Raw genomic sequence first — 115343 nt, forward strand, 5'->3', positions numbered from 1 at the left:
AGTCTTCGCGTCACGACCCGTTCAGGATCCGCAAGCAAAGGTATCGGGAGGCGGTACTTTCTCGCAAACACATCGTGGTTCTCGGGATAGGCCGGCGAGATGCCGACGATGTCTGCTTTTGTATCAAGATATTTTTCCCAATGGTCTCGAAGAGAGCAAAGCTGTTTCGTGCAGACCATCGTTTCATTCCCCGGATAAAATAGGAGGACAACGACACTGCCCGCATGCTCATCAAGACGCCAGTGTTCCCCCGAATTGTCCTTCAGCGTGAAGTTCGGACAGACCGAACCTACCGCCATATTTTCCAGCATATGATCAAACTGCTCTGCGTATTTTTCTATTCGGAGTACTTAATAGAAGCCCGCTTTTTCGTTCGACGATCGACCGGCATCCGGCGGCCATGGGGACGCCGGTCGCACAAGTTTTTTATTGTTGCACATCGGTCATCCCGTTGCCAGAACTTTTGCCCTTGCGGATCTCCGTCGACTTTTTTCGTGTTCGTACTTGGTTTCGGATTCACCCCGCCTTTACCAATTCGGACATTCGTAATAAAGTAATTGCTTTCGCTTCGCCGCTATAGTTTATGTCAGCAGCATCGACACTTTCTGATTCAACATTTACCGGTTTACCATTGGTCCATAGAGGAAAGGTTCGTGACGTTTACGAGATCGACAAAGAGACTCTTTTGCTTGTAGCGACCGATCGGATCTCTGCCTTCGACTGCATATTGCCGACCCCGATCAGGCACAAAGGCGCCGTGCTTACAGCTTTGTCTGCGTTCTGGTTCGAACGCCTCCGGCATATCGTTCCCAATCATCTGATCACGGCCGACTTCGACCAAATGCCGAACGTCGTCAAAGAGCACCCCGAACTTCGCGGCAGGTCGATGCTCGTCCGGCGGACCGAGGTCTTTCCGGTCGAATGCGTCGTCCGCGGTTATCTCGAAGGTTCGGGTTGGAAAGACTACAAAGCGACCGGAATGGTTTGCGGCCGTGAACTTCCGCCCGGTCTCAAGCATTGCGATCAGCTTCACAAACCGATCTTTACGCCGGCAACCAAGGCAGCCTCGGGCCACGACGATAATATCAGCCAGCTCGAGTTCGTTAAGATCGTTGGGCACGACACCGCGGTCGAACTCAAGACGATCTCAAAGCAGATCTATACTGAGGCCAGCGAATATGCGCTCGGCAGGGGGATCATCATCGCCGATACCAAGTTCGAGTTCGGCATGGACAAGGACGGCAACATACTGCTCATCGACGAGGTTTTAACGCCCGACTCGTCCCGATTTTGGGACGCCGCGAGCTATGAGCCCGGACATCCGCAGCCGTCGTTCGACAAACAGTTCGTTCGTGAATATCTGGAAACGTTGGACTGGGGCAAGACGCCGCCTGCGCCGGCGTTGCCGCCGGAAGTTGCCGATGCGACGTCAAAGCGCTACTTGAAAGCTTTCCAATTGCTCACCGGCGAGGAACTACGGAACGATTGATCGTTTTCTACGGATCTGAGAATGCGAGACTTGATGGAAAACCTGATCGACGAAATGCTCGACGGCCGCATTCTGCTCGGCGAGGCGATCGACGAATTCGAAAAGATATACATTCAAAAAGCGCTTGAGCGAAACCGGGAACACCTCTCGAACACCGCCGATCTTTTGGGCATACACCGAAACACGTTGTCGAAACGTGTTGCTGACTATAAAGCCGCGTCGGCGCCGAAGAAGATCGCGTCCAGACGATCGAACGGAAGAAAGCCGGGCTCGAAGTCCAAACGAACTGCGAAAGGCAAACCCTAACGCCGAGTTTCAAGCACCTCGATCGGGTCGCCTGTTCTCAAAACGACTCCAGGATTCTCCGGTATCAGATTCTCGCCAAAGAGCACACTCGTCTCGGTGTGCCCAAATGCCTCGAATGTATCGGGAAACGCGTCCTTCGCCATCCTAAATCCGGCGAGCGTTTTTAACGGCTCTTTGCCGTCAAATTGCCCGCGGGATTGGTCGACCGTCGTCATCACGCAACGTGCACACGGTTTTACGACGCGAAAAATTGCTTCGCCGATCTTGATCCTTGCCCAACGGTCTTCTTCGAATGGTTCGCTGCCGTTTACGACCACATTCGGACGAAAACGGTTCATCGGCAGCGGCAGCTTTTCGCCGTATTCCTCATCATGATATCGGTCATGCAGCCGTTCGTTCAGTTCTCCGACCGACGCCTCCCCGAGAAGCAGCAGCGGATAGCCGTCCGCAAAGCTGACGATGTCATCGCCGGTGTCAAACGGTTTGCTAACGTGCCGATAGGATTTGTCCGGCATCCGCACAAGCTGGCATTTTCGACCCAGAACGTCGCTGAACCATTCGCTCACCTCCCCGACGTATACTTCACCGGCCACATCACTTTGCCAGACCGTCACATTCTGATACTTCCCGCGGTCGGGCTCGAACGGGATCGCGACCGAACCCTCTTCCGGACTCGAAACCCGCAACCCTCCGCTTTCGACCTCGACCGTCAAAACAGCCATTTTCGGGACCTCACGTTGAGTGAAAAACGTGCCGTCCGGATCGGTCAGCATCCATCGCCGATCGAACTGCAACCCACGTTTCTCGACAACCGAGCTTTGCAGCAAGATCCCCTTAAGCGATTTGATCGGGTAAATGTTTATCTCGGAAATTAACATGATCACATTCCAGAATGCGTAATTCTCTTGCCAAAACTCTCATTGAATTTGTGTCCGTCGTGGGCCGAAAGACCAAAGAAATTCATCTTGAGGCCTTTAAGCCGGATGTGCTTTATCCATGCATAATGCGTCTAAACGTTCATCGATTCTCCAAGTCTCACGCCGGTTGAGAATCCACGACGCATACGCTCTCATTTCAAATCAAAGATAAACATACACCAGACTTGACAGCATCACACTCATATTTTCTGAATCTTCAAATAAACCCTTGACAAGTTTAACCGCGTTTAGTAAATTAGCAGTCACAACAGCCGAGTGCTAATTCCGTTACTATTGCGTCCGGCTCAAGCTGTTATCTTAATCCGTTAATCTCAATTTTGGAAGGAGTACGAAACAAATGGCTACAAACATCAAACCTTTACACGACCGCGTGATCATCAGGCGGATCGAAGACAACGTCAACCAGACGGCTGGCGGGCTCTTCATTCCTGACACTGCAAAAGAAAAGCCGCAGGAAGGCGAGGTCATCGCTGCCGGCGAAGGCAAGTATAAAGAAGACGGCAGCCGTCAGACGCTCGACGTCAAAGCCGGCGACCGTGTGCTTTTCGGTAAATACAGCGGTTCTGAGATCAAGCTCGACGGTGAAGAGTTCATCATCATGCGCGAAGACGAGATCCTCGGCATCATCAACCGTGCTGGAGCTGCTGCGTAGTAAGCGTCAGGCGTTCTCGCATGACCTTACGCATATCGAATTCACAATTATTTCGCGCCTGAAGGCGTAACTCTTACGAGGAGAAAATCTATATCATGGCAAAACAAGTTATTCATGGAGAAGAATCACGTTCCGCGATTCTACGCGGTGTAAATCAGCTCGCTGACGCTGTAAAGGTGACGCTTGGCCCGAAAGGCCGCAACGTCGTCATCGACAAGAAGTTTGGCTCGCCGACCATCACCAAGGACGGCGTAACGGTCGCAAAAGAGATCGAATTGAAAGATTCGCTCGAGAACATGGGTGCTCAGATGGTCCGCGAAGTGGCCAGCAAGACCTCGGACGTCGCCGGTGACGGTACGACGACCGCAACCGTCCTTGCCCAGGCGATCTTCAAAGAAGGCGTCCGCACGGTTGCCGCCGGTGCAAATCCGATGGCTCTCAAGCGCGGCATCGATAAGGCTGTGACCGAGGTCGTCGCTGAGATCGGCCGTCTCTCGAAGCCGGTTTCGGGCGAGATGATCGCCCAGGTCGGAACGGTTTCGGCAAATGGCGACAAGACGATCGGAACGATCATCGCCGAGGCGATGGACAAGGTCGGCAAAGACGGTGTCATCACGGTCGAAGAATCGAAGACGATGGACACGAGCCTCGAGGTCGTCGAAGGTATGCAGTTTGACCGCGGCTACCTTTCGCCTTACTTCGTTACCGATCCTGACCGGATGGAAGCCTCGCTTGACGAGCCCTTCATCCTCATCAACGAGAAGAAGATCTCGAACATGCGCGACCTTCTGCCGATCCTCGAACAGGTTGCTAAAATGGGCCGTCCGCTGCTCATCATCGCCGAAGACGTCGAAGGCGAAGCTCTTGCGACGCTCGTTGTCAACAAGCTCCGCGGCACATTGAACGTCGCAGCGGTCAAGGCACCGGGCTTTGGCGACCGCCGCAAGGCAATGCTCGAAGACATCGCCATCCTGACGGGCGGCAAGGTCATCAGCGAAGACCTCGGCATCAAGCTTGAAGGCGTGACGATCGAAGACCTCGGCAAAGCCAAGAAGATCACGATCGACAAGGAAAACACCACCATCGTCGAAGGCGGCGGTTCGGGCGAGGCCATCGACGGCCGCGTCAAGACCATTCGCACGCAGATCGAAGAGACCAGCAGCGACTATGACCGCGAGAAGCTCCAGGAGCGTCTTGCTAAATTGGTCGGCGGCGTTGCCGTCATCAAGGTCGGTGCGGCGACCGAGACCGAGATGAAGGAAAAGAAGGCTCGTGTTGAAGACGCAATGCACGCAACCCGTGCTGCGGTCGAAGAAGGCATCGTTGCCGGCGGCGGCGTTACCCTCGTTCGTGCATCGAAGGTGCTCAACAACTTTGACGCCGGCGAGGACACGGACGAGCAGATCGGTGTCAACATCATCAAGCGTGCTGTTGAAGAACCGCTCCGTCAGATCGTTGCCAACGCTGGCAAAGAAGGCGCGGTCGTCGTCGAGAAGATCCGCTCGGAAGACAGCGAAGCCTACGGCTTTAACGCTGCGACCGAGAAGTTCGAAGACCTCGTCGCAGCCGGTGTCATCGACCCCGCAAAGGTCACCCGTTACGCTCTGCAGAACGCAGCTTCGATCGCGGGCCTGATGCTCACCACCGAAGCCATGATCGCCGACGCCCCTGAAGAAAAGGGCGGCGACCATGGTATGGGCGGCATGGGCGGCGGCATGGGCGGCATGGGCATGGGAATGTAGGCCCGGTTTTCAATTCCTACGACTCGTGAAGCGTGGTAACAACAAAGGCCTCGTCCCCGACGAGGCTTTTCTCTTTCTATTCGAAACGTGCTAAATTTGTTCCTAATTAATGCTCGATATTCTTGACGAATTGTTGTCAGAGGTCACGTCAAACAAGCACCTGATCTCTCTCGCGGTGGAGCTAGGGGCCATGAAGGTTCCTGTCGTTTCAGAAGCGGAAAAACAGCTTACTGTCGGTCCACTGCCAAAGATTTCGAAGAGTACACGGCAACGCTTTCGCTCAGTGATTGAAAACGGGGCAGATCCACTCGGCATCTTTTTCTCTCTCTTAAACTCACCCGAAGAACGGCGCTCAAACGGTGCGGTCTATACTCCAATACCGATTGTCGATGCGATGATTCGTTGGTCTGTCGTTCAATCGAAGCCAGAGCGAATAATCGACGCAGGTGTTGGTTCGGGTCGTTTTCTTACAGCCGCCGGGAAAGCTTTTCGTAACGCTTCGCTTGTCGGCTTTGAGTGTGATCCCCTGGCCGCGCTTCTTGCTCGGGCAAACATTGCGGTACTTGGTTTATCCAAAAGATCTATTGTTCATCTGAACGATTACAGAAACGCGGTTCTAAACGACATAAAGGGTCAAACCCTATACATCGGGAATCCGCCATGGGTTCGGCACCACTTGATTGAACCGAAATGGAAGACATGGCTGACCACCACAGCGCATGAGCTTGGCCACGCCGCAAGCGCTTTGGCCGGCCTCCACGTTTATTTCTTTCTGGCGACTGCAAAGTTAATGCGACGGGGTGACGTTGGCATCCTCATAACGGCATCGGAGTGGCTTGACGTCAATTATGGCTCCTTAGTTCGAGGGCTGTTCTTGGAACAATTAGGAGGAACCGACATCCTCGTAATCGAACCTGAGGCGAATCCTTTTGAAAGAACTGCAGCGACAGCGGTAATCACCGGCTTTCGCTCAGGAAAACGCCCGAGTTCTATCGGAGTTCGGCGAATCGACAATCTTAAAAAACTCGGATCGCTCACGCCTGATCGCAAAGTGAGCAGGGAGCGATTTGAGGATGCGTCCCGCTGGACTCCGCTAACCCGTTCCGTACGAACACATCGTTCCGACTTCGTCGAACTAGGTGAAATCTGCCGTGTTCATCGCGGGCAGGTAACCGGAGCAAACGCGATCTGGATTGAAAATGAGGCGTCCGAGAAGCTTCCGAGTTCAGTCCTTTTTCCAGCCGTTACACGAGCGCGAGAACTTTTCCGGGCTGGTAAGGCTCTGACCAATCCGGCAGCACTGCGGCGCGTCATAGATATTCCTCCGGATCTGAAGTTATTCGAAGAGGATGATCGTAAGCGAATCAAAGACTATCTGCGATTCGCAAAACTTAAGGGCGCTGACGAGGGATACGTTGCAACTCACCGACGCGCCTGGTGGAGCGTTGGTCTAAAGGATCCTGCGCCAATCTTGGCCACGTATATGGCACGACGACCCCCTGCATTTGTACGGAATCTAATTAACGCTCGCCACATCAACATCGCACACGGCCTTTATCCGATTCAGGATTTTGGCGAAAGTATCTTAGATCGCTTGGCGCAGTTTCTTTCTCACGGTGTATCAAGAACGCAGGGACGGACCTATGCGGGGGGACTAACAAAGTTTGAACCGCGCGAGATGGAACGCTTGCCCGTGCCCAGTTTGGACCTTCTTCGGCAAAACGTTGCATTGGAGGAATTACTGGATTGAAAGATTTTGTCACACCTCAACTTTGGGCACCAGACCAACTTGACAAGGACATATCAGCAGCCATTGACGTTTTCCGCAGAGAGCGATTTGAGGAATCGGCGGAAGCCTATCCGAATGAGTTCGATAAGGTTATCGGAAATATCGAAAACTTACTTGAACAAACCGTAGATCTATCGACTCTTTCGGAATCAGCTCGCGACGTAGTAAGTGACGCTTCCCTATTAGAGGCTTTGCGGTATCTGGCTGGGCCGCCGATCTCTGCAGACGACTTCAAGGTGCTCGTTGAAATCAAATCTAAGAGCCAACTCAAAGATCCTGCCGTGATGCAACGCATAGTCGAGACAATCAGGGCGACGCTCGATAAAAGACGATTCCCTTGGGTGGGCGAAAATCGCGCTCCGACAGAGTTAGAGAAACAGGCAGCAATAATGGCGTCTGCCGCTCTTATGGCCTCACAACACATCGCCACTTGGCGACGGAATGAGGCAAAACGACTTCAAGAGAAGGCCGTCAAGGATGCGCTTGCAGCGCATGGAATGAAACAAATAACCACTCCGCACGGAATAAGGACCCACGCAGACGGCCCAAAGCCGGGCGAGTTCTGTGGAGAGACCACGCTTGGAAGCCGCAAAGCGGACATTGTTCTAACCCTGTGGGATAATCGCATTATGCCGATTGAGTGTAAGGTGTCAAATTCATTTCTGAACTCCGTTAAGCGTTTGAACAATGATGCGGCCGTAAAGGCGAAGACATGGGCGAAGGAATTTGGCGACAGAAATATTGTGCCGACCGCGGTGATCGCTGGAGTCTTCAAACGAGCAAACATTGAGGCAGCCCAGAACGATGGACTCACGATTATCTGGGCTCACCGGCTCGGAAATCTTACAGATTTTGTTGAAAAGACACGCTCATGATCGATTAACCTGACGAATTCAGTCAGGCCTACGATTTTCGATTCTCTAGGCGCCGCAATGCAGTGCGGCGAGGGTTCTGGCGTCGTAGATCCGCCGGTGTTGCGGCAAAGCCCACAACTCGGGCCTCGCCGTCGGCATGGGAATGAGAATGTAATGTCAGAAGCCCGCACGCAAGTAAGGGCTCAACGTCACCTCGAAACGATGCGACAAAACCAAAAAGCCTCGGCGGGTTGCCGAGGCTTTTTTAATTGAGGAGCGGTCAAGGGATCGTACTCAAACGAAGTCCTGTGTCTGATTCGTCATAGCTTCCTGGATCCCCGCAGTACCTCCATTTCCACAGGCCGGATAGCAAAATGCACCGCGTTGCACCAAGCCCCATAGACATACAGAGAGAGTTCTTGTATCTCTGAAACGGCCAGTTTTTTTGCAATAGGCGCCTGTGTTCGAAAGGGCGTCCGTGCGCCCCCTTACTCAATGACGGATGCCTAGAACGACCTGGAAACGATCTGACCGTCCCGGTTCACTCCCCAAACCAGGCCCGAATCCGCTACCGAGATATTGTTCAATCCTCCCGGTATCTTTTCCCAGGAACTGCCCGTCCATCTAAAGATCTCGTCACCCGGATTCACGCCCCAAACGCTGCCGTCACTTCCGACGGAAACTTGTTTTAGGACCCCAGGGACCTTGATCCACGTCGTTCCGTTCCACCGATAGATCTCACCGCCGGCATTGACGCCCCAAACATTTTCGGCATTGCCAACAGATATTTGTTTGAGCTTTCCGGGGACTTGAACTATGCCGCCGACTTCTTCCCCAACAAATTCCCCAATACGCAAGATTCTGGCCCCATAAAACATTGCGTCCCATCGATAGATATTGTCGGATGTATCCACGCCCCAAAGCTTACCGTCGCTTCCGATCGATACTTGCTTCATCGGAGCTCTGGCAGCAATGCTTCTCCAACCGTTACCGGCAAAAGCGTAGACCTCACCTGCGGCATTAGCTCCGACAACGAAATAATCACTTCCTACCGAAATCTGCCGAAGTTTGCCCGGGAATCCCACCCATGTAGATGCAGCGCTATATCCCTGCAGCCTTCCTGTCCATTGATATATGTTGTCCTTATTATCAACTCCCCACGCCGCGCCGTCGCTGCCTACGGAGACTTGTGACAGGTTTCCGGCGATCAGATCCCATCGTGTTCCGGAAGGCGGTGCGGCCGTGCCCGAGTTCAACAGGGTTACCCTCGGGAACGGAGTTCCGCCAACGGGCGGACACATCGGCTGAGAATACGCATTAATGGTTGCCATAAAGCCGGGATCGCCGGCCAAACCTGCCGCAACGCCTCCCGCGGTCATCACAAGTTTGCCGATCCTCCAGCCGTCCGCCTCAAGGATCGATCCCAGATGATGCAGTGCATAGTACCGCTTAATGTACCTTTGCGTGTTGTAGTCGTACTGGCTGCGAATTCTGCTTTCGATCGCTGGGGATGTGTTCGCTGCAAAATTGTCCTCGTACTCCGCGGTCCAATGCTCGATCTCGTCGCGCAGCCCTTGTCCGATATTTGCGGCACTCATTCCCAGATCCGCCAACTGGGTGTAATTACTGACGTCTTTCAGAGCTTCAAAGAGCTTCGCCCATTTCGGCGTATCCTGGAACATTGTCGCTGCCATTTGGCCCGTCTTTATCGTGGCAGCTCCGCCCGTTGCGCCTTTTGCAACATTCGCTGCTTGCTTTGCCGCATCGGCCGCTGCCTTGACCTTATTGGCAATGCCCATCGAAAATAGGCCGACAACCAGGTTGAAGGGGGCCAGAACCATATCTGAAATGGCGGTTGCGCACGCACCCTCGTTTGAAGAGCAGCCTATTCCTCCGCATTCCCAATTCTGAGCGCCGGTGCACTGCTGCCAGCAGACCGGGCCGACTGCGGTATATCCAGGTGAGCAATTTTGATAGCAAAGCCCTGCCTGCTCTTGAAGGCCAGGTGCACATATCATTGAGGTACCCGCTGTACGACCGTAACTGGGTTTTGTGCAGTCTGTCCCGGTGTCATCCCATCCCGCCGGGCATGCCGGAGCGCAAACCCATACCGCGCTGCCCTCTTTGAATCCCGGCTTGCACTTCGGATATGCGGCCGCGCCGACTATTTCACAGTTGCCGGTCCCGTACTTCGCTTCGCATGTGCGTTTCATCGCCTCAAAAGCTCCGGGTTGGGGGAGGGGCGGATATCCAGACTCCCATCCGAACGAGTCCCGCGTGTATTCACCGGTCTTCTGACAAAATCCTCCGATATCATTGAATCCCTGTGGGCAAGTACCCCAGCAAATCGGACCAACGCCGGTAAAGCCTGCCCGGCAATTCGGATAACACAATGCCCCGGCTGGGTCTTTTTCAGTTCCGGCCGGGCAATTGGTAAGCGGAGTTCCAACCCCGCGTCCGATCGTATTCTTGTAGCAGTAGTCAAGCCTACTGTTCGAGGTTTCCTTTGATATCCACGCCATGATCTTCTTGATATCACCCGGCCTGAATGGGTCCCTGAGATCATTGTCAGCAATAACTTGAAAAGTGTCGGTATTTTTAACTTGATCCGCGAAAGTCCGCTGAGACCCGACGATTTTGGTCACATTTCGGTTGGTGAGATTTATCTCGTATTGGTACGCGTTACTGGCACATGACAGTAAGAGCACATCCGCCCCCCTGCTCAATTCGGTGCAAGTGGTCTCGAGCTTGTCGTTTGGTCTTCCGCCCTGTCGAAATTCCCAGGTTCTGTCGCCGACTTGGCGGAATAGCCCTCTTTCCCCAGACTGCGGACCGAAGGAAACCTCGGTGACTCTAGTACTGTTCGGGTCCACGGGGGCCGTGAGCGGGATGGTTGCCATCTGTTGGGCCCCACCGACTCCGATCCAGACGTTTCTGATCTCGTTTGGCCATCTGGGCTCCACATCAAACCCGATCGCCCGCGAAACCTTACTGCCCGAGAAGAAGTAATTTCTGCCGTTAGAGTATTTGAATGCCGCACTTAGCGGGCCCGATGCCAAAAGACCTGCCGGGACAGCAGATTCGCTGACGAACCTATAGTTCGTCATGACAGCCTGACGGTTACCCTTGTACAAGATGACGGAACCGTTATCATCGAGGGCCGCGTCGATCCCGCTGTGAAAATACGCCGGCAAACCCTGCCAACCGCCGGGAAGCGTAACATTGTCGTATCCGGCGATCGCGGTCTTAGTAGCCGGATTTATAGCCGAGTACGCGTTGCCTTTGAAGAAGAAAATATCATTCGACGCTGGATCCTGTACCGCCGCGTCAATACCTGAGTGAAAAGACGCCGGAAGGCCTCTCCATTCGCCAGGCAGAACCTTCGGGTAACCAGCATCCACATTTGTTCCGGTGAGACGATAATATTGATTCCCCTTAAAAAAGTAGGAAACATTCTCACCGCGGTGAAAGAACGCGGCATCTACTTCTGCGACCTGCACAGCTGGAATACTCTCAGCCCTGACCTTCGGGCTTAATGTCACGAGAGGGCCAAGTAATAACGACAGGCTCATGAGAAATGCGACCATGGTTCGAAATGCGCCGTGATGAGTTCGTTCAGACTTTGACCGTTTCTTCATTGTTTTTCTCCTCTAAGTTAGCTTGCACTAGGTGGCAGTTCCCGTTCCTTGACCTTGACGTCGGGATATCGATGAATTCCGTTCAACCCCGAGATTGGCCGTTACCGATTGCCAACGGCACTTTTCGCAGCGATAGGATCTTTCGAATTTTTGCGTTCGATCGTTACGAATCTGGTGAGGGATTCCGCGTCGATCGCCCCCGGAAATATCTGATCTCCGATTATGTAAGCCGGCGTCCCGTTGATATCGAGAGATCCCGCAAGCCGCTGGTTGCGGGTGATCTGTTCGTTGATTTGTGGATCGGACATGTCCTTTTGTAGTTTGGAATAGTCGATCCCAAGGGTGTTGGAGATACTCTTGATCGTGTCCTCGTCTGTCCTTACAGACGTCATCAGAGCATTGTGAAATTCGACGTATTTTCCCTGCCGCGAGGCGGCGAGGGCAGCCCTTGCAGCCAGCCAAGACTGCGGACCCAGGATAGGAAATTCCTTAAAAACTATTCGAACCAACGGATCTCTTTGGGTAAGAGCCTGAAGTTGAGGAAGTGTCGTTTTGCAGTATCCGCAGTTGTAATCAAAAAAGACTACGATCGACACGTCCCCGGTCGCGTTTCCGCCGATAGGCGAATCGGCGTCGAAAAGTATCTCTTTTCGGAGTTCCTTCATTAGATTTGCCGACCGCTCAGCCCGCTCCCTTGCTTCTTGTGCCTGCAGGGCTTGCATTGCTTCTCTAATGATCGAGGGATTTTTGAGCAGATATTCGCGAATGATACCTTCGATCCTTTCTTTTTCTGACCCTTGTGGTCCGCTCGCTATCGCGGGCGTTACGTCTCGGACAGAGGCTTCGGTCAGTCGAGGCGATTGACCGATAGTAATGCCGTTCAAGCCCATAAGACTTAAGAGCAGCAGTAAAAAGGCGAAAACACTGGTTGAAAAATTTCTCTCGGTTACCATCGTTATTCCATCCTTGTTTGATACTAAAGTAAATCTGAATCCGTCAGAGTTGACGGTAATGCATCTGCGGCGGGGGCAAAGATTCGCGGTCAATTTCAAATAGAGCTGTCCGAGGGAATAGGACAGCCTACTCGATGTCAAAAGACGCGACGTAAGATCTAGCTAGAAATTTCTGGCACGTTAGCATTTATGCTCACATAAAGCAAACGCCCCGCAGCAAAAACGAAAAACCATCGGCACTCGCCGGGGCTTTCTTTGCGCCCACTCGGGCGATTGACAAATGCCTGAATGAGCGTATCGTAGGAAAACTCATCTAGATCAAGGTTGTGAACCTCCCGCTGTTTTGCGGCCCGCATTCGCATTCGATCTCGACGCGGAGATCAGGCCGATCGCCGAACATTCACTTCAGACAGATAAGTACTTTTTCAAGCAGGTGACCCTAATTCGCACGGGGTCTCGTTTAGTCAGATAAGACCAGAATTTGGCTTGGTGGCTGCTTGATATGAGCGTGGCAGCGATCCGAACGAAGCCTTAATTGCATTTGCTCGCCTTCAGGATCTAAGAGGAGAACAATTATGAAAAGGATTTTACTAAGCGTGATCTTTGCGTGCATTTTTGCGATCGGTGCGCAGGCGCAGACCACACCGCCGGCGACAACGCCCGGCAACGTATCGCGCATAGTTTACTTTGACGTCCTGCCCGGAAAGGGCAACGATAACACCAACCATATCCGGAAGAACCAGATGCCGATACTCGAGGAACAAAAGAAGCAGGGTTTGATCCTTAGCTATGGCTTCTTTACCAAGCCGTCGACGGACGGCCCGGGCGATTGGGATCTTGGGCTTGTCATCACATACAAGAATTATGCCGACGCGATCGACGCCAATCCCGAAAGAGCAGCAAAATTTGACGCGATCGGGCTAAAACATTACGGTTCGGCCGAGGCGCGAACAACCGCAAACGATGCGGCTAACGGATTTCGCACCGTCGTCCGCAGCTATTTGGTCAGAGGCGTTACATTCAACCCGATGCCATAGCACCGCTCTCCGCATGAATGTCGATAAAAGGCCTCGGCACCCGCCGGGGCTTTTTTTTTGAAACTTCGGTCTGAAAAGCGTCGTTATCCGCGGTGGACACCTAAAAGAAGGAGGGATCGAAATGGCGACATCACCAGGCCGCGGCCGTGCGGTTGGCGCACTGCTTCTACTGCAAATGGCGACCGGGCTGATCCTGCCCTTTGTCTTTATACTTCCTATCAATATAGGCTCGCCGGAATTTCTCGTTCCGGCCCTCGCGGAATCAGCTCGCGTTCGTGCGGCGGTCCTTGTCGCGTTCGTTGGTGGGGCACTCTGTATTGCTATCGCCGCAACAATATTCCCCGTGCTCCGGCGACGCAGCGAGACTCTTGCGGTTGCACTTGTCGCGTCGTGTACTGTCAGTGCAGCCCTTGACGCAGTTCACAATGGAACGGTCATGTCGTTGCTGGCAGTTGCGAAACAGGCTCCGGATTTCCCTCCCGGCGACGCCTCGCTAATTGCAATGGCGGCCACTGCTTATTCCGCACGAGTTGCGGCACATTACGCCCAACTGGTCGGGTTTGCGGGTTGGCTTTTTGTGTTTTACACAGCGATGTTCCGGTTCAGGCTTGTCCCAAGGCCGATCGCGGTCTTAGGCCTCGCTGCCATCGTTTTCCAATTCTCGGGCGTAACGCTCTCACACTATCTCGGCTACACGATCCAAGGAATTTTCGCGATGCCGCTAGCCCCTGTCCATCTGTTGACCGCAACATGGCTATTGGTCAAAGGTTTCGATCGTCCCGCAATGGGCGAAAACCAGAATGAGGAGGTCCAATGCGATTCATACGTTATATCCTGAAACCCAACAACGAAAAATACGAAGGAGTTCGCCCCATCAATATCTATCTCCTTAGACTGTTGTATCTACTTATGCCGCTGGGCGCCGGGACAGAAGCATGGCAAACGCTCGCCGCCCATGAGGGCCCGTGGGATCATACAAAGGCTGTCGCATGGTGCGTTTGGGCTGCTTATCCGACGTTGTCGGTCTTTGGTTTGATACGTCCGCTTAAATGGCTTCCGATCATTGTCTTCATGATCTTTTACAAATCACTGTGGCTATTGGTCGTTGCCTATCCACTCTGGAAATCGGGCTCATTGCCCGGCAACGCCGCCGAGCAGATGGCTGGTGTATTCGCCGCCGCGCCATTCATCGCGTTGATCGTTCCCTGGCCATATTTTGTAAGGAACTTTGTGTTCTGGCGCAGTTCTATAGTTTCGACATAATATTTGACAGCACTCTTCGCCCCTCTGCGGAGGCGTTCGAATCAAACGCGGATGTTGACGCTAAGGTTGAGAAAGAACGAGGCGTCGGCACCCGCCGGGACTTTTTTTTTGTTCCTATAAATGATCGTTCACTCCGAAGAAAAACGGACGATCGAAATCCACGACGGCGGCTTGTGTAAATTGCTGACAGCTATTAACGTAATTGGGAAAATTTTACTAAGAACATATGAACCTCGCTGTCAAGATCAGTCTCTTATCGTCAGGGCTTTTTCTTTTGGCCGGTATGTTCGTAGGAATAGTCAAACATCAGCAGATGCTGAAGAGCGCAGATCACATGGCGCCGGCATATATCGACATTGCCCATCGTGCAGCGTTTCTGTATAGCTTTGCGATGCTTGTGATCGCAAAGCTGCTGGAATACAGCCCGTACTCAGAAACGGTCCAGCTTGTAGCCATGGGTCTTGTCCTCGTTTTCCTGAGCGTTACGATCGTCGGGTATTTCATCACCGGAATGATGAACAAGACCGACAATCTGTTTCGGCACCGCGACTTTCGGACCACCTGGTACGTGTATATGCTGACGGTCGGCGAGATCGGAGGATTGGCGATCATTTTATGGGGCTTCGTTTCGACACAGTTCCTTGGGCGAGCGTAGATCAGCTTCAATATCATGGACCCGGACAGATACTTTATTGCCACAGCCCAGATATCCCTCGCAATTGCGGGGTTCGCCGGGATCGTTGCCGCTTATCGCAATGAATCCGTCCATGATTGGGGTGAGGTCGAGCGGTTTTGGCTCCGACTGCAGCTGCTGAACTCGGTCCTGCCTTTCACATTCAGTTTGGCTGGCATCTTCTACCTTGCGACGGGCCCGTATTCGATCAACGGCTGGCCGATCTTAAGCGGATTTGCGGCGGTTTGTCTGGTGCCCTATGCCGTAATGATCGTACGAAGGCTGCGCGGTTTCGCTCCCGGAACCCTCCAGGCAGCGGGTAGTGGGCCTATCGTTAGTTATGCGTTGGTTTCCGCGCTTATCGCCATCTGTCTGCTTCAGGTTTGGAACGCAGCGTTCGCATCGGCGTTCTGGCCATTTTTCGGGGCGATCCTGGCACTGATCTTTGGAGCAGTGTTTCAGTTCGTTCGGCTTGTTCTGAAACCACAGCGGCAGACGTCGAAAGCAAATAACCAAGACATGGAGGGCGGATAAATTGGAATACGCCGTTGGAATAATTCTCGGGATCGCCGTCGGGATCTTCTCGACCGTTGTTGGCCTCGACCGTGACCGTGCCCTCTACCCGGCAATACTGGTCGTCATTGCGTCGTATTACGGACTCTATGCAGTTCTGGGCGGCTCGAACACCGCGATTGTGCTCGAAACGCTGGTCGGCCTGCTATTTGTCGCCGTAGCTGCGGTTGGGTTCAGAGTCGATCTTTGGATCGTCGCGGCCGGCACGGTCGGACACGGCATATTCGATATTTTTCACCACCTGATAATCGAAAATCCGGGCCTTCCGACCTGGTGGCCGATGTTTTGCATGTCGATCGACATAACGCTCGGTGTCTACATGGCATGGCTGCTTTGGAGCAAAAGAGTCCGAGTAAAGCCGTTCTGACTCCGCTGTTATTCTTCGCGATTTCTTGTATAATTCCGAAATTCACCTCACCTTTTTAGTTCAATTTGATCACGCGGCGACGTAGCAAGTCGACGTCTGAGACGCAGACGATCTTGCGAGCATTCTGCTATTCCCAAACCAGGAAGTGACGATCGCGACGTCGCGGACGACCTCGGCTATGAAGAGAGCACCCGGAAGAACTGCCTTTGCGATATTGGCCGCGGCTCCTTTTATTATTGCGGGACTTGTCATCGCGACCCCGATCAGAACCGGCGGGTATCACCTTCCCGTAGGCGTGGCAGCATTTGCTGTGATCGCCGCTGTCATGTTTCAGTTCGCCCGAATCGGATGGCGTTCGGACGACGGCCGCGAAATGGTGACCGCGGGCGTGCTCTTCTTTCTGCCGTTCATGTTGTTCGCGCTTTTGTGGGTCGGCATGTCGACGCCATACCACACCACTCCAGCTGAGAACCTAATGAGGTACGAAGTGCTGGTGGTCGGCTCGGTCGCGGTCAGCTGCGGTTTCCTGTTTCTTTTTCGCATCGTATCGAAGCGTGGCGAACGCTATTTCGCGACTCTCTTTCTCGGCGTTTCGATGCTGGCAGGTGCGGTGTATTTGACGTGGAACTGCTTCCAAGCGGGAATGTGGCTGATCCGGGTCAATAATGATGCCGTAACACCGCACATCGCGGATCTGATCTCAATACTCGACGTGTTTATCTTTTTCGCAACGATAATGATGTACGTCGCTACCGCAGTTGCTGCCCTTTCGATGAAAAAGGCTCACCTGCTTTCGAGTCGCGCGTCGGCGGTTTTTCTTTGGGTGTCGATGTTCGGCGCGCTTGCCGTGATCCTCCGCGGCGTCGTCTATCCCGGAGATTCCCGCGCATCGAGTCCGGCACTTTATGAGGTGCCGGGACTGATCGCGGGCATCCCGGCGATGCCGTGGCTGATGCCATGTTTGCTCGGAGCCGTACTGCTCCGCCGGTCGAATGAAACGGCGGTGGGGGCACGCGATCTCGCCTGAGCGATCGGATCAAAGGCCCCGGAAGATATCGAGGCCTTGATGTTCGATTTAGCTAATGACTAAAACACTGAAATCAGAGCTTCCGTCAGCCTTTCGATCGCGGGTTTCATCACCTTGGTCTGCATCTCGGCAGCTCCCGTCGATCTCATCGCGCTCGTTGCCTGCTGCAAGGTCTCGCCGGCGTATTTGACCTTACCGGTTGCGACCTCGACGAGCCGGGCTTTCAGCGTCGCCGAGCCGGCGGTGTTGTATTCGGCCACCATTCCCGTCAACACATAGCTGACGCCCATCTGCTTGCCGACCCTCACGGCGGCCGCCGTCGAAGTTCCATTGATCGCGGCCAGATCGCTTTGCGACGCGGCTCGCGTGTTCCTTACGTCGACCACATCGAACGCCTTGCTTTGTGTAAGCGAGAAAGCGATGCTTGCCTGAAGCTGCCTTTTGGCCTCGGCCGTCATCGCGGCGGCGTTCGGCCCGGGCGTAAATTCGACCACGGCGATCCGGATCCTTGCCGATCTGTCATTGCGGCCGGCCGCGGCTCTCGATGAGGTCTGTGCGAACGACAAACCCGCCAACACGGTCACTAAAATAGCTGCTGCAAATAAGTTCTTCATATCTCTCCTCAAAAATCGATGTCTAGCCACTTTCTTGTAGCCATCAATTACTGCGTTTGGGAAAGCAGGAAACTATCATCGGCGGCGAATAATTTTCCGAGGATTTGGCAAAGTTCCAATGTTTGTTCCGAGATCATTCAAGATCTCGGGGCATCGGCGGCCGGATCACGACGAAAAAGCCCCGGCAACCGCCGAGGCCCGTTTCAAACTCAATATCCGAAAGAAACGCTATTCGCTCTTGGGTTTTGGAACGCGCTTGGCACTCCATTCGTCGCTGGCGTTCTCGTTGAACGATACCGTTCCACCCATCGAATCGCCGCTGACCTTACCGACATAACTGAGTGTCACGCTGTTGCCGTTGTAGGCAATTGTATAACTGAAGGCAATGTCGTCGCCCTTGATCGTGCCTGTTACGGGCACGTCTCCGGCAGATCGCTTTGCCGTTCCGGTCAGCTTTTCGCCGTCAACGCTCAGGATCAGTTTGAACGACCTTGGCCCGCCCGGCGTATTGAATGATGCGTCCCATTCGCCAGCCACTGATGTCTGGGCCGCAACGCCGTCCGCAAAAGCCATCATCAGGCCAAACGAAAATAAGATCGAAATGATAACTGTTTTCATAGTAACTCCTTGATCCAAACCTATCGGGTCATTTCCCGATCACTTCAAATTCTTTTTGAAGAATTCGAGCGTCCGCTCCCATGCGAGCTTGGCTGATTCGGCGTCATAACGCGGTGTCGTGTCGTTGTGAAAGCCGTGCTGCTTGCCTTCGTACATAAAAGACTCGAACTTCTTCTTGTTTGCTTTAAGGGCGGCTTCGTATGCTTCGATACCGGCATTGATACGCTGATCGTTTCCGGCATACTGGAACATCAGGGGAGCCTGGATCTTCGGCACATCTGCGACGCCGGCCTGATTTCCATAAAACGCGACGCCGGCATTGAGGTCTTTGCCAAGGCGAACCGCGAGTTGGTTGACCATTCCGCCGCCAAAACAAAAACCGACCGCACCCAATTTCTTTGTGCTATCCGGCCGTTTTTTCAGCCATAGGGCAGAGGCGACAAAATCCTCGGTCATCTTTTTGCCATCGACGGTGCGAAAAAGTGCAACGCCCTTCTGCTCATCGCCGGGATATCCACCGACCGACGTCAGGCCGTCCGGAGCGAATGCCATAAATCCAGCTTTGGCAAAACGTCGGGCAACATCCTCGATATATGGATTAAGGCCGCGATTTTCGTGGATCACAAGCACCGCAGGAAACCTTTTGCCTTTCGCAGGCTTCGCAAAATAGCCTTTTATCGAACCGTTTCCGGCGGGCGACGCAACGGTCTCGTAGCCGAGCGTCAAGGTCTTATCGTCCTTCGGAACCGTCTGAGCCCAGGCATAGTTGGGTGTCAGGCTCTCAAAGATCGCAGCAACCGTCAGCCCGCCGACCGCGAACTTCGTTATTCCGGCAAGAAACGACCTGCGATCAATATCGCCGTGCTGATACTCGTGAAAAAGGTCCAACAGCTCCTGCGGATATTCGTCAGCGGTTTTTCGTTCCATACATCCTCCTTGTTTCTAAAAGAATACCGTATGCCGAAGGTTATGCAAATAAGCACATGGCAGGCCGTATATGAGCACTATCAAAAGATCGCTACTTTTCGTCCTTGATCTTGAACGCATAATTTGCGATCGCTTCTTGTCTGGTCGAGCCGAATGCATAGCAGTCGCTTTCTTCAATGCTGACGAAATCGGGGCCGACGACGCAGTACTGATCGCCGTCCAGAAAGATCAGCGTCCCTTTGGGGCCGCGTTCCGCTTGGAGATCGGGGTCGTTTTTCAGGAATTCGAATTCTTCCGTCATATTGTTCAATGATAGCGCCAAACTGTCGTCGACATCGCTTCTGATATCACCAGCGGCCACATCAATTCGCTCCGGTCTTTTTCGTTGACTTGACCAGCCGTTCGTATTATCTTTAGCCAAATTTCAACAGTTCGACTTAACTCCCTCCCGGACATCCGATCAGCGAACAAGGGTTTGGTTACTACATCCTTCTGTCCTTGAGAGGAGACCTACTATGACCTCATGCGCCCATTGCTCTCGCCTCTGGCTCATTTCCTTCGTTACTTTGTTTCTTGCTGTGGTCCAGTTGTACGCACAAAACACGGCCTTTAGCTTTCAGGGCAATCTACAGAACGCAGGGACTCCCTCGAACGGAAATTTCGATTTTGAGTTTTTGCTGTTCGACTCTCTTGCCGGAGGCTCGCAGATCGGAGCGACACAGACCCACACCAATGTGACCGTCGCAAATGGCCTGTTTTCGGTTTCGCTGGACTTTGGCAGCGCCTTCCCTGGTGCGAATCGTTTTCTCGAGATCAGGGTCAGGCCGGCAGGCGGCGGCCCATTCACGGCATTGAACCCCAGGCAGCAGATCGCCAGTTCGCCGTATTCGATCAAGTCCATCTCGGCCGATGTGGCAGCGAACGCGTCTAACCTGAACAACCAGCCTGCGTCGTTCTATCAAAACGCGGCGAATCTGACCGCGGGTACCATCGCGGACGCTCGGATCGGATCGAATATCGCTCGGCGTGACGTTTCTAATACGTTCACAAGCCAGAACATATTCACCTCGAATGCGAACGAGTTTCGCGGAGACGGAGCGAATATCACCAATATCAATGCCGGGAGTATCTCATTCGGCACGATCGGCGACGGATTCCTTTCTGCAAATATTCCCCGCTTGAGCGCCGCGAACAATTTTTCCAATCAGAACAATTTCGGGTTCAGCGGCCGAACTCTTCAGATCCGCAACGATGGAGGAATTGTTCCCGGATTCAACCTCACCGGCAGCGGCGGCAACCTCGGCATTCTTCGACTTCGGAATTCGCTCGAGGTCTGGCCGAGCGACGACCTCTCCCGCGGAGCTCGCATCGATCTCCGCAACAATGCGGGCTCAGCAACGGTTGTTCTCAACGGAACCAATGGAACGGTCGATGCCGCGAATCTTCCTGCATTCAAGGGAGTTCAGACCTTTCGAGACCCTCGCAACCTGGCGGCCGGCATCGACGTGGCCGGCGGAACATTTGCCGACCTTGAAAGCATGACTGTCAACGTTCCTGCAAACGGGTTCCTCGTCATAACGGCGACTGCTAATGTTGGCATACTGACCGTTCAGCCTGTTGCCGGCGTCGGGTCCGCTTGGTTGAAGCTTGAAGAGACGACTGGTGCTCCGGTTCAGCTGACCGAGGTTGGAAAGACCATATTCGTCAATGCATCGCAGGTCGGAACCGTTGAGACGCTTGCAATATCATGGAGTATCCCGGTTGTTGCCGGAACCCGATCGTTCAAAACAATTTTGACTGTACCGACCGGCAACCCTGCACCGGCCCCGCTAAAGGTATGGACGACCACATTGAATGCGATCTTTGTTGGGCGCGGAATGTGAACCACTTCCTTTTGCAGTCATTTATCAGGCAGTGCCATTTCCTCTCGGGCTTCACTCAATAAGGTCGCGTTGGTTTTGCTCATTCAAGCCCGGCCCTTTGTAGCAAACTCATGTTCCGCTGATCGCAAAGATAACGTTACCGGATGTTACAGAGCAAAATTCGTGGCAAACGTCCGAGTTATGGTAATCTTTTTATTCGGCCGTTATGAAGTTTTCTGTTTCTGTCCTCATTTTGTTCGTCCTTTTGGTGTTTGCATTCGCTGGCGGCGTGTTCGATCGTTCATCGTCGGCTCAGGTAAAGCGCCATTCCGAAAAGGGCGTTGCAGCGACTGTTAAGCGTCTCGGAAGCAAAGGAAGTATAAGGATCGTACCGCCCTCAGAAGCAGGACAACTCGGTTCCCTGCTAGGCGATCCGTGTGACTTTGCCGCGCCGATCGAGTTTGGACAAACGATTCAGGGCTCGTTGACTGCTGCCGATTGCCAATTAGATGACGGCACCTTTGCCGATTTCTACGTCTTCACCGGCACCGCGACACAGACCGTGACGATCGACATGTCGTCCGGGATGTTCGACACATATCTGGGCCTTGCCAATCTTTCCGGCACTTTCGTTGTCGAGGACGACGATGGCGGCGGCGGGACCAATTCTCGGATCATCGCCAATCTGCCGGAAACAGGCGTATATGTCATCTTGGCGAACGCCTTCGACCCGAACACATTTGGAAATTATTCTCTCGGCCTCGCCGGTTCGACCGTTTGCACGGTCGCTCTCACGCCGACCCAGCAGTCGGTTCCCGGAGCCGGCGGCACGTTCACTTTTAACGTCGAGACCCAAGCCGGCTGCAGCTGGTCCACTAATTACGACATTTACGGTTTTATCAACTTCGTCACGAGCGGCGGCATTGGGCCGGGTACCGTTTCATATACGGTCCAGCCGAACAACACCGGAGCCGACCGTTCCATGGTGATTCGTGTCCGCGGCCAGGACTTTACCATCAACCAGACATTCTTGGTTTGTACTTATTCGATCAACCCGCTCAGCGCCAGCCACGGCCCGGATGCCGTTACCGCCGAATTCATGATGAATACCCCTGAGGGGTGTCCTTGGATCGCGTCCTACAGCGGCACTGGCGTCTGGACCTCGACAGAACTTAAACGAGGTCCCGGACCGGTCGTTTACACCCTTTCGGCCAACAACGGGGGCGATCGGAGCAGTTCGATCACGGTTGCCGGACACACATTCAACATCGATCAGTCCGGACGAAACTGCACCTATTCGGTTTCGCCCCAGAGCCTGACGATCTCGCCCGCCGGTACGCAGAACGGTCTATTTACGGTCAATACACAGGCCGGCTGCACGTGGAATTTCAGCGGTGGCTTTAACTATGTGTATTTCCCCGATGGATACGGCGGCATCGGCCCGGGCAGCAAGTCGTTCACGGTTTGGCCAAACTATAACTTTGCACCACGATCATGGATCATTCAGTTCTCTGGCCTGACCACGTCGAACATCGGCTTCATTCAAAACGGGATCCCGTATCGAACCCGTTTTGATTTCTTCGGCGACAGCAGAGCGGACGTCGGAGTTTTCCGGCCCCCGACCGGTCAATGGTATTTGATCAACAGCGCAGCACCATCAGCAAACAACCAGTATTCCTTTGGGCTTGGCGACGATGTACTGGTTCCGGCCGACTATACGGGTGACCGCAGCACGGACGTCGCCGTATTTCGCCCTTCTAACGGAACGTGGTATTTCCGTGACCCCGGTACCGGATCGTATTCGTCGATAGCGTTCGGAACCACCGGCGACATTCCGTCACCGGCAGATTATGATGGCGACGGAAAAGCCGACCTTGCTGTTTTCAGGCCCTCGACCGGATTCTGGTTCATTCTGCGTTCGACCGACGTTTCGGTCGACATCATTCCGTTCGGCCTGACAGGCGACAAACCCGTTCCTGCCGATTTTGACGCAGACGGCCGTGCCGATATAGCCATCTATCGGCCCTCGGTCGGCGAATGGTGGATCAGACAGAGCAATGACGGTCAGGTTTTTGCGGCTCAATTCGGTAATTCGGCTGACCGCACGGTCCAGGGCGATTTTACCGGCGACGGCCGAGCTGACATCGCGATCTGGCGGCCTTCGAACGGTTTTTGGTATGTGCTGAGAAGCGAGGACGGCAGCTATTACTCGTTCCCATTCGGCACGCTCGACGACATCCCGGTGCCGGCCGATTATGACGCCGACGGCGTTATCGATGCCGCCGTATTCCGGCCGTCGTCTTCGACCTGGTTCATAAACCGCTCGTCCTTAAGCGTACAGACCATTCAGTACGGATCCGCGGGCGACATCCCGATCCCGTCCGTTTACGTTCGATAGTCCTTTGGTTCGAACGGGCGCGCGAAGGCAGGCGTTCCAGTTGATGAAACGCCCGCCGGTCAGATCTTAGACTTTCTACTTGTGTCGGTAAGTGATGCGGCCTTTGGTCAGGTCGTACGGCGATAACTCGACGTCTACGCGGTCGCCCATTAGAATTCTAATGCGGTTGCGGCGCATCCGTCCTGAGATCGTGGCAAGAACGACATGGTCGCTGTCGTTCACCTGTACCTTAAAATATGCGTTTGGCTGTTTGTCGATGACGACACCGCCGAGTTCGATTAATTCTTCTTTCATTCTTTTCCCTGACAGTATAACCCGAAACCAGTTGATCTTCCAAATTCCCGACCGCCCCACACTGGCCGGATCACCCGAATTTTGCCATGACCGAACCACTTCCCGTTCATTGCATGTCGATCTGGCCGGTTGGAATTGCCCACGATCGTCTATCTGTATACGATAATTACTATGAACAATCGTGAACTGATGACCCCGGCGGAAATTCACGCATTTGGGGTCGAGATCGTTTACAAACAGCTCGAGAAAGATGCCTGGGTCATCGATTCGGCGGACGTGCTTGCTGACATTCACACCGAACCTCAAATTGTTGCCAAAAAGGACGGCGAACTGGCATTTTTCGTCGTTCGCACCGCGATGTTCCCCGGACGCGGACGGTTCGAAGAGGGCCAGGCGGCATTCGACACCCTTGTCCGGCATGCGAAAGCACATGGAGCAACGTGTTATTTCGCCAGCGTCGGCATAGCGAACTCCGAAGGCAAGACCGACGAAGAGATGTCAGTTCCGATCAAGGGCGTCGGCTATCACGTTCAGTTCGACGGACTAATAAAGATGGAGTTGCCTAACGAACCTATCGCTGGTGCAACCGGATAATTCACAAAGTTGCGAAGCCTACCTGTTTCGCCTTGAGATACCCATCAATTTCGCCGGAAACGTACCAAAGTTCTCGATCTCGACCTGATAATCGTCGGTTTTCTTGTCGCGTACCCAACGCACTCTCGCAGCGGCAATAAATGTCCCTTCACCTTTTCCGGTCACCGGATCGACGAATATTTCAATAATGCTGAACGGATAGTCGACCGACCTGTAACCGCCGCGGACCTCCGCAAACTGCAGCCATCTCTCAAAGATCGCGACGATCCGCTTCTTGCCGTCCACCTCGCTAATGCGGACACCGTTGATCTGGCGTCCAAGATTGCCTGTGATCGAGAATCTTCCGAGGTTCTCGTTCTTTATCGTTTCAAGCAGCGAGTCTTGCCCGCCCTCTATAAGCACGCTCAAAAATCGCCCGGCCTGTGCATCCGACGTGGCACCTGTTATTTCAAGTGTGAACGTCCCGGTAGTCGTCCTTGTGTTCCGGCCGCTGCCAAAACTGATGATCGTGCCAGTATAGGTCTCCTTCGACGATTGCTGGGCCTGGGCAATTGCCGCCGAAGGCACGACCGCCGCAAGCATAATCATCATGATGAAAATTCTGCTTTTCATTGTGATCAGTCCCCCTTCAATTGGTCTATAAAACGATTTTACCACGTTCGCGGCCCGCCCGGGCTCGGATCCGCGGTCATCGCTCGCGGCAATTCATCGCAATGCAAGGCGCGGCGAAAGGAAGCGGCCGGTAAATTCTCTTCAAAAAAAACCGGCCACTCCCTTGTCATCCACGCGCAACGGAGCGTGGAATCTCGTTGCTGTTTGGTCAATCAAACTGCCAATAGAACCGCGATTCCGCAAAAGACGCACGTCCCATCTCGGTCAGCTCGGGGAGATCATCTTGCCGCGGCAATAATTATTTTTGAGACGTGTCCGACATCGGACGATTTTTCCGCAATTGACACCAAGCGCCCTTCACACGCAAAAAGGAGAGATCACAATGACGTTTCGTAAGCCCGCACCTTCGGCCAGGTATCTTTTGATCCTACTCGGATTTTCGTTCGCTTGCCTCGCAGGAACGATCGCTTTAGCCGGAACTGCATACTTCCCTGTGCTTTCAGGGATCGTCGGACACGTGTTCCTCCCGCTTGCTGAAGCAAGCACGAAAAATGAAACGTTGACGCCCCAAGCCGATGATGCCGGCGGGCCGAACTCAAGACTCATCTACGGCATGGGCGACCTGCCGCTCATTTTCCCGCAGCGGCGAGATCGGGTGATACTCCACGATCCTGTTAACGGCCCCCAGACATTGGCGGGTATCAACGATTTCGAGCCTGCGTGGTCGCCCGACGGACGCCGGATCGCCTTCGTAAGTCTTCGCGATGGCCCTGAGGAAGCCAATTTTTTCAACCGGCAGCGTTATCGTGAGATCTACATAATGAACTCGAATGGCTCGGACCAGCAGCGGCTCGGCGGCGTTCAGTTCGGCGGCGAATCGCAGCCTTCGTTCTCTCCGGACGGGCAGAATATCGTCTTTGTTTCTGACCGAACGCCCGGTGGCGGATCGATCGGTATCTATCGGATGGACACGCTTGGGAATAACCAGACGCTTTTGACCGACACTTCCGAGTGTTACGACGGCGGACTCGCTGCAAAGCACCTCGAAAGATTCCAGAAATACCGTACCGGCCTCTTTCCCGGAATTTTTGGCCCAGACACGCCTAATTATTCGCCCGACGGACAATACATCATCTTTGGAAACTACGGCGATAACGGAACCGATGTCTACAGGATCAACGCCGACGGTTCTGGGTGTATGCGGCTTTACCAGGCAGAAGGCTCTTACTATCCGACGCAGGCTCGATATTCGCCTAATGGTCAGCAGATCGCCTTGTATCATCAAGAGGATATTATTGGCGGTGCGAGTGGGTCCGGCAGTCCCGCGTCGCGCAGGGTCATTCGGATCATCGACGCAAATGACGGCACACTGATCACTGAACATGAGCCGCAGAATCTCTGGTCAAACCCGGTGTGGTCGCCTGATGGCTCAGGGATAGGGTACTTTGGCGGATACGTCACAACGGATGGCGATGCGATCAACACAGATGTATGGACTTACGATCTCGCGACCGGTCAGTCTAATCAGGAAGTATTCAGCGGCGTACAAGAGGCGTTCAGGGGCCTCAGTTGGGGAACACCGTCAACATTTATTCCGCCAGTATCGGTACGTATCAATGACCCCAATCCATTGACCGCGGGCCGCTCCACCACTGGCACGGTTTATTTATCAACTCCCGCACCCGCCGGCGGAACGTTGATCACCTTGACGATCAACGGTGCCGCGGGAATAATAACGCTTCCGCAAAGCTCGCTCACTGTCCCGCAGGGAGAAACTCAGGCGACATTTACGATCGACTCGGCTGTTCGAACCGATTTTCGCAGTGCCGATGTACGGGCGACGCGAACCGTGAATTTTGCCAGCGGCATAGCGACCGTCAGCGTATCGCCGTCGAGGCCCGACCTGAGAGTGACCCAATTCACGACACCGCCTTCGGTCGGCCCCGGAGCATCTTTCCAGATCACGTCGACGGTCGAAAATATCGGACCGGTAACGACCGGTGCCAGCTTTACCGACAACGTCTACTTCTCGCTCGACGATCAGCTTGATGCAGGCGACGGAAATTGGGTCGGAACGACGACGCAATCCGTTCTTGCAGCCGCCGGGCAATTTACAAAGCAGGTTACGGTCAATATTCCGTTCAACCGAGTTCCTTCAAACGGCACTTATTACCTTATTTACGACACAAACACCTATCGAACGGTAAATGAGGGCGGTGCTCTTTCAAATAATATCGTTGCCGTCCCGATCGAGGTCGTATTGCCGGACCTCGTCCCCGAAAACCTCAATGCACCGACGATCATCGAACCGGGCGTCAACTTCAATGTGACATGGAATATTCGCAATGCGGGCGGAGCAGGTACTAGTCCGAATCCGCCGTATTACACATACGACCTTTCGTATTCGTTCGATGAAACGATTGGGAACGCTGACGATATCGTGCTCGTATCGCTTCAGGACATAAACATACCGGCTGGTGCGGTCAGAAACATTTCACAGAACGTCAATATTCCTACGGTCCCGGCACGCCCTAGCAGCAGCGGGAGGATCTATGCACGGGTCGATGTGCAGAACGTAGTTGTCGAGGGCTTGCCGGACGGACCCGGCGAAACGAACAACCTCTTAAGCGCGCCCGTTTTGTTCGAGTATAACGTCGCCGATCTGCAGGTGCCCACCCTCTCAGCTCCGGCCGAGGTCGATTCCGATACACCATTCGCCGTTTCATGGACCACTTCGAACACCGGAACAAAGAACGCACCTACGTTCAGTGACCGCGTCTACTTCTCCGCGGACAACCAGGTCGGCGGCGATACACAGATCGGTTCATTCTCGCTTTCCGGCGGCATCGCCCAGAACGCATCGGTCGACCGAATTCAGAATGTTTCGATCCCGACAAACCTGATCCCGGCTTCAGGGAACTTTTTCATTTATGTTAAGACCGACGGCGCAGATCAGATAAACGAAGGCGAGAATGAAGGTAACAATATCCGCTTCCAGCCGGTATACGTGCGACGGCTGTTGAGGCCTGACCTGACCGTGCCAAACGTAACAACACCAGACCAGGCATTCTTCGATCAGACGATACAGGTTCAGTGGACCGTAACGAATGCGGGCCCCGGTCCGACGAATGCGTCAACATGGTCCGACGGGATCTATATCGGAACCAACCCTGCCGGACTCGGACAAAGGCTATTGCGGGTACCGAACACGACCGCGATCGAAGCCGGCGGCAGCTATGTTGCTTCGGCAACGATCAAGATCCCGCGAGGACTCACCGGAACCTACTACATTAAAGTAAGAACAGACGACCTCGTCACGCTGAATGAAGAATCGGCAGAAAACAATGTAGGCGCGCATCAGATCAACCTCAACGTCCCGCCGCTGCCCGACCTGACGGTATCGAACGTGCAGGCCCCGATCGGGCTTTTGTTTGCGGGCGGAACGTTTCAAATGACGTGGCAGGTCAACAACGTTGGAACAAGCGACGCTCAACCCGATCCGAACCATACGTGGTATGACCGGCTCTATCTTTCGCGTGATCAAGTATTAAACACAAGCGAAGATCGCCTGATCTTCACCGGTGCCTCCAGCTCATTTCTGCCTGCTGGCGGCAGCAAGGTCAATAGCTCTATCGCCAGGGTCACGCAGGACGGTCCGGAATACGTAAAGCTTCCATATGATGTTGAAGGCGAGTATTACGTTTTTGCAGTCACCGATGTCTCAAATGGCGTTTACGAATACAACTCGGAAAGCAACAATTCCGATTACGATCGCGTCGCACCTGGTTCACCGATAACCATACAGCGTACGCCTCCCGATCTGATCGTTCAGAACCTGCCAAACTCGCCGGCGACGGTTACCGCCGGAGAAGACCTGCCGGTAAATTTCTCAGTAACAAATCAGGGCGCGTTCTCGGCGACCGGTGTTTGGTATGACGGCGCAGTTCTGTCGAATGATCTGACGCTTGACCCGTCAGATGTGTTCATCGGATCGGTTCGAAGAAATGCAGGTGCAGCACCGGGCAGCAGCTACCAGGTGGATGCAGGCTTCCGCGTGCCGGCGTGTCTCAGCGGCAGCATGAACCTGATCGCTGCGGCTGACTTCCGAAACGACCTTTACGAATTCAATTCGGGCTTCGATGCCGAAGCAAACAATGGAAGCCCGGCGCATCCGATCCAGGTTGTCAGCACTCCGCCGGACCTCAATGTGACCAACCTTAATGTTCCGGCGTTCGATCGCCTCCGGCAGAACGGCACTATCACGTGGACGACCGTAAACAATGGAACCGGCACCGCAGCGGCCCGCTTTTCGGAAACCGCCTTTTTGATCCCAATGGGCGGAGGCAGTGCGGTGAGATTAGGAAGCAGTGACATCGAGGCGTCGATACCGCCATCCGGCAGCGTTGCCCGTTCGATGAATGTGACAATGCCCGCGTCGATTGTCCCCGGAACATATTACATCTCCGTCCGAACCGACTCGAATGACGTAGTGCCCGAGTGTGGCGCGGCCGAAACGAACAACATACTTGATTCGGTTCCGTTCACGCTTCAGCACAATAATGCCGATCTGGTCGTTGATTCGGTGGTCGTCGGCCCCTCGACAAACGGCCCCGCCTATCGACACGTCACCTGGACGGTACGAAATGCAGGCGCACAGCCGGCCCAGACATTCTCCGGATGGTCCGATCGCGTCGTCTTTTCGATCGACGCAAACTATTCGACGAATGACATCTCAGGGAATATCGCAATCAGTCCGTCCACATCGCTGGCTCCGGGTGAGACGTATGTTCGGAACGCGGACGTTCCCGTGAACGGAGTTCCCGCCAACCAGTATTACGTGATCGTCCAGACGGACAACAACAATACTGTGTTCGAAGGGCCGACAGGTTCACAATGGGAAACAAACAATTCGACCGCGTCGGCACCGATCACACTGACAGGCCCGGCGGTAGATCTCATTGCATCGAATGTCACTGTTACGTCGCCGACATACGCCGGAGCAAACGCGACCGTCAATTACACGGTGACAAATACGGGCACCGATACTACTTTTGGCGGCAGCTGGACCGATTATGTCTTTCTTTCGCGCGACTCCGTGCTCGATTCGACCGACACCACGATGGGTTGGGTCAACCGTTCGAACGAACCGCTTCAAGGCGGCCAGTCGTATCAGGGCGGATTGATCGTAAATTTCCCCGCGGGCCTGACCGGTGATTATCGGATATTCGTCGTCACCGACTATAAGAAAAAGGTCGTGGAAAGCAGCGAAGTCAATAACCAGAGCCCGTCTCTCGCGGTCGATCTCCAGGTCGCGCCGCCGGCCGATCTCGACGTCACAAGCATAACGCCTCCTACTACGGCGTCTCCGGGCGAATCCGCGACGTTCAATTGGACAGTTCAGAATCTGGGGCCGAACACCGCATATGGAAAATGGACCGATCACGTCTACCTTTCGCGTGACCAGTTCTGGGACGTCGAAGATACCCTGGTCGGCAAATATCAGCGGAATGAAACATTGCTCGCGATGGGCGAGACCTACACCGCTCAGGCCGGATTCATACTGCCCCCGATCGAAGAAGGCAACTACTATGTTCTGATCCGCACAGATGCCCGCAATTTGGTCAGAGAGGGCGACGAATCGAACAATCTGCAGTCGTCGGCCGGACAGTCCGGGGTTTCCCTCCCTGTCCTGACGATGAACACACCATTCGCCACGACCCTTCCGAACGGCGGAAACAAATTCTTCAAGTTCGCTCCGCCTGCCGACGAGACCGTCATTGTAGGCCTCGATGGCGAGCCCGGTAACCGAAATGAACTCTTCACAAATTTCGGTTCGATCGTCAGCCGGGCCGACTATGATTTTCAAGGTCAACGCCCACGCGAGGCCGATCAGGAAAATCTGATCGCGAACACCGAGACCGGCGACTACTATTCGATGGTCAGCCACGACTATATTCCGCCTCGGTCGCGCATCCTCATCACGAGCAGTTTTATCGAGCAAAAGCTAAGTGACGCCAAGCTCGGTGTCGGGCAGCCGCAGAACATCACTATCAGCGCCGATGTGCTGCCGTTCTCGGCACGGACCGTTTCGCCAACCGTTGCAGGCAACGAGGGTATAGCTACGCTTTACATAAGCGGAGCAAAGTTCCAGACCGGCGCAACGGCGAAATTGGTCTCGTCCGGCGGTGCCGAGATCCACGCTGCTGAAAGCAATAATTCACAGGTTTGGCTGGTCGCCGTCTTTGACCTTAAAGGCCAGGCTCCCGGACAGTACGATGTGGTCGTAACCAACCCCGATCTTCAAACGGCAACGCTCGACGATGGCTTCCAGATCGTAGCCGGCGGCGGCCATAGCCTGAGGCCTGAGATCCTTGGGCCAAGCGCTCTTTGGGCCGGCGAGCAAACCGTCCGGTATACGATGTCGCTCATCAACGACGGTTTGAATGATGCGGTGAAAGTGCCGGTCATCATCGAGATACCGTCGTGGATGCAATACTCGATGGACCCGGCTACTTACCGGGAACCAACTCTCAATACACAGGTAGTAGACGTCCCGCCGGGTTCTGATATTAACCAGGTACTGCCGCTTCACATCGACGAGAACGGCACAAGGGCGATAATGCTGATGGCGCCGCTAATTCGGGCGCGTTCATCGATCGAAGTAGGCATCGACCTAAGGGTTCCGGCATTTGCACCTTTCGAGGTCTCGCTCGAGATGCTTAATCCGCTTGCCGATCTGGCTGACGATTCGGTGCCTGCGGGCAACGGTGCGATCTCGCGTTTTACGTCGTCCGGCAATCGGAGCTCGTTTGCCCAGGATCCCGAAGCCCGCGATTGCTGGCGTGAGTTCATGCGCCTGCTTTTGATCACCGTCCTAAAGGCAGTCATCCCGGCAGGGTGCTTGGGCTCGATACTCAATGGCGTACTCAATTTCGTAGATGTCGTTTCGAACGTTTCGATAAATACGCTCTCACCGCTGGCATTCGTTACAAACCTTTTCCTTGCTGTAGTCAATACCGCGGCAAATACGGTCGTATTCTGTTTCAATGATCTATTGAAAAAATTCCCTCTATACTTGGCAGGGGTGATGGCGTTTCAGACTGCCAAATTGCTATGGCAATTGAATAAGTGTCTTAAGAACCGGAAAATACGGCCGGTGAGGCGAATGATCGCTCACGATCCGAACGAGAAACTCTCGCCTGACGGTTATGGGCCCGAAAGATTTGTCGCCGCGAGGGCGCCGATCGAGTATCGTATAAACTTCGAGAATATTCCCGAGGCTACGGCACCGGCCCAACAGATACTCATTGTCGATCAGATACCGGCTGAGCTCGATGCCGGATCCATACGTCTAGGCGAGATGGTGTTCAACGACACTCGCGTCGTCGCACCGCCAAATCAAGCCTTCTTCAACACCAGAGTGAACGTTGGCGAAGGCGAAGCTGCGATCATCGTCGATGTCTCGGCCGGGCTTGATATCGTCAACCGCCGGGTGATCTGGTTGATGACGGCGATCGACCCTGCAACGGGCGAGCAGCCCCTCGACCCGTTGCGAGGTCTTTTGCCGCCAAACAACGCGGCCCGCGACGGCGAAGGATACGTTACATTCACTGTCAAACCGAGGTCGGATATTCCCCATCGGACCAACATAAGCAATACGGCTGAGATCATCTTTGACATCAACGAGCCGATCGTCACGAACGCAACGTCGAACCTCGTTGATATGATCGTGCCAACTTCGTCGGTAGCGCCGTTGCCCGCAACGACAGATAACCCGAACTTCCAGATCAACTGGAGCGGTACCGATGACACCGACGGTTCGGGCTTCCAGGGCTTCGACATTTACGTATCTGAAAACGGCGGACCATACCAGCTCGTCGCGAAAGATACACAAGAGACAAGCCTTGGATACGCCGGCTCCTGGGGACGAAACTACCGCTTCTACTCGATCGGCAAAGACAATGCCGGCAACGTCGAGGCCGCTCCGAGTGTGCCCGATGCCGAGATCACGGTGTTTGGGGGCGATACGGAGTCAGACGTGTCTCCGCGGCCGAATGGCAGCAATGGCGTGGTAGATGCCGGAGATGCTGCACAGATCCGTCGCTTCGTCGCCGGGCTCGATACTGACTTCACCTTCAACGAATTCCAACGTGCTGATTCCGCACCGTTTGCTGAAGGCGGGAATGCAGTTCTATCGGTGGCCGATATTGTCCAGGCACGCCGATTCATCGCCGGTCTGAATCCTCGAACTGCCGCAAGCGGGCCGAACACATCGTCGGTTCAGGTCGCTTCCGCGACCAACGGCAGTTCCAAGCAGGGCGTTACAAGAACGGTCACGCCGGTGCGCGTAAGCCGCTCCGGAAACAAGCTGGTCGTTGGGGTCGAACTTGACGCGCAAGGCGACGAGGCCGGAGTCGGATTCACTTTGAACTTTGACCCGGCCGTTCTGAGCAACCCGACGAACATCACGGTCGGCAGCGGAGCGAACGGCGCGGCCGTAACATCAAACGATGCCGATGCCGCGTCGGGCAGGCTCGGACTTTTGGTCGACAAACTGCCGACCGATCCGTTCGGTGCCGGTACGCAGCAGCTGTTGACCATCGAGTTCGACGTGGCCGTCGGAGCACCGCCGACAACAACTATCGGATTTGGCGGCGGGCCGGTTGCCGCCGAGGTCGCAGATACGGGCGCGGCCGCCGTTCCGGCGTCGTTCGATGCGGCCATTATCTCGCTACTCGGGCCTACATCCGCGGGTGTTCAGATATCGGGCAGGGTGTTGACGTCAGACGGCCGCTCGGTGGCGAATGCGGCAGTGATCGTGAGCAGGACAGACGGTGCCGAGATCACGGTCCGTTCTTCGCCGCTCGGTTACTACAGGATCACCGGACTCTCAGCCGGATCGTTCTATATAATCGAGGTTCGGGCGAAAGGCCTCAGCTTTGAGCCGCGAGGGATACCCCTCAATAACGATCTTTCGGAATTTGACCTGGTCGCTGATCCTTAGGCCCAACTGCAGCATAAGTCAAAAAGCCGGCGAGCATTACCTCGTCGGCTTTCTTTGCATCTCACTTATCGTTGGCAGTCGGGAAGGTGATCTTATCGGTCTGCTGCAGGGGGCCGAAGCGGCACTTCAGCGCAGCAGTGATTCAATCGCCTTTATCTTCCCTTCGGTTTCGGCAATGGCCGGTAGATCGATGTCGCCCAGATTGCCATCGGCTTTCATCTTGTTCAGATTGGCGTGAGCTGCCCTGAAATTCTCGAGTGCGTTGTTCAGCATTGCGGTTCGATCGCGCTTCGCCGCAAGGGCCTGATATGCCCTTCCCATTCTTTCGAGATTGAAGGTCGACATTCGAACCGCGTAAATATTCTCGGGGTTGATGCTCAAGACTTTGCCAAATTCGTCGTTTGCGGTTCGGAAAGCCTCCAGGGCCGAATCGAAGTCCTTTAGCGAAAGATAGGTCTCACCGACCGAAAAGCGCGTATTGGCCACATCGTATAGGGCTTCGGCATTGTTCGTATCGGCACTACTAAGCTCATTGAATGTGTTCATCGATCGCGTCAGCATTTCAAGCGATCGTTTGCTTTCACCAGCCGAGTCGAGGGCCTGAGCGAGCTTTTTGTACCCCATCGCGACGTCGCGTTTTGCCTGAAAGCTCTTCTGGTCGGCACGGTAAAGCCGTTCTGCTATTTCGACACCCTTAGAATATAGTTCAACGCCCTTTCGAAACTCTTCGACGTCAACGTGATTCTCGGCGCGTTTGTTGTAAGCGAGCATCAGCGACCGATTGACCTTACGGTCATCCGGTGCGCGGCCTGCGACCGACAGCAGCATATCGAGGCCTTTTTGCAGATTTTCACCCGCAAGCTTCAACTCGCCGTCCCATCCCTGGGCCTCACCGATCGAGACGAAGATAAAGGCAAACTCATGTTCGATAGCCAGGTTCGCGGGGTCTTCGCGATGCAGCACCTCAAGAATGTCTCTGGCACGCGAATAATATTCGATCGCCTTCTTATTGTCGCCTTCAAAAAATGGTATCAGCCCCCGCGACCTGAGCACTTCCGCAAGTTTGGCCCTGGCCGCAAAATCTTGCGGCGATCGGGCAACGATCATCTCGCGAATTTCAAGTGCTTTATCGTAATTTCCGACCGCCTTATCGTAATCGCCGCCGTGCGAGTCGACATCGGCGATCAGTTTGTGGATCGTAGCAAGCTCGCCGGCCAACTGAAGGTCCTCAGGCGTTCGTTCGAACATTGACGCGCGGATCGATCTCGATTTCTCGTAGCTCAGGAGTGCTCCCTTGACGTCACCGATGTTCGGACTGTACGGGTTGCCCTGCACGTCTCCGACCTTTTCGTATGCGGATGCAAGTTCTCGCTGCAGCCCCGGGTCATTTTCCGACTCGCTCGCTAGCCTGTCCAGATATTCAAGTGCTCGCTTAACCAGAAGTTCCTGGGCAGCGGTCGTTCCCGGAATGTTCTCGATCATCGGGCCAAATTCGAATAAGAACGAATTTGCCAAAGACCGCACATCGTTGAACCGCCGTTCTGCCTTTGCCTTTTCAGCTGTCGCGATGCGGCCTTGCCAAACGGTCGCGGCAACCCCGCCCGCCATAGCGGTGGTCAAGATCGCCGCCCCGCCGACCCGCAGTCTGTTTCGCGCGACAAACTTGGTCGCACGGTAGGAAAGGGTGTTTGGCCGGGCATTTACCGGCAAGCCCTTCAGATACCTTTCGATGTCTTCTGAAAAGCTTGCGACCGAGCCATATCGTCGCTCAGGTTCTTTCCGCAGCGCCTTCAAAACGATATTGTCGAGATCGCCCCGGATAGTATTCGACGAAAGGACAAATCGCCCCGGACCGGTGTGTCGGCCGAGGCCCGGGTTTGTTCGCGCCTGATCGACAAGACCTGCATCATCTGGCCGGACGACCGTCGGAGCGGAAGCCAGCATGCCGAATTGCCGCGTTTTCATCGCAAGCATGTCCGACGGCGGCACCGGATCGTTCTCGAGCACGGCGTTGTAGATCTCCCTGATGTCCGATTCGCTCGAACCGAACGGCCGGTTTCCGCTGAGAAGCTCGTACAGAATGACGCCGAGGCTGTAAACGTCCGAGAGTGTGGTCACGCTGCTGCGCTTCAACTGCTCGGGCGACGCATATGACGGCGTCATTACACCCATTCTGGTGATCGTTGCCGAAGCGGCCGAATCGAATTCCTTGGAGAGGATCTTCGAGATGCCGAAATCCAACAGCTTCGGGATCCCGTCATTTGTGACCAGAATGTTTGACGGTTTTAGGTCGCGGTGAACAACCAGATTACGATGTGCGAACTCGACGGCCGAGCAGACGACACGAAATAACTCGAGTCGTGCCTTAAGCCCGATCTCGTTCACATTGCTGTATTCGTCGATCGGCAGGCCGTCGACAAACTCCATTGCAATGAATGGGATCCCTTCATCGGTCGTGCCGGCGTTCAGAAGCCTTGCAATATTCGGATGATCCAGTGAAGCGAGAATTTCACGCTCTTGCTCAAAATGACGCCGCAACGCACCGGTATTCATTTCGCGCCTCAGCAATTTCAGCGCGACCTTTTGTTCGAACTTCCCGTCGGCTCGTTCGGCAAGATAAACGGCACCCATTCCGCCGTGACCGAGTTCACCGTTGATGCGGTATGCACCGATCCTTTTACCGACCATGCCGCCGTCTGCGCCGTCGATGAAGTCTTTTGAAAACTCGACCGCCGAGCCGTCCATCATCGCGGCGGCCCCGTGCTCCATCGAGAGCAGCGATTCGACTTCGGACCGGATCTCGGGAGAAAGGCCGAGTTCGTTCAGAAACCGCGGGCGGTCCGCCGGTTCGATCTCAAGTGCCTCGTGAAGCACTTCTTTGACGCGTGGCCAGTTATCCGTGTTCATACGATTTATTCGCTTCCGGATCTAAATGCGAATTTTCGCTTCCAAGTGTGACAAATTCACTCGATCAAACTCGTGTGAGGAAGTTCTCGATCACGCACGGCTGAGTTCACGGAAAAGCCATAAGCGGGCGGACTGCCATTCGCGGCCTACCGTCCGTTCGGAGACGTCCAACGCAGACGCGATCTCGCCGTTGTTCAAGCCGCCGAAGAACCTCATCTCGACCACTTTCGCTTGCTGTTCGTCCAATTCGGCGAGCCGATCGAGGGCGTCGTTTAACGCCAGAATGGATTCGGCGCGCTGTTCGACCGGTATTTGAACGTCGTCCAAAGAAAAGTGGATCGGGTTGCTGCCGCGTTTTGCAGCAGCATGAACCCGTGCGTGATCTACCAGGATCTGCCTCATCAAACGCGATGCGACGCCGTAGAAGTGACTGCGATTCTGCCAGTCGATACCTGACTGCTGCGCGATCCGCAAAAACGCCTCATGGACGAGTGCGGTTGGCTGCAGCGTATGATCGCGACGTTCACGCGACATATAATAGCGGGCCTGCCGCTTCAGTTCGTCATACACAAAAGGCAGGAGCCGTTCTTTGGCGTCCTCGTTACCGTCGTTCCAGTCCTGAAGGATCTGCGTAATTTCAGAGCTTCGCATCACAATTGCCTGTCGCCGTGATCTCGTCCATATCCGCTCAGTGTTCGTCGAGAGCGCGGATTTAGGCCTTAAGCCAAACCCCGGCCGGGTACTTCAAGGTCCGCTACACGGGCCGCAAACGACCCCGTCTATGAACCGATTCGGATGTTAACGAATTGCGGGTGACTGCCGCATATACTAATACACCCCAAATAGAAATGAAAAGTCGGATTGAGGCCGGTTTTCCATCCTGCTTGGAGTTTCGAGAAAGGCTAAATGCCAGAAACGAGGATCTATCATCGATCCCGTCGCTCAAGGCCGATGTCCCGTGTGGGTAGCGGACACGACGATCGATCTGCGGAACAAAGATCACGAGTGAAAAAAAGAGCGAGCCTGATCAGCCCGCTCCGTTTATTTTGGTCGAAACCCGAACGAACTTACGCCGCCCGATCACCTTTTCCCAATACCAGCCGCAGCAGCAGCAGCAAGATGATCGCTCCAAGTATCGACATTATCCATCCCGCGGCGTAGTTCTCGCCGCCCCACAGGCTTCCGCCTATGAACGTGCCGAGGAACGCACCAGCAATTCCGATCACGATAGTTAGCAAAATACCAGTGAGGCCGGCGGGTAACGCTTCTTTTCCCGGCATCAAGAATCTGGCGATCGCACCGACGATCAGCCCCACAATGACAGTGCCCAGCATGCTAAACATAGACTCTCTCCTTCTGAATTAAGATTATCGATTTGGATCCGATGACCAAGTATATCGTTTCTCATCGAAAATCGCGAAAAGAATCGAACTGACATAAACTCGTTACGGCCCTATATTTCAGCCGTCAGCTCTCGAACGAGTCTATGAACTAATATCGTACAGAACTGTACCGTTCACGTTTCGAGCCGATCGCAGAACGTTCTGCGATCGCCGTAAATGCTTATGGTGATAGCGATTTCTGAACATAACGGTCGTGGCACACGATTTGTATCTAACCAAGGTGAAAGCTTGTTTTTATAATTTATATAGGTGGTAGATCGAAAATGTCAGAAGAAAATCGAATCGGAAGCAATCTTATTTGGGCAGTAGCAATGATAATAATCGTTGCGATAGTTGCGGGTACGTTCTATTACGGCGGGTTTCTCAACAGCAATAAAAAGCACGAGATCGACGTCGAGGTGAAGGTACCGGGTGTCTCGAAGGGCTCTTGAAGGAATGAGAGTTATCTAAAGAAAGCTCCCGTCCGTTACGGTCGGGAGTTTTTTTGTTTAGGCATTGTCACGTTTCAAGGCTATGTCTTTTGATCATCCCGTAAAGCCGCGGACGGTACACTCCAAGTAGATTTGCGGCGGCTTGTTTGTTGCCGCGTGTACGATCTAAGGCGGCCCTGACTATCCCGCTTTCGATCGAATCAAAAACGTCCTGATTATCTTGCCCATCCCTCGGCTCTGGCAGCTTTTCAACTATCAATTTACCTACCTGCTCAAACATGTGCTCGCCCTCGAGAAAGTTGAAGATCGAACCCGGCGGAACAGCCTGGATGTTGCCGCCGTTGGCCGCAACGGCACCCATTTCTCCGCTGTTCGGAATGTCCATATTGTCGATCTTGCCGGTCTTGCTCAACAGAACGGCGCGTTCGATGACGTTTTGAAGCTCGCGGACGTTGCCGCGCCAGATATAGTGCAGCATCTGATCGTAAGCGGACTGCGTGAAAGTTGCGTCGGGGCGTCCGTACTTCTCGGCGAATATTTGCAGGAAATGCTCGGCGAGCATGGGAATGTCTTCCATTCTCTCGCGGAGCGGCGGTATCTTGATCTCGATCGTATTTATCCGATAGTAAAGATCCTCGCGGAGAGCTCCGTCGCTGATCGCCTCAAAGGGATCGCGGTTGGTCGCACAGATCAGTCGGAAATCGGCATCCTGCGGCTTGTCGCTCCCGACCCGGTAGTAGACCTTTTCCTGCAAAACACGCAGCAGCTTCGGCTGCAGATCAACAGGCATTTCACCTATCTCGTCAAGCATCAGGCTGCCGCCGTTCGCTTGTCCGATGAACCCGACCTTATCCGTATTCGCACCGGTGAACGAACCTTTTACATGGCCGAACAACTGTGATTCGATCAGGTCCTTAGGCAGCGCGGAGCAGTTGACCTTCACAAATGGCTGTTTCGAACGGTGGCTCTTGTAGTGAAGGGCATTTGCAATGACCTCCTTCCCGGTGCCTGATTCGCCAAGGATCAATACATTCGCATCCGATTCTGCAACGTTTTCGATGATCTCATAAATATTCTGCATCGAACGCGCACCGCCAATGATGCCCTCGTATGACTTTCTGCTGGTCAAATGGCCGCGAAGCTCTTTGATCTCGGCGGCCTGTCGGGCATTGATCTGTGCCTGCTTCTTGGATTCGACCGCGTTTCGAACGTCGACCATCAGTTCCTCGAAATCGACCGGTTTTACGATGTAGCCAAAGGCACCGACGCGCGTCGCTTCGATCGCTTTCTGCGACGAGTCGTAACCCGTGACAACGATGATCTCGGTTTCGGGCGATATCATCTTGGACTGTCTGACCATTTCGATCCCATTGATGTCCGGAAGATTGAGGTCAGTCAGAACAACGTCAAAATCCTCAGACTTTGCGTATTCGAGACCCTTGGCACCGGTGTCGGCCGTGATCGTGTCGAAACCCTCTGACTTAAGCTGAAACGTCAGCAGTTCGAGCGTCACCTTGTCGTCGTCGATAATGAGAGCCTTGTTTGGCATCTTCTGATTTCCTCGTAAATCGATCGGCGGTCCAGACAGTAACTGAACCGAGACTCGCGATCTTACATCTTTCAGCCGCTTCTGTTCTTTAATGACCGCAAAATTTATGCCAATCCCACTTACCCGTTAGACAGCGATAAAACCTCGTCTGATGGCTCAGATCGGCGAGCCGACTCACAGTTCGAATGTATTCTTTCAATACAGATTATACACAATTTCTTCATGCGTATCCTAATGTTATTTCCCGGGCTGCTTTGTGCCATCTTTCGATACACACTACCGATCATGGCCGCTCAACCTGGATTTGTAAGTATTGCTATCACGGGACTTATGATGATATCTGTGAGACTGGCATGGATCTTGTAGTATGAATCCACACGTAAACATAGGATTTCGAGAACTTACTTCAGGAGGTATTTATGTTAGAGACCATTATCGTTATAGTGCTTGTATTGTGGCTGCTCGGACTCGTTGCCGGTCAGACGTTCGGCGGCATTCTTCATACGCTGCTGCTTGTTGCCCTGGTCGTTTTTGTCATACGCATCCTTTCCGGGCGACGTGCTGTCTGATCTGAGCGGTCCCCGCGACATCGCCAAACCCGGATAGCCTGATAGGCATTTTCTGGTAATATAGACCTCGATATTCACTTGAGTAACGAGGTCTTGCTCTTGTTCGATGGGCCGCTTTTCGTGCGGGTCCATTCCCCCGGTGGAACAGAAATGGACGCAATGATCGATTAATGACGAAACCAACAGGCCAGCTTTCAGCGATCGGTTCCGATCATATGATCGGGCTCTTTGACGAGATATTCGAACTCTACGGAACCATCGATGCGGTCGGCCGAGTGGCCGATATGCGAGGGCGTATTTTCGATCGCACGAATACCGATCCGGACCTTTTGGTCGGCCAGATCTTAAGCGAGACCGTCTTCTGGCAATCGTCCCAAAACACATCAAAGCTGCTTTCTAATGCGATCGAGACGGCGGGTTCTGGAAAGAAGGTCGAGATCATTCTCGATTTCCGGATCAGCGTCGACGAAAAGATACCGCTCGATATAACACTACTGCCCCTCGCACGACCTGACGAACCTGCAACCATATTCGTTTGTGCGATCACACATGACCGCTCGATCGGCGATTCGCTTCATGTTAAGCGAGAGAGCGTTCAGCTGCTGGCCGCGGCGGAGAACGCCGAGATCGGACTTTGGTTCTGGGATTTTCCGGAGGAACGCGTTTATGCGACGCCTCAATGCAACGAACTGCTCGGCTTGCCGGCATACGGAGCACTCAGCTATGAGAGCTTCATAAATACGGTTCACAGCGATGATCGTGAATTCGTTTCCAACTTTCTGGCTGAATCCCGACGGCTCGGTACTAAGTACGAGGAAGAATTTCGTGTGATCTATCCGGGCGGCGAGGTCGAATGGATCTGTGTCGAAGGCAAATCGTTTGTCAACAGTAACGGCGAGCCGATCAAAATGATGGGTGTTGTCAGGAAGATCACCGAGCAGAAATTGGCTGCGGAGGAACTTTCGAAAGTATACGACCGAGAGAAAAAGGCTCGTGACGAAGCGGTCGAAGCCAACCGGGCAAAAGACTTCTTCCTTGCCTTCGTTTCTCATGAGCTCAGGGCCCCGCTTAATGCGATCCTGGGCTGGTCAAAGATCTTACTCACCAAGGAAGTTGACGAAGAAACCCGACGAAATGCTCTTGAGACCATCGAACGCAGCGCGCGTGTGCAGACCAAGCTGATCAATGACCTCGTCGATTCGGCACGCGTCGCCTCGGGCAAGCTTCGCCTTGAATACAGGCCGACGAATCTCTACGAACTTGTGCGAGGTTCGTTTCAGGCACAAAAACCTGCGGCCGAAGCAAAGGGCATAACGCTTGAGTTCGGTTCCGATCGCGCGGACCTAAGTGTCTATGGTGATGCGAACCGACTGCAGCAGGTCTTTGGAAATTTGATCTCGAACGCCATCAAATTCACGCCGGAGGGCGGCAAGGTCGCGGTCAATATCGAGTCGACCGATTCGACAGCGTCGATCGTCGTTTCCGACACCGGCCAGGGAATCAATCCCGATGCTCTGCCGAGTATATTCCGGCAGTTTTCGCAGGGCGATGCAAATCAGACGCGAAGCAGTGCGGGCCTTGGGCTCGGACTTTCGATCGCAAAGATCCTGGCCGAACGCCACGGAGGTTCGATCGAGGCACACAGTCCGGGAATCGGCAATGGCTCGACCTTTACGGTACGTCTTCCGCTCGCGAATGCCGCCGTTCAGCCTTTGGCCGCGTCGGTCACTGCACCGTCGGCAGAACAAATGCCGCTCAAGGGCTTGAAGATCCTGGTTGTCGAGGATGACGCAGATTCCCGCGAAGTGCTTCAGTTGTTTTTGGAACAAAGCGGAGCAGCCGTTGTAACTGCGACCAATGCGCGGTCAGCGATACGCATGCTCACGAACGCGTCAGACAGATTGCCCGATGCGATAATTTCGGATCTCGCGATGCCCGAAGAAGACGGCTACTCGATGATGAAACGCATCCGTGCGATGTCGAAAGAAAGCGGCGGACAGATCCCTGCACTTGCGCTTAGCGCGTTCGCGACCGCTGAAAGCAAAGCTAGGGCTGCAGAGGCAGGATTTCAGAGTTATTCCACCAAACCGTTTGAGCCCGAGGTCTTGGTCAACGAGGTCTTCGAGCTTTACCGACGATTTTCCGGCGGCTCGGCAGTTCCGGCCGGATCGGCGAATGCCTGAACCGCCGCACGATCACCGATCTAGGCCGATCATCTGAGCGGCCCGAACTTAATATACGAAAAACCCGCTTTTATCTCCGATGCGGTATTGCATCCGATCAAGCCGACAAGCAGCGAATCGGAAAGCGCCGCCTCATATGCCCCTGCTTCCTTCCATTCCGCCTCTTCGTTCAGCCTCCAGAACGCCGTGATGACATTCCCCTTACGGATGATCTTCAGGTCGACCTCGCCTGCTGACGTCGGAACATCGCCCGGTGTAGAAAGTGGCTTGTATTCGGTAGGGGTACGGACGTCCATGCGGATCCCGCTTTCGCCGCCGCCGGTGCCGCCAAACGCCCTCTCCAATCGCACGTAATTCTCATCATCCTGAAAAATGATCAGCCCTGCTCCCTGATAGTCTTCTTTCGGGTCAAATTCGACACGCGTTTCGATCTGAAAATCGCCGGCTATTGCCGTCAGCACCCGCGGAGCCGTTCGGTTCTCGCCAAATAGATCCTTACCCGACGGTATCGTAAGAACAAGCTTCTCGTCGACGAATGACATTTTCGACGGCGCTGGGGCATCAGGATCGACGAGCTTCCAGCCTGCCTGAAGGCCATCGGGGCCGAACCGAACGGTCTCCTCCCGTTCAAGCCGTCGCCCTACGGTTTCCGGCTGTTTGGTTTGGTCCGGCTGTGGAGGTTTTACTTCGGTATTCGCTGGCGTCGAAGGCGTGGGCGTCTTCGATGGCTGACTCGAATTCGAACGATCGGGACCGCCGCCGCAGGAAACGGCGATCATGAACAACATTGTCACGCAAAGAGCTTTGATCATGGATATTTCACTCCCGTTCAAATCTTGCTGCGATCACCTCGCCCTCCGGCCTGCCAAGGCGGGCGGTGATCCGCGGATACGTTTCTTCCTCGGTCTCAAGATCTGCGATCCCCAAAAGTGCTTCGGCCTCGTGGATCGCATCGACCGTTCCTTCTATCTCGACATAGTTACCGAATGGCAGGACGTCGACCATCACTTCAGCTTCGCCCGTTCGCCACGTCTTTCGTCGCTTTTCGTACACCAGAACGGGCTGCAGGCCAAGTTCCAGAATTATCCGCTGGATTGCGGCGGGGTCGCTGACATCGGTTTCCTCTTCGACCTGATGTTTGATGTCTCCGCCGCCATCGAGCCGGCGTTTGTACGTCAGGGTCGCACGATCCCGCGTCTTGCGAACCCGAAGCACCGCACCTTTCTCAACAAGGGCCGGCCCCGCATAAATGGTGTTCTCTTCTTCGTCCTCGCCTAGAAACTCCGAACCGTGACCGGTCAGCGCCGCCATTACGTCCACAATTCTTTCTTCGGGCAGCCTGTATTTCTTTTCGATCTCGATCGGCATATTCAGCGTTTGGTATCTGCGGGTCGCCGTCTGATATACGGCAATGTCGACAGTCGGTCATGAGTGCCGTATCCACTTCCATACTTCAGGGATCGTCGCACGCTTGCCGTACATCAGCATTCCGACTCGATAGACGCGCGAGGCTATCCAGACAAGGCCGGCGATCGCAAGCGCATTAACAAGAACCGAAAGTGCTATTTGCCAAACCGGAGGCGTCTCGGCGAGTATTCTGACGGGCATCGTTATCGGGGCGAAAAACGGTGCGATCGAAACCCAGAAAGAAAGCGATGAGTTCGGATCACGAATCACGGCAAAGCTGAAATAGAACCCGACGAGCAGGAGCATGACCGGCGGAAACGCAAATTGACCGCCCTCCTGAACCGTGGTTACGATCGAACCGATGAGCGCGAAGATCGAAGCGTAAATAAAGAACCCGAGCAGGAAGAAGATCAGAAAATAAAGGATCATCAGCGGAGTGATCGTCGGTACCGACTGCATCAACTGGCTAAGATCGGCCTGAAGCGCCAGGAAACCAAGTAAGACCGTTGCTGACACTACCCAGATCGAAAGTTGTGTCAGTCCGGCTAGTCCGACACCGACCAGTTTTCCCATCATTAGTTCGAACGGCCTTGCCGATGAAAAGAGTATCTCGGCGATCCGGGTCTCTTTTTCCTCGACCACCGCGCCCATAATCGCCTGTCCGTAGATAGCGAGCGTGATGTAGATCATCAGTCCGATGATGAATGACGCGATCATCACGCCGTCGGCATCCTTTTCAGCTCCGGTCTCATCAAGGCCTTTGGCGTCGAAATTGACCGGCGCGCTGAGTTCGGCAAGCCGCTCTTCGCTGATGTTCGCATCGGCAAGACGCTGTGACCGAACCGCATCATTAAGAGCATCGCGAAACGTGTCGTTCGAAATAAAATCGCCCCCCTTGCGTGACCGAAACTCGAAACGTGCGTTGCTCGCAAGGATGTCATCAGGCACAAGCAGATATGCATCTATCTCGTCCGCCGATATTTTCCCGAGCAGTTCCGTCCGCATTTCCTCGAGCCTTTTGCCCACCGCATCGTATTCGACCAACGTGAACGACTGCATGAATTGCGCCGCGTTGTTTCGCATCTTCTCTTCCTGGCTTGCCGAGAGCTCCGTCAGCGATTCCTTGGACGCCTTTTTCGCTTTCTCGATCAGACGATCGGCCGAAAGATTGCGCTGAAGCCGCGGCATGATCTTTCCCGACGGGTCAGCGACGGCTATCCGCGTCGAATCGCCTTTGAGCGAAAAGATGATCGCAGGCACGATCGCGAATCCGATCGCAAGGAGTGGCAGCAAAAGCGTGCCGATGAGAAACGACCATTTCAGAACTACCTTTTTATACTCGTGTTTTACGACGGCTAAGAATTTTTTCATTTTTCCCTGATCTACGGCATATCACTGCTGTGAACCGCCCACGCTCTCGATGAAGATGTCGTTCAGACTCGGTTCGGTCTTTTCGAATTTCGAAATGACAACGCCCGATCGCACCATTTGCTTCAAAACATCTTGTGCATCAACTCCCTCGGCGAGATGTAGTTCCTGTTCATCGGCGTGTGTGACGACCCGCGATATCAACGTAGTATCTGCCAACACCGTCTCGCCGCCGGTTCCGCGAAACGCAATAAGGTTATCGCCATAGCTTTGTTTGACCTCACGCAAACTTCCCGAAATGACCTTTTTCGACTTGTTGATCAGCAAGATGTCATTACACAGCCTTTCTGCGGTCTCCATTAGATGCGTTGAAAAAATGATCGTCTTTGAATCGCTCTTGAATTCCGACATGACCTCGATCATGAATTCGACGTTGACCGGATCAAGGCCGGAGAATGGTTCATCGAGTATCAGCAGGTCCGGATCGTGCAGCACTGTTGAAATGAACTGGATCTTTTGCTGCATCCCCTTTGAAAGATCGGTCGTCTTTTTTTTCTTCCACTCCGAAAGGTTCATTCGTTCGAGCCATCGATCGATGCGTTTGTCGGCCTCAGCTGACCCGATGCCCTTCAGAGCCGCAAAGTAACGGAGCTGATCGATGACCTTCATCTTCTTATAAAGGCCTCTCTCTTCAGGCAGGTACCCGATCCGATTTTGAAGGTGCGGCGACATTCGCTCGCCGAAAAGCGTGATCGACCCCTGGTCGGGAACCGTGATCCCAACGATCATCCTGATCGTCGTTGTCTTCCCCGCTCCGTTCGGCCCGAGAAAACCGAAAATACGTCCGGGCAGGACTTCAAAACTGAGGTCGTCCACAGCCGTGAAATCACCAAATCGCTTTGTCACCCCTTCGACGCGCAGGGTTGCGTTCGTTTCCGTCATAAAGTTCTCGAGATCTATTGACTCTTGTAAATCATACGCGAGTCTTCGGCGGGGCGTCCAACGGTCGATCTGGCCTCAGCTGACCCCTGTCATCGCGAAAGCCGCTTATCTCGGATGAGAAATTCGAGAGATTTGGGCTAGTATTGCGGTTATGGCTGAAGCGTCAACAACCGAGAGAATTAACCCGAACGGCAACGGCGAAGGGTTCATCGAGATCTTTGTTTATCGAAGCGGCGCGGACGCGGTCGAAGAAGGATTTTCAATAGAAGAGCTGCCCGATCTGCTTGCCGATCAGACCAATGTCGTCTGGGTCGACCTCAGGGGCGAATCTGAGGCCGATCTGCCAAAGATCCAACATCTGCTGCTTGATGTTTTCAAGTTCCACCATCTAACGGTCGAGGACTGCATCGAAGAGCGTAATCAACCAAAGATCGAGGCTTTTCCGGATTATTTCTATTTTATAGTGCACGGCGTAAAGCCGGACGAAACGTCGCCTACCAACTTTGTAACGAAAGAGCTGGACGGTTACCTCGGCCACAATTACGTCGTCACATTTCACACTGAGCGATTTCGCAGTATCAGAGACGTGAAGACACTGTTGCGAAGCACTCCTTTCGCCTGCCAACGCGGTGCCGCATATTTACTTCATCAGATCCTCGATCAGGTCGTGGATTATTATATGCCGCTCGTTGATGATTTTGACGATGTGATCGACGGACTCGAGGAACGTGTACTTCGGATGCACAAACGCGACAACCGGGTGCTCGAAGACATCATGGACGTCAGGCGCAGCGTCGCACGCCTCAAACGGATCTCGACGCGTCAGCTCGAAGTGTTGTACCGGATGTCGCACGGCGAATTTCCGCAAATACCCGAGAATGTTATCCCCTTTTTCCGGGATGTTCACGACCATCTGCTTAGGATCTCAGACCTGTCGGAAAATTACCGCGATCTGATCGGCGGTCTTTTCGAGATTCATTTTTCGGCGGTCGCGACCAAGACCAACGAGGTGATGAAAACGCTCGCGGTCGTTTCTGCGATCATATTGCCGCTTACGTTGCTCGCCGGCATCTACGGTATGAATTTCGATTACATGCCCGAATTGCGGTCACCTATCGGATATTTTGCCACGCTCGCCGCGATGGCGTTGATCACGGTGGTATTACTGTTCTATTTTTGGAGGCGAGGCTGGATCTTTCAGGGCGAACACGACCCGGATGAGGATGATAAGAAGTGAATGGCCAAACCCTTTGACCTAAAGTTCAAGACGCTGCCACATCGACTCGACCTGGACGTCACCAAAACCGTAGACTGCGGCTCGTTTCTGAAATTCCGGAAATGCGGCCTCGAAGGTGCTGATCCCTTCGTTCCGCAGCTCTGAAAGGATCTCGATCGGGCGTGTTTCGATGACAGCCGCCGCCTCGCAGACCTCCTTCAGAAACGGGAAACACGGCGATCGATGATCAGCCAACCGGCGAAGTTCAGCGTGATCATGATGCCTGAATGCATTCCAAAGTCTCGAGCCTTGCTCGATATCATCAACCGTGAACTCGATCCTTGATTCAAAACACTTCAGCAGATCTGCTGCATCATGTCGGCCAAATCCCTTCCACACCTCGTCCGGCGAAGCGTTCAATGGTGCGACGCGGAAGATCGTTACGTCCGAACCATTCAGCAGGTCAAGGCAAAACCACATATTGACGCTGCAAAAAAGCTCGTATTCGAACCACAGATTCACTTCCGAGCCGGGCGTCAATTCCGTAAGCACGTTGATCTCGTCGGCGACCTTTTCATGATAATCGATCACGTCGTCGCCATATTCGGCCAGAACGAACTGTGCGCGCTCGTCCCAGAATTCGGCCAGACCAGGAGCATCTATCGGACCCGAGATCAATGCTTCGCGAAATACGATCAGTTTGCCATCGAGGCCTGTCTTATTGAACTCTTCGACTTGGGCGTCGCCCGGAAGAACGTGATAGATCATATCTGAAGACTTACTGCGTAGATCACCGCAAGGCAAACACCGGCGTACACGCCTGCGACCAGATCGTCCGCGCAAACACCGAGGCCGCCCGGCAGTTCCTGAAGACCGTCTATCGGATACGGCTTCCAAATATCAAAAAGCCGAAAAAGTAGAAAGCCGGCCAATATGTAATGCCAGCCGATACCAAACGGAACGAACAAAAACACGACCAATTGGCCCATTACCTCGTCAACGACAGCTTCCGACGGATCGGAATTGCCCAACAGATCGATCGAACGGCCCGATGACCAGATTCCGGCGATCGCAAACAGCACCAAACCGACAGCAAGAACCGCATAGACCTGAGCCTGGGACGGCCCGTTCATAAAACCGAAACCCGTTCGTCTTAGATATTCCAGAAGGCTTTCGATCGAAAGGTAGATCACGATACCGACCATCGAACCCCACGTTCCCGGCGCGATCGGCAAATAACCAACGCCCCATGTGGTCAGACCGAGGGCTAGGTGGTCTTTGATCCCCTCAGGTTTTCGGCGTTCGATGGTGTGTTTCATACGATCGGTAGATCGGCCGCAGTAAAACCCGCGATCCGATGTCTAAACAAGATAAGAGAACTTAAAGATCGACCGGCCAACTAAAACTCGATTCCCTGCTGGGCATAGATCCCTGCATGAAATGGGTGTTTGATCTCCTTCATTTCGGTGACGAGATCCGCAGCTTCGATGAGTTCAGCGGGTGCGTTTCTGCCGGTAGCTATGATGTGCAGGTGCTTTTGTTCTCCGCGGACCGCCTTTATCTCAGCAACAACGGCGTTCACATCTAGAAATTTGTAATCGAGAACGTATACCAGCTCGTCAAATACCAGAAGATCATACTCTGCAGACCGCATCTTCTCGACACAGAGTCTCCAGGTTTCTTCCGAGGTCCGGATGTCGACAGCAGGGTCTTTTGTATCCCATGTGAATCCGGCGCCCATTGTATGGACCTCGACACCGAGTTTTTCCAGTGATTCATGTTCGCCGTAACGATCCGTGCTCGATTTCATGAATTGGATCATGCAGCATTTCATTCCGCGTCCGGCCGCCCTGACAAGCACGCCGATCGCAGCTGTGGTCTTGCCTTTACCATCACCGGTGTTGACCATCAGCAGCCCGTGCGTGTTTTCGCGATAGTCCTCGCGACGCCATTTATAGCGCTTTTCTTTCGAATCCGTCATAACAAAAGAAAAAATCGGCGGCAGACCTGTAAGTGGCTTATTGCCAATTGCAACCCGCGGCCGACGGTCCTGTCGATCAAATTGTGAGCTGTCTATATGAGGTCTGGCGCGACCGTGATATCGCCGGCCCAGATCGTGGTCGCATCCTCGACGGCTTCGCGCACTGCCTCGACCAATTCGCGCTCTTTCTCGTCCCAATTACCCTCGATCCTCAGTCCGGCCGCATTCCGGTGTCCGCCGCCGCCAAACTTTTCGGCGATCTTTGCGACATTGATATCGCCTTTGGACCGAAGGCTGACCCGATATTGTTCCGGGCCGGTCTCGCGCATATAAACGACGGCGAGAATTTCACGCGCCGCGAGCGGGATATTCACAAAGCCATTGTTGTCGCCATCGACGGCATTGGCGACCTCACGCATTTCTAGCGTCTGCCGCATCCAGGCGACCCTGCCGCTCTCATCGCGTTTCACAGTGCCGAGCACCTGTCGCATCAATTCGATCCTCGACCATGGATAATTGTTATAGACAGCTTCCGATATCTCGGCCGGCTTTACCCCGGCCTTGACGAGTTCGGATGCGACCTTTAATGTCCGGTCGGTCGTGTTCGAAAAGTGAAACGACCCCGTATCGGTCACCAGAGCCATGTAGACGCATTCCGCGATCTCTTTCGTAACCCGGCCGCCGATCGCCTTGCAGAGGTTATAGATCATTTCGCCGACGGCCGAAGCCGTCGAATCGATCCAATTGATCGTTCCGAAATGTTCGCTCGTGGCATGGTGGTCGATATTTACAGTAAATTCGCTTTCGAGTCCTTTGATCCCCGGCCGTTCAAGGTCCGAGCATTCGATAACGAAGATCGCGTCGTACTGTGTATCGATCGCTTCCACATCGCGGATCTCGGCCGCACCGGGAAGGTGCCTGTAAGCGGGCGGTATCTCGCCATTCACAATAACCTCGGCCGATTTACCGAATGAACGAAGAAGCCAACACAACCCAAGCGACGAGCCGACCCCGTCGCCATCGGGTTTGATGTGCGTCGTGATCCCGAACTTCTGCTTGCTTTCAATTAACTCTACTACCTGACTTAACACTTATAAGAAAGACGAGGGTCAAAGTCTGAACAAAAGCCGGTTTCTGCCCTGTTCTTTATCCCTCGCCATCCGTCCTTTCATTTAATTCGCCCCTGCTTGTCAGATCTCGCAGGATCTCGCCCACGCGAGCTGCGTTCTCCTCGGCGGTGTCCCTCGCAAAGTACAGAATCGGGACGTGGCGCAAACTAAGATTCATTGCCACTTGCTGCCGCACAAAACCGGCTGCGTGCTGCAGTGCTTTCAAAGCCGTCTTTATCTCGTCCTCGGAGCCTTCGACGAGAACGTAAACCTTCGCGTCTCGAAGGTCGTCGGAAACCTTTACGTCCGTAACGATAGCCGTTTCGATCCGTGGATCGTCCAATTCGAAGCCGACGACCTCAGCGATCTCTTCCTTTAAGGCTTCCGCCAATCGTTCCGGACGACGCATAACTTCAGCTGAAGATCGAAAGACCGTTTCGTCGACCGGCCTTTCCGATCTCCGTTCCTTACAATTCGGTAGCCGCGATTCGCTCGATCACAAATGCCTCGATCTCATCATCGACCTTGATGTCGTTGAAGTTGACCAGGCTGATACCGCATTCATATCCCTGCTTGACCTCGTTCGTATCTTCCTTGAAACGCTTGAGTGACGAGATATCACCTTCCCAAACGACAACCCCATCGCGAATAAGACGAGCTTTCGCCTGGCGGCGGATAAGTCCGTCGGTCACACGACAGCCTGCGATCGTACCGATCTTGGATACCTTGAATGTCTCTTGTACGAGAGCCTTGCCCAGAATGACCTCTTTCTCGATCGCGTCGAGCATCCCGATCATCGCGGCCTTTATCTCTTCTTCGACCTTGTAGATGATCGAGTGGAGCCGGATATCGACGTCTTCCTGTTTCGCAACGTCTGCCGCACGTGCCTCGGGTCGGACATTGAATCCGATAATGACGACCGCCGTCGATACATCGTCTGCCTGCGTCGCTGAGGCGAGCAAAACATCCGATTCCGCGATCGCCCCGACACCGGCCCGGATGACCCGAACCTTGACCTTTTCGGTCGAAAGTTTTTCGAGCGTCGCCCGTAGAACCTCGACCGAGCCTTGAACGTCAGCCTTGAGGATGACAAGAAGTTCCTTGACCTCGGCCTGGCCGAGCGATTCGATACCGCGTTTTGTCGTCTTCAGCATCGCTGCCTGACGCGCATGCATCTGACGCTGGCCAGCGATGGTCTGCGCCCGATCGACGTCCGCGACGACCTGGAATGTATCACCCGCCTGAGGAACGCCCTGCAGCCCGAGCACTTCGACCGGTGTCGCTGGTCCTGCCTCGGTGACCGGTTCGCCGCGATCGGAGAACATCGCCCTGACCTTTCCGTAAAACTGGCCGACAATGAACGGGTCGCCGACACGCAGCGTCCCTTGCTGAACAAGCGCCGTGGCCACAGCACCGCGGCCTTTGTCGAGTTTTGCTTCGAGCACCACGCCCGATGCACGCCTTGTCGGGCTTGCCTTCAGGTCAAGAATATCTGCCTGCAGCAACACGGTTTCGAGAAGCGTGTCGAGGCCTTGCCGATTCTTGGCTGAGACCGGGACCATTTCGACGTCGCCGCCCCAATCGATCGGCTGCAGACCAAGCCCTGCGAGACCTTGTTTGACCTTGTCCGGATTTGCGTCGGGCCTGTCGATCTTGTTGATCGCGACAATGATCGGGACTTTTGCGGCTTTCGAGTGTTCGACCGCTTCGACCGTTTGAGGCATGACACCGTCGTCGGCCGCAACGACCAGGATGACGATATCCGTCGCCTTTGCACCACGGGCACGCATCATCGTGAAGGCTTCGTGGCCGGGTGTGTCCAAGAATACGACGCGGCGAGGATGTGCCGGATCTTCGGCATTCGCGACCTGAACACTGTACGCACCGATGTGCTGCGTGATGCCGCCGGCCTCGCCCTCGGCGACACGCTCGGACCGGATCGCATCCAGAAGCGAGGTCTTACCGTGATCGACGTGACCCATCACCGTGATCACCGGAGCTCGCGAAAGTTCGACATCATCTGCATCAGCTGCGATCAGTTCTTCGAACTCCTGTTCGATGACCATTTCCTCGAACGGTACGAAGCTGACCTCGTAACCAAAATCGAGTCCGAGTTCGCCTGCCATCTTTTCACCGATCGGCTGGTTGAGCGTGGCAAAGACGCCTCGTTTTATCAGCAGCTGTACGATGTCGCGCGGCGTGATGCCAAGCGCTTCAGCGTATTCGCGAACCGTTGCTCCTTCGACGAGCCTGACCTGTTTTAATTCTCCGCCTTCTACGCGTCCGACCTGTGACATCACGCGTTCTTCGATGGTCCGCTGACGCGGAGCATCGAGATCACGTTCCGCAAACCTGCCGCCTTTCGCGTCCACGCCCTTGCCTTTTCGTCCGCCGGAGCGGCCCGGCCTGCGGCGGCTGTCTGCCGGCGGCGTGTAATTCAACTGCGGTGTCGCGGTCTCACCCGGCGTGCCCTTGAATTCGGGCCTGCGGACACCGCGAGCATCGCGGCCTGCGCGTGCGTCGGTGGTAAGCTTGCCGGTGCGGGTCGGCTGTTCGGCCACGACGCGTTCGCCCGGCTTTACGCCGCGCGCAAGCGCGTCCGGGCTAAGGATAAGCCGCTTTACTTTTGTTCCGCTCGGCCCAACCGCGGTCGATTCGGAACTTGCTTCCGGCGCGGTCTCTGTCTCAGCAGAAACGACTTCGGTCTCCGGCTGTTCCGATTTGACCTCGGCTGTTTCCGTCTCCGGAGCCTCTGCTGTCTCAGCCGAAGCCTCGGCGGGAGCGACGACCTCGGCCGGTTTTACGTCCCTGGCCTTGAGTACCTTTCTTACGGTCGCGGTAGGTTTGGCCTCGGGCTCAGCCTCCGGCACGGCCGCCGGTTTCGCCTTTACCTTGACGGCGGTCTTCGGTGCTTCAACTACCGGTGCTTCCTCGACCGGAGCGGCAGCTGCTTCGGCCGGCTGCTGCTCCTCGTCGGTTGTCTCCGATTTCTTTGATGCCTTGATGACCTTGATCGCCCGTTTCGGCGTCGGATCTGCTTTCGGAAAGTATTTCAGCCGCACCTTCTCGGCCAACTCCATGCTCACCGAATTGGACGGCACACTGATATCTGCTCCCTCACGGCGTAAATCTTCCATTACGCGCTTAGTGTCCTGCTTGAGGTCACGTGCAAGGTCATAGACTCGTATCTTCTTACCAATCGGCATAAGTTTTCCTGTAATTCAACTTCCCCAAAAACTGCGACTCAACGCGTAACGGCCAAGACAAAAACAAAGGGTGCGGTATCGATCACCCGCTAATCAGCTGTCGGCGACGCAGATCCGTCCTCTACGTTCGAGTCTTTTTCCTGCTCGTTTTCGGCGGTCGCGGCGTCTTCGCCTATCGCTGCTTCTGCATCCTCGGGTTCTGTGGCCGGCTCGTCTTCGGCAGCTGCGACGTCTGTTTCGTCGGATGCCGGCTCTGAGGTTTCAGCCTCCGCCGCTTCAACATCGGCCGAGGGCTCAAGCTCTTCCGCCTGAATTTCGTCAGCACTATCAGCCGGCTGATCGGTCGACTCCTGAGCGGTCTCGCCGTCGCCCTCTGATTCCTCAGGTCCTTCGACCGCACCCGTTTCGCCTATCTGTAAGTTCTTTGCCTCGACGATCGCTGCTGCCGAGCTCAGGATCGATTCTGCCTCATCGAGACTGACGTCGAGGTATTCGACCAGGTCGTCAAGCGATGTCGACGCAAGAGCTTCGACATCGGTGATTCCTTTTTCTGCAAGCGTTTCGGCCTGGTTCGCAGAAACTCCCTGAAGGGCGGTGATCGGAACTGCCTCGCCGGACGCCATCATCTGACCCATTTGAAGAGCGATCTCTTTCTTCAGGACGTCTTCGCTGACGATATTGATGTCCCATCCGACCAGGCGTGTCGCAAGGCGCACATTCTGCCCCTTCTTACCGATCGCCAGGCTCAGTTGGTCTTCGCCGACGATGACCTCCATCTGACGATTGTTGATGTCGGTGATGCGGACCTGCGACACCTTTGCCGGCGAAAGTGCATTTGCCGCAAAGACCGAAGGCTCATCCGACCATTCGATGATGTCTATCTTCTCGCCTCGAAGCTCTTTGATGATCGATTGCACCCTCGAGCCTTTCATGCCGACGCAGGCGCCGACCGGATCCACATCTTTTTCGTTCGACGCAACGGCGATCTTCGCGCGGTCGCCGGGCTCGCGAACTGCCGATTTGATCACAACGGTCTCATCGTAGATCTCGGGCACCTCCATTTCGAAGAGACGTTTGATCAGCTCCGACGAAGCTCGTGAAACCTTGATCTGCTGGCCCTTCTGTTCTTTCGAAACGTCGACGATGACCACCCTGACGCGTTCACCCTGATTCCATAGTTCGCCTCGCGACTGTTCGCTTCGCGGCAAAACGGCTTCGAGGTTGTTGCCGAGATCGATGATGATGTCGCCTCGCTCGAACCTTTTGACCATTCCGTTGATCAACTCGCCCTTTCGATCGATATATTCGTCATATACCTTTTCGCGGATCGCCTCTCGGACCTTTTGAACCAGTATCTGCTTGGCGGTCTGTGCCGCGATCCGTCCCATTTCTTCCTGCGGGAGCGGTATAAGAAGCATATCGCCGACCTCGATCTCATCGCCCGCCATTTCCTGGGCATCGGTCAACGACAACTCGGCCGAAGGATTCTCGACCTCTTCTACGACGGTCTTCTGGACCGAGATCTCGATCATCCCTTCTTCGTTGTTCCAATCGACCTGAATGCTGTCGCCGGTCTTATCCTGATTGCGAAACTGTTTGCGTGCGGCGGCCTTTACGGCGTCCTTCATTGCCTCGATCACCATATCGCGATCGAGCCCCTGCTCGCTGCACAATGCATCAATACTCTGTCCGATCGATGAAGTCATATATAAATCTCAAAGTTCGTTTGCCGGGTATGTTGCCGAATGCCTGCCCGGCCGCGACAAAGACCCGTATGCCTATCCTTTTCTCAGGTCGTCCGCAATATCAAAAACCAAGTTCGCCTTCTTTACGATCCCATAGGGAATTCTCACGACATCTGCTGTTCGGTCGCTAAAAACGATCTCGTCTCCCTCAACGGTTTCGATCGTGCCCTTGAAGGCCTTTCTGGAATCAATCTCGTCGGTTGTCTTGATCCGTGCCTTTCGTCCGATGAATTTCTTAAAATCGTCAAGGCTGTAAAGTTCCCGTTCGAGCCCCGGCGACGAGACCTCCAGCACGTAAGCCGAAGGAATGAAATCGTCCGCATCCAAAACGGCCTCTATCGAACGCGACAGTTCGCCGCAATCCTCGACCGTAACGCCGCCAGGCTTATCAACGAAGACGCGCACGACCGGATTTCGCTTGGTGCCGGCGACCTCTGCATGAACGAATTCAAGGCCCTTCTGCGAACTTGCGGTCATCGCTATCTGCCTGATCCTTTGCGAGATCGAACTCGTTTCCATTTGCGCTCACACCAAAATAAAAAGTGGGCACGAAACCCACTAGTCATGCGAAACCCATCGCAACAAACTTATATATTAGCCGTCATCGGGACAAAAAAGCAAGTTGAAGCCCTATAGGCTCGACTTAATTTTTTTCACATCCTCAGCGAGTTCGGCACAACGCTTTTCCATCGCACCCGCCCTTTCGGCCGTCGGTGAGGCCGCGAACTCTTCGGCCATCACCAAAAACTCGCGGGCCCTGCTCGTCAATTTGACTGCGAGTTTTTCGACCTCTCGCCCGGTGTCCGGAGAGGACGAAAGTGCCCGCTTCGCCTCTGCCACGCCCCAATGTGTGATCCGAATGACATGTTTTCGCGCTGTCAGGGCGATCCAGCTTTCAGACGACATGTATTCGCTAATGTTATCGATACTCGGAAAAAAGCCTTCCTTCTTTAACAACTCACCGAGATCGACATCGACCGAATCTCTTCCCCCGGTGATCTCATACAACCTGGTCAGGACTTTGTGGTAAACATCCATAGTTATAATGTTACAAGGCTATTATCGAGGAGGCCTCAAAATCGGTTCGCGTAGCAAGTTGAGCAACGCCCAAAATTCCGGCGTCGTCCCCGAGCGCGGCCCGGACAAGTTTAACACGTTCGGCAGGCCGTTGAAATGCCCTTTTTCGAATCTCATCGGTCATCGGTTCTGCAAACAGGTCCCATCCATTCGAGGCCCCGCCGCCGATGACGATCACCTCGGGGTTCAAAACGTTGATCAGCCCGGCGAGCCCTATGCCGAGGTAAAAGCCCATTCTCCGAAAGACCTCGATCGACAATCGGTCGCCTGCCTTTCCGGCTTCGTAGACAACGAGAGCCGTCAGTTCGTCTTCGTCCGACAGCACCGACTCGGGATATTCGTTCAACAATGCGGATGCCATTCGAACGATCGCACTCGCAGAGGCATATTGTTCCAGACATCCCGTACTCCCGCATCCGCAGGGCACGCCGAATGGCTCGACGCAAATGTGCCCGATCTCGCCGGCGGTCCCGTCGATCCCGCGAAGACAGGCGTTATTGAGAATGATCCCGCCGCCGACGCCCGTGCCAAGTGTGACGTTGATAACGCTTCTTGCATCGCGCGACGCCCCCTTCCAGTGCTCGCCGATCGCGGCGGCGTTCGCGTCATTCTCGACGATGACAGGCAGCGAGAGTCCCTCTGAAAGCACTTTGGCGACGTCAAACCCGTCCAGCTCGGGCAAATTCGGAGCGGAAAGGATCTTTCCGGTCGACCCGTCAACTACTGCCGGGACGGCGAATCCGAACGAGACAAGCTGATAAGACGGCAATATCGCAGACCGGCATTCATTTGCGACCTCCGAGATCAGCCCTACGATCGATCCGCGAGAACGCTCATGCGGCGTTGCCCGGCGGGCGCGATAAATTATCGTCCCATCGTGATCGACGGCAGCCATTCTTAAATTTGTACCGCCGAGATCAGCCGCAAGTATCGCAGGTTTCATTTTCGGGATTTCGCAAAGTCTGCAGGATCGCTATCGTTTCGGACGCTCGCTTTCGGGAACGTTCTTGTATACATCTTCGAATTTCGAATAGCCATCCTTAATGACCGTATCCATCAGATTGTTCTTATCGACGACCGTTACCTCGAGCAAGATCGCAGCGACCTCTTTCTTGATCGCGTCATTCATGAACGGCGTCGTTGTGATCGATTCCTTCTTCGCGAGCTTGATCGCAGCATCGACAGCCTGGCTGGCAAGAGGAATTATCGGCTTATAGACGGTCATCGACTGCTTGCCTTCCGCCACGTTCTGCAGTGCTTCGAGGCCGGCATCCTGACCGGTCACCAGAACCTTGCCCGCAAGGTTGCGTCTCGCCAAAGCCTGGATCACACCGCCTGCCATGCCGTCGTTTGACACGACGAACGCCTGTATATCGTCATTCTGTTTGGTAAGTGTGTTCTCGGCAAAGTTAAGAGCAAGGTCGTTTTTCCAGTCTGTGATGAACTGATCGCCGACGATCTTGATATCGCCTGCGTCGATCGCCGGTTGCAGAACGGCGAGCATTTCCTTTTTCATTATATGTGCATTGTTATCCGTCGATGCCCCGTAAACCATTACGTAATTGCCTTTTGGGACCTTTTGGATAGCGTATTCGGCGATCTTGCGGCCGATCACCGGCACTTGATGCGAAATATATATGTCGATCTTATCTGAATTGATAAGTCGGTCGTAGCTGATGACGGGAACGCCCTGAGCCTTTGCCTTCTCGACCATTGCCGCAGCCTCAGTTGCATCCTGCGGTGCGATCACGAGGACATCTATCCCTTGCGTCAACAGATTGTCGACATCGTTTGCCTGACGGCTCGAATTATTGTCGGCAACGGTTATCGCGCATTCGACATTTACCTTTTTACAATGAGCCTCGAAAGCGTCGCGGTCGCGCTGCCATCTTTCTTCTTTTACGGTCGCCATCGCAAAGCCGATCTTTACTTTCTTGTTGGGGTCGGCCGCAGAACGGTTCACAGCCCCGGGCTGCTCTGCGTTGGTGCACCCTGTTACAAATATCGCGGCAATGATAACCGTGAAAAGCAGTTTTTTCATCCAATGCTCCTTGAAGTTAATTATAAACTCAAAAGATTAAACCAAAAAAAATCACGGTCGGCAATGTCATTGCCTGTCGAACGCGATAAGCGCCTCTATCCAAGTTACTGAAAACGCTTTGGATGCGGATGTCCCGCCGCTCGATCTGCGCGTTTTCGAGCCGCTGAATAGTGTGGCGGGCAAAGGCCAAAAACGACATGCCGCGAAAAAAACCGCGATCGCCTTTGATTACCAGTATATATATGTTATAAATACCCATCTTTTCACGGCTGAAGCTTTTGATTGGCTGATTAAGATCGGGGCAAGCTAATTTGCTGTAATCGTTGTGTTTTTATTGACATAGCAGTTCGATTCGTGTAAAAGTTTGTATGGCTTGAATATTTGGAAATGCTCCTGAGGTTCTGGCGTTTTTCCGGTATTGCCGCTTTGTTTCAGCGGTTTATCATTTGAATCACTGCACTTTTTTCCGACCCAACGCAATTCGGGGTGTCTCGGAAATACTAAATTTGAAATATTTTTTGGGGATTGCTACAGGAGGACTTTAAATCAAATGCTCGGCAACAACATGTTACGTAAGATCATCACTTCTTTCACTGCCGTCGCTATATTATGCGTCTATTCGATGGCCGCACTTGCTTTACCGACAGATGTTACCGGCGAGATCACGGTGACGGGTCAGGTTTCTGTTAACGGACAGACCGCGGTTTCGAATGCCACGATCATGTCCGGCAGTACGATCGTCACCGGTGCAGGATCGAATGCCGTGGTTAGCCTCGGAAAAACCGGCCGTGTCGAAGTTCTCGAAAATTCAAACTTGGTCCTGAATTTCTCGGCAGCTGGTATTGTAGCAATTCTCTCATCTGGCAAGGCCCGCGTCGCGAACGCTTCGGGCGTTGCAGCAACCGTTACGACCAAAGATGCAACTTTGATCGCTGATGCCGGACAGGCAAACAGCTTTACTGTCGAGGTCGAGTGCTCGCACACTCACCTTGAGACCGCCTCAGGCATCGTCACGATGCGTGAAGGCACCAACGACCGTCAGGTCGCCGCCGGAACATCCGCAACAGCGGGCAACCTGTCGCAGACCGGCTGCCAGCCGTGTCTCCGTCCTGACTCCGCTCCGAAAGTAGGCATTGCGGCTTGGCCGTGGCTTCTTCTTCTCGGTGCCGGTGCAGCCGGAGCAGCGATCCTGATCGGATCACGCAAATCGCGTCCGGACATCGGCGGTGGAACGATCGTCGTCAGCCCGAACCGTTAGTTTTTGCGTCGGTTCATTTTGAATGTTAGATTAATAGTGCGGGTCACGTTTAACGATGTGGCCCGCACTATTGCGTTAAGCATAGTATTTGATTGAATTCCAGATTTTAAGAGTGTTTTTATATGCATATTGCAGTCATCGGAACAGGTTATGTCGGTTTGGTTACGGGAGCATGCTTTGCTGAATTCGGCGTGGATGTCACGTGCGTCGATGTCGACAGCACCAAGATCGATAAACTGAACAACGGCATCATTCCAATTTACGAACCGGGACTCGATCAGATCGTCGAGAAAAATGCCAAAGCGGGACGGCTAAAATTCACTACCGACATCCGTTCTGCGGTCGAAGGTGCACAGGTCGTCTTTTTGGCGGTCGGGACACCACCAAAGGACGACGGCTCGCCCGACATGAGCTATTACCAGCAGGCCGCGAAGGACGTTGCCGCGGCGATGAACGGATACAAGGTTCTTGTCACCAAATCGACAGTCCCTGTCGGAACCGGAAAATGGCTTCGGGAATTCGTATCGGCAAATCTGCCCGACAATATCGAATTCGGTGTAGCTTCCAATCCCGAGTTTCTTCGCGAAGGCGCCGCGATCGAGGATTTTATGCGTCCCGACCGCGTGGTCATCGGAAGCAACGAAGGACGTGCGATCGATGTAATGAAGGAGCTTTATCGTCCGTTGTATCTGATCGAAACGCCGATCGTGATAACCTCGCTCGAAGCCGCCGAATTGATCAAATACGCTGCGAACGCATTCCTTGCGACCAAGATCACGTTCATTAACGAGGTCGCAAATCTTTGCGACGCGATCGGCTGCGATGTGCACGACGTTGCCCGCGGCATGGGAATGGACAATCGGATCGGGCGCAAGTTCCTTCATCCCGGCCCGGGATACGGCGGCTCGTGTTTCCCCAAGGATACACGCGCACTTACGACGGTCGCCGATCAGTTCGGTGTCGAAACGCTGATCGTCGATGCCGTCATTGAGGCCAATGAGCGTCAACGCGAGGCAATGATCCCTAAGATCGAACGGCTCGTCGGTGACCTCAGCGGCAAGCAGGTCGGTATGTTGGGATTATCCTTCAAACCCGAGACCGACGATATGCGCGAATCGCCTGCGATCGAGATAATTCGGTCGATCCTTGAAAAAGGCGCGACGATCCGAGCGTTTGACCCGGTTGCGATGGACGAGGCGAAACACTACGTCTCGGGGATCGAATACGCCACCGACGAGTATGATGCGATCAAGGGCGCCGATGTTCTGGTGATCGTTACCGAATGGAACCAGTTTCGCGCGCTCGATATGGAAAAGGTGAGATCGCTGCTTCGGTCGCCAAAGATCGCCGATCTTCGAAATATTTACGAGCCTTCCGATATGCGCGCGATGGGTTTTGACTATGTCGGCGTCGGGCGATAGTCGGGGGCCGTTCGGAATTCACCGTTCTTTCGAAACGACCAGAAATGAAAAACAAAAATGTACTTGTCACAGGCGGTGCCGGATTTATCGGTTCAAATCTTGCGGATGAACTGATCAGGCAGGGATCGCGAGTGCGGATCATTGACAATCTCTCGACCGGGTTCCGCGAGAACCTCGACGAGATCTCGGGCGATTTCGAGTTCATCGAAGGCGACCTGAACGACTCAGACCTTCTGGCAAAGGCTCTTCAGGACATCGAGATCGTTTTTCATCAGGCTGCGCTGCCGAGCGTTCCGCGTTCGGTAGCCGACCCGGTCGAGACACACAATGCGTGCGTCAACGCCACCTTCAATCTTCTCGTCAAAAGCAAAGACGCCGGCGTGCGGAGGGTCATCTATGCCGCTTCAAGTTCGGCCTACGGCGATCAGCCGACGCTGCCTAAGGTCGAGACGATGAGGCCCGAACCGCTTTCGCCTTATGCCGCCGCAAAGCTGATGGGCGAACACTATTGCACCGTATTCACGCGGGTCTACGGACTCGAGACCATCGCTCTCAGATATTTCAATGTGTTTGGCCCGAGACAGAATCCGGCGTCGCATTATTCCGGCGTTATCTCGCGGTTCATAGACGCTCTTATGAAAGGCGGCCGTCCCGTCATCTATGGCGACGGCGAGCAGTCGCGCGATTTTACATATATCTCGAACGTCGTGAATGCGAATATCAGGGCCGCGCAAACGAACGAAGGGCTGGGGCAGGTGATGAACGCAGCTAACGGCGAAAGGATCAGTCTGAACGAGCTTCTCTCGGTTCTGAAAGAGATAACCGGGCGATCGGACGCCGTTGCTGACTTTCAGCCTGAACGGAAAGGCGACGTCAAGCATTCGCAAGCCGACAACGCTCTCGCGGTAAAATGCCTTGGCTACGAAAAGATCGTCGGCCTCGAGGAAGGGCTGTCTCGAACGATCGACTGGTGGAAGTCCAGCCGCTTCGCGATGTAGGTGATACCAAGGCTTTAGCTATCGACTCGGGGCGATAGTGAATACATCGGCCGCCAGTTCCGAATTCACCAAAATATCCTTCGCCTTGAAATCAGCGTAGATCGTGTTCGGCCCCAGATCGAATCGCTGTACGTACCTCTCGGGTATCTGTACCCCGTCAACCAAGCGATATTTGTCGATCTCGACCGAGGTCGTTCCGGTACGCCCGCCAAACTCATAGGCCGAATCGTAACCCTTGATCATTCCGGTTTTGGTGTCGATGAAGAAATCGGTCACGACGCCCTCAGGTGAGGTCACGCGGAAGCCGCCCTTTTTTCTTTTTTCCTCCGGCAAAGCCGTTACGATGAACCCGAAATCCCCGATACGCTGAAGCACCGGGAAACCGATACGATTCAGCGGCGGAAGCGTAATGCCATTTCCGACCGATGCACTTGCCTGCGTGCCGTCATTGACCTGAACGATCGGCTGAAATGGATTGTTGAGTTCGAACCGGTATTTATCGCCTGAAAACACAGTTACAAAGGTTGCCGGGATCGTCTGCGCCGAGAACGAGATGCCGACCGAACCGCGAATGACCAACGATGTCATCTTACGGAGCTTTTCGCCGCCATGAGCGTTCTGCGCCTTGCCTGCCATTTCACGCTCAGCGGCGAATTCCGCCTTTGGCTCGCCTGATCCCGCCCCATTTGCCGGTTGAGCAAATACGCATAAAGCCGAAACCATCAAGATTGCAAAAAAACTAACGATCGATCTCATATTCGTATTCTAACCCTTAAATGCATGCGAGGTGAGCGAAAACTTATCCGCCCACCCCGTTTTTGTAGTTCGATCGGCAGGTCACCAGCTGAACCGAGCCGAAAGCTCAATGCGCCGATTAGCGCTGCCGCCGCCAAAACCGCCGAAGCCGCCAAATCCGCCCTGAGTCGATGTCGACTGGCCGAATCGGCCCGACGAAAGATTGCCGACCGGATTTCCGAAATTGACGTTATTGAACAGGTTGTTAAAGAACACGCCGATGTTCAGGTTATAAGGCTTGCGGCCATCGCCGCCTCCCATTCCGCCCATACCTCCGGGACCGCGACCGCCGCCGCCACCCGGACCGCGTCCGCCCGCCGGAAACCCTCCGCCAGGGCCGCCGCCCGTGCCGGTCTGTCCGCTAGCGGCAGCCCGGTCTCGCGATGAACCGCCAAAACCGAAGTTCTTGCCGACGCGCATATTGACGCTGAAGAAATTGGGCCCCTGAGCAAAGTTCCTCGGGACTATTGCGTTCGGGTCAAAACCCGAGACGTCGCAGTATGATCCGGTGAGACCGAGTACGGAGCATCTCGCCCCGAGCTCGGCAAACGTCGGACGCTCATTTAGAAGCAGGTCGCCGTTAGTATCTACACCACGCGTTATGTTGAACGGTCGGCCGGTATAAGCCGTGATGAACGGGCTGATCGAGAACTCCCACGGCAAAGTGATATTTCCGCCAACGTTGAAGAAATGACGCGAGTCGCCGCCGCTTCTGCCGTATTCATCGGAAAGATCATAACTGTATGCCGGAAAACTGCCTGCACCGTCAGAATCGCTTTTCGCAAACCCAAGCCGCCAATTTCCCCACAAGGAAACGCGCGGATTGATCGTTGATCGAACGTTGACTATCAATTGATTCTGATTCGCGATCCCTGACGATTCGTATTGATAGATATTCCCGGTATCTGGGAAGGGCCGCGGTGCAAGAATACAATTCACCTGTTCCGGACAGATCGGCGCGTTGATATTTCGGGTACGCAGCACGTGCCACGTTCGTGAACCTATATAAAACAACGATAGCGTCGTTCGCATCGGCAGCTGACGTTCAACCCCGATTGCCGCTTGAAACATGTACGGCGATTGCAGGTTCGGGTCGATCGTTCGGATGGTATTCGACTGCGGAAGTGCCGCAAGTATCTGGTCCGTTGTCGGGACACCGGTCACCCCATCGACGGTAAACACTGCCTGACCAAGCAAAGCGATCGCCGCGACACGCCGAACCGGATCGGGATCGGTGCTGCTGACGATAAGATTCAGTTGCTCCGAGCCGTTGAATCGCCGTGCCTGAAGAGTGAAATTCTGATTGAAGCGATCGTAGAAAAGACCAAACCCGCCGCGAACGACGGTCTTGGGTGCCCGTGCCCCACCGGCACCGGGCGACCACGCGAATGAGAATCGCGGGGCGAAGTTAAGGTTGTCGTTGATGTTGGTCTGGTTTTCGTAACGCAGACCGAAACTCAGGGTCAACGCCGGGGTAACACGCCAATCGTCGGTTATGAAAAGGCCAATATCAGTTTGGCTAACTTTCTGTTCAGGGTTTCCGGTCGTTATGCTGAACTGGATCGGGATCGCATTGTCAAGTATCGTCTCGCGATAAGAATCAAGGCTGACGAACGTAAAGTTGCCGCCGAAATTGTTCTCGGAACGATCGCGAAGACTCGTATTCTGAATCCGGACGCCGAACTTGATCGCATGCTCCGAGTTTTTGCCGAGCGATGTCGTAGTGTAGTTCTGCAGCTCCCACTGCCGCTCTTTGTTGAAGCTAAGCCCGATCTGGGAACCGCCGCCAACAAATGCCGCACCCACGTTTATCGTTGGGACCGAATTGTCGCCGACCTGCTCGCGGTCGTTGATCTCGTATTCAAATCGAGTTTCGTTGATCGTCTTTGGATTGATGATCATCGTCTCGGTGACCCGAAATTCATGATTCGACGAATTCGTCTCGAACGCACGCGACGGCAACGTCAGATTGCCAACACCCTGATTGTCGGCCGTCTGTTTTGAGTAGCTGTAGCGAAAGACCAGCGTATTCGAATCGTTCAACTGATAATCGAAACGCGGGCTGATCGAAAACCGCCTTGTCGGTACCTGAACCTCTTCGCTGAACGGAACCGGGTTCAGGTTCGGATCGAGCACGATCGCGTTGATCACAGCGTTGCTGTCGACATCACGGTTGTTTATATCCAAAAAGAATGACGATTTGCCCTTTTGCACCGGGCCCGAGATGTTGCCTCCAAAAAAGCGAGTCTGTCCCGGAGCGCGGTTCGATGCAAAGGGATTGCGTGAGTTAAGACGCGAATCGTTGAAGTTGGTGAACGCACTGCCGCGGAACCGATCCGAGCCGGGCCTTGTCAATATCTCGATGCGACCGAAACCAAGGCGGTCGAATTCGGCCGAAAACGGGTTTTGATTAAGACGGATCTCGCGAATCGCTTCTTTTGGCGGAAGCCGCCCGCCCGTAAACCCGTCGATGTAGATCTGGCCGCCATTCGGCCCGGCCGAGGGTCCCGCGAGGGCCTGCAAGGCAGCTTCGAGTTCGTCCGGATCATCCGGCAAAGCCTCGAGATCCTTCTCTTTTAGAACGGTAGCCCCGGCATTGTTCTGCGGATCGGTCGAGACTCCCTCGTCGGTCGAGATGTCAACCTGCTCTTTGACCTCTTCGACCGAAAGCAAAACCGTCAGATCTTCGCGGCGACCGGAACCTACGGTCACCTCAGTGTTCTCGTAGAGCCCAAAATTCGCTGCAAAGACCTTGACCGTATATTTTCCCGGAGCAAGGCCGGCAACCGAAAACTCGCCTCGCTGGTTGGTCGTTGTCGTCCTTTCTTTCGCATCCGACGCAATTACCATGACCGTAGCGCCGACCACGACCGCTCCGAGCGTGTCCTGGACCTGGCCGCCTATGCTGCCGTTCTGCTGCGCGAACGCCGGCAGCGAAAACGCGAGCGACGCGGCCGCTGTAAATAAAAATGCCTTTATTGATCTCATATCAAACCGCCTAAATAAATTTGTATCGGCCGCTTTGCTAAATACCAGCAAAAAGCCTCATTAAATAAAAACTCTATGGTGAATCAAATCCATCTAATCCTGGTATCGTAAATCCGCCGCTTTGACCACCGCGTCCGCCCCGCTGGAGCTGGCCCGAAGCCTGAGCGGCACGGATGAATGGCTCAACGCCCGCCAAAAGCTTGATCGCGGTTATCCTGCTGCCGTCGCCATTCTTCGAACTCGAGACTGCGATCATTTCGCCAACTTTCAGATCAGACGCGGTGATGTTCGGAAAGCGGTCAAGCATCTCATCGATGCCGCCGCGTGGACCGCCCGGCCCGCCACGTCCGGGTTGTCCGGCGCCGCCCGGTTGTCCGCCCGGTTGTCCGCCCGGTTGTCCACCGGATTGTCCAGCCGCCGGCGGTTGGCCGCCTGCCGGCCTCATTCCACCCGGTCCGCCCTGGCCGCCGCTGAATTGAGCCAGCCGCTGAGCCATTTCTTCCGGAAACCGCTTCAAGATCGAAGAAGCCCCGAGTTGTATCGTCACGTCCTTGTTTGTTTGAAGATCGGTTATCGTGATCTCGTTAGCGGCCGCGTTGACAGCTTTTACGTTTCCTGCAACGGTCTGAAAAGCGCCGGTGACGACCTCTTCTGCGGCAAAACTCAAACCGTCAGGACTGCGGTCGCCGAGGGCCCTTACCATGTCGCCCGCCTGTATGTTCGATACTGAACTTGGAACGGTTTCACTGTACCTGATCGAATTCGGTGCATATCGCTTGAAGATCGCGCCGTCTTTCGGCGTAACGACGATATTCGAACTGCCCATCAAGCCACGAACCTCGACCGTGATCTGTTTCGTATCCTGATTGATCGCCGCAACTCTTCCTGATATGCCGCGGGTCGCCCATCGCTCGCTTTCCTTCGCTTGCCGCTGAGCGATCTCAGACTTCGTCATGAGGTAAACGGCCCGCGCCGGGATCGACTTTCGGTCATTCGCGAACACGCCGGTCACAAGCAGCTTGTCACCCGCGCCGATGTCTGAAAGCAACGCCGGAACGGCCGCCTTCAGGCTCGGATTTGTCGGCGGAACTCGTTTATACTCAGTCTTTTCGGTCAACTGAACCGTGATCTGGCCGGCATCGGTCTTAAGTTCGATCGAGGCCGCACCGACAGCAACGACTTCGCCGTTCACAACCGACGGTTTGATGGCCGCATCCGAAGTTTGGCCGGCTATCCTCAGGCCAAATGTGAGTAGAAAAAAAGCCAAGAATGAAGAGTAAATGGTTCGTTTCATTTTGTTACCCTGCTCGTTCGTAAAGTAGTTATATAAATACGCCGCCGCGCACGAAAAGTTGCGGTCAATAAATTATGACGTAAAAGATGCTAACGAGGTTTGAATTAAAATGTAAAGATTTGTAAACACAACTGTTTACAGTCCCTAGGCGGTCGACCACGAGGTGCGTTGACGGGCAGTGAGAACCAACCCCACGCCGGTTGCGAAAAGCGCCAGAACACCGATCGTCCAAACGTATGGCAAAGAAAGCAGAAGGGTCCAGAATATTACGCCGATCAGGATAGCGATCGACTCAGACCGTTTTCCGGGCCCGGAGAGCTTTTTCTGGATCAATTTTCCGATGCTCACCTGCAAGACGACTCGGCCAAATCCGTAAGCAAGCATCAGCAACGCGAACGACATCAGCCCGACTATCGCTCCGGCATGATCAGGTAGCAGCCGGAGACTGCCGATCACAAGTATCATGGTCCCGGTGAACGCGGCGGCACCGATCCCGATGACCTTAAGAGCAGAGAGCTGGAAACGCTCGATCCCACGGCTTACGGCTCCGGGTGCAAGGGTTGCGAACATGAGAGTGACGATGAACCAAAAGAGCGCTGAAAGCGCCCTCTGAGCAACAAATGCGATCGTAAAGTTCGGGGCAAAGATCTGCGACGGATCCTCGGCCATCTCGCGAAACTCCTCTTCGAACATTCCGAACATGACGGTTTCCTTGCCCTCGACCCGCAGCGGTTCGCGGCTTTCGGGCTTGTAGCTCCCGCCGATCACGATCACTGCCCCACCGATAAAGCCCTCGCTTCTCTGGATTATCGAGCCGCCAATGGCCGCTACGTCGCCGTCAACACGGCCTTCAACGATGATGTCGCCGCCCCAGACAAAAACCTCTTTCGCATGTTTACGAATTATCACGTTTCGCCCAAAGGCGATCACGTTCATTTCCGGAGCATCGTCGACGATGAGCGTTCGGTCGTCCGGACGACTCGAGAGTTGCTGGCCAAACGCGGACGCGGCCGAAACGCCGATCACGACGGCTGCAAGAAGCACGGCTGCCGACGCGAGCGGTTTTTTGATATAGCGTTGAGTTTTTGATCTAAGACAATGTTCCACGATCTCCTCAAATGCCGCGCGGCCCTCGGTCGCGAACAAGCCGCCGCGCGATGAAGAACATCGCGCCGATACATATCGCCGCGGCCAACCAGAGCATTGGCCTGGATGAAACATTGTGCGTAAGGGTCTTGACCACGATGGCGATGCTGAGAGCGACGCTGTAGACGAAATGAACGGCCGCCGTCGAGACCGCGAGCACGCGGTCGAAGACCGACACGACTCGGGTATAAGGATCGAACGATCCGGTTGAAAAGAAGACTCCGGCCGCCGCGATCAGCATCACAATACAGATCGCCGCCGCATTCGTCCATTCGCGGCCGTCGCGGAGACCGCGAACACCGCTTTCTGCTTTGGTAACGATCTTCTTCGTGAAATCAGGCGGCAGTTCGTCGCTTTCACTCTCAAGCGAAGCATCTAGGAAATTGAGAAAATTCTTTTGGCGGTTCAGTTCCGTCCGGCAGGGAATGCAGACCGAGAAATGAGTTTCGAGCCTTTCGGATTCGTCGGCAGATAGTTCGCCGTCAACATAGGCCGAGATGTCCGATGTCGAGCACGACGCAATGTTTTCCGGTTTGCTGGGAATCATTTGATCCGAAAACAACTCTTCGAATATCGGCGTGGCCCGTCATACTCAGATACCTGTAAATCCGCGTTCGACGAAGATCTCACGCATCATTTCGCGTGCGCGAAAGAGCCTGTTCTTTACGGTCCCGAGCGGAAGCCCGGTCACATCCGCGATCTCGTCGTAACTTAGATCCTGAGAATGCCTGAGTAAGATCAGATCCCGATATGCGGCAGGTAAACACTTTACCACCGCTTCGATCTCGGTTCGCCACTCGCTTCGCTCGTGTTCGAGCTCAGGCGAAGGCAGCGAACTTTCGATCTGGAGTTCATACGCACCTTCTGCGTTTTCGGTTTCAATGCTTTGGGTATTTCCGGCGTTCCGACGCATGTGGTCGATAGCCGCGTTGTGAGCGATACGATAAAGCCAGGTCGAGAATTTGTATTCGCTACTGTAACGGTCCAATGAGTTATAGACCTTGATGAAGACCTCCTGGGTCACGTCGAGCGCCGCCTCGTAATCGCCGAGCATCCGGTAAACATAGCCGTTGATCGGCCGCTGATATCGCCGAACAAGTTCTTCGAAACCGAGCTCGATGCCGGACCGTGCCTTGGCTACAAGCTCGATATCTGACGATTGTCGGATAACTTCATTATTTGCGATCGAAATTGACATGCAAGAAAGCTCTACGACATTTTGTTCAAAAATGTTCGCCGATGCAAGCGGCAACGCGGAAAGAGCCATGAACGATGCCGGGGAATGTAATCCGGGTGCGGCCACGGCTGCTCTCGGCCGCGGGTATTTACAACCCGTCGATCATCGCCAGCCGAGCGATGCCAACGCTGCCGGAGCGGCGACCGAATCAAATCGAATGCCGCCTGACGAAGGAAGCCGCATACCGACATCCTCGGGCCGAAGTATGGTCAATGCGCGTCCGAGTGCCTCCATCGATATTTCGCGGATCTTTGCCGGCACCAGATCGGCGCCGATGGATAAGAAGGTCCCTAGGGTCAGGTCGCCGCGGTTCTCGGCAAAACGGTCGTTATAGAACATCAAAAGCCTGTAGATCTCGTCGTCGCGCTCGGCCTCGGTGCATGTGACCGTCCTGATCACGTTCGGTTCGCGATCCCTGATCAAGAACGCCGTAAAACCATCGCTCTGCGAACTGATCAGAAGTGTGTCGCTCGGGTTCCCGTTTGCCAGCAGCCAGTTCGCCTCGCAAATGGCCCTCGGCAAGATCAAACCCGCCTTCCAGCCAAGTTCCTCAAAGACCGTTTCGAATTCGTCGATCACCGAAAGTTTCACTGCGGTAGCGAGAAACCTCGCTCGGCCTTCGGGGTCAGGGGCGATCTTATGACGGCTTATTCGCAGTTGTGCCGCCGGCGTGCCAAAGGCTTGTTCAGCCTTCCAATCGAGGACCTCTTCGTTCTCAGCCTTACCTTTGACGCCGTTCTCTAAGGTAAGGATCGCCGAACGTGCACTGTTGCTTGGGAGCGAAACGGACCATGAACGCTGATTGAGCATTCCGGCCGACGCCGTGGCTTCTTCGAGACTGATACGAAACTGAACCGGACTCGAAATGTTCTTTTCAGTAAAATTGGGATTGACCAACCCGTTCGGAAGTTCGACCGATGCGGCCTGCTTCAGGCTGAATACGCCGCGAGACTCGCGCTGAAGTGCAACAACCGAGATCGAATCTATTTCGATCCCGATCGCGGCCTGCGGATAGTTTGGCTGTGTTAGAAATGAGAGCATTTAGACGATCTGTAAATTCGGTCGCGTTTTGGCGGATCGATCAGTAATCCCGATACTCCTTACCCTCGGCATCAATACCGGTCGCTGTACTCCTGACATTAACAAGGCCCTGTTCTGCATCGGGCGAAAGCGAGTCTTCGCCCTGCACCTCGTCCCACTCGGCCTTTTCCATGATCGGATCCATCGGGACGTCACGCAGATATTTGTTTTCGACAAGTTCGTCGATCGACCTCGGCAGTTTTCCCTTGTCGGCGGAGTATTGGTCGATCGCACGACGCATTTGCCAGAGATTTTCTTTGAGCACCGTTTCGCGTGCCTGCTGAACACTCCGCTGATAGGTCGGCAGCGCGACCGAAAGCAGAATTATCAGTATGAACATCGCGATCATCAGTTCAAGAAGCGAAAAGCCTCTTTGACCGGAATTTACCTTGGTCGAATTAAGCACGATGTTCATATTACCAATCGCTGTACTTGTCGCCGCTCAGCGATATTTCGTCCGATGCCGACCGAACGTCGAAGACGTTGATATCGTCCCACGTATCGTCATCCTTTGTCTGATAGGATGACCTCAGCTTCCAGTCGGGTTTTCCGGTGAATGGATCGACCGGCAATTCCCGAAGATATACCTTGATCACGTCTTCTGTTGCGTTCACCTCTGTTGCCTGCGGCGAGTCGCCGCTTATGCCACGGCCGCCCTGAACGTTCAACCCGCGTTGCCGCACCTTTACACCTTCAACAAGAACTTCCAGGTTTGGCGGATATCGGTCAAGGTTCTCAGCATCGAAGATCGTGCAGTCATCGATCACAACGCGGCTTCGCGGATCGGCCGGCACAGCGGCACCGACGTTCGGCCGTGTCGGATTGCCCGTCGTGACCGAACCGGTCGGGCAAGCCCCGATCGTGTCACGCTTGAATTCATCGATCGCGTTCCTGATCATTCTGAGGCTTTCACGGAGCCTCGATTCCCGTTGGCGTTGAACGGCGTTCTGCGCGAGCGGGATAGTTCCCAGCACAAGAATCGACAAAACCGTAAGCGTGATTATCAATTCGAGCAAGGAATATCCGTTCGCCCGACGTGCGTCGATCATTCTTATTGACTTGATAAGCGGTCTAACCATTACGGATCGGTCGAGCACGACGTCAGAAACGCACCAAAAAGTTCTTGCCGTCGGTCCCCAAAATGTTCAGCACGTCCTTGTCAAAATTCACCGTTGGCGTTCCGTCGGCGAGCGCTTCGAATTCGATCACCGCAAGTGTGCCTGAGAGCCCTGTCCTCAAGCCCTTACTGGCGGTCAGTGAGACGAATGTCCGTCCGCCCTGGTTAAGAAATGGTTGGATCTCGGTCCCGGACATTGCTCCGCCAAAGACGTCGCCATATGCGACCGACCTGACGGCCATGAGTTTCTCGTCGAATCGTAGTCCGAGCACGGCCGAGCCAAAAGGGTCGCTGCCCGTGATGAGTACTGGAAGTTTTATCCTTTGTCCCGCCTTCAAGTCGGGGATTTCAGCCAAAAAGCTGATCTTCGCGGTTCGGTTGTTGATCGCACCGTTTGCGGACTGCTCGGTTTGAACGTCGGACTCGTTTGCCGCGTCGGGTGGAATTCCTTTTATTTCTTCCGAGGTCTGTTTTATCTCAAGCTGCCTGACCGAGGCATCGATCGGCTTTACGGTCAACCCGCCCGTTTCAACTATCGGATTCGATGTGCCTCCCTGCTCTGCCTTAGGGACGATAGCCGCGGTTTCTGTACCGCCGCGGACGTATTCCGGCATCGACGGCTGGTCCGGCAATTGGATCGCCGTGGTCGTAGGCAAACGGCGGACCGAGGCAAGATATTCCTCGCGTTCTTCCTGCGTGATCATCGCCTCAAGCGAACCGCTGGTCGGCGTCGCCACGCTTCCCGTCGGCCTTTCTACCTCGTCCTCCGGTAATATCGCAGGAGCTCGGATGACCCGCGGCGTAACGGCGATGACGACGTCGACCTGACGATTGTCTCTCGTCGGTGCCGAGAATAAACGGCCAAGTATCGGGATCAGGCCCAGAAGCGGCAAGCCCGACCGTCCTCGGCTTTCGACGTCCTGTGCAACGCTTGCCAGCAATAAGGTCCGGTTGTTCTGAACTCGAGCCGTTCCCTTGATCGATCGCTCTGAAAAGATCGGATTTCCGTCGGTTCCGCCAGCGACGACGTCTTTCGATTCGATCTCCATCGCGACCTGAACGTCCTGGTTCGGGAATACGATGGGCTTGAACTTAAGCGTCAGGCCGACCTGTTCGTAGTTAATGACGTTCGAAACAACGCCGTCGCTAGATTGATTTGAACCCGTAACGAACTGAGCGGTCCTGACCGGGACACGCTGTCCGATACGTGCAGACGAATCTTCGTTGTTGAAGGCATGGATCTGTGTCGACGCCAGAAGTTTTGTGTTGCCTTTCGCTTGAAATGCAATGAGATTTGCGGCCGGAATGGCTATGCCTACACCAAATGCGGTCGGAAGTGCCTGGCCCGCAACGCTCGAAAGCTGCGCAAACAGGTCATTGCCGCCGAGGCCGACGACGCCGCGCGTCGTGCCGCCGAGACTTGTCAGCTGGGACTCGTTGCCGATCTGGTTCCCGAGGCGTAGCAGATCGGTCTTCGAAACCTCATATATCGCCACATCCATCACGACCTCTGCCCGGTCTTTGTCGAGCGAAGCTATCAACTTGCCGATAAGCCGTATGTTCTCCTGCGTGTCGCGGATCGTTATGCTGTTGGTCGCGGCGTCTTCGAGGACGATGGTCTGCGCTCTGCCCGGTTGGGCCGGGATCGCGGTCTGCACGACCGTCTTTACATCTTTCGGGCTGGCGTTCGCTAAATAAAATGTTCTTAGAACCAACTGTTGAAAGTTCGTTCGGCGATTGGTATTCGCGACCAGGATCGTCCTCGGCCCGACCCGCTGAAAGAAAAGATTCTCCTGTAGAAAAATGTAATCGAGTGCCCGTGCGGCGGTAACGTTCTTCAGTTCGATCCGCACGCTTCGATTCTCAAGCCGCGATTCAGCATCGAACAGGACGTTCAGATCAAGATCCTTTGCGAGTTCCTTTATGATGAACTGGAGGTTGACACCGCTCGGAAACGGGACGTCGCGGAGTTTTTCGAGCTTCTGAGGAATCTGAAAATCCGGAACTGCGGCACCGTTCGCGCTCGTCTGGACCATTTTCACGTCGCCGGACGTTGCCCCGGGGTTCTCTTCGTTCTTCTTCGCTTCCTGCAGCCTTACCATCCGCGCCATTTCAGCCTTGGCCAATTCGTTCACCGGGTCGAACGCATAGGCTTTGCGAAATGCGATGTAGGCTCCCTCGTAATCCTTTTCGTCTGCCGCGAGCCGGCCTTTTTTCATGTACATCTGCGAGGCGTTGAACAATGCCCTTCGAAGATGCAGCCGATACTCAGGATTTTTTGGATTCTCGTTGACCGCAAGAGCAAAGGCCTCCGCCGCCTGATCCCATTCCTCGGCCGCCTCGTGTTTCATCCCGGTCTTAAAATACTTTTTGCCGTCACCAAGCGCCATTACTGCCGTCGGCGATAAGAACGCGGCCAAAAGGAACAGCGTGAGCGAAAATCGTATTCGAGTTGGAATCTTCATATTCTTGGTATGATGGCGCCAAACTGCCGGCACCGCGTACGGACGTAAGTTTACACGAGGACGGTCGGTCAAAGTTGCAAATAATCGCTCTTTTGCGCTGCCGACAACGATTAAAGGCCATTCGGAAGATCTGCACCTATCGTCAGCGTCTGCCCGTAAGATCAGGTATTACGAGCTCACGCCCGCGGGCATCTTATCGTTCGTGATCCGCTCGAGTGCCTTTCGGCTAATATGCGCGATAACGAGCACGGAAACGACCGAAGCGACGATTCCCAACGCCAAAAGGTAGGTATCCCGCGTATTTTCGAGGTTCAATTCAGATAGGCCGGCTCCGATGATCACCATTGCGGACGACCTCGGCAGCATTCCGGCCGCGGTCCCGACGAGGAATGACTGTACCGGAACCCTCGCCGATGCCATCAGGAAATTCGTAAATGCGAACGGCATGATCACCGACATCCTAAGCAGGAAGATTATCAACGTCGTCTTCCAAAAGTTGTCCTGAAGCAGGGATTGGTATATCGCCGATGCTCGCGGGTGTCTATTCGCGATCTCGGGCAATTTCTCGCCGCTAAGACGCGAATTGATGAGAAAAGAGATGAATGCCGAACCGACAACTCCGGTCATCAATATCGCGATCCCAAGCTCGAAACTGAACGCCCAACCGCTCAGAATACCGATGACGTTCGTCGGCAAAAGTGCCAGGCCGCAGAAGAAGAGCGTGCCGGCCAAAAATACGACGATGCCCGTTTCCCAATTGTCGCGAAGCCAGTACCCGATCGGATGAAGGAATATCAAGAGCGCGGTACTTCCGACGATAGGAAGAAACGTCGTGACCAGCGCCATCGGTGTCAGATGGCCCAGCTCTTTGATATGGCTTTTTATTCGAGAAATCACAGCTTTTGATGATACCACCTTATTTGCTTTTCAGCATTTGCCGTCGCAAATAATCAAGAGCGGCCTGGCTCGCTCGCCACCTGATCAGGTACCGGTCACCCGGCAGAACGATCTTTACCGATTTGGTCACCGTTGGCGATGCGTACCCGATGAAGACCGTTCCGACCGGCTTTTCGTCCGTTCCGCCGTCCGGCCCGGCGATCCCGGTCACCGCGACCGAATGGTCGGTCCCCGCCTTTTTCAACATTCCCTCGGCCATAGCTTCGGCGGTCTCGGCGCTGACGGCTCCGTGGGCCTCAATTGTAACGCGGGGAACGCCAAGGGTTCGGATCTTGGCCTCGTTGGAATATGTCGCCGCCCCTTCGACAAAATACCGCGACGAACCCGGCACATCGGTCAGCCGCTTTGCGATCAGTCCGCCGGTACAGCTCTCAGCCACCGAGACGGTCTCTCCACGCCTGGTCAGCATTTGCCCGACGATCTGCTCCATCGTATCGCCATTGTCTGAGAAAAGCGGCGCACCGAGTTCATCAGCGATGCGGCCCGCTAGTTCGCCAAGCACGGCTTCGGCGGCCCCGGATGTTTCTGCACGCGAGTAGAGATGTATCTCGACCTCGGCCTTGTTGAAAAGGATCGCCGTCCGAACCGTCTTGTATTCGTTGTAGATCGGAGCGATGGCAGAATCGACGGCAGATTCACCGAGGCCCGAAACCCGAAGTATCCTTCGTCTTACGACCATCGTTCCGGCAAGCCCGCTGATCCGAGGAAGCACCGAGTTCTCGAACATCGGCTTCATTTCTCGCGGCGGGCCCGGCAGGACGATCAGAGTGCGGTCGCCGGTTTCGAGCAGCATGCCGACGGCCGATCCGTTCGGGTTGGGCAAAACGTCGCAGCCCTCGATGATGTATGCCTGACGCTTGTTGATCTCGGGCATCTCGCGTCCCCAACGCTTGAATCGATCGCGGAGATCGGCTTCCAGATCGTCCCGAAAGACCAGTTCACGCCCGGCAGCTTTTGCCGCGATCTGCCGGGTTATGTCGTCTTCGGTCGGGCCAAGCCCTCCGGTCGTGATGACGATGTCCGAACGTTTCAAAGCGTCTTGGATGGTCTCAAGAAGTCGCGGCTCGTCGTCGCCGACGATGGTCTTCAGCATCACCTCGATGCCTGTTTCGTTCAGCTTTTCGGTCAGCCAGAGACTGTTGGTATCGGTCTTTTCCGGGGTCAAAAGCTCCGACCCGACCGCGATTATTTCAGCAGAAGCCATTGTCTTGGGTCTTAATAGATCTCAACAACCGGTTTACCTTCGCTGTTGATATAGGCCCGGTACATTCCCTCGGAATTGAACGAGATGCCGATATTGCCGAATTTGTCGATCGCGATCACCCCGCCATCGCCGCCCAGCTTTTGCAGCTTTTGTTTGATCACCATATCGACCGCGTTCTGAATCGGCATCGCCCGATATTCCATCAGGGCCGAAATGTCGCGGGCGACCGAGAGCCGAATGAAAAACTCGCCCCATCCGGTCGCCGAAACAGCACAGGTCGCGTTGTTCGCATAAGTTCCGGCACCGATTATCGGCGCGTCACCGACCCGGCCGAATCGCTTGTTCGTCATACCTCCGGTCGAAGTCCCTGCCGCGAGATTGCCGTCCTTATCCAAGGCGACCGCGCCGACCGTCCCGAACCTATTTGCAGGGCGCGACGCGCTTGCAGACGTGCTCACCGCTTTTTCAGACCGTGCTTTCTCTTCTTTGAGTATCTGCTGCAGGGCATCCCATCGCGGTTGGGTAAAAAAGTACTTTGGATCGACAAGCTCGATCTTTTGTTCGGCCGCAAACTTTTCGGCTCCGCTCCCGACCATCATCACGTGCTCGCTTTTTTCCATCACGGCCCTTGCCAGGGTGATCGGATTCTTCACACGCTGTAAGCCCGCTACCGCGCCCGCTCCGAGCGTTTTGCCGTCCATTATCGAGGCGTCGAGTTCGTTCTTGCCGTCGTTCGTGAAGACCGCCCCCTTCCCGGCGTTGAATAGAGGCGAGTCTTCCATGATCCTTATCGCAGCTTCGATCGCGTCAAGGCTCGATTTGCCGGATTGCAGGACCTTGTAGCCCGCCGTTACGGCCTCCTCCAGCTTCGCCCGAAATTCCTTTTCGCGCTCCGGTGTAAGCGTTGCGCGTGAAATTACGCCGGCTCCGCCATGAATGACGAAACCAAGCCGCGGATTCTGCGGCCCCTGCAGCTGCTTGATCTCGTTCCCGCCCGATTTTTGTGCGGAAACGAAGGCCAGCGGCATCAGCATCACAAAGAACAGCAAATGAACAATCGCTTTTTTCATAATTCGATCGCGGATATTGGTTCAAATCCGCAGGTTAGATTATCACAAACAACTCGTGCTGCTTACGAATGGAGCGAACATGCGGCTACCGCCGACGGTCAGAATTGCGATTCAGTGCTTCGAGAAATTTCGGCTCTTTGGCAAGCAGCTCGGCTTCCTCTATCGCCCAGGGTGAAAGCTCGCAACCCGGGTCGCGAATGTCCTCGAGAAATTTCTCCCACGACACCCATTTTGTTGACGCGACCTCGTCGGCGTTGGGTGAAGGCTCGCGGTCGGTAAACCCGAAAAGTACCGGACAGATCTCGTTCTCGACAATGCCGTCCTTTTCAGCGGTGTACCGGTAACCGGGAAGTCCGACCTCGAGACCGATGCCGCTTAACCCAAGCTCGTACCGCAGCCGACGTTTTCCCGCGGAAATTATATCTTCGTGCAGCATCACATGGCCGCAGCACGAATTTGACCAAACGCCCGGCCAGGTTTTTTTGCTGAACGCCCGCTGCTGCAGAAGCAGTTCTCTCTTCGAATTGATAATGAAGACCGAGAATGCCCGGTGCAGCTTTGTGTACCGATTATGGACGAATGCTTTCTTTTCGGTCGCGATCGGAACATTTCCATCGTCGACCATTACGATCATTTCATCGAACGCGTAATATCGACGGCGAAAACCAGCGGCCATCGACACGACCAGGCCCAACCCTATCAATGCGGGCAGCGCCATGCCGGCAAAAGCGGCGAATGCCGTCCAAAAAAACACGATGAATATCGAGCTGAGGAACAATTGGGCAGGAACGGGAAGCAGCGGCCTTCGCGAGGCGATGAAGGCCTCGAAAATGATCGCACCGATAAAGCCTGAGACCAGCCACCCGGCGAAATTTGACCACGGGACGCCGTAATACCAGCCTCCGTCGGCATATTGCCAGAATTTGAGGTAAACGGCACCGGGATCCAGCACGAGATCGAAGGCCGTCAGAAGGATCGTACCAAATACCGCCCGCGGCAACGCCGACCTGAACACGGACGCCGCCATCGCATAGGCTCCGATCGCCAGCGGGGTCCAGGCAAATGCAACCGTCCACGGTGCATAGCCGAATAACCTGTAACCGAGATGATCGGAGTAACCGAAGTGGCCGTAAGGAAAGCCCGTGATTATCGCCAGCGTTTCAATGACCAGAGCATAGACGCCCAATGCACCAAAGAGCATCAGAGCGTCGCGCCAGCCCAGCCATCGGCGAAGTGCCCATATCACCGGCAGCGCGAACAGAACAATGTTGACCGCAGATGCATAGTGTGCCCAGGCCGGCATTTCGACATTTGCCATGAAGAAAGCACCGACGATCAGAAAGATCGCTGCAGCGATATAGGCAATTTGGTTTTTCTTCGTGTCAAACATTAAGCTGTGACGAACGATGTCATTTCTCTTGACCCTTTTGAAAATCAGCCGTCCGCGTTTCTGGGTCTATGTTTTCGGCCCTTATCTCGTCGGCCTCGCTGCCGCCGCGGCATCGGCTAATGATCTTCTCCGGCCAGGATCGATAGTCTTCGGCCTCTACTTTCTCTTCCCGGCAAATTTGCTGGTTTATGGCATAAACGACATTTTCGATTTCGAGACCGACCGGCTTAATCCGAAAAAAACGGAGTATGAGATGCTCGTTCGTCCCGAGACGCATCGCCGCCTCGCAATCGTGATATTTGCGCTGAACCTGCCGTTCATCATCGCCGCTTATTTTCTTGCTCCGCGAGCTCTGCCGTCGCTGTTTGGCTTCATCTTCTTTTCACTCTTTTACTCGGCACCGCCGATACGGGCAAAGGCCGTCCCGATCGTTGATTCGGCATTCAATATTCTTTACGTTCTTCCTGCCGCCTTTGCATTTCAGATGATCACCGGCACATTTCTCCCGATCGCCGTGCTCGCCGCCGGCGGCCTGTGGACGGCCGCGATGCACGCGTTTTCAGCGGTGCCCGATATCGAATCGGACAAAGAGGCCGGCGTTTCGACCATTGCTACTTTTCTCGGCCGCACCCTGACAATAATTTTTTGCGGAGCGGCGTATCTCGGGTCGGCCATTCTCGCTTTTCCTTATCTAGGCATGACCGGCATCGCAGCCGGTTTGGTATACAGCGGGATTATGCTCTATGCGGTATTTCAACCTGAGGGTTCAAAGATCTTTCGGATCTACCGAGTGTTCCCGTTGATAAATGCGCTCGTTGGGTTCGCCCTATTCTGGTTCATCGCCCTTCCCAAATTTCTCTAGAGCGTTTTCAGCGGAGCAGCCGATTTGATGCCGTGAACGCGTTTATAAACAAGCTCGGCACTGATAAGGCAGATCTGGGTCCCGATTCCGGGATTGACGCCCGCACCTACGTAATATAGGTTCGAGACCTTTTTCGATCGGTTGTTTGGCCGGAAGATCGCGGTTTGCCAGATCGTATGCGCCAGGCCCAGTGCCGTCCCCTTGAAACTGTTGTAATCCGAGCCAAAATCATCGACGGTATAGATCCTTTTGTACTCGATCTTGTCCTTTAGCCCATTAAGGCCCATTTCCTTTTCGATGAGGCCGATCACCTTGTCCGAATACGACTCTTTTTCGGATTCGGTCATCTTGAGGTCCGAAGCGATCGGAACGAGAACAAACAAATTCTCTTTGCCCTCCGGAGCAACTCCTGGATCGGAAACGCTCGGTGCGCAAACATACAAAGACGGTGCATCGGGCAGCTGCGGATCCTTGTAAATATCGTCGAAGTTCTTTCGCCAGTCTTCGCTGAAAAGCAGATTGTGATGGATCAGGTTGGGCAGTTTTTCGCTGATGCCGAGGTACATGATGAACGCCGATGGCGCCATCACCCTTTTATTCCAGTACTTTTGCGGATGCGTCTGCCATTTCTCTGACAGCAGCCGGGTCTCGGTGAACCAAATGTCAGCGTTCGATATGACGATATCCGCCTCGACCATCTCGCCGCCTTCGAGCCTGACGCCTTTTGTGACGCCGTTTTCGACGACGATCTCAGCGACCGCCGCATTCGTTCTCAGCTCCGCACCGTTCTTTTCGGCGATCCGCGAAAGTGCGTTGATCAATTCGTAAAACCCGCCCTTCGGATAAAACACGCCCTGATTGAAGTCCATGTGCGACATCAGGTTATAGAGCGCCGGAGCTTCATACGGCGACGTGCCGAGAAACACCATCGTGTATTCCATCACCTGCTGAAGCTTTTTCGTCTTGAAGAACTTCGAGACGAACGAATGCATCTTCGAAAAGACCGAGAGTTTTTGACCTTCGGTCATCACGCGTTTGTTGAAAAAATCAAAGATCGTATCGTAGTTCTTGTACATGAAGTGCTGGGTCGCGACCTCATACTGATACTCGGATTGCTTTAGATACGCTTTGAGCTTTTCGGCAGATCCTGGCTCGATCGACTCAAAGGTCTGCGAGTCGACTTCGATGTCGGAGTGGATGTCGAGCGGTTTCGGGTCGTTATGAAAAAAGATCCGATAAGAGGGTGAAAGACGGACGAGGTCGAGATGATCCTCGACCTTTTCGCCCATCAGTTCGAAAAAATGTTCGAAAAGGTCCGGGGCCAGATACCACGACGGCCCCATGTCGTAGCGAAAGCCGTGAGCCTCGAAAACGTTCGCACGCCCGCCGAGGTTCGCGTTCTTTTCCAGAACTGTGACGCTGTAGCCTTTTTTTGCAAAGAGACCTGCTGTGCCAAGCCCGCCGATCCCGGCACCGATCACGACAACCTTTTTACTCATAGACTCCGGCGAGGGCCTTTAACGACAGGTATATCTTTTGCTGGCGGTTGGTACGCACGCGCCCGGCAAAAACGTTGTAGTTTGCTCTTTCGATCTCGTTAAGAATAGCCTTGTAAAGGACGTAAGAAACACGAACGGCGAGCCGCCCACGCCAATTCAGGAGCTTGATCCCAGGAAGAGCTTCGCGGTACACATCTCTGTTTCGCTTGATCTGGAACTTCATGAACTCGACGAACCTTTCGTCGCGGACCCTTGCCGCGATGTCCTCTGACGTCAGGCCGAATTGTGCCATTTCGTCCTTCGGCATATAGATCCGGCCGAGTGCATCGTAATCCTCTCTGATGTCGCGCAAAAAATTGGTCAGCTGGAACGCGTATCCAAGCTTTATCGCATACGGAAAAGCATCGGCTGTCGAAAACCCAACGATACGCGTGACCATCAGGCCGATCACACCGGCCGATCCATACATATAGTCTTCAAGTTCGGCATAATTCTCGTAGTCAAACTTTTCTTCGTCCATGAACATCGACCGGAGGAAAGCCTCGCCGTCCTCCATCGGGATCTTATATTTCATGAAGACGTGGACGATCGCATTCATCACCGGATCGTCCGAAAAACCGTCAGACATCGCTCGCCGCCATTCCTCTCGCCATTCGGAAAGACGCTCTAACGCAAGTTCGTGATCGCTGCAGGTCGGGTCGTCGACGATCTCGTCCGGGATCCGAGCGAAGGCATAGACCGCATATATGCCGTCGCGGGTTTCCTTCGGAAAGAACTGCGTGGCGAAATAGAAGCTGGTGCCGTAACGGCGGGTTATCTGTCGGCAAAGTTCCAGGCCATTGACCAATTTCTCGAATGCTCTTTGGTCCTTGGCCGACGTGTCATGAAGCCCAAGCATTGTTTGATCCCCTTTCAGATGACGAACGCTTTTCCGCAAAATGGAAAATAAGCAGGACGAAAATTGTTACAGGGTCAATTTCGCTTCAACTATAATTGCGGATTCAAGAAATACGATATCCGTCTATTATAGCTCAGATCTCAACATATCGCGGACTTTCTTCATGTCTTCCCAAACCTCGCGCTTTTTGTGCGGGTCGCGGAGCAGATAGGCAGGGTGGAATGTGGGCATGACCTTCACGCCGAAATAGTCGTGAAAGTTACCGCGGAGCTTAGAGATCGGCGTCTTGACCTCAAGAAGATTGTGGGCGGCGGTCGCCCCCAGAACGACGATCACCTTTGGCCGGACCACGGCGATCTCACGCAGAATGAACGGGCGGCAGGCGGCGGTCTCATCAGGCTCGGGCTGACGGTTCCCGGGCGGCCGGCAGCGGTTGATGTTGCCGATGCAGACATTTTCGCGTCTTAGCCCGATGCTTTCTATTATCTTTGTCAGCAATTGACCGGCCCGACCGACAAACGGAAGGCCTTGTTCGTCCTCATCGGCGCCCGGAGCCTCGCCGACGAACATCAGATCGGCCTGAAAATTTCCGGTCGAATGCACGATCTGTTTGCGGCCCAGAGAATGCAGTTTGCAGCGTGTGCAATCGCCGATCTCGGCCCGGATCGAACCGATCGTATCGGCCGTTTTGGCGGCTGCAGCATCGGCTCTCACCTCATCTGCCGGCATTACGTCGGCGGACCGCTTGGGAGTTACATCAGGATCGGCCTTCGTCGAACCGCGTTCGGGGTCGATCGCCGCGGTAGCGGGTTTTTCGCGATTTGCGAGCGACGGAAGCGAGGCGATCCGCGATCCGGCGCGTCTTGGGGGCGTTTCGGCCGTTGTGTTTGTTGCCGGACGATCGAATTTGGGCGGCGGCACGAACGCCTCAGCGTCGACCGCAGGTGCCGCAGGAACAACTTCAGCTCCGGTCAACGAGATCCTGGCATCGAGGCCCTCGACGCCAAGTTCCTGCATGAAAACGACTTGCTCCCGTACGTCGGCGATAAGCTCAGCGATTTTGGATGAATTGGACATTCCCGATCAGGTGCGGCGCAGTTTAACGATCTCGTCGAGTATCTTATCAGCGAGATAGCGTTTTGACATCAGCGGGAGTTCGATCTCGCCGCCCTGCCGCGTCAGGAAGGTAGCGATGTTCGTATCCGTGTTGAATCCGGCACCTGCAGCGGTTATGTCGTTGGCGACGACCATGTCCAGGCCCTTCTTTTCCATTTTCGAGCGTGCGTAACCGACAACGTCATTCGTTTCGGCGGCAAACCCGACGACCAGCAAACCGTCTGTCCGGTGCGCTGAAACATCGGCGAGAATGTCGGGCGTTTTGGTCAGTTCGAGCGTCAGCGTGTCTTTGCCTTCTTTCTTGATTTTGGCGTTGGCGGCATTAGCCGGAGCATAATCGGCGACCGCGGCCGAGCCAATGAACACGGTCGCATTCGGCAGTTCGTGCATCACCGCGATGTGCATCGCCTCGGCCGAGATACCCTTGATGACCGTAATGCCCGCCGGCGGTTCTACCGCCGTAACCCCGGCGACGACCGTCACCTCGGCCCCGCGGTCGCGTGCGGCTTCGGCAACGGCGAAGCCCATCTTGCCCGAAGAATGATTCGAGATGAACCGAACCGGATCGATCGCCTCACGCGTCCCGCCGACCGTGATCAGGATCTTTTCTCCGGTCAGATCCTGAGAATGATGAGGTGCGGACGATGAATGAAGAATGTCTTCCTTCTGACCTCTCAGCAAGCTCATAGCCTGCTGAACGATATTCTCAACGTCCTCAAGCTTCCCTGTTCCGACAGTCTTGCATGCAAGCTCGCCGGCCACGGGCTCGACAAAATGCACGCCGTCGGCCTTAAGCTGCTCGATGTTTCGCTGTGTCGCGGGCTGCTCCCACATCGTCGTGTTCATCGCCGGAGCGATCATCACCGGTGCCGTGCATGCGAGATAGGTCGAAGAAAGAAAATCGTCCGCCACGCCGTTCGCAAATTTCCCGATGATGTTCGCCGTTGCCGGGACGATCAGCAGCAGATCGATATTCTGTGAAAAGTTTATATGAGCGATCGGGTCGGGATTCGCCGGGTCGTAATCGTCAACGATCACGTGTTTGTCCGTCAGCGCGCGAAACGTCAGCGGCTGGACGAACTCGGTCGCGTGCCGCGTCATCGCCACCGAGACGTCGCACCCCGACTTCTGCAGCAGCCGCATCACCTCAACAGCTTTATAAGCCGCGATCCCGCCGGAAACCCCAAGGCCAACACGATATTCCGTCATCTGCTCATTCTATCTCAAACCGAACAAAATGGTATATTTCGCATTATGAAACCCGAAGTTCTTTCTTCCAAAACGATCTACGCCGGAAAGGTTTTTGATATTCGCGTGGACGAGATCCGCGAGGGCGATGTCGTGTACAAGCGCGAGATCGTCGTTCATCGCGGGAGTGCGGTGATCTTGCCGGTATTTGCCGATGGGACGGCGGCGCTCGTCCGGCAATATCGCCACGCGGCCGGCGCCTATCTGCTTGAGATCCCGGCGGGCACACTGAACGCGGGCGAAGACCCGCTCACGGGCTGCATCAGAGAGTTGGAAGAAGAGATCGGCGTAACGGCGGAAAAGATCGAAAAGCTCTCGGAATTTTACATCTCGCCCGGCTTTCTGACCGAAAAGATGCACGTCTTTCTCGCCACCGGCCTGACCGAGGTCGGCCAAAAACTGGAAGACGACGAGATACTCACAGTCGAACGCCACACATTCCCTGCTCTGCTGCGGATGATCGAACAGGGCGAGATCGTCGACGCCAAGACCATCATCGGTGTCACGACGGCCGCGGCCAGACTCGGCCATACGCCCTGAGCGCATCCTCGCCCGCTTCATTTCTCGTCCAGTTCAAGCACGAGCATCGGCTGGCCCTTGAAATCCACCGTTTTCGGATCGGGAAAAACTACGGTCCGCTCGACCGCTATTTCGAATTGCTTAAGGAGCCGCGACGCCCTGACGATCCTGTTGCGCCGTCCGCGTCCATATCGCCGCACCGGAAAGAACTGCATATCGGCTTTTACCGGACATTTCACCCCTATCTGCCGGTTCCGCCGGTCATATAGCAGCGTCACATTCGCCGGCGACAATATCTGTTTGAACGCTGCCTCGTTCATCACTATCTCGCCGCGCCGGTTCAGGCTCACATAGATCCGCCGCCGCCGCAGCCTCCACCCGTACGGCGTATCCCATTTATTGCATATCTCCCAATCATCTTGCATACGATCAAGATCGGCCGTTGTAAGCGAATTGCCTTTAGCTTTAGCTAGTGGATAGGAACTGCAAAAACTTCCGTCTCTTATCCACTAGCTGAAGCTAGTGGCAATTCTTTAGTGATAAAGCTAGTGGCAATTCTTTAATGGTAAACACGATGTCAATTCTCTTATTGAATTGCCACGCTCTTTAGAGCGTGGACAAGGGCGCTAATAATGACTCGCATTATTATCACGCCTTGATCGCGGTCGCCGCCGTATGATCCCGCCGACGGTGACGGTCTCGCGCATCGAGAGGATAAGGACGCCTTGTTCCGTGATCTCGGGACGGATGAAGCGTTCGGTTGTTTCGACACGGATCTTGAAATGGCGGCAGAAGGTCGAGGCATGGATCGCCCAGCCGTTCTGTTTCCTGACCACCTGAAAGCTCTCGGCAAGCCGCGGGTTTGCGGGTTCGACCGCGATGGCGTCGACCGAACGGTTGTAATAGACCGCCACCGCCTTTGGCCTGCCAAACGCCGTGTACGCCTTTGCATTCAAATAGATAAGCCCTTTGCGGTTAAGCGTGACCCGAAGCATCTGTGACGACGAGGCCGCCGGCCCGCCGTTATACTTTTCCCATTTTCTGTCCATTATCATCATCTCTTTCGACTGTGCCGTGCATCGTCGGCACAATGTTGCATTTATAGCACGTTTGTTTCATAAAATGCAACAAAATAATTCAAGCCGCTCGACTCGGGTCCAAAGTCCGAAAGCCGTTCCGCCCGATCCGTCGTTCCGCCGCCCTTTCGGGCATGGCCGCATACGGCCCGAAATGGCCCGATCGGCGGTCATGCGGTCAGTCGACGGCCTTGCCGGGTCATAGATCTGCCCCGGCGGGTCAGGCCGCACCCGCCGCTGGTCATGCAGAATGCGGCTCCGGACTTGACCTTGACGCCGCGTTTCGATACTCTGTGAGTTCGCTTTTTGCGAAGAATACCTATCAGTGTAGGCAAATATGAGTACTTATTTTCCGAGTGGGAACGGCTTGGCCGATAATCGCAAGTGGTATGTCGTCGATGCCCAGGGCAAAACCGTTGGCCGCCTTGCGACCGAGGTCGCTCGCATACTTTCGGGCAAGAACAATCCGGCGTGGACGCCCTTTATGGATATGGGCGACCATTGCGTTGTCATCAACGCCCGCCATGCGATCTTCAAAGGCTCGAAGAACGACCAGAAAATGTATCGCCGCCACACGCTCTATCCGGGCGGGCTTCGCGAGACAACGGTAAAGGAAATGTTCGAGAAAAAGCCTGAAAAGGTTATCGAACTCGCCGTTAAGGGCATGCTGCCGAAGACCAAGCTCGGCAAGGCCATGGTCAAGAAATTGAAAGTATACGCCGACGGCGATCATCGCCATTCGGCCCAGAAACCCGAAGCGATCACGATCGAAACCAAATAGTTCAATTCAATATGGCAGACATTCAATATTACGGCACAGGCCGCCGAAAGACTTCGACAGCACGTGTTTACCTGCGTCCGGGTTCGGGCGACATCGTCGTCAATCGCCGCCCTTTCGATAACTATTTCCCTAACGAAGCGTTGCAGATGATCATCCGCCAGCCGCTAAGCCTTACCGATACGCTCGGTAAATTCGACATTCTTGTGAATGTCGACGGCGGTGGGACCGCAGGCCAGGCCGGTGCCGTGAGACACGGCATCACCCGTGCGTTGATGGAATTTAACGCCGACCTCAGGCCGGCATTGAAAAAGGCAGGGCTCGTTACGCGTGACCCGCGCCAGAAAGAACGTAAGAAATACGGACAGAAGGGAGCCCGCAAGCGGTTCCAGTTCTCGAAGCGTTAATTCTAAGAGTTGTGCGTTATGGCTTTAGGGCTGAACGCGTGACCCTTATCAATTCCATTGCCGGAAAGCCTTGGTTTATCAAAAGTTTTCGGCGAGTACAAAAACCAATAGGTCAGGAGAGATAAAGTTTTGGCAACAGTAACGATGAAAGAACTCCTTGAAGCGGGAGTTCACTTTGGTCACCAGGTCCGCCGTTGGAACCCGAAGATGAAGGAATACATCTTCGGCGAACGTAACGGCATTTATATCATCGACCTGCAGAAGACCCAGAAATTATTCCGCGACGCGCTGAATTACGTTCAGGAATCGCTCACCGAACGCCCCAACCAGAAGGTCCTTTTCGTCGGCACCAAACGACAGGCACAGGACGCCATCAAGGAAGAGGCCGAACGCTGCGGACAGTACTACGTCAACAACCGTTGGCTCGGCGGTCTGCTTACCAACTATCAGACTGTTCAAAAGTCGATCGCCAAGCTGAAAGAGATCGAAACGATGCGTGAAGACGGTCGATTTGAAATGCTCACAAAGAAAGAGCGATTGAAACTGGACCGTGAGCATGAAGGTTTGATGAAAAATCTCGCTGGTATCAAAGAAATGGGCGGGATGCCGGATATGATGTTCATCATTGACGTCCGAAAAGAAGATATAGCGGTAAAGGAAGCAAATCGATTGGGTATTCCGATCGTTGCAGTAGTAGATACCAATTGCTCGCCTGAGGGTATCGACCACGTTATACCGGGCAACGACGATGCCCTTCGAGCGATACGGCTGTTCGCTTCGCGAATAGCAGATGCAATTCTCGAAGGTCAACAGATAGGAACCGAAGGCGGTTCTGCGGTTGTGCAAGAAGAGGCGACTGTGGCCGAGGAAGATCAGATCGACATCGCCGCAACTTTAGCCAAGGCCGGAATCACCGATCCTGATGAAGAAGACGGCGGAATCGAGATCGACGAAGAAGATGATGCTGTCAGTGCTGAGTCCGACATTGTTGCGGAGATTGATGATTTGACGGCTCCGGACGAAGAAACTGAAACTGCTGCATCGTCGTCATCAGAATCGGAAGAAAGCAACGAAGCAGTAGCCAGCTAGGGACATTTTTATCTTTTCGAGAGCGTAGCTTTTTCCCTAGCAGGCAAATTGGCTACGCTTTTTTACAAGTCGACACGTTGGTAATTATTTATTGGAGCAAGTTATGGCAGAGATCACAGCAAGCGCAGTTAAGTCATTGCGAGAGAAGAGCGGAGCCGGAATGGTCGATTGCAAAAACGCACTCGTCGAAGCTAATGGCGACGAAGTGTCTGCGATGGAGATCCTTCGGAAAAAGGGTATGGCTACCGCAGGCAAGAAAGCAGGTCGTGTAACTGCAGAGGGTGTTGTCGGCTCCTATATTCATATGGGCGGCAAGGTCGGAGTAATGGTCGAAGTGAACTGTGAAAGCGACTTTGTCGCACGCGGCGAAGAGTTTCAGCAGTTGGTCAAGGATGTCGCAATGCATATTGCCGCGTCAGACCCTAGATACGTCAGTCGAGACGAAGTACCAGCTGAGACGCTCGAAAAGGAACGTGAGATACTCCTTGGGCAACTGAAAAACGACCCGAAGAACGCTGGCAAACCGGAAGAGGTTTTGAACAAGATCATCGAGGGCCGTCTGAATAAATTCTACGAAGAATCAGTACTTGTAGATCAACCGTTCGTGAAAGATCCGAGCAAGACGATAGGAGAACTAGTCGGCGAGAAGATCGGTTCGATAAAGGAGAATATAAGCATCCGCCGCTTCACCAGGTACAAAATGGGTGAAGGGATCGAGAAGAAAGTCGACGACTTTGCCGCCGAAGTGGCGTCGATGGTAGGTTAGAAGTTCTATCGTGATTCGCTGTCGTTTCGATGACCGCTCTTGACCTGTTCGCTGCGGTCCAATAGCGAACAATTATGGAACCAGTTTTCAATCGCATCCTGCTTAAACTATCGGGCGAAGCTTTAATGGGCGGCCAGAATTATGGCATCGACACTGCGGTAGCTGAATCTGTAGCTCGCGAGATAAAGGCGGTTCACGACCTTGGCATCGAGGTTGCGATAGTAGTTGGAGGCGGTAATATTTTCCGTGGTGTTTCGAAATCGGCCGGCAATATGGACCGAGCGGCGGCAGATTACATCGGCATGCTCGCAACAGTTATGAACGCGGTCGTACTTCAGGACGCGATGGAAAAACTCCACGTCTTCACTCGAGTGATGTCTGCGATCGATATTCCGCAGCTTGCCGAACCGTTCATTCGACGTCGGGCGATCCGCCATCTTGAAAAGAAACGTGTCGTGATTTTCGCGGCAGGTACAGGCAACCCGTATTTCACTACTGATTCGGCAGCCGCACTTCGTGCCTGCGAGCTCGGCGTGGATGTGATCTTCAAGGCGACAAAGGTCGACGGCATTTACTCGGCCGACCCTAAGATATTTCTCGAGGCCGAAAAGTACGACAAGATAACGTATCAAGAGGTTCTCGAAAAGCGACTGAAGATAATGGACGCTTCAGCGATCTCGCTTTGCATGGATAACAATTTGCCGATCATGGTTTTCAACATGACCCAACCAGGCAACATCATCAAAGCTGTTTGTGGTGACCTTACCGTTGGGACAATGGTTACGCTAGGAGATACAGCTACTTCGGCTTGACCACATTTCAGGAATATGAGTGTAGATACAGTTGTCAAAGAAACTTCACCCAAAATGGATGCGGTGATAGAAGATTTTAAACGAAAGCTTTCTAACGTACGCACTGGCCGAGCGACGGTCGGACTTCTCGACACAGTCCATGTCGATTACTACGGCACGTCGACGCCGCTCATCCAGATGGCATCAGTTGCTGTTCCTGAACCTCAACTCATCACGGTGCAACCATGGGACATGTCTCAACTCGGGGCTGTTGAAAAAGCGATCATTGCCGCAAATCTTGGCTTGAACCCTTCGAATGATGGTAAAGTGATAAGGCTTCCGGTTCCACCGCTTAACGAAGAACGTCGGAAACAGCTTGCCAAGCAGGTTCACGAGATCGCCGAGGACCACCGGATCGCCGTTCGCAACGTCCGTCATGCCTCAAACGACGCATTGAAGAAAATGCTGAAAGAAAAGGAAGTTTCTGAGGATGAAGAAAAGCGCGGCCTTGACGAGGTACAAAAACTTACGAATGCGTTTATCGCCAAGATAGACGAGCTCACGAAAAACAAAGAACACGAGATAATGAGTGTCTGAAACTCTGGTACAATTGGGAATGCGAAGCCTTCGCCAACATCAAACGGCGGAGGCTTTTTTCTTTCTTTAGCTGGCAGATTCGGATATATTACGTGCAGTATCGATTTCGCCCTATAAGATCCGTTCATGAAAAGCCTGTCCAGACTGTTTTCTTTATTTGTTTTCGCCGCCTTGTTCATATTGAACGTGATCCCATGTGGGCCTTCGTATATTACCCCGGTATTCGACATTCGCAAGTCGCCGGAGATCCCATTCGAGAACTTCGCGGCGGGTCAGATCGGAATTGTTAGGCCTACCTTCAGCCGGGCCGTGCTCTTCGCTGCATACCGTTATCTGAATGGCGGTGGCTTCACAAGCGAAGAACAAAAGGCCCTGGTTGAGGTTTGGCGAGCAGATTTCAATAACCGCGATTTTCGTGACGACAGTGTTGATGAGGCAGTAAAAGAGTGGATCGAAACGCGGAAAAGCGTTGTCGATAAAGACGAGAAGATCCCGGATATCTATATTGCTCGTGAATACGGTGGTTACGACTTCTTTCCAAATTGTACGAAAAACGCCTTCGAGACAGCAATTGAAACACTTTCAGATCGAATCAACTTATATGGGACTGCGGATCTCGCGGTAAAGGACTGGGTCAAAGCTCAAGACGTCGTTTTTTCCAATTGCTCCAAAGGACAACAATTGCCACAAGATGCTCCGCAAGGTTCACCGCAGTGGCTTCAGAAGGATCGGTCCTACCAGATCGCGGCGGCTGCGTTCTACTCGATGGAATACGATGATGCGAAGGCACGCTTTTCTGCAATCGCGAACGATCCTGAGTCGCCATGGAGTGAAACCGCCGACTATCTGGTTGCCAGAACCCTGATCCGCAAGGCCAGCCTCGCAAAGACGGAAGACATAGCCAAACCCCTTTACGAAGAGGCTGGACAACACTTGCGTCGATTTGTATCGTCCAGTGGAAAATTCAGCGATTCATCTGAAAAGCTGCTCGCACTTATCAAATATCGAGTCAACCCCGAAGAACGTGTTCGTGAACTCGCGAATCAGTTGGCGTATTATGGCGGAAACCAGAATTTTAGGCAGGACCTCATCGATTACACTTGGTTAATGGACAAGTTTGAATCGAAGGCCCTCCAAGACGAAGATGACAGACTAAGATCTCAGGCCGAGGCTGAAACAAATTCCAACAAGAGCGACGTTGTGCAGAAAGACGATTCTGCCTGGAATGAGGACGCGTTTCAAAAGCGAATCCGAGGAGAGACGCTTAACTTCTTCATCGAAGTCAGCGACAGCGGTGCAAGCTCCAATACTAACACTGCCGGAACATCAAAGATGTTCACTTTTGCTTCAGACCGATCGATCGAGGAAATCCGCGAAAATGTAGAACAATCGATCGGCCGACAACTGACGACGGACGAGATTCGCATGATCGAGAATGCGAAGTCAGAAAGCTACAGGCTTAAGACAAGCTTTCGGAGTCGAACCGACCGCGGTGATCAATACTCTGGTGAGGTTAAGGTCTCGCTCAGACTTCTGCCCGAATTTCTAAGAGAAGATGAGGTCACTGACTGGCTCTTTGCGTATCAGATCGTGGACACGGACGCCTATTCATACTCGCTGTCCAAGTACAAGCAATCGGCGACTGAACTTTGGCTGATGACAGCCTTGTCGAAAGCGACTTCGACGTCGGTTGAAGTCACTCGGCTGCTCGGAGCGGCTTCGCGCGTAAGCCGAACATCGCCGGCATTTCCGACGATCGCATATCACACTGCGAGACTTCACTACGAACAAGGCAAAACCGCCGAAGCAAGAAGGATGATCGATGATGTGTTGGCTTTACCCGCGGAATTGCCAGTATCCTCGATCAACCTGTTTAATGCCCTTCGGCAGAAAATGTCCTCGACGCTCGACGACTATCTTCGATTTGCTTTACGAAGACCTTTTGCGTTTGACTTTGATGGCACTCTAGGCTCTATTGACGAATTCGTAGCAGAACAAAAGAAGTGGTTCGATCCTGATTATAACAAAGAAGGTCGAGAGGCTTACGAACAGAAAGTTGAGGACGAATTCAGAAACGAGAGGCTTTGGCAAGATCGACAGATGTTCGACTATCGCACGGTTCGGACGGTTAATCAGTATTTTCCTCAATCGGTACTGATCGATGCCTATCGTTCACCCGCACTTCCAGAATATCTTAAGGAGCGATTTGCGGTAGCGATCTGGACCCGCGCGGCGCTTCTCAAAGACAATGCGACCGCTGATAGATTTGCACGCGAATTGATGTCGCATCATCCTGAACTCGCAGAGCAGATAAGGAGCTTAATGGCGGCATCTACGCCGACAGCTCGCGAGGACGCAGTGTTGTACTTCATGGTCAAGAATCCGCTGCTTACTCCGTTTGTTGAGGACGGGCTTGGGAAGACAGACAACGACGCTGAGGTATGGGATATTAACGACTGGTGGTGCGAACCGTCCGATAGCGTATACGATGAGGAGGTTGGAGATCTCGTCGAATTGTCTTCGTATTTAAAGCCGGGATTCTTGACACGGGCACAGATCGAAACGGCGGCGAGGGAACGAGCAAGTCTCAAAACTGTTGGCGATGCGCCAAGGTATCTGGCTAATAGCGTCTTGGCGTGGGCTCGCCGCTCGCCCAATGACCGCCGAGTCCCGGAGGCTTTGTACTTGATGCACAAGGCGAACGGCTGGTCGAAATGGGGTTGCGGCAGCAACTTCGATCTTCAGAAGGAGCTTGGAGACATATTGCGCAGAAGATATCCGTCTAGCAACTTCACGCAGATGATGCTCAAGGACGAACTGGACGGTCAATAAGAGATACCCGAACTATCTTGCGTCTTTCTCCGCTTGCTCGGTCTTATACTTATCGAACTGTATTTTGAATTCCTTACACGTTTTGACGAGTTCGGTCGTGTCGGATGCATTTTTCTCGACACTTTCACGGATACCGTCCTTAATCCGATTCAGAACCGTCGCCTTTACGGTCTTTGTGATCACGTCGTCGTCAGGATTGTTCATCTCGATCGTGATCGCATCCATGACCTCGTCGCATTCTGCAATCCCGATCTTCTTTTCGCCGACTGCTACATCGACGGCCTTGTCGGTAACCGTTTTTTCCTTTTGCGAACTGGTCTGAGACTCTCTTTCGCCAGCAAACGGATTCAGTCCGCCACAGCCAAGAACGGCGAACAGTAAGAATGCAACAACGGTCAATAGTTGTATCTGATTTCTCATCGTTTAATACCTACGTCGCAGTTTCACAAAAAGTTCTGTGAGCTTTTGCGGTCAGGTTCCCGATCTTAGGCATTTTCCAGGTTTGCATACTTTTCGATCAGTTTCTTTTGCCCAAATCCCGGGAAACTGACGGTCAATTTCACATTTTCTCCGCTTCCCTCCCGCCGTAACACAAGACCTCTGCCATACTTCTCGTGTCGAACCTGCGATCCTGGGGCAAAACCAGAATTTTCTTTGGATATTTCCTGGTGTTTGCTCGCAGGCTTCGCCGCCGCACGAAGCCTCTCAAGTGCGCTATCTGACTTCGAAGTTGGCTCGACCGTTTCGCTTGACGAAATCTCCTTCACGGTTCGCTTGCTGAAAAACTCGGCGATTGCCTCCGCACTGTTATAGGTCTTTCCGGTATAAGCACTTGGCGATTTTTTCGGTCTGTTTTTTCCCGTTAACGCGGTGAGCTGATTATTTGCCGCTTTAGTCGGCATGCTTTTCGCGTAGGTCAACCAAGACGATCCGTATGAAAGATCCTCGATAAGGTCGATCGGCATCTCATTCAAAAACTGCGAGGGCTCAGCTGCCATTTCCTCACCATAGACCCTGCGCCGCATCGAATGAGTAATGTACAACATGCGTTCGGCTCGCGTGATTGCGACATACGCCAAACGTCGTTCTTCTTCAAGTTCCTTTGTATCGTTGATACTTCTCGAATGGGGGAAAATGCCGTCCTCTAAGCCGACTAGAAACACGATCGGGAATTCGAGCCCTTTTGCAGCATGGACGGTCATCATCGTGACCTCAGCGTCACGGTCAAATTTATCGGTATCAGAAGTCAAGGCTGCATGATCGATGAAATCTCGCAATCCTGTTTCGGCGGACGAATCGTAATCGGCAGCGGCGTTCACCAATTCCTCAAGGTTTTCCAACCTAGCTTCAGCATCGTCGGAATTTTCAGACCTCAACATCATCGAATATCCGCTGTCGTCGATCGCGGCAACAACAATATCGGAAACGCGTCTTTGGGTATCTGCCACCTCGAGGGCTTTCGCCTGAAGTCCTTCGATCAAGCGTTTAAATGCCTTAAGAGCATCCTTCGCTCGAGCGGTCAGATTGACTGGTCCTTGGTGCACTGGATCAGTTACGATCGAGACCGTTTCCCAGAGCGATAACCCACGATGCTTTGCCTGGGACAAAAGTTCGTCGATTGATGTTTTTCCGAGTCCACGAGCAGGCGTATTGATCACCCTCAATAGAGCGATGTCGTCCGAGGGATTGAGAACAAGCTTTAGATACGCGATTACGTCCTTCACCTCCGCGCGTTCGTAAAATGAAAAACCGCCAACAATGTTGTAATCGATACGCAGTCGCCGCAGGGCCTCCTCAAAAACTCTCGACTGCGCATTTGTTCGATACAAAATAGCGATCTTTTCAGATGGATCGTGCCGGCGGTGCTCTTCGATTTTGGACGCAACAAATCTCCCTTCCCCATCAGCATCCGACGCTTGAAAATACAATATCCGTTCACCGCCCGAATTTGACGTCCATAAACGCTTCTTTTTTTGATGGATATTGTTATCGATGATTGAATGGGCTACGTCGAGAATGGTCTGTGTTGAGCGGTAGTTCTGTTCGAGCAAGATCTCCTTAGCATTTGGAAAATGCAGTTCAAAATCGAGGATATTCCTAATATCCGCTTGCCTGAATCCATAGATACTCTGTGCGTCATCACCAACGACGCAAATATTTTGTTGCTTTTCGGTCAGGTACTTTAGCAGCGCGAGCTGAAGCGGATTTGTATCCTGGTACTCATCGACGAGGATGTACTTATATCGATCATTGTATTTATCTCGGACCGCGGATGACTTCCTCAAGAGACGAACGGTTTTAATGAGCAGGTCGTCGAAATCGAGTGCATTGGCCAACTTCAGTCGTTCCTCATACATCCTGAACACCTTCGCTGAAGCAGCTCGTTTTTCATCGGTATGCTCGATCTTGGACGCGAACATTTCGACATCTTCCCCCCTATTCTTTGCAGCGCTGATCGCTGCCCGAACGACACGAGGCACGACCTGCTTTTCATCAATACCAAGATCCTTGATGCAAGCCTTTATCACCTTCTGCGAATCGTCCGTGTCATAAATTGTGAACGACTTTTTGTAGCCCTCCTCAAGCTCCTCGATATCTTGTCGCAGGATCCGAACACACAGGCTGTGAAAAGTTGAAACGAGCGGAAACGAACTCAGTTTCTCGCCTCGCAGCAACTCTCCGATCCGATGCCGCATTTCGCCAGCGGCCTTATTCGTAAATGTAACAGCTAATATGTTATGCGGCGGTATTTTCCTTTCTAGGATTAGGTACGCCACCCTAACGGTGATAACGCGGGTCTTGCCTGACCCAGCTCCGGCAAGTATGAGAAGCGGACCCTCGGTCGTCTTGACGGCTTCGATCTGCTGAGTGTTGAGTGATGAGAGAATGTTCATTACGGGGCTTTTAGCCGAAATTGACTGAACGGAAAGTGCGCTTCTATAGTATCAGGGCCTGAATATCTCTGAACTTCTCATGTCTCGAATCTGCCATCAATTCAAACAGCATCATTTCGACCGATGATTGAATTACACCACTCTGCTGCATTTTCATCATCCCGGTGTGTCTACCACTATCAAACCTCGAGCCGACACAATCGGCCAACAGGTGGACGTGAAATCCGTGATCGATCAGATCATGTGCGGTTTGGCTAACACAGATGTGCGTCTCAAGGCCACAAAGCAATATCTGTTTTGCATTCAACGACTCGATCTTCACATTGAAATCAACTGCTCCAACCGCGCTGAACGTACTCTTCTCAACGATCGCCGAATCATTCGAGAGCGACATCGAGATCTCTTCACACGTCGGTCCCAACCCCTTCGGGTATTGTTCCGTAACGAGGACAGGAACTCCGAGCAGCTTCGCTCCGCTGACTGCTGTCGCGATTCGCGAAGCCAATATCGAGAATTCGCTGATCGCGTTTCGAAATGCCTCCTGAAAATCAACGATCACCAGGACGGATGCACTCTGATTCAAGATACTACGGTGCGACATATAAACATTTTTGATCGCGACAAACGCTCGCTGGTTCAACCCGCGGAATCACAGATCAGCTATCCTCCCGACGATCCGGCAGTTTCTCCTCAAGCCGCTTTTTCTTTTGCGCCATTTCCCTACGGTAGGTTTTCGCGAAGAAATAGACAGCAACTCCGCAGATCAGCAGGATCAACAGCATCATGGCTGCGATAAAGTAAATCTCGGCTTTTCCGGAACCCGGCATCCTTTAAGTTTAGGTTTGCCGGTCCATACATTCAAGCGAGGCAGATGGATTGAAAGATCTCTGGATCGACTCGCAGGAACTAGAGGAACATGAACGATAGGAACAAAATGAAATCTACCGAGAGTCGCTAATGCGGTGGCTGATTTGCAGGAAACGCAGCAAGCGCCGCATCGCCGAGCAAAAGTTGCCGATAGATCTCAGGAACGATCCTTACCTTCTTGTTTTCGTCGGTCACAAGATGGAGGGTTTCACCTTCGGCGATCAATGTCTCATCAGACGCCCGATAAACTTCGTAGATGAACCGTATCGAACGGCTTCGAACCTCAGCAACCTGTGTCCGAACCGTCAATACATCTTCGTAGAATGCGGGCGATTTGTACCGAACGTAACTTTCTGCGACTACCATCAAGGCATTGTCTTCCTCTTCCATCGCCTTGTACGAGAAGCCTTTGGAGCGGCATAGATCGCTACGCCCAGATTCGAACCATATCAAATAGTTCGAGTGGTGGACGATACCCATTTTGTCCGTTTCGGCGTAGCGAACACGGATCTCGGTTTCGTGCCAGCCGTCCATAATGCGGTTGGCTGGGAGACAGGGATTCGAACCCCGATAGGCAGATCCAGAGACTGCAGTCCTACCATTAGACGATCTCCCAGCGTGCTTACTAATTTACGGTTCGCTACTGAACTTTGTCAAATGAATGGGTTATCCGTGTTTCTTGATTAGTTTCAGAAACAAATGCAAAATAAAGGTTTATGTCGTTCGACAAAGAGATAATCAACAACCGGCAGGCATATCACGAGTATCACATACTCGAAAAATTCGAGGCAGGTGCCGTGCTCTTGGGAACAGAGGTCAAGAGCATCATGGCCGGCCGTATCCAATTAAAAGACTCTTACGTTGCGATCAAGGATGGTGAGGTTTGGTTGTTCAACGTCCACATCTCACCCTACTCGCATGGGAACAAACAGAATCACGATCCGATGCGAGTCCGCAAACTGCTGCTCAATCGCAGAGAGATCTCGAGACTAGAAAAGGAAACGACCCAAAAAGGTATGACGATTGTCGTAACGAGCATTTATTGGAAGAACGGTCGGATCAAGTTTGAGATCGGCGTAGCCAAAGGAAAAAAACTATATGACAAGCGAGAATCCGAGATGCGAAAGACGATCGACAAAGAAACCCGTCAACAGTTGAAAGAAAAGTTGAGATAAGTTATAGATATAACAGAAGTTTTAGTGAACATAAATAAATTTTATCTTTGAGGATTCGAATGGAAGTTCAGGGTATTTCAGGCAATTTTTCCGCAGCCGGTGTGGATACGTTGGCGGTCGTCGTGTTTAAAGGTGAAAAGGCGAGTTCTTCGGAAATGAAAGAGCTTGACAAGCTCACGAACGGTCAGATCACTGCGGTGCTCAATTCCGAAGAGATCAAAGGTGATGTCGGAGACGTCGCCTTTCTGCGATTTGCACCAAAGGGAACCGTAAAAGCATCAGGTTTATTGCTTGTAGGTGTTGGCGAAAAGAAAGACTACAAGGCGTCTGGCGTCGCGACAGCTTCGGGAACGGCCACCCGTTATTTAAGAAGCCGCAATGCCAAGAGCTTCGCGTTTATGCCCAGAGCCGAAGGCAACGCGACTGAAATGGTTCAGAACGCGGTTCAGGGTTTTATTACGAGCCAATTCGAGCTTGATAAATACAAGACCAAGGACAAGAACTCAAAATCGATCACAAAGTTGATCGTATGTGTCGGCGAAGCGTCACCATCAGATCTGAAAAAGGGCATCGAACGCGGTCGTGCTATCGGTGAATCGATGAATTTCACGCGTGACCTCGCAAACGAACCTCCGAACATCCTTCATCCGACCGAAATGGCGAAACGAGCCGCGGCAATGGCGAAGCAGGTTGGCCTCAAATGCGAAATACTTGACGAGGCCAAAATGAAAAAGCTGGGGATGGGTTCTCTTCTTAGCGTCTCGCTTGGTTCCGAGCAGCCTGCCAAGTTAATCGTCTTGCGATATGTTCCGGCCCGATCAACATCAAAAAAGGGTGAACTGCTTGCATTGGTCGGAAAGGGCATTACCTTCGACACGGGCGGAATTTCTCTAAAACCGGGCGAAGGTATGGATGCGATGAAATACGACATGTCGGGCGGGGCCACCGTACTCGGCACGATGCGAGCGATCGCTTTACTCAAACCGAGCGTACCAGTTTTGGGGATCGTCGCAGCGGTTGAGAACATGCCCGATGGACGTGCTTCGCGGCCAAGCGACGTTGTCACGGCGTCGAACGGCAAGACGATCGAGATCTTGAACACCGACGCTGAAGGTCGTCTTATCCTCGCCGATGCAGTCGCCTATGCCGAAAAGCTTGGGGCAACGCGGATAGTCGATATGGCCACCCTAACCGGTGCCGTCATTATCGCCCTTGGCGATCAGAACACGGGCATAATGGGTAATGACCAGGGTCTAATTGACAAGTTGATCTCGTGCGGATCGGAAGTTGGCGAAGGATTCTGGCAGTTGCCGCTAAGCCCAGAATATAGCAAGCAGATCCGCTCGGACATAGCCGATATCAAAAACATCGGGCCGCGCGGAAAAGCCGGTACCATCATGGGAGCCGTTTTCATCCAGGAATTCGTCGATAAGGCGAAGTGGGCACACCTGGACATCGCTGGAACCGCATGGTCTGACAGTGCTAAGCCCCACCAGGCAAAGGGCCCGACGGGCGTCGCAGTTCGAACCCTTTTGAAGTTCGTCGAGGCATCGCAGTAGCCACATCCACTGCCACGTTGGGCAAAAGCCGGTCGCAGTAATTGCGGCCGGCTTTTATTGTGACTTTGCTGCTGATCTGCGGTATCATTTCGGGTCGGTTGTTGTGGCTCTGCCCTCTTGACCATGCGAGCTTCCATTCAACACCCTATGCAAAGAAACATCGCTAATTTGTTGATTGCAGGAGCCCTGCTTCTGATCGTAACGGCTTGTTTTTGCCGTTCCGATCGCGATCAACAATCGACCGATGGTGACGAGCCTGAATTGAAACCCGTCGAATCCTCACCGGTAACCAACCGCGAACTGCAGCCTCCCCAATTGCGACAGGATGCCGGCGACTTCATCGTCCTGCAAAGTAAAGAATCCGTCTCACGGTACCGTGCGATCGAGCAACATGTTCAATCGAACAAAATGCTTGAAAAGGCGGCAGAGGATCTCAACCGCGCCCTCATTCTGCCGCACGATATAAAGCTCAGGGCCAGGGACTGTGACGAATCGAACGCGTTTTATGATTCTGAAAGTCGCACGGTAACACTTTGTTACGAATTGATGGAACGGTTTTACAAGACGTTTCGTAATGCTGGAGCGAATGACGAGAAGGCAAAAGAAAGAATGTTCGATGCAACTCGATTTGTCTTTCTTCACGAGATCGGTCACGCACTTATCGACGCATACAAACTACCGATAACCGGGAACGAAGAAGACTCGGCTGACCGTCTTTCGAGTTTTGTAAATCTCACCGAACTGGGCGATGATGGTGTCCGTGCCGTCTTTGCGGCAGCCGATGCTTTTGCAATAGAATCAAAGCAGCGTCAACCGGGTAAACGCCAACTTGCCGACGAGCACTTGTTGCAGGAACAACGATTCTACAATTCGCTTTGTATGATCTATGGTTCCGATCCTGTTAAACACGCGAAAATATTGGATGCCGGCTACCTGCCGAAGGAAAGAGCCGCAAAATGCAAGAGCGAATACCAGCGAACCGTGCAAAGCTGGATTAGCCTGCTTGAGCCTTGGAGAAAAACTGTTCGAAGATAAATTACGGAGAGAATCTATGAAGCAAATCATTTCAAACCTGATAATGGGAAAAGATTCCAAGGTCAGCGGTGCGATCGCGATCGGGATCATCTCGCTGATCGTCCTTGGCTGTACGTGCGGTAAGAACCTGGATCTAGGAAATATTTCGTCCGAAAGTAACTCGAGCCGAACCGCGTCAAACGATTCGACGACATCCGACACAAAGGCCGACGGCAGCCTTCCGTCTGAAAGTGTTATTCAAGCGTTGGTCCGTGAGACGACGACCGATTTCGCGAGGGCGATCGACACCGGAGATTTTTCGAGCATTTACGAGAAATCTTCAAGCGATTTTCAGTCGACCTACACCGAAGATCAGATGAAGGATGCCTTCAAGACGTTCACCAATCAAAAGAGCCGCGTTGTCCCGATCCTCGAACGTGCCTCCGGTATGACGTCTGAATTCTCGCCGGCCCCATACGTCCGAACCGAAAAGGGACTCAGCATTTTGGTTATCAACGGAAAGTACCCGACGAAACCGATCCCGGTGCGGACCGAATACGAATATGTTTTTCGCGGCGGCGAATGGAAAATGTTGAAGCTCATCGTTAAGATAACGAATTAGATCGCTAGTGGATGACAGTTGTTGAAAGGCATCGATCTATGATCGGTGCCTTTTTGCATTTTCAACCGGCTAACGATAAACTCTTGATTTTCAACAGCCATTTCGTTATGAAGATCCACGAATATCAGGGCAAAGCCCTACTCAAAGACTATGGTGTTCCGGTACCGCGAGGCATCGTTGCCCGAACTCCGGAAGAAGCCGAAGCTGCCGCGAAGGAACTCGGCACTGACATCGTTGTCGTTAAAGCCCAGATCCACGCCGGCGGCCGCGGCAAGGGCGGCGGCGTAAAGCTGGCAAGATCGCCTCAGGAAGCTAAGCAGATCGCGTCAGAAATGATAGGAATGCAGCTCGTCACCCATCAAACGGGCCCTGAAGGCCGCGAGGTCAAGACGCTGCTAATCGAGGAAGGCCTTCCGATCGACAGAGAATTTTACCTTGGCATCACGCTCGACCGAGTCACCGGACGTAACACATTCATGGCATCGTCCGCCGGCGGTATGGACATCGAAAAGGTCGCCGAAGAGACGCCAGAACTTATCCTAAAGGAGACGATCGATCCATCGGTCGGGATGCGTGCATTTCAAGCCCGCAAGTTGGCTTTCGGACTCGGAATTCCTGCCGATCTTGTGAATCAGGCTGCGAAATTCATGCTTTCGCTATATGAAGCTTACGAGAAGATGGATGCTTCAATAGTTGAGATCAACCCATTTCTGTTGACCAAGGATAATCGGCTCATCGCTTTGGACGCAAAGGTCAATTTTGACGATAACGCGATGTTCCGTCATAAGGAATACGCCGAACTTCGCGACCTTGACGAAGAGGAGCCGCTCGAGATCGAGGCTTCCAAGCACGACCTCAATTACATCAAGCTCGACGGCAACATCGGCTGTATGGTCAATGGTGCCGGCCTTGCAATGGCAACAATGGACATCATCAAGCTCGCCGGCGGCGAACCTGCGAACTTTCTCGATGTCGGCGGCGGTGCATCGCAAGAGCGTGTCGAACAGGCATTTAAGATCCTCCTCGCTGACCCTAACGTCAAGGCTGTCTTGATCAACATCTTCGGGGGTATCGTGCGATGCGATATGGTTGCCAGCGGGGTTGTCGCCGCGGCAAAGAACCTCGGTATTTCGATCCCGATCGTCGCTAGACTCGAAGGCACCAATGTAGAAGCCGGTCGCGAGATCCTTGCTAATTCGGGTATTGGTATCATTCCCGCCGAAGGCATGAACGACGCCGCTGAAAAGGTCGTCGCTGCCGCCGCCTAACCTCAGAGTGCGCGATTCATCGCGCACTCGCGACTTTCTCCCCAAAGCAACCATTTCCCGGCCTCTTGTCATCTCTAACAATAGTCTCGACCACACTTAGAACGATAAGGACAAAAGAATGAATAAGATAGGGATATTTCTCCTGACGGTATCGGTGTGCGTACATACCACATATTCCCAACCAGCACGATCTGCTCGGCAGGCCCCTGTTGCCGGCATTGCCGCCGCTGATTCCGCAACATTGCCCATCCGCCGCGTGATCTTGTATTCGAACGGCGTCGCCTATATCGAACGGCGAGGCGTCATTTCAGGCAATGCGGAAGTGAACCTTTCGTTCAAGCAATCGCAAGTCGATGATGTGCTGAAATCCATGGTAGTGCTCGACCTTGGACAGGGCAAGATCGGTGCGGTTTCGTACAATTCTTCGGCTCCTGCATCGGCCCGAACAGCCGAGATACCGTTCAGCATTGATTCCGAATCCAGACAGGATGAGGATTCGCCGGGCGGACTAGCCGGCGTACTGTCACAGCTTCAGGGTGCGAAGGTCATCGTGACATCCGCTAGAGGCACTGCTGCGGGTTCGATCCTGACCGTCGAAAAACGCAATACCGAAGTAAGGACCCGAGAAGGCAGCGGACCAAACACGATTAACGAATTCAGCTACTCCCTCGTTCTGGCATCCGAATCCGGAGACATCACCGCATTCGATCTTGCCGAGATCCGCGGCGTCAAGTTGCTGGAAGAAGCGACCCGGAAGGACATTAGCGAATTTGCCAATGCAACTGCATCGACCCGACGGCGCGACGCAAAAACGATCACAATAACCTCCGACGGCACAGGCCGGCGTGAAATGATCGTCAGCTATACCGTTGCCGCACCGATCTGGAAAACGACATACCGCGTAGTCCTTGGTGATGACGGCAAGCCTTTTTTCCAGGGTTGGGCGATAGTGGACAACGTAAGCGACGAAAACTGGACGAATGTCCAGCTTTCTCTGGTTTCCGGTTCACCTGTCTCCTTTATCCAAAATCTCCAGAAGCCGCTTTACCGCTATCGGCCGATCATTCCTATCCCTGATGACCTCAATCTCGACCCGCAGATATACGACGCCGAGACCGGTGTTGGATATGGTGCGGGCTCAGGATCAGGCTCTGGTTCCGTCTCTGGTGATGGTTACGGCTCCGGGACGGCGAATTCGGTGGTCAACGTCACGGCAACCCAGAATATGTTGTCGCTCTTGCCCGGAGCGTCTACGTCCGTTAGCGATGCGCTGATCAGCGAACGAAGCGGTGTTCAAACGGCTGCGACCGGTAACGAGCTCGGCGATCTGTTCGAATATCGCATCGATACGCCAGTCACGGTCGAACGAAACCGTTCGGCTCTGATACCGATCGTTCAGACGCGAATGGAGGGCGAGCGAATCTCGATCTATAACGAGGGTGCCCGGAAAGATCGTCCGATGGGCGGGATGATGTTGAGCAACACGACCCCTCTCACCTTTGAGGGCGGCAGCCTGACCGTACTTGATCGCGATGCATATGCGGGTGAGGCCCTGATGGAACGTCTTAAGCCCAAGGAACGCCGCCTCATCTCGTTCGCGCTCGACCTTGGGACCCGCGTAACGACAAAAACTGAGACCGATCTACGTCCGGTTCAGCTCATAAAAGTAGTCGATGGCGTATTCCAGGCACATTATTTTCGTCAAGATGCCAAGACCTATTCGATCTCGAACCAAACGGACAGGACCAAAACGATCTACGTCGAGCATCCGGTCAGGAATAAGTGGGGGCTCGCCGAAGGGTCTGCAACGCCCGAGACCATTACGGATCGATATTACCGTTTCCGTGTTGAACTTAAGCCATTCGAAACCGTATTGCTTCCTGTCGTAGAGCAGCAGGGACAGATGGACGCCTACAGGCTCTCGAGTTTTTCCCGTGACCAGCTTGACCTTTTCGTTACCCGCAGATACATCGACGAGCCGACACGGCAACGGCTTGAACGGCTGATCGAATTGCGATCTCAGGTCAATCAATTAAATGTGAAGTTGGCGGCCCTCGAGACTGACGAGCGTCGCATCGCGGACGATCAAAAACGGCTGCGTGAGAACATCGAGGCATTGGCCAAGACACCCGAGGCAAAGACACTGATCTCTCGCTACATCGCGAAGGCTAACGAACAGGAATCGCGGCTTGAGCAGATCGAAAATGAACGTAAAGAGATGCTCGCTGAGAAAGATCGGCTTGAACGCGACCTCGCAGCCGAGATCAGGAATTTTGAGGTAAAATAACTCCTTAGAACTTGATGAAGATCCGCCGGCGATAAAGCAGCCACATCAAAAGGAGCCAGCATAGGATGAATCCTATCGCGTAGGCAAGCGAAGCGTTGATCGGCTCTGCCCAGGTCAGAAACAGATTACTAAAAACCCATTGCTGGAGCGAGACGGTCTTGTCGTCGCCCGTCGGGATCCGGATCATGCCCATGACACGCGCCATGATACCCGAGAATACGAAAAGGGCGAGGGCATTGACGCCGAAGATAACAAACGGCTTTGCCCAGCGTTTGTAACCCTTGATGTCGATCAAGTAATAGCAGAAACCAAGCGTCAACAAAGCTAACCCCGACGTATAAACCACATACGAACTCGTCCAGAGCGATTTGTTAAGTGGGAAAACCAAGCTCCAGGACCACCCGATCGCCAGCAGGACAGTCCCTGCAAAAAATAATCCAACCGCGATGTCAGTCTTTGTTCTGTTTGGCCCTATATTTAGACCATCAGCAAGGATCTTCTCGTCAACCGACGGCGTCGAATCCCCGGTTTCTATAAATCGAGAACTTTTCGCCGACGCTAACCACGTACCGGTCAACACACCAGTGAGTGTGGTGACGATCGCAGGGATCGTCGAGAGAATGCCCTCCGGATCAAAAACCTTAGCCGAACGCCACATATGTGCTTCCGTCAATATCGCACGGTCAAGCCAGGCAGCGAGGTTGCAGGCCTTATCATCTATCGAGGTGACGTCGCAACCTGGAACCGGCACGGCGGTCATAACCAGCCAGTAGATCAGCAAAAGAGCGACACCGATGACCGTCTGCTGCTTCCAGGTGGTATGGAGGTAGATTAGTGACACGACCAGATAACAAACCGCGATCCGCTGCAATACACCCGGGATCCGCATCTGACCGACGTTGTAAGGGACGATCGTATATCCGCCGATATAATGACCAAGCACGATCATCGCCCAAAGCCCGATGAGTCCGAATGCGATCTTGAATTTTCGGAGAAACAGGAAATAAAGCGATGAGATTATCGAAAGACATGCGATCCACTTCAGCGGCCACGGGATCGTCGTCTCGCCCATCACGAAGAACGGTACGGCAGACATCGCAAGGCCGGTAGCAAAGATCGCGGCCGCACGTGAAAAGATCTTCGTATAAACGGCCCGGGTGATCCCTTCGGTGACGCGTTTGCTCAGTGCCAACGGTATAGCAACGCCGACGATGAACAAGAAGAACGGAAAGACGTAATCGGTCGGTGTAACGCCATGCCATTCCGCATGCTTGAGCGGCCCGTAGATGGCCGACCACGTTCCGGGATTATTAACAAGCACCATGCCGGCGATCGTCATACCGCGAAAAACATCGAGCGAGATCAGCCGATCCTGTATTGGGGTTTCCGCCATCGATTTTGCGCAAGGACTGCTAGTTTCTAACACAAAACGATGTGTCAGGTCTATCGGCGCTCACGGAGTTACGGTCTAGAGGATCCACAAGGGGTAGGACATAATCGACGTTTTGTCACCAACCGAGTCTTTTTCGTGTACCGGTAATGTGAGCGGTGTGGTGACGGGAATGCCATGCGTAAAGCCCAAGTACGTGATCAAGCTTCCAGTTCCCTGTTTCGGGATGAATGAACTCACGTTCGTAGTCGGCATCGCTCATGTTTCGCAGAAGCTCGACCCAACGGCTGTGAACGCCACGGATGATCTCGAGCGAATCGTCGATCGGCATTTGGCTGTCAGCAAGCTCAGCCCATCGTTCTTCGTAGTAAGGGCGGATCGTCGGCGGTGCGTCCTCGGTCAACGCCAGCTTAAAGCGGCAAAACGAATTGATATGACTGTCTGCGATGTGATGAACGGTCTGCCTCAACGTCCATCCGCCGTCGCGATACGCCGTGTTAAGTTGTTCGACGCTTAGGCCGTCGACCGCGGTGGTGATATTCGCCGGCAGATTGGCGATCGTATTGATATTCTCGGGCCGCGAACCGTAGGCGGCAAGTTCAAATTTTCCGATCGGATAACGAAGGTCTTGTTCCATAATGAGCCTTGATCTGCCCGGCTGGCGCTTTTCGCAAGACAGCTAGCCGATGTAAATGTCTTCAAATCTCGTGAATTGTTTTAGAAACGCCATTTTGATAGTGTCGGTCGGACCGTTGCGTTGTTTCGCGATAATTATTTCAGCGACGTTCTTTTGATCATCAGGTATATCGTCGATGTTCTTAGCGTAATAGTCCTGCCGGTAAATAAAGGCTACGACGTCAGCGTCCTGTTCGATGCTTCCTGATTCTCGAAGGTCAGACATCATCGGTTTTGGCGGGTTTCGGGCCTCAGGTGCCCGCGACAGTTGTGAAAGGGCCAGCACCGGAGCGTTAAATTCCTTTGCCAGAGACTTAAGGTCGCGCGATATCTGAGAGACCTCCTGCTGCCGATTCTCGTTGCGACGTGTTCCTCCGCCCATCAACTGCAGATAATCTACAACTATCAGGTCGAGTTTCTTCTGCTCTGCCGCAAGCCGTCGAAGCTTTGCACGCATTTCAAGAACAGAAATTCCCGGCGTATCGTCAATAAAGAGCGACGTTTCCGAAAGCTGCGCAATGGCCTCAGCAAGCCGCCCCCAGTCTTTGGTCGACAGCATTCCCAATCGAAGATTGCGGGCGTCGACTGACGCCTGCGAACTCAGCATTCGCATTACGAGTTGTTCTTTCGACATCTCGAGCGAAAAGACCGCAACAACCGCATTCTCATTAACTGCGGCACGCTGAGCGATGTTGAGGCACAACGCGGTCTTTCCCATCGATGGCCTTGCTGCGACTATGATCAGATCGGCCGGCTGAAGTCCCGACGTAATATTATCAAGATCGCGAAATCCGGTGGCCAGGCCGGTAAGTGCATGCGATTCGCGGCTTGCAAACTCCTGGATCTTTGTAAATACGTTCTCAGCGATCGGCCTGATCCCGCTAAATCCCTGTCGGTCTTTGGCCTCGGCAAGGGCAAAGATCGCCTGCTCGGCATGATCGAGGACGATCTCAGCGTCTTCTTCCTCCTCGAGAGCCTCGCTTGTGATCTGGTTACAGGTTCTGACCAGATTTCGCATCGTTGACTTTGCCTTGACGACCCTAATGTATTCGGAAAGGTCCGAAAAGTGAGGCAAGCCATATGTGAGATTGGCGATCGCGGCAATGCCGCCGATAGATTCTACCGATCCGTCTTTCTTGAACTCTTCACCGATGAGTATCGGGTCGATCCGCTTCGATGCGTCAAAGAGCGCGACCATCGCGTCATAGATCCTGCGGTGAAGCGGCGAATAGAAATCCTCGGGTTTCAGATGTTCGACGGTTTGTGTGATCAGAGAGTTATCGAGCAGGATCGCACCAAGTATGGCACGTTCGCTTTCTTCGCTGCTGGGTAACGGACGCTCCAAAAATTGCTCGCGTCGGGTTTCTGGATATGCTGCCATTTTCTGTTTGATCCTTGTTTCAGGTCGGGTCGCGTTCTTCGATCATGTGTGAGAACTTCGAAACGAATCGGTACGTTCTGCTCGACCTTCTGACGGAATGTAGTATCAAATGATACACAGCACGCTCGACCGGCTCAAAGACGAAAATGCAGATTTTTTATTGGTGTTTTTCGCTATTTTCGCATCAAAAAAGACCGCAATCGGTTATCCCGAATGCGGTCAACACTTTGCACAAATGCAAAAATTATTCCGTCGCTGCGGCGTCAGTCGCTTCGCCGCCGCCTGCCATTTCGACGTCAGATTCGGCCACTTCGGCCTTTGCCTTTCGGGCTTTCTTTTCAGGTTTCGCGTCGACCGTCTCGCCACCCTCTGCCGATACAGTAACAGGCACTTCGAGAGTCACCTCGCGATGCAGTTTTACTTTCACTGTGTATTCGCCTGTTTCCTTTATCGCCTCACGAAGTGCGATCCGACGACGGTCTATCTCATAGCCTTTGGCCTGGATCGCTTCGGCAATATCCATCGATGTCACCGAGCCGAAAAGCGTCCCGCCTTCGCCGGCTTTTCGCTCGAATGCAAGCGAGATCGAGCTCATTTGCTCTTTTTGGGCCTCAGCGGTTGAACGTTCTTCGGCTGCCTTCTTAAGAAGCGCCGCGCGTTCCTGTTCGATCTGTTTTACGTTGCCTTTGGTCGCCAGCGTTGCGAGGCCTTGCGGAAGCAGGTAGTTGCGGGCATACCCGGCTCTTACCTTTACTATCTCGCCGCGGCCGCCCAGGCTCTCGATATCATCTCTCAATAAGATTGTTGTATTTGCCATTTCAAAAATCCTCCCCGGGCCCTATTCCGAAACGAACGGCAACATAGCCATTGTTCGAGCACGTTTTATTGCCGTTGCGATACGACGCTGATCCTTTGCGGTTATGCCCGAGATACGTCGCGGCATGATCTTTCCACGTTCCGGAATGAATTGCCGAAGATACTCAACGTCTTTCCAATCTACATAATCGGGAACGACCTGACGCGGACGTCGGCGTTGAAACCGCCTCGGCATTTTGTCGCCAAACGCATCGTCACCGTTAATAAACTCCCTGTCGAGGGGTGCATCCATTTCTTTCTCTGCCATATCTAACTCCTGTTATGCTTCCGCTCCCTCATTCTTTTCAGCGGTCTCCTCAGAATTTCGAAACTTCGTTCGCTGTGCCGTCCGTTTTTCGCGTTTCGCGCGCATTTTATCCGCCTTCTTACGGTCTTCGTCAACACGAACTGTCATATAACGCATGATCAGGTCGTTCACTCGCATACGGCGTTCAAGTTCCGCGATCTCCTGGCCCGAACCGTCGATCTCAAACAACACATAGTGGCCCTCGTGTTTCTTATTGATCGGATACGCCAGATTACGTTTCCCGACGTCATCAAGCCTGACGACCGTGCCGCCTTCTTTTTCGATCAGTTTCCCGACCGCCTCATTCAATTTCGTGATCTTATCGCCGGGTGTTTCCGGATCGACGATATACATCACCTCATATGTTCTATTTGCCAATTTCTTTTCCTCCTTTTGGCTTTCGAGCTTGCGTCAATCGAGACGCAAGCAAGAAGGTAACTCAACTCTCTCTCGTCCGAGACGATCGGACCATTTTCAATTAAACTCCGCCATTGCCCGGTCAGTGCCATCGCGAAGGATAGCTCTGACCGCCTTGGCGCTCACTTCCAAAACCTTTTCAACCGTTTCGGTCTCGCCCTTCGCGAAGTTCTGCAGGACAAAATCGCGAGTGTTCGAAACCGGATGATCGGGCAGGATTCCGATCCTGAGCCGAATAAAGTCGTTCGTTCCCAGACATTCAATTATCGACCTCAATCCGTTATGGCCTCCGTGCGACCCTTTAGGCCTGACCCGGATCGAACCTAGCGGCAATGCAAGGTCATCCGAGATCACCAGCAAGCGTTCGAGGCTGCGGTCGTCTTTCTTCAACAAGCAGCTCACAGCCTCGCCGCTGAGGTTCATAAAGGTCTGGGGCTTGACCAACTCGGTCGAATGTTCCCCGATCAACGCCCGCCCGACCAATGATCGGCATTCGTTCCGCTTTATCTGCGAATCGGCCTCTTTTCCAAGACGGTCGACCAACATGAATCCGAGGTTGTGCCGCGTTTTCTCATAGGCGACGCCCGGATTCCCCAACCCAACAATTAGCCAGCTTGCTTCGGAACTCAAACGAGCTACTCCGTCTTGCCTTCTTCGGTCGGCTCTGCCCCGACGACTTCCGGTTCAGCCCCGGCCTCGAGCTGCGGTTCAAGAACTTCTTCCTTGACGGCGATGATCGATGCAACCAACGTCTCCGGCGATTCGAGAATCTCGATGCCGGCTCCGACCTTCAGGTCGGCGACATGAATGGCATGATTTGCGTCAAGATCGGTCACATCGATGTCTATCGAGTCAGGCGTGTTTTTCGGTTCGCAAAGGACCTTGATCTCACGAAGCGACTGTGATAGAACAGCTCCTTCTTCCGAAAGACCCTTCGCTTCCCCGATCAAATGGATCGGGACCGTCATTTCGATCTTCTCGCCTTTGGCAAATCGTCGAAGGTCTGCGTGGACCAACCGGCCTCGTATCGGGTCGATCTGACGGTCTTGGAAAATGACGTCATTCACACCCACACCGTCGATATCAAGCGAAAACACGGTATTGACACCGCTGTCCGTGCGAAGGATCGCAGCAAGATCCTTGAGATCCGCCGCCGCCGCAAGACTTTCGGTTCCACCGCCGTAAACAACAACGGGGATCTTACCGGCGGCTCTGAGGCGCCGATTCGTTCCTTTTCCGGTCTCTTCTCGTTTCTCCGCCTTTACAACAATTTTCTCTGCCATAAAACTCCTCACTTTACCGGTCAGATCACTACGAGATCTAAGACCGGAGGATAGAACCTCACATTTACCGCACCACTTTCAAATGAACAACGACGAGACGCTCGTCTCATCATGAATCGAATTTATCGCCGATGCCAGCAGCTTTCCAACGCTTAGAACCTCGATCTTTCCGCTTTCGACCAACGGCTTTGCATTTTCGCGAAGCGGTATCGTATTCGTAACGATGATCTTCTTCAGATACGAAGTTCCGATATTCTCGATCGCTTTGCCGGAAAGTACAGCATGCGTGAAACAGGCATATACATCATTCGCACCGGCGTCGTGCAACGCTTTTGCGACCTTACAGATCGTGCCGCCCGTATCGCACATATCGTCAACGATGAGACAGTTCTTGCCGTTAACATCGCCGACGACGTTCATCACGTCGGCTTCGTTCGCTCGTTCGCGTCTTTTGTCGCAGAGAGCAAGGCCCGCGTCGAGCCTCTTCGCATATGCCCGTGCACGCTCGGCACCACCCGTATCCGGAGCGACAACGATCAAATTATCGATCGGATTCTCAGTAAAATAGTCGACGACTATCGGGGCAGCGTACAAATGGTCCACCGGCAGATCAAAGAACCCTTGGATCTGAGCCGCATGAAGGTCGATCGTCAAAACCCTCTGAGCGCCAGCTTTCGCTATCAGATTCGATACGAGCTTCGCTGCGATCGGAACCCTCGGACGATCCTTCTTGTCTGAGCGGGCATACCCAAAATAAGGGATCACAGCAGTAACACGTTCCGCCGAGGCTCGAACAAATGTGTCCATCATGATCAAAAGCTCGAGAAGGTTTTGATCGGTCGGCGGACAGGTTGGCTGGATAATGAATACATCGCTGCCCCGGACATTTTCGCCGATCTGAAAGTTGAACTCACCATCAGAAAATCGGTCAGTGCTCGATTTTCCAAGATCGCAGCTGAGATGCCCGCATATCTCTTCGGCGAGTGCTCGATTGGCGTTCCCAGAAAATATCTTGATGTTACCGTTGACACCCATACTGCAATCCAAGCAACGTAATACGATCCGAAATACTATCCGCCAAAAACAAAAAACGCGGCCGGCCTGTTCAAGGTCGTCCGCTCCGATACACGAAAACTGGCTGGGGCGGGAGGATTCGAACCTACGAATGCCGGATCCAAAGACCGGTGCCTTACCACTTGGCTACGCCCCAAGACGATTCTCAGAAACTGATCGGAAGCGAACTAAAACACTTGTCGAAGTGCTTCGCGGTATTCTCTCCGCGAAATAGTCGCTACGGCAAAACTTCGCCAGTTGGCATGTTCGCCAAGGGCTTTGATTGCTGTTTGCCGTGTCTCTTCTTTGTCAAAAAAACCAAAAACGCTTGCACCGCTACCGCACATCATCGCAGGCGATGCTCCAAGATCCGCAAGTGTCTGACGGGCCTCACCGATATCCGGAAACCTTGCAAACACTGTCTTTTCAAAGTCATTTATAAGCTTTCGGGTCAGAAAATCGGGCCTTTTCGCTTCAAAACGACAATTGAGAAGAATACGTTCCACCTCACGATTTGTCAAGTTTGGCACAGTCATCGCTTGGTACGCTTCGGCGGTTGACACATCGATATCAGGTGTTACGACCAACCCCATTGCTTCGCCGATATCATCGATCGGTTCAATTTCGGTGCCTCTGCCTGATCCGATGGCTGTTCCGCCAACGAGAAAGAACGGAACGTCGGAACCAAGGGATCTGGCCGTCGCAACAAGGTCATCGGTCGAGACGTCGAGACCCCATAGTCTGCGCAAAGCGAGCAGTGTGACAGCCGCGTTCGAAGAACCGCCGCCAAGACCGCCAGGAGACGGGATGTTCTTATCAAGATGGATCGTAACGCCGTTTCGGATCGAATAACGCTCCTTTAATGCATCAACGGCCTTGAGTATGATGTTCGTTCCGTCGACCGGAATATTCGGGTCGGTACACGTCAATCGGATCTTGTCACTCGGTGCAAAGGTTATCGTGTCTTTGAGGGATGTAGTCTGAAATACGGTGAAGATATCGTGAAATCCGTCTGGGCGACGCGAAATGACCTTGAGACCGAGGTTCACCTTGGCAAACGACGGGAGTATTAGGCGAGTTCTGGACACATTAAAAGGATAAAAGTGTATTTTGCGAAAGTAAAAGAGCGTGCCGATCTTTGATCAAAGCACGCCCCATGAAGCCGATCGCCTCCAGATCAATTTCGCAGTATGAAAACCTGGGTGAAGTAATACGTTCCATCCGGGGTCACTGCAACGCCGATGGCCGATTCTCGCCAGGTCGGCGACAGCATATTTCGGCGATGCGACGTTGAATTAAGCCATTTTTCGACTGCCATTTGGTCGGGATTGTCATATCCGCGCATGTATGCGATATTCTCGCCTATAGCCCGCCAACCGCCGATGCCCAGCATGTCTGCCCGGTCATCGACCATCGTTCCATCAACACCGCGGTGACCAAAAAACTTGTGCTCTGCCATGTTCAGCGAATGCAGACGGGCAAGGTCGGCGATCTGATCGTTCCATTTTAGCAATGGCAAGCCCTTTGCTGTTCGCTCCGCATTCATCAGATCGAATGTAGCTCGTTCTACCCGGTAGGCAGTCGATGTATTCGACTTGGGACGCGGCCCGGCGAGCCTTTGTCGTTGGATCTTCCTGCTTCCCGAAGCACCGATCTCATCGACGAGGATCGCTTCAGGTCTGCTTTGAGCAAAGGCCGGTATTGAGGCCAGGATCAGGGTAAGTAGGGTTATTCGATATAGATAATGCAAATTGACCTCACTTCGGCAGCCGGACGATCTGTGACCTCAGATTCTCGGCTTTGCGTCCATTGCATTGGCTGCAATGGTTGCCTTTTCGGATAAGGTTCGGAACGCCATTCTCACAGGTTCGTTCCGTGATGGCCGTCACTCGTCGGACCGACCACCTTTAATACCAAAAGGACAATATATGACCGTTTCCACTATTTGGGAGAGATGTGGGCCTGCCGTGATATCCGGCCTTGGGGGAACCGATGAATATGATAAACAAATTTCGGCAAATTTTGAAGAAAAATCGGAGC

105 protein-coding genes, 2 tRNA genes and 1 riboswitch (1 of these 108 cut by a window edge) are annotated in these 115343 nt (G+C 53.7%); of the genes, 39 read left to right on the plus strand and 68 right to left on the minus strand.

Annotated elements, in window-relative coordinates:
- On the minus strand, window positions 1–311 hold the 5' portion of the coding sequence (locus IPM28_00690) for a peroxiredoxin (GenBank protein MBK9171515.1). It extends 211 nt beyond the left edge of the window; the window shows 311 of its 522 coding nt (coding positions 1–311); it begins with the start codon at window positions 309–311; the stop codon falls past the left edge of the window.
- Between the two features lie 272 nt (window positions 312–583).
- On the opposite strand from IPM28_00690, the gene IPM28_00695 reads away from it, so the two are divergent.
- Both IPM28_00695 and IPM28_00700 read left to right on the plus strand, forming a co-directional pair.
- Complete coding sequence (locus IPM28_00695; protein ID MBK9171516.1) at window positions 584–1489, plus strand: phosphoribosylaminoimidazolesuccinocarboxamide synthase; 906 nt, start codon at window positions 584–586, stop codon at window positions 1487–1489.
- Window positions 1490–1522: 33 nt separating this feature from the next.
- Window positions 1523–1795 (plus strand): hypothetical protein, encoded by a 273-nt coding sequence (locus IPM28_00700; GenBank protein ID MBK9171517.1) that lies wholly within the window; start codon window positions 1523–1525, stop codon window positions 1793–1795.
- On the opposite strand, the gene IPM28_00705 is transcribed toward IPM28_00700, so the two are convergent.
- Window positions 1792–2673, minus strand: a complete 882-nt coding sequence (locus tag IPM28_00705) for an MOSC domain-containing protein (GenBank protein ID MBK9171518.1) — start codon at window positions 2671–2673, stop codon at window positions 1792–1794. The genes IPM28_00700 and IPM28_00705 overlap by 4 nt on opposite strands.
- Window positions 2674–3070: 397 nt before the next feature.
- On the opposite strand from IPM28_00705, the gene IPM28_00710 reads away from it, so the two are divergent.
- The 4 genes from IPM28_00710 to IPM28_00725 all read left to right on the plus strand — a co-directional run bounded on the left by IPM28_00710 (window position 3071) and on the right by IPM28_00725 (window position 7791).
- Window positions 3071–3385 carry a co-chaperone GroES gene (locus IPM28_00710; GenBank protein ID MBK9171519.1) on the plus strand — a complete coding sequence of 105 codons (315 nt, stop codon included), beginning with the start codon at window positions 3071–3073 and terminating at the stop codon, window positions 3383–3385.
- A gap of 95 nt (window positions 3386–3480) precedes the next feature.
- Window positions 3481–5127 (plus strand): chaperonin GroEL, encoded by a 1647-nt coding sequence (gene groL / locus IPM28_00715; GenBank protein ID MBK9171520.1) that lies wholly within the window; start codon window positions 3481–3483, stop codon window positions 5125–5127.
- A gap of 109 nt (window positions 5128–5236) precedes the next feature.
- Complete coding sequence (locus tag IPM28_00720; protein MBK9171521.1) at window positions 5237–6877, plus strand: N-6 DNA methylase; 1641 nt, start codon at window positions 5237–5239, stop codon at window positions 6875–6877.
- A complete protein-coding gene (locus tag IPM28_00725; protein ID MBK9171522.1) occupies window positions 6874–7791 on the plus strand; it encodes a XamI family restriction endonuclease in 918 nt (305 codons plus the stop codon). The genes IPM28_00720 and IPM28_00725 overlap by 4 nt, the downstream gene beginning before the upstream one ends.
- A gap of 485 nt (window positions 7792–8276) precedes the next feature.
- Here IPM28_00725 and IPM28_00730 read toward each other — a convergent pair whose 3' ends face one another.
- Window positions 8277–11408: a hypothetical protein gene (locus IPM28_00730; protein MBK9171523.1), complete on the minus strand. Its 3132-nt coding sequence runs from the start codon at window positions 11406–11408 to the stop codon at window positions 8277–8279.
- A 101-nt stretch (window positions 11409–11509) separates the two neighbouring features.
- Window positions 11510–12361, minus strand: coding sequence for a DsbA family protein (locus IPM28_00735; GenBank protein MBK9171524.1), 852 nt, complete (start codon window positions 12359–12361; stop codon window positions 11510–11512).
- Between the two features lie 575 nt (window positions 12362–12936).
- On the opposite strand from IPM28_00735, the gene IPM28_00740 reads away from it, so the two are divergent.
- From IPM28_00740 to IPM28_00770, 7 genes are all read left to right on the plus strand, one after another.
- Window positions 12937–13398 carry a hypothetical protein gene (locus IPM28_00740; protein MBK9171525.1) on the plus strand — a complete coding sequence of 154 codons (462 nt, stop codon included), beginning with the start codon at window positions 12937–12939 and terminating at the stop codon, window positions 13396–13398.
- 121 nt (window positions 13399–13519) lie between these two features.
- Complete coding sequence (locus tag IPM28_00745; protein MBK9171526.1) at window positions 13520–14236, plus strand: DUF4386 domain-containing protein; 717 nt, start codon at window positions 13520–13522, stop codon at window positions 14234–14236.
- Window positions 14212–14661: a hypothetical protein gene (locus tag IPM28_00750; GenBank protein ID MBK9171527.1), complete on the plus strand. Its 450-nt coding sequence runs from the start codon at window positions 14212–14214 to the stop codon at window positions 14659–14661. Before IPM28_00745 ends, IPM28_00750 begins: the two co-directional genes overlap by 25 nt.
- Window positions 14662–14887: 226 nt before the next feature.
- Window positions 14888–15316: a hypothetical protein gene (locus IPM28_00755; GenBank protein ID MBK9171528.1), complete on the plus strand. Its 429-nt coding sequence runs from the start codon at window positions 14888–14890 to the stop codon at window positions 15314–15316.
- Between the two features lie 15 nt (window positions 15317–15331).
- Window positions 15332–15868 (plus strand): hypothetical protein, encoded by a 537-nt coding sequence (locus IPM28_00760; GenBank protein MBK9171529.1) that lies wholly within the window; start codon window positions 15332–15334, stop codon window positions 15866–15868.
- Window position 15869: 1 nt separating this feature from the next.
- Entirely contained in the window at window positions 15870–16274 is a 405-nt protein-coding gene (locus IPM28_00765; GenBank protein ID MBK9171530.1) for a hypothetical protein, read from the plus strand.
- A 178-nt stretch (window positions 16275–16452) separates the two neighbouring features.
- A complete protein-coding gene (locus IPM28_00770; GenBank protein ID MBK9171531.1) occupies window positions 16453–17301 on the plus strand; it encodes a hypothetical protein in 849 nt (282 codons plus the stop codon).
- Between the two features lie 59 nt (window positions 17302–17360).
- Here IPM28_00770 and IPM28_00775 read toward each other — a convergent pair whose 3' ends face one another.
- The 4 genes from IPM28_00775 to IPM28_00790 all read right to left on the minus strand — a co-directional run bounded on the left by IPM28_00775 (window position 17361) and on the right by IPM28_00790 (window position 19761).
- Entirely contained in the window at window positions 17361–17915 is a 555-nt protein-coding gene (locus tag IPM28_00775) for a hypothetical protein (GenBank protein MBK9171532.1), read from the minus strand.
- 228 nt (window positions 17916–18143) lie between these two features.
- On the minus strand, window positions 18144–18533 hold the full coding sequence (locus tag IPM28_00780) for a hypothetical protein (protein MBK9171533.1): 390 nt from the start codon (window positions 18531–18533) through the stop codon (window positions 18144–18146).
- Between the two features lie 39 nt (window positions 18534–18572).
- The gene (locus tag IPM28_00785; GenBank protein ID MBK9171534.1) at window positions 18573–19460 is read right to left on the minus strand and encodes a dienelactone hydrolase family protein; all 888 of its coding nucleotides are present in this window, start codon (window positions 19458–19460) and stop codon (window positions 18573–18575) included.
- A 91-nt stretch (window positions 19461–19551) separates the two neighbouring features.
- On the minus strand, window positions 19552–19761 hold the full coding sequence (locus IPM28_00790; GenBank protein MBK9171535.1) for a hypothetical protein: 210 nt from the start codon (window positions 19759–19761) through the stop codon (window positions 19552–19554).
- Window positions 19762–19975: 214 nt separating this feature from the next.
- On the opposite strand from IPM28_00790, the gene IPM28_00795 reads away from it, so the two are divergent.
- Together IPM28_00795 and IPM28_00800 are read left to right on the plus strand one after the other, a co-directional pair.
- Window positions 19976–21343, plus strand: a complete 1368-nt coding sequence (locus IPM28_00795) for a hypothetical protein (GenBank protein MBK9171536.1) — start codon at window positions 19976–19978, stop codon at window positions 21341–21343.
- A 205-nt stretch (window positions 21344–21548) separates the two neighbouring features.
- Window positions 21549–23720 (plus strand): VCBS repeat-containing protein, encoded by a 2172-nt coding sequence (locus tag IPM28_00800; GenBank protein ID MBK9171537.1) that lies wholly within the window; start codon window positions 21549–21551, stop codon window positions 23718–23720.
- Between the two features lie 75 nt (window positions 23721–23795).
- On the opposite strand, the gene infA is transcribed toward IPM28_00800, so the two are convergent.
- Window positions 23796–24014 carry a translation initiation factor IF-1 gene (gene infA / locus IPM28_00805; protein ID MBK9171538.1) on the minus strand — a complete coding sequence of 73 codons (219 nt, stop codon included), beginning with the start codon at window positions 24012–24014 and terminating at the stop codon, window positions 23796–23798.
- Window positions 24015–24185: 171 nt separating this feature from the next.
- Here infA and IPM28_00810 point away from each other — a divergent pair, with 171 nt between their 5' ends.
- On the plus strand, window positions 24186–24608 hold the full coding sequence (locus tag IPM28_00810) for a hypothetical protein (GenBank protein ID MBK9171539.1): 423 nt from the start codon (window positions 24186–24188) through the stop codon (window positions 24606–24608).
- Window positions 24609–24626: 18 nt separating this feature from the next.
- Here IPM28_00810 and IPM28_00815 read toward each other — a convergent pair whose 3' ends face one another.
- The gene (locus IPM28_00815; protein ID MBK9171540.1) at window positions 24627–25199 is read right to left on the minus strand and encodes a hypothetical protein; all 573 of its coding nucleotides are present in this window, start codon (window positions 25197–25199) and stop codon (window positions 24627–24629) included.
- Window positions 25200–25602: 403 nt separating this feature from the next.
- Here IPM28_00815 and IPM28_00820 point away from each other — a divergent pair, with 403 nt between their 5' ends.
- Window positions 25603–34224: a PD40 domain-containing protein gene (locus IPM28_00820; protein ID MBK9171541.1), complete on the plus strand. Its 8622-nt coding sequence runs from the start codon at window positions 25603–25605 to the stop codon at window positions 34222–34224.
- A gap of 126 nt (window positions 34225–34350) precedes the next feature.
- On the opposite strand, the gene IPM28_00825 is transcribed toward IPM28_00820, so the two are convergent.
- The 3 genes from IPM28_00825 to IPM28_00835 form a co-directional block, all read right to left on the minus strand.
- Complete coding sequence (locus IPM28_00825) at window positions 34351–37131, minus strand: serine/threonine protein kinase (GenBank protein ID MBK9171542.1); 2781 nt, start codon at window positions 37129–37131, stop codon at window positions 34351–34353.
- Between the two features lie 90 nt (window positions 37132–37221).
- Entirely contained in the window at window positions 37222–37782 is a 561-nt protein-coding gene (locus tag IPM28_00830) for a sigma-70 family RNA polymerase sigma factor (protein MBK9171543.1), read from the minus strand.
- Window positions 37783–38198: 416 nt separating this feature from the next.
- On the minus strand, window positions 38199–38474 hold the full coding sequence (locus IPM28_00835) for a GlsB/YeaQ/YmgE family stress response membrane protein (GenBank protein MBK9171544.1): 276 nt from the start codon (window positions 38472–38474) through the stop codon (window positions 38199–38201).
- A gap of 323 nt (window positions 38475–38797) precedes the next feature.
- On the opposite strand from IPM28_00835, the gene IPM28_00840 reads away from it, so the two are divergent.
- Window positions 38798–38965 carry a hypothetical protein gene (locus IPM28_00840; protein ID MBK9171545.1) on the plus strand — a complete coding sequence of 56 codons (168 nt, stop codon included), beginning with the start codon at window positions 38798–38800 and terminating at the stop codon, window positions 38963–38965.
- Between the two features lie 67 nt (window positions 38966–39032).
- Here IPM28_00840 and IPM28_00845 read toward each other — a convergent pair whose 3' ends face one another.
- On the minus strand, window positions 39033–40514 hold the full coding sequence (locus IPM28_00845) for a sigma-54-dependent Fis family transcriptional regulator (GenBank protein MBK9171546.1): 1482 nt from the start codon (window positions 40512–40514) through the stop codon (window positions 39033–39035).
- Window positions 40515–40933: 419 nt separating this feature from the next.
- On the opposite strand from IPM28_00845, the gene IPM28_00850 reads away from it, so the two are divergent.
- Together IPM28_00850 and IPM28_00855 are read left to right on the plus strand one after the other, a co-directional pair.
- The gene (locus IPM28_00850) at window positions 40934–41083 is read left to right on the plus strand and encodes a lmo0937 family membrane protein (protein ID MBK9171547.1); all 150 of its coding nucleotides are present in this window, start codon (window positions 40934–40936) and stop codon (window positions 41081–41083) included.
- A gap of 170 nt (window positions 41084–41253) precedes the next feature.
- A complete protein-coding gene (locus IPM28_00855) occupies window positions 41254–43266 on the plus strand; it encodes a response regulator (GenBank protein MBK9171548.1) in 2013 nt (670 codons plus the stop codon).
- A gap of 29 nt (window positions 43267–43295) precedes the next feature.
- On the opposite strand, the gene IPM28_00860 is transcribed toward IPM28_00855, so the two are convergent.
- Genes IPM28_00860 through IPM28_00875 form a run of 4 tightly spaced genes read right to left on the minus strand, consistent with a single transcriptional unit; the run spans window position 43296 to window position 46983 of the window.
- Window positions 43296–44078 carry a DUF1349 domain-containing protein gene (locus IPM28_00860; GenBank protein MBK9171549.1) on the minus strand — a complete coding sequence of 261 codons (783 nt, stop codon included), beginning with the start codon at window positions 44076–44078 and terminating at the stop codon, window positions 43296–43298.
- 7 nt (window positions 44079–44085) lie between these two features.
- On the minus strand, window positions 44086–44634 hold the full coding sequence (locus tag IPM28_00865; protein ID MBK9171550.1) for a class IV adenylate cyclase: 549 nt from the start codon (window positions 44632–44634) through the stop codon (window positions 44086–44088).
- A gap of 57 nt (window positions 44635–44691) precedes the next feature.
- Window positions 44692–46044, minus strand: a complete 1353-nt coding sequence (locus IPM28_00870) for an ABC transporter permease (GenBank protein MBK9171551.1) — start codon at window positions 46042–46044, stop codon at window positions 44692–44694.
- Between the two features lie 21 nt (window positions 46045–46065).
- A complete protein-coding gene (locus tag IPM28_00875) occupies window positions 46066–46983 on the minus strand; it encodes an ABC transporter ATP-binding protein (protein MBK9171552.1) in 918 nt (305 codons plus the stop codon).
- Window positions 46984–47134: 151 nt separating this feature from the next.
- On the opposite strand from IPM28_00875, the gene corA reads away from it, so the two are divergent.
- Window positions 47135–48220 carry a magnesium/cobalt transporter CorA gene (gene corA, locus IPM28_00880; protein MBK9171553.1) on the plus strand — a complete coding sequence of 362 codons (1086 nt, stop codon included), beginning with the start codon at window positions 47135–47137 and terminating at the stop codon, window positions 48218–48220.
- An 18-nt stretch (window positions 48221–48238) separates the two neighbouring features.
- On the opposite strand, the gene IPM28_00885 is transcribed toward corA, so the two are convergent.
- The 11 genes from IPM28_00885 to IPM28_00935 form a co-directional block, all read right to left on the minus strand.
- Window positions 48239–48967 (minus strand): hypothetical protein, encoded by a 729-nt coding sequence (locus IPM28_00885; GenBank protein MBK9171554.1) that lies wholly within the window; start codon window positions 48965–48967, stop codon window positions 48239–48241.
- Complete coding sequence (locus IPM28_00890; protein MBK9171555.1) at window positions 48964–49518, minus strand: phosphatidylglycerophosphatase A; 555 nt, start codon at window positions 49516–49518, stop codon at window positions 48964–48966. Before IPM28_00890 ends, IPM28_00885 begins: the two co-directional genes overlap by 4 nt.
- An 80-nt stretch (window positions 49519–49598) precedes the next feature.
- A complete protein-coding gene (gene cobO / locus IPM28_00895) occupies window positions 49599–50180 on the minus strand; it encodes a cob(I)yrinic acid a,c-diamide adenosyltransferase (GenBank protein ID MBK9171556.1) in 582 nt (193 codons plus the stop codon).
- Window positions 50181–50272: 92 nt separating this feature from the next.
- Window positions 50273–51271: a bifunctional oligoribonuclease/PAP phosphatase NrnA gene (locus tag IPM28_00900; GenBank protein ID MBK9171557.1), complete on the minus strand. Its 999-nt coding sequence runs from the start codon at window positions 51269–51271 to the stop codon at window positions 50273–50275.
- 55 nt (window positions 51272–51326) lie between these two features.
- On the minus strand, window positions 51327–51698 hold the full coding sequence (gene rbfA, locus IPM28_00905; GenBank protein MBK9171558.1) for a 30S ribosome-binding factor RbfA: 372 nt from the start codon (window positions 51696–51698) through the stop codon (window positions 51327–51329).
- A gap of 58 nt (window positions 51699–51756) precedes the next feature.
- Window positions 51757–54495: a translation initiation factor IF-2 gene (gene infB / locus IPM28_00910; protein ID MBK9171559.1), complete on the minus strand. Its 2739-nt coding sequence runs from the start codon at window positions 54493–54495 to the stop codon at window positions 51757–51759.
- Window positions 54496–54584: 89 nt separating this feature from the next.
- A complete protein-coding gene (gene nusA / locus IPM28_00915) occupies window positions 54585–56201 on the minus strand; it encodes a transcription termination factor NusA (GenBank protein ID MBK9171560.1) in 1617 nt (538 codons plus the stop codon).
- A gap of 72 nt (window positions 56202–56273) precedes the next feature.
- Entirely contained in the window at window positions 56274–56759 is a 486-nt protein-coding gene (locus IPM28_00920; GenBank protein ID MBK9171561.1) for a ribosome maturation factor RimP, read from the minus strand.
- A gap of 111 nt (window positions 56760–56870) precedes the next feature.
- The gene (locus IPM28_00925) at window positions 56871–57278 is read right to left on the minus strand and encodes a hypothetical protein (GenBank protein MBK9171562.1); all 408 of its coding nucleotides are present in this window, start codon (window positions 57276–57278) and stop codon (window positions 56871–56873) included.
- 10 nt (window positions 57279–57288) lie between these two features.
- A complete protein-coding gene (locus IPM28_00930; protein ID MBK9171563.1) occupies window positions 57289–58260 on the minus strand; it encodes an ROK family protein in 972 nt (323 codons plus the stop codon).
- 30 nt (window positions 58261–58290) lie between these two features.
- Complete coding sequence (locus IPM28_00935) at window positions 58291–59358, minus strand: substrate-binding domain-containing protein (GenBank protein ID MBK9171564.1); 1068 nt, start codon at window positions 59356–59358, stop codon at window positions 58291–58293.
- Between the two features lie 565 nt (window positions 59359–59923).
- Between IPM28_00935 and IPM28_00940 the strand changes: the two genes are divergently transcribed.
- The 3 genes from IPM28_00940 (at window position 59924) to IPM28_00950 (ending at window position 63035) form a co-directional block, all read left to right on the plus strand.
- Window positions 59924–60616 (plus strand): hypothetical protein, encoded by a 693-nt coding sequence (locus IPM28_00940; GenBank protein ID MBK9171565.1) that lies wholly within the window; start codon window positions 59924–59926, stop codon window positions 60614–60616.
- 122 nt (window positions 60617–60738) lie between these two features.
- Window positions 60739–62037 (plus strand): UDP-glucose/GDP-mannose dehydrogenase family protein, encoded by a 1299-nt coding sequence (locus IPM28_00945; protein ID MBK9171566.1) that lies wholly within the window; start codon window positions 60739–60741, stop codon window positions 62035–62037.
- A gap of 44 nt (window positions 62038–62081) precedes the next feature.
- Window positions 62082–63035 carry an SDR family oxidoreductase gene (locus tag IPM28_00950; GenBank protein ID MBK9171567.1) on the plus strand — a complete coding sequence of 318 codons (954 nt, stop codon included), beginning with the start codon at window positions 62082–62084 and terminating at the stop codon, window positions 63033–63035.
- An 18-nt stretch (window positions 63036–63053) separates the two neighbouring features.
- Here IPM28_00950 and IPM28_00955 read toward each other — a convergent pair whose 3' ends face one another.
- The 14 genes from IPM28_00955 to idi form a co-directional block, all read right to left on the minus strand.
- The gene (locus tag IPM28_00955; GenBank protein MBK9171568.1) at window positions 63054–63791 is read right to left on the minus strand and encodes a hypothetical protein; all 738 of its coding nucleotides are present in this window, start codon (window positions 63789–63791) and stop codon (window positions 63054–63056) included.
- 81 nt (window positions 63792–63872) lie between these two features.
- Window positions 63873–66818 carry a TonB-dependent receptor gene (locus tag IPM28_00960; protein ID MBK9171569.1) on the minus strand — a complete coding sequence of 982 codons (2946 nt, stop codon included), beginning with the start codon at window positions 66816–66818 and terminating at the stop codon, window positions 63873–63875.
- Between the two features lie 73 nt (window positions 66819–66891).
- The gene (locus IPM28_00965; GenBank protein MBK9171570.1) at window positions 66892–68112 is read right to left on the minus strand and encodes a hypothetical protein; all 1221 of its coding nucleotides are present in this window, start codon (window positions 68110–68112) and stop codon (window positions 66892–66894) included.
- 144 nt (window positions 68113–68256) lie between these two features.
- Window positions 68257–69219, minus strand: coding sequence for a hypothetical protein (locus IPM28_00970; GenBank protein ID MBK9171571.1), 963 nt, complete (start codon window positions 69217–69219; stop codon window positions 68257–68259).
- Between the two features lie 7 nt (window positions 69220–69226).
- Window positions 69227–69805 carry a zf-HC2 domain-containing protein gene (locus IPM28_00975; protein MBK9171572.1) on the minus strand — a complete coding sequence of 193 codons (579 nt, stop codon included), beginning with the start codon at window positions 69803–69805 and terminating at the stop codon, window positions 69227–69229.
- A gap of 45 nt (window positions 69806–69850) precedes the next feature.
- Window positions 69851–70456, minus strand: a complete 606-nt coding sequence (locus IPM28_00980) for a sigma-70 family RNA polymerase sigma factor (GenBank protein MBK9171573.1) — start codon at window positions 70454–70456, stop codon at window positions 69851–69853.
- A gap of 141 nt (window positions 70457–70597) precedes the next feature.
- On the minus strand, window positions 70598–71536 hold the full coding sequence (locus IPM28_00985; protein ID MBK9171574.1) for a hypothetical protein: 939 nt from the start codon (window positions 71534–71536) through the stop codon (window positions 70598–70600).
- Between the two features lie 40 nt (window positions 71537–71576).
- The gene (locus IPM28_00990) at window positions 71577–71990 is read right to left on the minus strand and encodes a type II secretion system protein (GenBank protein MBK9171575.1); all 414 of its coding nucleotides are present in this window, start codon (window positions 71988–71990) and stop codon (window positions 71577–71579) included.
- 1 nt (window position 71991) lies between these two features.
- The gene (locus IPM28_00995) at window positions 71992–72624 is read right to left on the minus strand and encodes a type II secretion system protein (GenBank protein ID MBK9171576.1); all 633 of its coding nucleotides are present in this window, start codon (window positions 72622–72624) and stop codon (window positions 71992–71994) included.
- A 52-nt stretch (window positions 72625–72676) separates the two neighbouring features.
- Window positions 72677–75157, minus strand: a complete 2481-nt coding sequence (locus IPM28_01000) for a hypothetical protein (protein MBK9171577.1) — start codon at window positions 75155–75157, stop codon at window positions 72677–72679.
- A gap of 168 nt (window positions 75158–75325) precedes the next feature.
- Window positions 75326–76054 carry a TVP38/TMEM64 family protein gene (locus IPM28_01005; GenBank protein MBK9171578.1) on the minus strand — a complete coding sequence of 243 codons (729 nt, stop codon included), beginning with the start codon at window positions 76052–76054 and terminating at the stop codon, window positions 75326–75328.
- A gap of 19 nt (window positions 76055–76073) precedes the next feature.
- On the minus strand, window positions 76074–77318 hold the full coding sequence (locus IPM28_01010; protein ID MBK9171579.1) for a competence/damage-inducible protein A: 1245 nt from the start codon (window positions 77316–77318) through the stop codon (window positions 76074–76076).
- A gap of 11 nt (window positions 77319–77329) precedes the next feature.
- The gene (locus IPM28_01015; GenBank protein MBK9171580.1) at window positions 77330–78388 is read right to left on the minus strand and encodes an isoaspartyl peptidase/L-asparaginase; all 1059 of its coding nucleotides are present in this window, start codon (window positions 78386–78388) and stop codon (window positions 77330–77332) included.
- Between the two features lie 85 nt (window positions 78389–78473).
- Complete coding sequence (idi, locus tag IPM28_01020; GenBank protein MBK9171581.1) at window positions 78474–79778, minus strand: isopentenyl-diphosphate Delta-isomerase; 1305 nt, start codon at window positions 79776–79778, stop codon at window positions 78474–78476.
- A 16-nt stretch (window positions 79779–79794) separates the two neighbouring features.
- Here idi and IPM28_01025 point away from each other — a divergent pair, with 16 nt between their 5' ends.
- Window positions 79795–80640, plus strand: coding sequence for a prenyltransferase (locus IPM28_01025; protein ID MBK9171582.1), 846 nt, complete (start codon window positions 79795–79797; stop codon window positions 80638–80640).
- On the opposite strand, the gene crtI is transcribed toward IPM28_01025, so the two are convergent.
- The 4 genes from crtI to coaBC form a co-directional block, all read right to left on the minus strand.
- A complete protein-coding gene (crtI, locus tag IPM28_01030) occupies window positions 80637–82139 on the minus strand; it encodes a phytoene desaturase (protein ID MBK9171583.1) in 1503 nt (500 codons plus the stop codon). The two genes, IPM28_01025 and crtI, sit on opposite strands and share 4 nt — an antisense overlap.
- Complete coding sequence (locus tag IPM28_01035; protein MBK9171584.1) at window positions 82132–83037, minus strand: phytoene/squalene synthase family protein; 906 nt, start codon at window positions 83035–83037, stop codon at window positions 82132–82134. The genes crtI and IPM28_01035 overlap by 8 nt, the downstream gene beginning before the upstream one ends.
- A gap of 126 nt (window positions 83038–83163) precedes the next feature.
- Entirely contained in the window at window positions 83164–83766 is a 603-nt protein-coding gene (locus tag IPM28_01040) for a uracil-DNA glycosylase (protein ID MBK9171585.1), read from the minus strand.
- 354 nt (window positions 83767–84120) lie between these two features.
- Window positions 84121–85362 (minus strand): bifunctional phosphopantothenoylcysteine decarboxylase/phosphopantothenate--cysteine ligase CoaBC, encoded by a 1242-nt coding sequence (coaBC, locus tag IPM28_01045; protein MBK9171586.1) that lies wholly within the window; start codon window positions 85360–85362, stop codon window positions 84121–84123.
- A 45-nt stretch (window positions 85363–85407) separates the two neighbouring features.
- On the opposite strand from coaBC, the gene IPM28_01050 reads away from it, so the two are divergent.
- Window positions 85408–85941 carry an NUDIX hydrolase gene (locus IPM28_01050; protein MBK9171587.1) on the plus strand — a complete coding sequence of 178 codons (534 nt, stop codon included), beginning with the start codon at window positions 85408–85410 and terminating at the stop codon, window positions 85939–85941.
- A 17-nt stretch (window positions 85942–85958) separates the two neighbouring features.
- On the opposite strand, the gene IPM28_01055 is transcribed toward IPM28_01050, so the two are convergent.
- The 3 genes from IPM28_01055 to IPM28_01065 all read right to left on the minus strand — a co-directional run bounded on the left by IPM28_01055 (window position 85959) and on the right by IPM28_01065 (window position 87331).
- On the minus strand, window positions 85959–86345 hold the full coding sequence (locus IPM28_01055) for a hypothetical protein (protein ID MBK9171588.1): 387 nt from the start codon (window positions 86343–86345) through the stop codon (window positions 85959–85961).
- A gap of 201 nt (window positions 86346–86546) precedes the next feature.
- Window positions 86547–86969, minus strand: a complete 423-nt coding sequence (locus IPM28_01060) for a hypothetical protein (protein ID MBK9171589.1) — start codon at window positions 86967–86969, stop codon at window positions 86547–86549.
- 197 nt (window positions 86970–87166) lie between these two features.
- Window positions 87167–87331, minus strand: coding sequence for a hypothetical protein (locus IPM28_01065; protein MBK9171590.1), 165 nt, complete (start codon window positions 87329–87331; stop codon window positions 87167–87169).
- A 2-nt stretch (window positions 87332–87333) separates the two neighbouring features.
- Here IPM28_01065 and rplM point away from each other — a divergent pair, with 2 nt between their 5' ends.
- The 7 genes from rplM to IPM28_01100 all read left to right on the plus strand — a co-directional run bounded on the left by rplM (window position 87334) and on the right by IPM28_01100 (window position 94256).
- Complete coding sequence (rplM, locus tag IPM28_01070; protein ID MBK9171591.1) at window positions 87334–87777, plus strand: 50S ribosomal protein L13; 444 nt, start codon at window positions 87334–87336, stop codon at window positions 87775–87777.
- A gap of 11 nt (window positions 87778–87788) precedes the next feature.
- On the plus strand, window positions 87789–88181 hold the full coding sequence (gene rpsI / locus IPM28_01075; protein MBK9171592.1) for a 30S ribosomal protein S9: 393 nt from the start codon (window positions 87789–87791) through the stop codon (window positions 88179–88181).
- A gap of 129 nt (window positions 88182–88310) precedes the next feature.
- Window positions 88311–89270, plus strand: a complete 960-nt coding sequence (rpsB, locus tag IPM28_01080; GenBank protein ID MBK9171593.1) for a 30S ribosomal protein S2 — start codon at window positions 88311–88313, stop codon at window positions 89268–89270.
- Window positions 89271–89373: 103 nt separating this feature from the next.
- Window positions 89374–90036: a translation elongation factor Ts gene (gene tsf, locus IPM28_01085; protein MBK9171594.1), complete on the plus strand. Its 663-nt coding sequence runs from the start codon at window positions 89374–89376 to the stop codon at window positions 90034–90036.
- Window positions 90037–90107: 71 nt separating this feature from the next.
- The gene (locus IPM28_01090) at window positions 90108–90848 is read left to right on the plus strand and encodes a UMP kinase (GenBank protein MBK9171595.1); all 741 of its coding nucleotides are present in this window, start codon (window positions 90108–90110) and stop codon (window positions 90846–90848) included.
- Between the two features lie 15 nt (window positions 90849–90863).
- Window positions 90864–91424 (plus strand): ribosome recycling factor, encoded by a 561-nt coding sequence (frr, locus tag IPM28_01095; protein ID MBK9171596.1) that lies wholly within the window; start codon window positions 90864–90866, stop codon window positions 91422–91424.
- A gap of 126 nt (window positions 91425–91550) precedes the next feature.
- Window positions 91551–94256 carry a hypothetical protein gene (locus IPM28_01100; GenBank protein MBK9171597.1) on the plus strand — a complete coding sequence of 902 codons (2706 nt, stop codon included), beginning with the start codon at window positions 91551–91553 and terminating at the stop codon, window positions 94254–94256.
- A gap of 12 nt (window positions 94257–94268) precedes the next feature.
- Here IPM28_01100 and IPM28_01105 read toward each other — a convergent pair whose 3' ends face one another.
- The 6 genes from IPM28_01105 to IPM28_01130 form a co-directional block, all read right to left on the minus strand.
- Window positions 94269–94676: a hypothetical protein gene (locus IPM28_01105; protein MBK9171598.1), complete on the minus strand. Its 408-nt coding sequence runs from the start codon at window positions 94674–94676 to the stop codon at window positions 94269–94271.
- A 65-nt stretch (window positions 94677–94741) separates the two neighbouring features.
- The gene (locus IPM28_01110; GenBank protein MBK9171599.1) at window positions 94742–97150 is read right to left on the minus strand and encodes a UvrD-helicase domain-containing protein; all 2409 of its coding nucleotides are present in this window, start codon (window positions 97148–97150) and stop codon (window positions 94742–94744) included.
- A gap of 43 nt (window positions 97151–97193) precedes the next feature.
- Window positions 97194–97751 carry an isochorismatase family protein gene (locus tag IPM28_01115; GenBank protein ID MBK9171600.1) on the minus strand — a complete coding sequence of 186 codons (558 nt, stop codon included), beginning with the start codon at window positions 97749–97751 and terminating at the stop codon, window positions 97194–97196.
- Window positions 97752–97806: 55 nt separating this feature from the next.
- Entirely contained in the window at window positions 97807–97977 is a 171-nt protein-coding gene (locus IPM28_01120; GenBank protein ID MBK9171601.1) for a hypothetical protein, read from the minus strand.
- A gap of 127 nt (window positions 97978–98104) precedes the next feature.
- Entirely contained in the window at window positions 98105–98551 is a 447-nt protein-coding gene (locus tag IPM28_01125) for an acyl-CoA thioesterase (GenBank protein ID MBK9171602.1), read from the minus strand.
- A gap of 8 nt (window positions 98552–98559) precedes the next feature.
- Window positions 98560–98633 (minus strand) — tRNA-Gln (locus IPM28_01130).
- 100 nt (window positions 98634–98733) lie between these two features.
- Between IPM28_01130 and smpB the strand changes: the two genes are divergently transcribed.
- The 6 genes from smpB (at window position 98734) to IPM28_01160 (ending at window position 105942) form a co-directional block, all read left to right on the plus strand.
- Entirely contained in the window at window positions 98734–99192 is a 459-nt protein-coding gene (smpB, locus tag IPM28_01135; protein ID MBK9171603.1) for an SsrA-binding protein SmpB, read from the plus strand.
- A gap of 59 nt (window positions 99193–99251) precedes the next feature.
- Window positions 99252–100751, plus strand: a complete 1500-nt coding sequence (locus IPM28_01140) for a leucyl aminopeptidase (protein MBK9171604.1) — start codon at window positions 99252–99254, stop codon at window positions 100749–100751.
- Between the two features lie 147 nt (window positions 100752–100898).
- Entirely contained in the window at window positions 100899–101786 is an 888-nt protein-coding gene (locus tag IPM28_01145) for a hypothetical protein (GenBank protein MBK9171605.1), read from the plus strand.
- Window positions 101787–101802: 16 nt separating this feature from the next.
- Window positions 101803–102387 carry a hypothetical protein gene (locus tag IPM28_01150; GenBank protein MBK9171606.1) on the plus strand — a complete coding sequence of 195 codons (585 nt, stop codon included), beginning with the start codon at window positions 101803–101805 and terminating at the stop codon, window positions 102385–102387.
- A gap of 107 nt (window positions 102388–102494) precedes the next feature.
- Entirely contained in the window at window positions 102495–103655 is a 1161-nt protein-coding gene (gene sucC, locus IPM28_01155; GenBank protein MBK9171607.1) for an ADP-forming succinate--CoA ligase subunit beta, read from the plus strand.
- 118 nt (window positions 103656–103773) lie between these two features.
- Window positions 103774–105942, plus strand: coding sequence for a hypothetical protein (locus IPM28_01160; GenBank protein ID MBK9171608.1), 2169 nt, complete (start codon window positions 103774–103776; stop codon window positions 105940–105942).
- 4 nt (window positions 105943–105946) lie between these two features.
- Here IPM28_01160 and IPM28_01165 read toward each other — a convergent pair whose 3' ends face one another.
- The 12 genes from IPM28_01165 to IPM28_01220 form a co-directional block, all read right to left on the minus strand.
- Window positions 105947–107335, minus strand: coding sequence for a DUF5009 domain-containing protein (locus IPM28_01165; GenBank protein MBK9171609.1), 1389 nt, complete (start codon window positions 107333–107335; stop codon window positions 105947–105949).
- Between the two features lie 115 nt (window positions 107336–107450).
- Window positions 107451–107969 (minus strand): putative metal-dependent hydrolase, encoded by a 519-nt coding sequence (locus tag IPM28_01170; protein MBK9171610.1) that lies wholly within the window; start codon window positions 107967–107969, stop codon window positions 107451–107453.
- Between the two features lie 42 nt (window positions 107970–108011).
- A complete protein-coding gene (dnaB, locus tag IPM28_01175) occupies window positions 108012–109388 on the minus strand; it encodes a replicative DNA helicase (protein MBK9171611.1) in 1377 nt (458 codons plus the stop codon).
- Window positions 109389–109632: 244 nt separating this feature from the next.
- Window positions 109633–110205: a 50S ribosomal protein L9 gene (locus IPM28_01180; protein MBK9171612.1), complete on the minus strand. Its 573-nt coding sequence runs from the start codon at window positions 110203–110205 to the stop codon at window positions 109633–109635.
- Window positions 110206–110226: 21 nt separating this feature from the next.
- Window positions 110227–110439, minus strand: a complete 213-nt coding sequence (locus IPM28_01185) for a 30S ribosomal protein S18 (GenBank protein ID MBK9171613.1) — start codon at window positions 110437–110439, stop codon at window positions 110227–110229.
- Window positions 110440–110523: 84 nt separating this feature from the next.
- Window positions 110524–110928: a 30S ribosomal protein S6 gene (gene rpsF, locus IPM28_01190; protein ID MBK9171614.1), complete on the minus strand. Its 405-nt coding sequence runs from the start codon at window positions 110926–110928 to the stop codon at window positions 110524–110526.
- Window positions 110929–111024: 96 nt separating this feature from the next.
- Complete coding sequence (locus tag IPM28_01195) at window positions 111025–111597, minus strand: aminoacyl-tRNA hydrolase (protein MBK9171615.1); 573 nt, start codon at window positions 111595–111597, stop codon at window positions 111025–111027.
- Between the two features lie 5 nt (window positions 111598–111602).
- Entirely contained in the window at window positions 111603–112250 is a 648-nt protein-coding gene (locus tag IPM28_01200) for a 50S ribosomal protein L25 (GenBank protein ID MBK9171616.1), read from the minus strand.
- A 78-nt stretch (window positions 112251–112328) separates the two neighbouring features.
- A complete protein-coding gene (locus tag IPM28_01205; protein MBK9171617.1) occupies window positions 112329–113285 on the minus strand; it encodes a ribose-phosphate pyrophosphokinase in 957 nt (318 codons plus the stop codon).
- Window positions 113286–113385: 100 nt separating this feature from the next.
- Window positions 113386–113460 (minus strand) — tRNA-Gln (locus IPM28_01210).
- Between the two features lie 31 nt (window positions 113461–113491).
- The gene (gene ispE / locus IPM28_01215; GenBank protein ID MBK9171618.1) at window positions 113492–114391 is read right to left on the minus strand and encodes a 4-(cytidine 5'-diphospho)-2-C-methyl-D-erythritol kinase; all 900 of its coding nucleotides are present in this window, start codon (window positions 114389–114391) and stop codon (window positions 113492–113494) included.
- 89 nt (window positions 114392–114480) lie between these two features.
- A complete protein-coding gene (locus IPM28_01220; GenBank protein ID MBK9171619.1) occupies window positions 114481–115053 on the minus strand; it encodes a CAP domain-containing protein in 573 nt (190 codons plus the stop codon).
- An 11-nt stretch (window positions 115054–115064) separates the two neighbouring features.
- Window positions 115065–115145: riboswitch (cyclic di-GMP riboswitch) on the minus strand.
- Window positions 115146–115343 lie beyond the last annotated feature (198 nt).

Origin of the sequence: Chloracidobacterium sp., from assembly GCA_016716305.1 — a bacterium.
GTDB lineage: Bacteria > Acidobacteriota > Blastocatellia > Pyrinomonadales > Pyrinomonadaceae > OLB17.

What these genes read in the sequence shown, in the direction of transcription:
- IPM28_01165 (MBK9171609.1), bottom strand. Translation starts at nt 107,335, where the DNA reads ATGGCGGAAACCCCAATACAGGATCGGCTGATCTCGCTCGATGTTTTT.
- IPM28_00835 (MBK9171544.1), bottom strand. Translation starts at nt 38,474, where the DNA reads ATGTTTAGCATGCTGGGCACTGTCATTGTGGGGCTGATCGTCGGTGCG.
- IPM28_00710 (MBK9171519.1), top strand. Translation starts at nt 3,071, where the DNA reads ATGGCTACAAACATCAAACCTTTACACGACCGCGTGATCATCAGGCGG.
- IPM28_00870 (MBK9171551.1), bottom strand. Translation starts at nt 46,044, where the DNA reads ATGAAAAAATTCTTAGCCGTCGTAAAACACGAGTATAAAAAGGTAGTT.
- IPM28_01185 (MBK9171613.1), bottom strand. Translation starts at nt 110,439, where the DNA reads ATGCCGAGGCGGTTTCAACGCCGACGTCCGCGTCAGGTCGTTCCCGAT.
- groL (MBK9171520.1), top strand. Translation starts at nt 3,481, where the DNA reads ATGGCAAAACAAGTTATTCATGGAGAAGAATCACGTTCCGCGATTCTA.
- IPM28_00940 (MBK9171565.1), top strand. Translation starts at nt 59,924, where the DNA reads ATGTTACGTAAGATCATCACTTCTTTCACTGCCGTCGCTATATTATGC.
- IPM28_01140 (MBK9171604.1), top strand. Translation starts at nt 99,252, where the DNA reads ATGGAAGTTCAGGGTATTTCAGGCAATTTTTCCGCAGCCGGTGTGGAT.
- IPM28_00705 (MBK9171518.1), bottom strand. Translation starts at nt 2,673, where the DNA reads ATGTTAATTTCCGAGATAAACATTTACCCGATCAAATCGCTTAAGGGG.
- IPM28_00750 (MBK9171527.1), top strand. Translation starts at nt 14,212, where the DNA reads ATGCGATTCATACGTTATATCCTGAAACCCAACAACGAAAAATACGAA.
- IPM28_00980 (MBK9171573.1), bottom strand. Translation starts at nt 70,456, where the DNA reads ATGTCAATTTCGATCGCAAATAATGAAGTTATCCGACAATCGTCAGAT.
- IPM28_00955 (MBK9171568.1), bottom strand. Translation starts at nt 63,791, where the DNA reads ATGAGATCGATCGTTAGTTTTTTTGCAATCTTGATGGTTTCGGCTTTA.
- IPM28_00935 (MBK9171564.1), bottom strand. Translation starts at nt 59,358, where the DNA reads ATGAAAAAACTGCTTTTCACGGTTATCATTGCCGCGATATTTGTAACA.
- IPM28_01170 (MBK9171610.1), bottom strand. Translation starts at nt 107,969, where the DNA reads ATGGAACAAGACCTTCGTTATCCGATCGGAAAATTTGAACTTGCCGCC.
- IPM28_00740 (MBK9171525.1), top strand. Translation starts at nt 12,937, where the DNA reads ATGAAAAGGATTTTACTAAGCGTGATCTTTGCGTGCATTTTTGCGATC.
- IPM28_00800 (MBK9171537.1), top strand. Translation starts at nt 21,549, where the DNA reads ATGAAGTTTTCTGTTTCTGTCCTCATTTTGTTCGTCCTTTTGGTGTTT.
- IPM28_01205 (MBK9171617.1), bottom strand. Translation starts at nt 113,285, where the DNA reads ATGGGTGTCAACGGTAACATCAAGATATTTTCTGGGAACGCCAATCGA.
- IPM28_01000 (MBK9171577.1), bottom strand. Translation starts at nt 75,157, where the DNA reads ATGAAGATTCCAACTCGAATACGATTTTCGCTCACGCTGTTCCTTTTG.
- dnaB (MBK9171611.1), bottom strand. Translation starts at nt 109,388, where the DNA reads ATGGCAGCATATCCAGAAACCCGACGCGAGCAATTTTTGGAGCGTCCG.
- IPM28_01200 (MBK9171616.1), bottom strand. Translation starts at nt 112,250, where the DNA reads ATGGCAGAGAAAATTGTTGTAAAGGCGGAGAAACGAGAAGAGACCGGA.
- IPM28_00965 (MBK9171570.1), bottom strand. Translation starts at nt 68,112, where the DNA reads ATGAAACGAACCATTTACTCTTCATTCTTGGCTTTTTTTCTACTCACA.
- IPM28_01150 (MBK9171606.1), top strand. Translation starts at nt 101,803, where the DNA reads ATGAAGCAAATCATTTCAAACCTGATAATGGGAAAAGATTCCAAGGTC.
- IPM28_00945 (MBK9171566.1), top strand. Translation starts at nt 60,739, where the DNA reads ATGCATATTGCAGTCATCGGAACAGGTTATGTCGGTTTGGTTACGGGA.
- IPM28_00720 (MBK9171521.1), top strand. Translation starts at nt 5,237, where the DNA reads ATGCTCGATATTCTTGACGAATTGTTGTCAGAGGTCACGTCAAACAAG.
- IPM28_01145 (MBK9171605.1), top strand. Translation starts at nt 100,899, where the DNA reads ATGCAAAGAAACATCGCTAATTTGTTGATTGCAGGAGCCCTGCTTCTG.
- IPM28_01180 (MBK9171612.1), bottom strand. Translation starts at nt 110,205, where the DNA reads ATGGCAAATACAACAATCTTATTGAGAGATGATATCGAGAGCCTGGGC.
- IPM28_01125 (MBK9171602.1), bottom strand. Translation starts at nt 98,551, where the DNA reads ATGGACGGCTGGCACGAAACCGAGATCCGTGTTCGCTACGCCGAAACG.
- IPM28_00695 (MBK9171516.1), top strand. Translation starts at nt 584, where the DNA reads ATGTCAGCAGCATCGACACTTTCTGATTCAACATTTACCGGTTTACCA.
- IPM28_00790 (MBK9171535.1), bottom strand. Translation starts at nt 19,761, where the DNA reads ATGACGGAAGAATTCGAATTCCTGAAAAACGACCCCGATCTCCAAGCG.
- IPM28_00795 (MBK9171536.1), top strand. Translation starts at nt 19,976, where the DNA reads ATGACCTCATGCGCCCATTGCTCTCGCCTCTGGCTCATTTCCTTCGTT.
- IPM28_00885 (MBK9171554.1), bottom strand. Translation starts at nt 48,967, where the DNA reads ATGATCTATCACGTTCTTCCGGGCGACGCCCAAGTCGAAGAGTTCAAT.
- cobO (MBK9171556.1), bottom strand. Translation starts at nt 50,180, where the DNA reads ATGACGGATTCGAAAGAAAAGCGCTATAAATGGCGTCGCGAGGACTAT.
- IPM28_01160 (MBK9171608.1), top strand. Translation starts at nt 103,774, where the DNA reads ATGAATAAGATAGGGATATTTCTCCTGACGGTATCGGTGTGCGTACAT.
- IPM28_00735 (MBK9171524.1), bottom strand. Translation starts at nt 12,361, where the DNA reads ATGGTAACCGAGAGAAATTTTTCAACCAGTGTTTTCGCCTTTTTACTG.
- rpsI (MBK9171592.1), top strand. Translation starts at nt 87,789, where the DNA reads ATGGCAGACATTCAATATTACGGCACAGGCCGCCGAAAGACTTCGACA.
- IPM28_00775 (MBK9171532.1), bottom strand. Translation starts at nt 17,915, where the DNA reads ATGAAGAACTTATTTGCAGCAGCTATTTTAGTGACCGTGTTGGCGGGT.
- smpB (MBK9171603.1), top strand. Translation starts at nt 98,734, where the DNA reads ATGTCGTTCGACAAAGAGATAATCAACAACCGGCAGGCATATCACGAG.
- IPM28_01115 (MBK9171600.1), bottom strand. Translation starts at nt 97,751, where the DNA reads ATGTCGCACCGTAGTATCTTGAATCAGAGTGCATCCGTCCTGGTGATC.
- IPM28_01010 (MBK9171579.1), bottom strand. Translation starts at nt 77,318, where the DNA reads ATGGCTTCTGCTGAAATAATCGCGGTCGGGTCGGAGCTTTTGACCCCG.
- rbfA (MBK9171558.1), bottom strand. Translation starts at nt 51,698, where the DNA reads ATGCGTCGTCCGGAACGATTGGCGGAAGCCTTAAAGGAAGAGATCGCT.
- IPM28_00780 (MBK9171533.1), bottom strand. Translation starts at nt 18,533, where the DNA reads ATGAAAACAGTTATCATTTCGATCTTATTTTCGTTTGGCCTGATGATG.
- idi (MBK9171581.1), bottom strand. Translation starts at nt 79,778, where the DNA reads ATGTTTGACACGAAGAAAAACCAAATTGCCTATATCGCTGCAGCGATC.
- IPM28_00975 (MBK9171572.1), bottom strand. Translation starts at nt 69,805, where the DNA reads ATGATTCCCAGCAAACCGGAAAACATTGCGTCGTGCTCGACATCGGAC.
- IPM28_00960 (MBK9171569.1), bottom strand. Translation starts at nt 66,818, where the DNA reads ATGAGATCAATAAAGGCATTTTTATTTACAGCGGCCGCGTCGCTCGCG.
- frr (MBK9171596.1), top strand. Translation starts at nt 90,864, where the DNA reads ATGAGTGTAGATACAGTTGTCAAAGAAACTTCACCCAAAATGGATGCG.
- coaBC (MBK9171586.1), bottom strand. Translation starts at nt 85,362, where the DNA reads ATGACGGAATATCGTGTTGGCCTTGGGGTTTCCGGCGGGATCGCGGCT.
- IPM28_00865 (MBK9171550.1), bottom strand. Translation starts at nt 44,634, where the DNA reads ATGCCGATCGAGATCGAAAAGAAATACAGGCTGCCCGAAGAAAGAATT.
- IPM28_00745 (MBK9171526.1), top strand. Translation starts at nt 13,520, where the DNA reads ATGGCGACATCACCAGGCCGCGGCCGTGCGGTTGGCGCACTGCTTCTA.
- IPM28_00990 (MBK9171575.1), bottom strand. Translation starts at nt 71,990, where the DNA reads ATGAACATCGTGCTTAATTCGACCAAGGTAAATTCCGGTCAAAGAGGC.
- IPM28_00785 (MBK9171534.1), bottom strand. Translation starts at nt 19,460, where the DNA reads ATGGAACGAAAAACCGCTGACGAATATCCGCAGGAGCTGTTGGACCTT.
- IPM28_01040 (MBK9171585.1), bottom strand. Translation starts at nt 83,766, where the DNA reads ATGCCGGCAGATGAGGTGAGAGCCGATGCTGCAGCCGCCAAAACGGCC.
- IPM28_01035 (MBK9171584.1), bottom strand. Translation starts at nt 83,037, where the DNA reads ATGCTTGGGCTTCATGACACGTCGGCCAAGGACCAAAGAGCATTCGAG.
- IPM28_00890 (MBK9171555.1), bottom strand. Translation starts at nt 49,518, where the DNA reads ATGAAACACACCATCGAACGCCGAAAACCTGAGGGGATCAAAGACCAC.
- IPM28_00995 (MBK9171576.1), bottom strand. Translation starts at nt 72,624, where the DNA reads ATGATCGACGCACGTCGGGCGAACGGATATTCCTTGCTCGAATTGATA.
- IPM28_01100 (MBK9171597.1), top strand. Translation starts at nt 91,551, where the DNA reads ATGAAAAGCCTGTCCAGACTGTTTTCTTTATTTGTTTTCGCCGCCTTG.
- tsf (MBK9171594.1), top strand. Translation starts at nt 89,374, where the DNA reads ATGGCAGAGATCACAGCAAGCGCAGTTAAGTCATTGCGAGAGAAGAGC.
- IPM28_01015 (MBK9171580.1), bottom strand. Translation starts at nt 78,388, where the DNA reads ATGAAAAAAGCGATTGTTCATTTGCTGTTCTTTGTGATGCTGATGCCG.
- IPM28_00730 (MBK9171523.1), bottom strand. Translation starts at nt 11,408, where the DNA reads ATGAAGAAACGGTCAAAGTCTGAACGAACTCATCACGGCGCATTTCGA.
- sucC (MBK9171607.1), top strand. Translation starts at nt 102,495, where the DNA reads ATGAAGATCCACGAATATCAGGGCAAAGCCCTACTCAAAGACTATGGT.
- corA (MBK9171553.1), top strand. Translation starts at nt 47,135, where the DNA reads ATGGCTGAAGCGTCAACAACCGAGAGAATTAACCCGAACGGCAACGGC.
- IPM28_00920 (MBK9171561.1), bottom strand. Translation starts at nt 56,759, where the DNA reads ATGGAAACGAGTTCGATCTCGCAAAGGATCAGGCAGATAGCGATGACC.
- IPM28_00825 (MBK9171542.1), bottom strand. Translation starts at nt 37,131, where the DNA reads ATGAACACGGATAACTGGCCACGCGTCAAAGAAGTGCTTCACGAGGCA.
- IPM28_01120 (MBK9171601.1), bottom strand. Translation starts at nt 97,977, where the DNA reads ATGCCGGGTTCCGGAAAAGCCGAGATTTACTTTATCGCAGCCATGATG.
- IPM28_00820 (MBK9171541.1), top strand. Translation starts at nt 25,603, where the DNA reads ATGACGTTTCGTAAGCCCGCACCTTCGGCCAGGTATCTTTTGATCCTA.
- IPM28_00770 (MBK9171531.1), top strand. Translation starts at nt 16,453, where the DNA reads ATGAAGAGAGCACCCGGAAGAACTGCCTTTGCGATATTGGCCGCGGCT.
- IPM28_01110 (MBK9171599.1), bottom strand. Translation starts at nt 97,150, where the DNA reads ATGAACATTCTCTCATCACTCAACACTCAGCAGATCGAAGCCGTCAAG.
- infA (MBK9171538.1), bottom strand. Translation starts at nt 24,014, where the DNA reads ATGAAAGAAGAATTAATCGAACTCGGCGGTGTCGTCATCGACAAACAG.
- IPM28_00860 (MBK9171549.1), bottom strand. Translation starts at nt 44,078, where the DNA reads ATGATCAAAGCTCTTTGCGTGACAATGTTGTTCATGATCGCCGTTTCC.
- IPM28_01060 (MBK9171589.1), bottom strand. Translation starts at nt 86,969, where the DNA reads ATGGACAGAAAATGGGAAAAGTATAACGGCGGGCCGGCGGCCTCGTCG.
- IPM28_00985 (MBK9171574.1), bottom strand. Translation starts at nt 71,536, where the DNA reads ATGCTCTCATTTCTAACACAGCCAAACTATCCGCAGGCCGCGATCGGG.
- IPM28_00815 (MBK9171540.1), bottom strand. Translation starts at nt 25,199, where the DNA reads ATGATGATTATGCTTGCGGCGGTCGTGCCTTCGGCGGCAATTGCCCAG.
- nusA (MBK9171560.1), bottom strand. Translation starts at nt 56,201, where the DNA reads ATGACTTCATCGATCGGACAGAGTATTGATGCATTGTGCAGCGAGCAG.
- IPM28_01055 (MBK9171588.1), bottom strand. Translation starts at nt 86,345, where the DNA reads ATGCAAGATGATTGGGAGATATGCAATAAATGGGATACGCCGTACGGG.
- IPM28_00840 (MBK9171545.1), top strand. Translation starts at nt 38,798, where the DNA reads ATGTCAGAAGAAAATCGAATCGGAAGCAATCTTATTTGGGCAGTAGCA.
- IPM28_00930 (MBK9171563.1), bottom strand. Translation starts at nt 58,260, where the DNA reads ATGAAACCTGCGATACTTGCGGCTGATCTCGGCGGTACAAATTTAAGA.
- infB (MBK9171559.1), bottom strand. Translation starts at nt 54,495, where the DNA reads ATGCCGATTGGTAAGAAGATACGAGTCTATGACCTTGCACGTGACCTC.
- IPM28_00760 (MBK9171529.1), top strand. Translation starts at nt 15,332, where the DNA reads ATGGACCCGGACAGATACTTTATTGCCACAGCCCAGATATCCCTCGCA.
- IPM28_00850 (MBK9171547.1), top strand. Translation starts at nt 40,934, where the DNA reads ATGTTAGAGACCATTATCGTTATAGTGCTTGTATTGTGGCTGCTCGGA.
- IPM28_01025 (MBK9171582.1), top strand. Translation starts at nt 79,795, where the DNA reads ATGTCATTTCTCTTGACCCTTTTGAAAATCAGCCGTCCGCGTTTCTGG.
- IPM28_00810 (MBK9171539.1), top strand. Translation starts at nt 24,186, where the DNA reads ATGAACAATCGTGAACTGATGACCCCGGCGGAAATTCACGCATTTGGG.
- IPM28_00845 (MBK9171546.1), bottom strand. Translation starts at nt 40,514, where the DNA reads ATGCCAAACAAGGCTCTCATTATCGACGACGACAAGGTGACGCTCGAA.
- IPM28_00755 (MBK9171528.1), top strand. Translation starts at nt 14,888, where the DNA reads ATGAACCTCGCTGTCAAGATCAGTCTCTTATCGTCAGGGCTTTTTCTT.
- IPM28_00875 (MBK9171552.1), bottom strand. Translation starts at nt 46,983, where the DNA reads ATGACGGAAACGAACGCAACCCTGCGCGTCGAAGGGGTGACAAAGCGA.
- IPM28_00925 (MBK9171562.1), bottom strand. Translation starts at nt 57,278, where the DNA reads ATGGATGTTTACCACAAAGTCCTGACCAGGTTGTATGAGATCACCGGG.
- IPM28_00950 (MBK9171567.1), top strand. Translation starts at nt 62,082, where the DNA reads ATGAAAAACAAAAATGTACTTGTCACAGGCGGTGCCGGATTTATCGGT.
- IPM28_01050 (MBK9171587.1), top strand. Translation starts at nt 85,408, where the DNA reads ATGAAACCCGAAGTTCTTTCTTCCAAAACGATCTACGCCGGAAAGGTT.
- IPM28_00830 (MBK9171543.1), bottom strand. Translation starts at nt 37,782, where the DNA reads ATGCGAAGCTCTGAAATTACGCAGATCCTTCAGGACTGGAACGACGGT.
- IPM28_00855 (MBK9171548.1), top strand. Translation starts at nt 41,254, where the DNA reads ATGACGAAACCAACAGGCCAGCTTTCAGCGATCGGTTCCGATCATATG.
- rplM (MBK9171591.1), top strand. Translation starts at nt 87,334, where the DNA reads ATGAGTACTTATTTTCCGAGTGGGAACGGCTTGGCCGATAATCGCAAG.
- crtI (MBK9171583.1), bottom strand. Translation starts at nt 82,139, where the DNA reads ATGAGTAAAAAGGTTGTCGTGATCGGTGCCGGGATCGGCGGGCTTGGC.
- IPM28_00700 (MBK9171517.1), top strand. Translation starts at nt 1,523, where the DNA reads ATGGAAAACCTGATCGACGAAATGCTCGACGGCCGCATTCTGCTCGGC.
- IPM28_01105 (MBK9171598.1), bottom strand. Translation starts at nt 94,676, where the DNA reads ATGAGAAATCAGATACAACTATTGACCGTTGTTGCATTCTTACTGTTC.